Here is a 115,343-nt window from a genome sequence, read left to right as displayed (position 1 = left end):
GGCCTGGCCGCATTGCGGCTGGCGGAGGCGGGAGCACTGCGCCTCGACGACACGGTCGGCACGTATCTGCCCGAGTACCGCCGCGTGCCCGGCAAGGCGGACATCACCCTCACCCAGTTGCTCGCCCACACCTCAGGACTGCCCGGCGGCACCCCCCTGTGGCGCGCGCACTCCGACCGGGACGGACTGCTGGCCGCCCTCCGCGAGCTGCCGCTGCGCGGGGCGCCGGGCACGGTGGTCGAGTACTCCTCCGCGGGCTTCATCCTGCTCGGCCTGATCCTCGAACGGGCCACCGCCACCGGCCTGGACGAGCTGGTCGCACAGCAGGTGTGCGCGCCGCTCGGCATGCGCGAGACGGTGTTCGCGCCCGGCCCGGCCGCCCGCGAGCGCGCGGTCTCCACGGAGCTGTGCACCTGGCGCGGCCGGCTGGTGACCGGCCAGGTGCACGACGAGAACGCGGTGGTGCTCGGCGGGGTCTGCGGCCACGCCGGCCTGTTCGCGTCGCTGGCCGACGTGGACCGGCTGGGCCGGGCGCTCGCGACGGGCGGCGAGGGTCTGCTGAGCGCGCCCGGCTTCGCCCGTATGACCGCCTGCCATACGGAGGGTCTCCCGCTGCGCCGCTGCCTCGGCTGGCAGGGGCAGGACGCGGTGGGATCGCCGGTCGGTACGGCGATGGGTCCGTCCTCGTACGGCCACACGGGCTTCACGGGGACGAGCCTGTGGGTGGAGCCGGGGGTGAACGGGGCGGATGGCCGCTACTACGTCCTGCTCACCAACCGCGTCCACCCCAGCCGCGAGCCCCGCCGCTTCCCGGCGGTCCGCCGCGCCTTCCACCACCACGCGGCAGCACTCGCCCGCGCAACGGACACGCTCTGACGCACGCGCAGGTTTGTTGGATTTTGATAGGTGACAAGGGCGCCATGTTCCCTTGTGGTTCGTTGTGTTGACACATGTCGTGATGAGTGTGACGGTTGCGGAGCTTGGTCCTGGCCTGGATGTGCACTGTTCGTTCTGCAACGGAAGTGGGACGCATGAGCTCAGGAATACGGCGCCGCAGCCTTCTGTCCGCGGCCGCTCTGGGAAGCACAGCCGCTTCGCTCGGTCTCTCCGTCCCGGCGTCGGCGCAGCCGGTCCTCGGCACGAAACCGTCCGCGGCGACGTTACCCGCCGAGGACGGGTACGACCTGTGGCTGCGCTACCGGCGGGTGGAGGATCCCGGTCAACTGGAGCGGTACCGGGCCGCGTTGGGGACCCTGGTCTGGCAAGGGGGCGGCCCGCTCCAGCAGTCGGCGGTGGAGGAGTTGGGCCGCGGGCTCACCGGGCTGCTCGGTACCCGGGTGGCGCCACGCATCAGCGCCCCCTCACCCGCGGCGCTTGTGGTGGGCACCGCGAAGAGTTCCGCCCTGATCCGAGAGCTCGTGCCCGCGGCCGACCTGGCCGAGCTCGGCGACGAGGGCTACGTCGTCCGCCGCGTCACCCGGCGCGGCAAACACTTCACCGTGGTGGCGGCCCACGCCGACCGCGGTGTGCTCTACGGTGCGTTCCATCTGCTGCGGCTCGTACAGACCCGGCGGCCGCTGGAACAGGTCGACCTCATGGAGCGCCCGGCCACCCCGCTGCGCATGGCCAACCACTGGGACAACGACGACGGTTCGATCGAGCGCGGCTATGCGGGCCGGTCCTTCTTCGACTGGGAGAAGCTGCCGCAACTCGACACCCGGTACACGGACTACGCACGGGTCCTGGCCTCGCTCAGCATCAACGGCGCCGTGATCAACAATGTCAACACGCCGGCGGACTACCTCGCCGAGCCGTTCCTGACCAAGCTGGCCGCCTTGGCCGGGGTACTGCGCCGCTACGGCGTGGCACTGTACGTCACGGCGAACTTCGCCGCCCCCATCGACCTGGGCGGGCTGGACACCGCCGACCCCTTCGACCCGGGGGTGCGCGGCTGGTGGACGAAGCAGGCCGCGGAGATCTACGGCAAGATCGAGGACTTCGGCGGCTTCCTGGTGAAGGCCAACTCCGAGGGCCGCCCCGGGCCTTTGGACTACGGTCGCACCCACGCCGACGGGGCCAATCTGCTGGCGGGCGCGCTGAGACCGTACGGCGGGATCGTGATGTGGCGGGCGTTCGTGCACGACAGCGACGAGAAGTGGGACCGGCAAGCCTACCTCGACTTCACACCGCTGGACGGGAAGTTCGCGCACAACGCCGTGGTGCAGATCAAGAACGGGCCGATCGACTTCCAGGTCCGCGAGCCCGCCCACCCGCTCTTCGGCTCGCTGCCGCGTACCAACTCGATGATCGAACTCCAGGTGACACAGGAGTACACGGGGCACGCCACCCATCTGTGCTATCTGGTCCCGCAGTGGAAGGAGGTCCTGGACTTCGACACCCTCAAGGCCGGCGAGGGCAGCACCGTGGCCCGTGTCGTGACCGGCCGAGTGCACTCCTACACGCACTTCGGTTTCGCCGGCGTGATGAACTTCGGCGATGCCAGGAACTGGACCGGCTCACATCTGGCCGCCGCCAACACCCACGGCTACGGACGGCTGGCCTGGAACCCGGACCTGTCCGCACAGGACCTGGCCGCCGAGTGGACCCGGATGACCTTCGGCAACGACCCGCGCGTCGTCAAAACGGTCTCCGCCCTGCTCCTGGACTCCTGGCACACCTACGAGGACTACACCTCGCCACTGGGCACGGGATACCTCACCCATCCGCCGGACGCCTCGGTGGCCGGGCACTTCGACCCCAGCCCGACGACGACCACCCAGTTCCACACGTCGGACCGCGCGGGCATCGGCTACGACCGCACCACCGCCACCGGCGACGGCTTCACCGAGCTGTACGCGCCGGCGACACGGGACGCCTATGAGTCGCCGGCGAACTGCCCCGAGGAGCTGCTCCTCTTCCTCCACCATGTCCCCTACACCCACCGGCTGGCCAGCGGCACGACCGTGATCCAGCACATCTACGACACCCACTTCTCCGGCGCGGCGCGGGTGGCGGACATGCGCACGGAGTGGGAGGGGCTGCGCCGCCGCGTCGACCACCGGCGGTTCACCGATGTGCACCGGCAGCTCGGGGAGCAGATCACCGAGGCCGCCAAGTGGCGGGACACCCTGGTCGCCTACTGGTTCGACCTGAGCCGGATCCGCGACGAGCGCCGCGCCTGGCTCCAGGCGATCGTCGCCCCGGCCGACACCGTGCTGCTGGGCGGGGAGCGCAACGAGCTGCCGGTGCAGGTCCTCAACGCGACGGGCTCCGGGCTGCGCACGGTGACCACACTGGATGTACCCGAGGGCTGGCGGTCCGAGGAGGCGGCCGCCTACGTGGCCTCGCGGGAGGGCCAGACGGTGAAGATGCCCGTCGTGCCGCCACCGACGCCCGCGCTCGCCACCTTGCACGCGCGCCCGAGGTCGGGCGCGGTGCCGGTGCTCGACGCCTCGCTGCGCAGCCTGGCCAAGGCCGTCGTCGTGCCACCCGCCGCGCGCTGCGTACACGCGCTGGACGCCGGGCCCGACTCGGCGCCGGTGCTGAAGGACTACGCCCGGCTCTCACCGTCGAGCGGCTGGCACGAGGGCGCCGGTTTCGGCTGGGTCGGCAACACGCCCGACGCCACGGACACCGGACTGTTCGACGTCGTCCGCCGGGACTACGTACGCGACAGCGCCCCGGCCGTGCTGCGGCTGAAGCTGCCCGCCGGACGCTGCACCGCGCATCTGCTCACCGGCGACCCCAACACCCTCAACAGGTCGCTGATCGTCCGGGTGGACGGGATCGAGAGGGCCCGGAGCGAGCAGCTCGACGGCCGGGAGTTCACCTGGCTCCGGATCCCGCTGGACGGCGGATCCTCCGGACGCGAGGTGGACCTGGAGCTGTCCGCGAAGGAGGACGAGACCTGGCATCTCAGCGCCTGCGTGGTCGTGGCGGACGGGCCGGCCTAGCCCGCGGTGGTGGCCACCGCGGTAGGCCGTCGCCGCAGGATTCCTCGGCGGGCGCGTTACCCGTGCGGACGACGTGGATCGGCGAGGTCACCGGACCACGGATGCATCCGCGCGCGGCTGCATCGCAACGGCGTGGACGGTGCGTGGGGGGCGCGGGTGCGCCATGCAATGCCCCGTTCGGACTCCGCGCGCCCTGCCGGTGGCCGTGAGCCGCGGCAATGATGAGCCGACCGCACGTGATCCACGACTCCGCACACCTGCCCTGTGGCGGGTGGACATGCGGTGGAAGGAATGTACGTTGTTGCTTCTCATCTCCCCGGACAGCGTCGAAGAGGCCCTCGACTGCGCGAAGGCGGCGGAGCACCTCGACATCGTCGATGTCAAAAAGCCCGACGAGGGCTCGCTCGGTGCGAACTTCCCGTGGATCATCAGGGAGATCCGCGACGCGGTCCCGGCGGACAAGCCGGTGTCCGCCACCGTGGGAGACGTGCCGTACAAGCCCGGCACGGTGGCCCAGGCGGCGCTCGGCGCGGCTGTCTCCGGAGCCACGTACATCAAGGTCGGCCTCTATGGATGCACAACGCCCGACCAGGCCATCGATGTCATGCGCGGGGTCGTCCGGGCGGTGAAGGACTACCGGCCGGACGCGTTCGTCGTCGCCTCGGGCTACGCCGACGCCCACCGGATCGGCTGCGTCAACCCGCTCGCGCTGCCCGACATCGCCCGCCGCTCCGGCTCCGACGCGGCCATGCTCGACACCGCGATCAAGGACGGGACACGGCTGTTCGACCACGTTCCGCCCGATGTCTGCGCGGAGTTCGTCCGGCTGGCCCACGAGGCCGATCTGCTCGCCGCCCTCGCGGGCAGCGTCAAGGCAGGAGACCTCGGCGAGCTGACCCGCATCGGCACGGACATCGTGGGGGTGCGCGGGGCGGTCTGCGAGGGAGGCGACCGCAACGCCGGAAGGATTCAGCCGGAGCTGGTGGCCGCCTTCCGGGCGGAGATGGACCGGCATGCCCGGGAGTACGCGGCCACCGTCGCCGCCGCGAGCTGACCGCGGGCATGCCGACACATCAGCCCCGTCGCACCCCGGGGCCCCGCGGCGAGCGCTTCGCCGTCCTCGATCCGGCGACGGGCGAGGCCTTCGACGAGGCTCCCGACCAGCGGCCGGACGAGTTGGACGCCATCGTCGAACGGGCCCACGATGCCTGGCGCGACTGGCGGGCCGACCCCGTCGCCCGCACCAGCGCGCTGTTCGCGGCGGCCGACGCCGTGGAGGCGGCCGGGGCCGACCTCGCTCCACTGCTCACCCGTGAACAGGGCAAGCCCCTGGCCGAGTCGTACGCGGAGATCGCCCGTGCGGCGGCCCGCCTGCGCTACTTCGCCGAACTGGACCCGGTGCCAGAGCCGATCGCGGACGGCCGGCCGGTACGCACCGAGATCCGCTGGCGACCGCTCGGGCCCGTCGCCGCGATCGTCCCGTGGAATTTTCCCCTCCAGCTCGCGTCGGCGAAGTTCGCGCCCGCGCTCGCCGCGGGGAACACGATGGTGCTCAAGCCCTCCCCGTTCACGCCCCTCGCCACCCGGCTGCTGGGGTCCGTCCTCTCCGCCGCCCTCCCCCAGGACGTACTGACGATCGTCACCGGTCGCGAGCCCCTCGGCGCCCGCCTCGCGTCCCATCCGGGGATCCGCCATGTGACCTTCACCGGTTCGATCGCCACCGGACGGGCCGTCGCCGAGGGCGCGGCGGCCTCGCTCGCCCGGGTCACCCTGGAGCTGGGCGGTAACGACGCCGCCATCCTGCTGGAGGACGTGGAGGTGGAGCGGATCGCGGACCGGTTGTTCTGGGCGGCGTTCCGCAACTGCGGGCAGGTCTGCATGGCGGTCAAGCGCGTCTACGCCCCGGCCCGGCTCTACTCCCAGGTGGTCGAGGCCCTCGCGGAGCGCGCGAAGACCGTCGTGGTCGGGCCCGGCCTCGACCCGGGCTCACAGCTGGGGCCGGTCAGCAACGCCCCCCAGCTGGCCCGGGTCGAGCGCTGCACGGCCCGGGCCCTGGCGGACGGCGCCAGAGCCGCGGCCGGTGGTCACCGGCTGGAGGGGCCGGGCTACTTCTTCGCGCCGACGATCCTGGCCGATGTCCCCTCCGGCAGCCCGGTGGTGACGGAGGAACAGTTCGGCCCGGTCCTGCCGGTGCTGCCGTACGAGCGCCTGGACGAAGCCGTCGAGGCGGCCAACGACACCGGCTTCGGACTGGGCGGCTCGGTATGGGGAACCGACCTCGACCGGGCCGAGGCGGTGGCCGACCGGCTGGAGTGCGGGACGGCGTGGATCAATAACCACGCCGAACTGTCCCTCGCCCAGCCCTTCGCCGGCACCAAGGACAGCGGTGTCGGCGTCGCGGGCGGGCCGTGGGGGCTCTACGGAAACCTCAGGCCGTTCGTCGTGCACCGTCCGGAGGAGGCGTGACCAAGAGGTTCGACGCTGCGGTACTGCGCTCGTACGAGAGCCGATTCGCCGTCGAGGAGGTGACCGTGGGCGCGGGGCCGGCCGACGGCGAGATCCTGGTCAGGATCGCGGGCTGCGGGATGTGCCGGACCGATCTCGCGGTCCGGCGTTCGGCGGGCCGCTCACCGCTGCCGGCGGTGCTCGGCCACGAGGGAGCCGGGGTCGTGGTGGAGACGGGCGGCCCGGACACCGGCCTCGGCGTCGGCGACCATGTCGTGCTGAGCTTCGACTCCTGCGGACACTGCCGGAGCTGTCTGGGCGCGGCCCCCGCCTACTGTGACTCCTTCGCCTCGCTCAACCTCTTCGGAGGGCGCAAGGAGAACGCGGCACGGTTCACCGACGCGGCCGGGATCGCTTTGGCTCCCCGGTGGTTCGGCCAGTCCTCGTTCGCCGAGTACGCGATGGTCCCGGCCCGCAATGCCGTCCGGGTCGATTCCTCGCTGCCCATCGAACTGCTCGGACCGCTCGGCTGCGGCTTCCTCACCGGCGCCGGAGCGGTCTTCACCTCCTTCGGTGCCGGTCCCGGCGATGCCATCGCGGTCTTCGGCGCGGGAGCGGTGGGCCTGGCCGCGGTGATGGCGGCCACCGCCGCCGGGGCGGTGACCGTGGCCGTCGACCGGCACCCCGAACGGCTGGCGCTCGCCGAGCGGCTCGGCGCGAGCCCGTTGCACGCCGCATCGGCCGGCCTGCCCGAGCGCATTCGGCAACTGACCGACGGTGGCGCGCAGTACGCGCTGGACACCACGGGCTCCGCCCAGCTGATCAACGACGCGCTCCGGGCGCTGCGCCCGACCGGCCACCTCGGCCTGGTGGCACGGCTCCACACCGCGCTGCCACTGGAACCGGGCACGCTGGACCGGGGCAGGAGGATCTCCCATATCTGCGAGGGGGACGCGGTGCCGGGACTGCTGATTCCGCGGCTGACCGGGCTGTGGCAGGCCGGGCGCTTCCCCTTCGACCAGCTGATCCGTACCTACCCGCTCGCCGACATCAACGAGGCCGAACGCGACTGCGACGCGGGCCGCGTGGTCAAACCCGTCCTGATTCCCGCGGGGACGGGCCGATGAACGTGGCGTTCAACGCCATCACCCATCCGATCGATCGCCACATCTTTCGTACTTCGTATTCCTCGCTGTTCGTAGTCTCTGCTCGCCCCAAGGGAGGACACATGGTCGGCACAGCGCATCGGAGCGCCGGTGTGGAAGGCGTGGAAGGGGGTGTGGGCCTGACCGCTCTCATGGTCGCCGCGGCACGGGCGATCGAGACCCACCGCCACGACAGCCTGGCACGGGACGCCTTCGCGGAGCACTTCGTGCTCGCCGCACCGGCCTCCGCGGGATGGCCGATCCGCATGCAACAGGTTCCGGACGGAGACGCGGATCCGCTGTGGGGGCGATTCGCGCGCTACTTCGGTCTGCGGACGAGGGTCCTCGACGACTTTCTCCTCCGGTCGGTGCGGGCGGAGGCGGGGGGCGCCCGCCAAGTGGTCCTGCTCGGGGCGGGGTTGGATACGCGGGCGTTCCGGCTCGATTGGCCTTCCGGCTGTGTGATCTTCGAGATCGACAGGGAAGGCGTACTGGCCTTCAAACACCAGGTGCTCGACGGACTGTCGGCCACCCCGAAGGCGGCGCGCGTACCGATCCCGATCGATCTGCGCGCCGACTGGGTCGGAGCGCTGACCGACGCCGGCTTCGACAGGGCCGAGCCGAGCGTCTGGCTGGCCGAGGGGTTGCTGTTCTACCTGCCAGGCGCCTCCGAGAAGTACCTCATCGACACGGTGGACCTGCTGAGCACGGGTGGCAGCGCCCTGGCGTTCGAGGTCAAGCTCGAGAAGGACTTGCTGGCATACCGCGACAGCCCGCTCTACACCTCGACAAGAGACCAGATCGGCATCGACCTGCTCAACCTGTTCGATGGCGAGCCGCGGCCCGACTCCGCGGGTGATCTGGCGGACAAGGGCTGGTCCACCTCGGTCCACACCCCCTTCGACTTCACCCGCCGGCACGGGCGCGGCCCGCTGCCCGAGCAGAATGACGCGCTGGAGGGCAACCGGTGGGTGTTCGCGAACAAGCCCCGGCCGTAACGCCGCCGTCAGACGGCCCGCCACGCCCGCGGTCACTCGACCAGGCGCAGCCAGGCCGCCGCGAGCGCGGCGTGACCGGCCGGCGTCGGGTGGACGCCGTCCGCGGCCCAGTACTCCGGCCCGGTCGTCGCGGCGAGCTCGGCGAACATGCCGTCGGCGTCGAGCAGCTGCGCGCCGTAGGTGAGGGCGAGCTTGCGCACGACCTGGATCTTCGGGTCCAGGTCGGTGCGCCATTCCTTTCGCTCGTCGTCTCCGATGAACGCGTAACCGGCGCCGGCCTCGACGATGCCGTGGATCGGCAGGAGGAACGGCACGATGAGGATCAGCTCCGTGCCCGCCTCGGCGAGGGGCGCGAGCAGGCGGTCGTAACCCGCTTCGAACTCCTCCGCGGTGATCAGGTACCCCTCCGGGTCCAGCGTGTGCCAGCCCATGTCGTTGACCCCGACGAGGATCGACACCACGTCCGGGCGCGCGTCGAGGACGTCTGTCTGCCAGCGGGCTTCGAGGTCCATCACCTTGTTGCCGCCGATCCCGGTGTTCAGCCAGGTCACGGGCCGGTCCGGGTGCCGTAGTCCCCACTCCCCCGCGATGCGCAGCGGGTAACCGAACCCGAGACCGTCTTCGCTCTGCAGCCGTTGGCAGTCGGTGATCGAATCGCCGGTGAACATCACGGTGCTTCCCGGTCGAATAGTGATCGTCATATGCGCTCCTTGGACTCGGGTGAGAGGAGGAAACCGAATGAGAACGGTCATATCCTGGCGAAATGATCATCCGGCAGGATCTCTCGAAAGATGTCGGACCTCACCGACATCGGACCGACAGTCCCCGATATGCCGCCGACACCACGGCTCCGCCGCCCGATCCTGAGCCGGGTGAACTCCCGGGTGAACTCGAAGCAGCGCTTGACACCTACACCACCAGGGCGTGGCACTGGGCGCCCGTCAGCCGAAGCGACGGCGCGCTTCCTCGATGTGACCGAGGTGGGTGTGCGTCCAGCCGCACATTCCATCGACCGTCGCGCGCAGGGCCCGGCCCGGCTCGGTGAGGGTGTACTCGACCCGGGGCGGCACGGTGGGATACACCTTCCGCTCGACCAGGCCGTTGCGCTCCAGCATGCGCAGGTTCTGGGCGAGCATCTTATGGCTGACGCCCTCGACGTCATTGCGCAACTCACCGAAGCGCAGGGTGCGCTCACCGAGCGCCTCGATGATCAGGAACGCCCATGTGTGGGCCACGTCCGAGAAGATCTCCCGCGCCAGAGAGTCCGCGCGCCTCAGTCCGCGTCCTCGGGCAGGTCCTTGAGTAGCTGCCCCGGCGATCTCATCCCTGAGCCCGTCCATCACGGCCGCACATCGCGCACCGCTGCGCGGCCGTGTCCACCGGACGCGGAGCCGGCCGGTGGCATCCGATCCGCGCCACGGCCCCGCCGAATGGCCGTCAGGCGTTGGCGACCTTCCGGAGTTTGCGTACGAGCTTGACGACGGCCCAGACGATGAGGCCTCCCAGGAGGAGCAGGAACAGGATCGCCTGCCACAGGGGCATCTTCTTCTTTCCGGTGGACGAGCCGCCGCCGTTGCTGCGGGAGGAGTAGCCGCCGCCCTTCGACTTCTTGTTGCCACCGACCTTACTGACGCCACCGCCGCCGCCGCTGCCACCGCCTCGTTTCGACGACAGCCCCACGGACGAGACGGAGTCACGCGTCGGCACCGCGTGGGCCGCGGCGGGTGCCACCCCGAGCAGGGCGCCGATCAGGAGGAGTGTGGTTGCCAAACGCATGAGAGATCCCCGTGATGGTGAGTCGGAAAGATATTCGCGCCAGGGCGCAGCGTCGCACCCTAGGGCATGGATCTGCGCTGTCGGAACTCGGGCACGGTCCGACAGTGCGGCGACAGCCCGGTGCCTCCCGAACCGCTGTCACGTCACGTCAGTCGAGGCTGACGAGCGTCTTTCCAGTCGTTCGGCCGGCGATCATCTCCGTCAGCGCGTGCGGAGCCGATTCCAAGCCCGTGAACACGGTCTGGCGATAATCCAGCTCGCCGGCGCGAAGCCACCCAGCCATCTGGCGCTGCATCTGCCCCATGAGATGCAGATTGCTGCTCCCACGGAACCCACGAAGGGTCAGATCCTTGGAGACCGCGAGGAACAGGTTCCGCGGCCCGGCCGAGCCGGACTCGTACTCCGAGATCGAGCCACACAGCGCTACCCGCCCGCCTCTCCTCAGGTGTGACAGGGCAGTCTCGAGGTGGGTCCCCCCGACGGAGTCGAAATAGACATCGATTCCGTCGGGCGCGATGCCGCCCAGACTTGCCCCGAGGTTCCCCACCCGGTAGTTGAAGGCTTCGGCGCCCAGGCTGTCGCGCAGCCAGTCGACCTTCTCGTCGGTGCCCGCGCTGGCCACTACCCGGTTACCCGTGAGCCGTGCGATCTGCACGGCCAAGCTGCCCACCGCCCCCGCGGCAGCCGAGACCCAGACCGTTTCCCCACCTCGTAGAGCGTCAACGACGTGCAGACCGGCATAGGCCGTCAGACCCATTCCGCCCAGCGGGCCGAGATACCACTGCGGCTCACATTCGTCGAGGTCCAGGCGTGTCAGGGTGCCGAGTCCGCTGAGCTGCTCGGCACCCGCGTCCACGGCGGCGTACTCACGCCAGCCCTGGGCGTGCCACACGACGTCACCCGGGGCGAAGCCCTCAGCCCGGGACTCCACCACCTCCCCCACGGTCATGATGCCGTCCATGGCGCGTCCGAGTGGAAAGGCGGCGAAATAGCCGGAGGGGGCGTCGGGACGTAGCCGCAGCCGAAGGCCCGGGTCCACCGATGTCCACGTGTTGCGTACGAGCACCTGCCCCGGCCCGGGCCGGGGCACGGGGACCTCGACCAACTCGAAGTCGTCCGGGCTGACGCTGCCGGCCGGGTATGCCCTGACCCGGATCTCCCGTCCAGTCCGCATCATGCCGGTACCACCGCGACGGGCATCATGCGGCGTAGTACGGGTTGTGCGGTGCCGCTGAAGTGACAGGAGCCTTCGTTCATCAACACCACTCCGGGATTCACGGTCTTCTCGCTGCCATCGCTCGACAATGAACCAATATCAGTTTGGTTTGATCACGCGCAACGGTACAGCGTGCACTCGACCGGGATTCCGCAGGACGAGGACGAGGGCGACTCCGGGGGCGGAAACGGCATCACGAACGGGCCCTCAGTCCGTCCAGTGTGAGGTCGAGCAGGCGTTCAGCCCGTTCCCGGTGTTCGGGCATGGCCGAGGTGACGGCGATGCCTTCGAGGGCGGCACCCATGTCGGTGGGGGTGATGTCGGTGCGGATCGTCCCGGCGGCTGCGCACGCGTCCATCAGTGTGGTGATGGCGGCCTGGATCATGTCCCGACTGTGGCCGTAGGGGTTGCTTCCCGTGGCGGCGATGGCGCGCAAGGCGTCGGCCATGCCGAACTTCGCGGTGACGTAGTCCAGGAAGAGGCGTGTCCAAGCGCGCAGGGCTTCGTAGGGCGGCTTCTCCTCGAGCAGATCGGGGACGGCGTCGCACAGCTGCGCCACCTCGTTGCGGTAGACCGCCTCGATCAGCGCCTCACGGGTGGCGAAGTTCCGGTACAGCGTCGCGCTGCCCACACCCGCCTCCTTGGCGATGCGCTCCAGGTGCGCGTCCAGCCCCTCCTCGGCGAACACGCGCACCGCGGCCGCGAGAATCTTGTCTCTGTTACGCCGCGCGTCAGCTCGCAACGGGCGTTGTGCACTGTCGGCCATCAGCGGTCGCCCTCCCCTCTCCGGTCCCCTTCGCTTGCTAAACGGAGGGGCGCCCATTTAGCCTCTCGTCAGGTAAGTGGGGGCGCCCCCAGTTCCACTGTAGGCCATGGGCCATGGTCCAACCCGCACATATCCCCCTCGGAAGGATGTTGATCATGTCAGGTGTCGAAGGCAAGGTCGTAGCGATCACCGGTGCCAGCAGCGGCATCGGAGCGGCGACGGCGACCTACCTCGCCGAGAGGGGCGCCCGGCTCGTGCTCGGGGCCCGGCGCGAAGACCGGTTGCAGGCGGTAGTGGACCAGATCACCGCGCAGGGCGGCTCGGCCGTCGGGACGGTCACCGACGTGACGCGCCGCGAGGACCTCCAGCGCCTGACGGACACGGCGGTCGACCGGTTCGGCCGGCTCGATGTCCTGGTCTCCAACGCCGGCACGATGGCGGTGTCACCATTCGACGAGCTGCGCCAGGACGACTGGGACGCAATGGTCGCGACGCACATCACCGGCCTGCTGAACGGCATCGGGGCGGCGCTTCCCCTCTTCCGGCGGCAGCGCTCCGGCCAGTTCGTCAACATCGCCTCCACCGCGGCCTACGTCGTGAAATCCCCGCAGGCCGTCTACGCGGCCACCAAGACGGCGGTGAAGGTGCTGACCGAGGGACTGCGCCAGGAGTCGGGCCCCGACCTGCGGGTCACCCTGGTCTCGCCCGGGTTCACCAACACCGAGGGCGTGGGCAAGGGGGCGAGTCCCGAGGCAGCGGCGGCGGCAGCCCGACAGCGCGACGAGATGGCCATCCCGCCCGCCGCCATCGCGTCCGCGATCGGCTACGCGATCGAGCAGCCCGCCGGCGTCGACATCAGCGAGGTCGTCGTCCGGCCCACCGCGCAGGCGTGACGACCTGTTTGCGGGCGGTTGGCGCAGGCGCAGCCTCACGCAGCAAGCGTCTGTGCCGCTGCCACCGCGGGCAACGGTGCCACCGGGATACGCACCGGCGCGACCGGGTCATTGGCGGGCCGGACGCGGTAAGTGGTCTTGCCCGGGTCCACGAGGGGATCACCGAGGGTGATCCGCCCTTGGGAGTACAGCCGGTCGCATACGGGGGTGGGCAGAGCGACGTAGCAGCCTCCCCTGTCGGCGATGTGGTCGTACGGCTGCCAGTAGCCGTACCGGCGCCGTCCACGTGCATGCACGGTGAGAAACACCGGAGTACGGGAGTCGGATATGACGCGGAGAACGCCGGCGTCGGCAGCAGCCTCGAACGGGTCGTCGGAACGGGAGCGGGACTGGTAGAGGACGGGGGACACCATGGCTGCCTTCCGAGGGCCGGGACTCACGATCAGCTACTCCAATTAAAGCAGCTATTCGATCTTGATTACAGAACTTCCGCTGGAGCGACGGGACTTGAGATGAGAGGGGGAAGGGGGCCGAGAGGGAACGTGAGCACCCCCGCGATGCTCGCTCCCGCCCTGCCCCCGGATCGCCGCCGCCTCACCGGCCAAACGGTGTCAGCTTCCCGTGGACCGGACGGTGCCCATGACCTTCTCGATCTCGGCGGCCGTCAGCGCGTTCGGAACCCCTTGGTCCGCGTAGATCACCCAGCCGTGCATAGTGCCGTCGGGGAGCTTCTGCGCGATGCTGCGCACGATCGCCTTCGCCGGGACGCATGAGCTCGACCGGTTGGTGACGGTGACCTGGGCGGTCGCGGTGTAGCCGTCGATACCCCCCTGCTTCCACGGCTTGGCCTCGCTGACCTTGATCTTGGGCTTGTGGTCCGCACCCCCGTACGCGGCGAAGCCCCAGTTGCCCGCCCAGTTACGAGCGTTCTCCTGGAGGGTGCCGTCCTTGCCGCCGCCTGTGGTGCCGACGGTGGCGAGCTGCCCCTTGCCCGCCTCGCCGATAGCCTTCGGATTGGGGCTCGAAGCGCAGCCGCCCTCACGGTAGTTGGCGGCCGAGGTCATGACGACGATCGGCTGGCCGTTCTCGTCCGTGTAGGAGAGGGCCGTGTTCTCATCGAAGACCCTCCACTTCTTGGCCTTGGCCGGCACGTCATAGCGGAAGTGGTGCTTCTGCGCGGTCTGCGTCTGCCATCCCGCGACCGCCGGCTGATCGCCCGCAGGGCTCGACGGGGCAGAGGACTGGGACGACCCCGCCGAGGGTGCCTTCGACTCCGCGGCGCTGGTGTCCTTGTCCGTGGCCTCGCCGGTGTCCTCGTTGCACCCGCTCAAAGCGACGGCCATGCCGATGCCGATGGCCGCGATCAGGGTCTTCTTCGTTCGCCGGGACGATATACGGGTGGACTGCGGGGGCTGAGCGATGGGCTCGATGATCTTTGAATGAGACATGATCGGCACTCTAAGCCAGTCGCGTTGCCGCCCGTTCCCCCCGTGGGTGTCCCACTGCGAGATGGATACCGGCTCGTGACACATCACATGAAGCTGATACACGCGGCGCGGCGCGGCTCGCGAAATACCGCTCAGGTCATCGCCCGGCAGGCGCACTCGCTCGAGTACCGGTCACCGGGGGCTTGTCGGGCAGACTGCCGGGGAACCTGCCAGGCGGTCCATCAGGCGGGCGGCGAGCAGCAGGACCTGCGCTCGGTCTCATTGAGGTCGGCCAGGGCGATGTCGAGCCATGCGTCGCGCTGTGCCAGGTCGTGGGCGAGGGCCTCGCGGCCCGCCTGCGTAATCTCCAGCACCTGCCGCCGGCCATCGTGGGTGTCACGCGTACGGCTGATCAGGCCGTCGCGTTGCAGCCGGCGGTGATGGCGCTGGTCGCGATCGCCTGGGGGACGCTGCTGATGTGGGTGGCGCACCGCATCGGTCTCGTCCAAAGGCCACCGGCGGCACCGCGTCGAATCCGGCCGCGCCGGCCACCCCTCGGTTCGAGAGGCGCATGAGCTGACCGGACGCAGTATTGATAACTCGAGTAGCAACGTGGAGGTTGGATGAATGTGGACAGGTCCATTTACCGGGACGCGACCGAGCTGGCCGAGCAGATCAGGACACGGCAGGTGTCGGCGGTCGAGGTGGTGCGGGCGCATCTGGACCGGATCGAGGAGGTCGACACACGGCTCAACGCGATGGTGACGGTGCTCGGCGAGCAGGCGCTCGCCGCGGCACACGCCGCCGATGAGTCGGTCGCCGCCGGTGCCCCGCTCGGACCCTTCCACGGTGTGCCGTTCACGGTCAAGGACGCGCTGGACGTCGAGGGCGTCGTGACCACACGTGGCTCCGTGCTGTTCCGCGACTATGTCGCGGCGGCGGACGCGACCGCCGTGGCGCGGCTTCGGGCAGCCGGTGCCATTCCGCTGGCCAAGACCAACCTGCCCGAGTTCTCCTACTGGACGGAAACCGACAACCTGCTCGTCGGCCGGTGCCGCAACCCCTGGGATGTCGAACGAACACCCGGTGGTTCCAGTGGCGGCGAGTCGGCCGCGATCGCCGCCGGGATGTCACCGCTCGGGCTGGGCAGCGATGTCGCCATCTCGGTGCGTGGCCCGGCGCATGACACGGGGATCGTCGCCCTGAAGGCAACCCGGGGAAGAATTCCGATCACCGGACACTGGCCGGAGGTTCCCCGGCGCTACTGGCACGTCGGCCCGATGGCCCGCAGCGTGCGGGACATCGCGACCGCGCTGCGCGTTCTGTCCGGACCCGACGGCGCGGATGGTGAGGTGCGGCACTCGCCGCCCTACACCCAGGCCCCGAAGGAGGTGGCCGGGCTGCGCGTCGGCTGGATGACCGAGCCCGGATTCGGTCCGGTGGACCGTGAGGTGGCGGCCACGGTCTCGGCCGCGGCCGATGCGCTGCGCGAAGCCGGCTGCACGGTCGAACCCGCTCCTCTGGAAACCCTGGAGGCGGTGGACGGGACCGAGCTGAGCGCCATCCTGTTCGCCGCGGAGACGGGGCCGTTCTTTCGGCGAGTGGCCGCCGGCCGCGAGTCCGAACTGCACACCGTCATGCAACGCACCATCGCTGCTCCGGAGGTGGCGTTCGACGACTACATCGCCGCGCAACAGCGAGTTGAGGCGCTCAGTTCGCTGTTCGCCGGCTACTTCGAGCGCTATGACGCGCTGCTGTGCCCCGTGTGCCCCGTACCGGCCCCGCCTCATGCGCAGCGGACGCTCCGTGTCGGGGACCTGACGGTACCGGCGAGCGGCATCATGCGCGCCACCGTGCCGTTCAACCTCACCGGCCTGCCCGCGCTGTCGCTGCCGTTCGGGGCCGCCGGCGATCAGCTGCCGATCGGTGTCCAGCTCGTCTCCCGCTGGTTCGACGAGACGACCGTCCTGCGGCTGGGCGCGGCACTCGAGTCGGTCAGTCCCGTCCGCCACCGCTCCCCCGACCTCGCCCGCCGCTGATCCCTCGCCCGCACGCGGCGTCGGCCCCGTCAGGCCGCCCCGTCGCGTCTGCACGATCGTCGCCGCCGGCCATCCCGGCCCGGTGGACAGCGTTTTCGTGGCGGGCAGGGCGGGTCACCAGCCGCTGATGCGCTGCCAGACCGCTTGGACGGCGGGTGCGTCCGTCGCCGTCCGACCGCTGTCGATGACGTGGTAGCCGCGGTGTTGTGCGGCTGTGGCGCAGGCGTGGTTGGGCAGGACGCGCAGACGGGTGCCGACGGGCAGGTCGGGCAGGGTGGCGCCGTCGCGGGCGGTGATGGTGCCGTGTTCCTGGCTCGCGGCGCTCATGACCAGGCCGGGGATCAGATGCCCCGCCAGGTCGGTGACCAGGCCGTACCCCTGGTCCTGCGGCTGAGCCGCCGTGCCGCGGTCGCGGGACATCGCCATCCAGCCGCCGTCGGTGACGATCCAGCCGTACTCGGGACGATGTCCGATGACGGTGACGACGACCGACAGCGCGAGGTCGTCGACCTGGCACACTCCGAGACCGGCCATGACCAGGTCGAAGAAGACGTAGTTGCCGGCGCGCAGTTCGGTGACGCCGGTGAGGTCTTCGGCGGCGTGTGCGGTGGGCGTCGAACCGACGCTGACGGTGGTCACGGACAGGCCGGCGGCGCGCAGATTCTCGGCGGCGGCGACGGCGGTGTCGCGTTCGTTCTTCGCCGCCAGCCGCTGCTCCTCCGCGGAGTAGGCGAAGTAGGACTCGCCAGCGTGGGTCAGCACACCGTCCAGACATCCGGCGTCGTGCAGGGTGCGACCGATGTCGACGAGGGCGGGGGCGTCGGTCTTGAGGCCGCCGCGGTGGCCGTCGCAGTCGATCTCGATCTGCGTGGGAATGCTGATGCCCTCCCGACGGGAGGCTTCCGCGACGAAGGCGGCCTGCTCGGTGCTGTCCAGCAGGACGCGGAGGGTGACGCCGCGGCGCAACAGGGCGATCACGCGGGGGAGTTTGTGGCGGGCGATGCCGACGGCGTAGGTGATGTCGGTGTAGCCGCCGTCGGCGAACGCCTCGGCTTCGGCGAGCGTGGAGACGGTGACGGGGTACGGCGCGCCACCGTGCATGAGGGCGGCCACGTCAAGGCTCTTGGCCGTCTTGACATGCGGCCGCAAGGCGACGCCGAGGTGGTCGGCCCTGGCCGCGAGGCGGTCGATGTTGCGCAGCGCCTTGTGTGCGTCGACGACCGCGAAGGGGGTGTCGGGGTCGGCGAGCGTCCCGGTAGTGGTGGAAGGGGTGGAGGTCATGGGGTGAGGTCCGTTTTCTCGAGAGTTGTTCGCGGTCGCCCGGATCGCTTGCCCGCCGTCGCCCTGGGGCATGGCTCGCGTCCCGCGCTCACATCATCAACGAAAATTCCACTTATAGACAATAGCGCTAGCTTGCGTCGTGCCCGGGCACGGTTCCCCCGTCCGCACAGGGCGAGAACGCGGCCGGACAGGGCGAGAACGAGGCCGGACGAAACGGCCGTCTTGCCCGGTGCATGCCAATAGTGCGAAACTCCGGAAACCGATGCCTGTCCGCGAGCCGTTCGGCGAACCGGGCACGACCCACGCTCAGCCGGCTGATCTCGACAGCAAGCGACAGCAAGGGAGTGGCGTGTTAGGCGCACTGAGGTTCAGGCATGTGTCCATGGCGGCGACTGCGGCCGTCCTCGCGCTCCTTCTCCCCGCATGCGGCGGCGACGGCCAACCGACCGGAAGCGGCCCCGCCGCCTCCGCGTCGCTCGACCCCGAGGCGGATCTCAGCAAGCAGCGGCTCACCGTCTCGACCTGGGACGGCTATATGCCGAAGAACCTGCCCGCCCGGTTCAAGTCGGCCGTCGGCACGCCCATGACCGTCGCCAAGCACAGCACCAACGAGGAGATCGTCGCCAAACTGACCGCCTCCGCCGACAGCGGCATCGACGTGGCGTTCGTATCGGGCCAGTACGCGCAGGCGCTCGCGGCGCAGGGGCTGCTCGAACCCATCCACCACGATCTGGTCCCGCACCTGGGGAACCTGGACCCGCTCGCCGCCCGGCTCGCCCATGACAAGGGCAACGTCATTTCCGTCCCGTACACCTGGGGCACCACCGGGCTCTGCTACCGCAAGGACCTCCTCGGCTACACCCCCGACAGCTGGAACGACCTGCTGAAGCCGCGCGCCGCGGTCAAGGGCAAGGCCACCATGCTGAAGACCGAACGCTGGCTCTTCCTCCCCGCGCAGAAGGCGCTCGGCTACTCGGTGAACACCACCGACAAGCAACAGCTCGCCGGGATCAAGAAGTTGCTCCTCAGCGCGAAGGACGGACTCCTCGCCTACGACGACACCACGTTCGGCGACCGGCTCAGGTCCGGGGAGGCCGTGCTGGCGGAGGCCTGGGACGGCTGGTGCCCGACCGACGACAAGAGGATCGGCTTCGTCGTCCCCAAGGAGGGCAGCGACCTCTGGACCGACACGATGGTCATCCTCAAATCGTCGAAGAACAAAGAGGCGGCGCACGCCTTCATCGACTACGTCCTCGACGCGAAGGTGCACTCCTGGGTCGCCTCGAACATCTTCTACAAGGTCCCCAACACCGCCGCCATGGCCGAACTCGATCCGGCCCTGCTGAAGAGCTATCCCGCACTCGCCATGCCCTCCGGGCAACTGCTCAAGGGTGAGTCCGTCGTCGACCTCGGGGACGCCGCGACGGCGTACGCCCGGATCGTCACGGAAGTCACCGCGGGCTGATGGCCCGCCGAAGGAAGGCGGCCGGAGGACCACATGTGCGAGCCCGTCTCGTCCTGCTCGGCCCGGGCCTGTGCTACCTGGCCGTCCTGCTCCTGCTGCCGCTGGCCCTGCTGATCGGCTATACGGTCTTCCGGCGGGGCCGCTTCGGCGGAATCGCGTACGAGGACGGACACACCGGGGAGAACTTCGCGCGGCTCGCCGACCCCCTCTACACCGGCGTCCTCACCGACTCGCTGCGCATCGCCGCCGTCACCACGCTGCTCGCGCTCCTCCTCGGCTACCCGACCGCGTACGCGATCAGCCGGCTGCCCGGCAGATGGCGCACGGTCGCCCTGATCCTGGTCGTGCTGCCGTTCTGGACCAACTTCCTGATCCGCACCTACGCCTGGATCGTGCTGCTGTCCAGCCGAGGTGTGGTCAACTCGGCCCTCACCGGCATCGGGCTGATCGACCGGCCGCTGAAACTCCTCTACACCGAACCCACCGTCGTCCTCGGACTGCTCTACGCCTATCTCCCGCTGATGGTGCTGCCGCTGTACTCGGCGATCGAGCGGGTCGACCCCCGGCTGCTCGAAGCCTCGGCCGATCTGGGCGCCCGCCCGGCCCGCACGTTCTGGAGCGTGACCCTGCCACACACCCTGCCCGGCGTGCTGACCGGCTGCGTCTTCGTCTTCGTGCCCAGCCTCGGCAACTTCGTCGTCCCCGAACTGCTGGGCGGCGGGCACACGGTCATGGTCGGCAACCTGATCAGGGACCAGTTCCTTAACGCACGGGACTGGCCGTTCGGCTCGGTGCTCGCCCTCGCCCTCATGGCGTTCCTGGTCCTGCTGCTCATGGCGCAGGCCCGGGCCGGGCGCCGGCTGGGCGGCCGCTGATGCGCCGGGCGACGCTCCTCCCGCTGTGGTTGACGTACACCTTCCTCTACACGCCCGTCGTGGTGCTGGTGGTGATGTCCTTCAACCGCTCGGACAGCCCCTACGAGTGGTCCGGGTTCAGCACCGCCTGGTACGGCACGCTGGCCGGTGACGACGAGGTCCTGCGGGGCCTGGCCAACACGCTGATCGTGGCCGCGGGCGCGACCGCCCTGTCCACCGTCCTCGGCACACTCCTCGCCGTGGGGCTCGCCCGCCACGCGAGCCGGTCGCGGCTGCTGCCCGCCCTGTCGGTGCTGCCCGCCGTCCTGCCGGACATCGTGCTCGCGATCGGCCTGCTCGCCTTCTACTCACTCGTCTCGGCCACCCTCGGCCTGCAGTCGGTGCTGCTCGCCCACACCGTCTTCGGCCTCGCCTTCGTCACGGCCGTCGTGCGCACCCGGATCGCCCATGTCGGCCCCTCCCTGGAGGAGGCCTCACGCGACCTCGGCGCGGGCGAGGTCACCACGTTCCTCCGCATCACCCTGCCGACCCTCGCCCCCGGCATCGTGGCGGGTGCGCTGCTGACATTCACGCTCTCGCTCGACGAGTTCGTCATCGCCTTCTTCACCGCGGGACCGAAGGATCCCACCCTGCCGATCGTCATCTACTCGATGATCAGGTTCGGCGTGACCCCGGAGATCAACGCGCTCGCCACCCTGCTGCTCGCGGTCAGCTTCACCGTGGTGATCGCCGCCCAGCGCGTCAGCCGGCTGACGGAGGCGCTGTGATCCGTATCCATGCCGTCACCCGGCGGTTCGGCGAGGTCACCGCCCTGGACGGGGTGAGCCTGGAGATCGGGGAGGGCGAGTTCTTCGCCCTGCTCGGCCCGAGCGGCTGCGGGAAGACGACCCTGCTGCGCGTCCTCGCCGGATTCGAGGCCCCGGACAGCGGCACGGTCACCCTGGACGGCCGGGACCTGCTGGGCGTGCCCGCGCACCGGCGGCCGGTCAACCTCATGTTCCAGTCGTACGCGCTGTTCCCGCACATGAACGTGGAGAAGAACATCGCGTACGGGCTGGCGCGGGAAGGGCTTCCCCGCGCAGAGATCGGCGAACGGGTCGCGGCCGTCCTTGCCACCGTCGGGCTGACAGCGCAGGCCCGCAGACGGCCCCACCAGCTGTCCGGCGGGCAGCGGCAGCGGGTCGCCCTCGCCCGTGCCATCGTCAAACGCCCCCGTGTGCTGCTGCTCGACGAGCCGCTGTCGGCGCTCGACAAACAGGTCCGCGCCGAGATGCAGCTGGAGCTCAAACGCCTCCAGCACCAGGTGGGCGTCACCTTCCTCGTCGTCACCCACGACCAGGAGGAGGCCATGTCGCTCGCCGACCGGATCGCCGTCCTGGACCGGGGGCGCGTCCAGCAGGTCGACACCCCCGTCGAGCTCTACCGGCACCCCCGGAGCCGGTTCGTCGCGGGCTTCGTCGGCGCCAACAACGTCTTCTCCGGACGGCTGCTGCCCTCCGGCGGACTCGAGGTACCCGGCGTCGGTGTTCTGCCCGCTCCGGCCGGGAAGGCGGCGGGGCTGGTCGGTGTACGCCCGGAGAGCATCCGGCTCGCCGCCGGGGAGGCGGACGCTTCCTTGCACGGCACGGTGATGGACATCAGTTACTTCGGCGGCTCCTCGAGGATCGCGGTCACGGTCCCCGGTCTGGACCGGCCGGTCCTGCTGACCGTCGCGGGCCCGGCCACGGTCACCTCCGGGGCCCGCGTCGCGCTGTCGTGGGACCCGGAGAGCGCGGTACTGATCGAGACGACGGGAGACGCCCCTTGAGCGGAGACCTGACCATCCTCTTCGCGCCGGAGAGCGCGTACGGTCCGACCAACAACTGCGTCGGCATAGGCGACGTACTGCGCCGGCGGGGCCACCGCGTGGTGTTCGCGGCGGAGGCGTCCTGGAAGGGCAGGCTCGCCCCGCTCGGCTTCGAGGAGGACCTGGTCGACCTGGCCCCACCGCCCGAAAAGCCCCAGGAGGCGGGCCAGTTCTGGAAGGACTTCGTACGGGACACCGCCCCCGAGTTCCAGAAGCCCACGATCGAACAGCTGGGCACGTGGGTCAGGCCGGTCTGGGAGGAACTGATCAACGGCGCCCGGTACTGCGAACCTCAGCTCAAGAGCCTCGTCGACCGCGTCCGCCCGGACGTGATCGTCGAGGACAACGTGGTCTGCTTCCCCGCGCTGACCACGGCGGACGTGCCCTTCGTGCGGATCGTCTCCTGCAACCCGCTGGAGATGAAGGGCGAACACGTTCCCCCGCCCTTCTCCGGGTACCCGGCCGGTGACCGCGCGGGCTGGGCCGAGTTCCATGCCGAGTACGACCGCACGCACCGCGAGCTCTGGACCGAGTTCAACGCCTGGGTCGTGGACCAGGGCGCGAGGCCCCTGCCCGACCTGGAGTTCATCCACGAGGGCGAGCTGAACCTGTACGTCTACCCGGAGATCGCCGACTACGCCGAAGCCCGCCCGCTGGGCCCTGCCTGGCACCGGCTGGACTCCTCGGTCCGCGAGACCGACGAGGAGTTCACCCTGCCGCCGGAGTGGGCCGAACGGCCTGAGGGCAGCGCGCTGATCTATTTCAGCCTGGGCTCCCTCGGCTCCGCCGACGTCGGCCTCATGCGCCGGATCATCGCCTCCCTGGCGCGCACCCCGCACCGCTACCTCGTCTCCAAGGGGCCGCTGCACGACGAGATCGAGCTGCCTCCCACCATGTGGGGCGCGGAGTTCCTCCCGCAGACGCGGATCCTCCCGCTCGTCGATCTCGTCATCACCCACGGTGGCAACAACACGACCACCGAGAGCCTCCACTTCGGCAAGCCCATGATCGTGCTCCCGCTGTTCTGGGACCAGTACGACAACGCACAGCGGATCGCGGAACTCGGCTACGGCGTCCGCCTCGACCCGTACCGCTGCACCGACGCCCAACTGCACGGCGCCCTTGCGGAGTTGCTCGGCGACGCCCGCCTGCGGCACAGGCTGACGGAAGCCTCCAGGACCATCCGGGCCCGCGACGGGCTGCGCACCGCCGCCGACCTCATCGAGCGGCGCGGCCACGAAAGGCAGGGAACATGAAGCTGTCCTTACGGCTCGGCCTCGGCGTCGCCGTCCTCGCGGCGCTCTCCGCCTGCGCGGACGGGCCCTCGTCGTCCTTTGATGGCGACTCGGGCGCCCGGGCCACACTCCAACTCGCCGTTCCCTCGGCCGTGATCGCTCCCAAGGAAGAGGTCGCCACCTATGCGGTGAGCGACGCCGAGGGCTATCTGGCCGAGGAGAAGCTGAAAGTCGACGTGATCAACACCGACGGGTCGGTGGCAGCGGTCCAGGCCGTTGCCTCGGGCAGCGCCGACATCGCGCCGGCCGACGCGGGCGCCATCCTCGCCGCACGGGAGAAGGGCGTCCCGGTGAAGGTCATCGGGGGCCTGGTACGGAACTGGCCGTGGCGTATGGCCGTCCGGCCCGGCAGTGAGATCAGGAGCCCGGCTGACCTCAAGGGCAAGAAGATCGGGGTCATCAGCCTCGCCTCCGGCTCGGCCATCTACGCCCGCGCGTACGCGAGCGACGCCGGACTGGACGCGGCCGAGGACGTGGACCTGCTGCCGGTCGGCGTGGGGGCGCAGGCCCTGGCCGCTCTGGAGAACGGCAGGGTCGACGTGCTCGCCCTGTACACCCAGGCGTACACCACCATCGAGAACACCGGCACCGAGCTGCGCTATCTCGACAACTCCGATGCGTTCGACGGCATCCGCTCCCTGACCTACACGGTGACCGAGAAGACCCTGAAGGAGAAGAAAGACGTGCTGACGCGCTACTTGCGCGCCTCCTACAAGGCACTGCTCTTCTCCGCCGTCAACCCCGAGGCCGCGATGCGCGACGGCTACCAGGCATTCCCCCAGCTGCTGACCGGCAAGAAGGCCGAGGACCGTATCGCCGACGACACCAGGACCCTCGAGGCGTGGATCGAGACCGCGGTCCCCGCCACCGGTGAGCCCGCGAACTTCAAGGACTGGGGTGCGATCGGCGACGTGGAGTGGGACAAGACGGTCGCCTACACCAGGACGGCCGGCCAGATCACCGAGGACGTCCCCCTCCCGGAGCTGTGGGACGGCAGCCTGCTGGGGGGCGCGAACGACTTCGACCCGGCGGCCGTGATCGCGAAGGCGAAGGCCGCCGGGTGACGGGGGAAGGCGGGGAGAAAAGGAGAGCGGGGAGCCATGGACGAAGACCGCTGGATCGAAGTCACCGGACTGCACAAGACCTACCGGCCGCGCAGGTCCGAGCCGACCCACGCGCTCTCGGACGTCACCTTCACGGTCCGACGCGGCGAGTTCCTGTCGGTCGTCGGCCCGTCGGGGTGCGGTAAGACCACCCTGCTCAAGATCCTCGCCGGGATCGTCTCCAGCAGCCAGGGGACGGTCCGCGTCGCCGGCCGCGATGTGACGGGGCCGCTGCCCGAGGTGGGCATGGTCTTCCAGACGCCGATCCTCCTGCCCTGGCGCACCGTGTTGCAGAACGTGATGGTGCCCGTGGAGGTGCGGAAGCTCGACGCCTCGGTGTACCGGGAGCGGGCCGAGCGGCTGCTCGCGATGGTCGGCCTCGACGGCTTCGAGGACAGGCACCCGCATGAGCTGAGCGGCGGGATGCAGCAGCGCGCCGGAATCTGCCGGGCCCTGGTGCACGACCCGGCCGTGCTGCTGATGGACGAGCCCTTCGGCGCACTCGACGCCCTGACCCGCGAGTCGTTGAACGTCGAGTTGCTGAGGATCTGGCGGGCGAGCGGCCAGACCGTCGTGTTCGTCACCCACTCCATCCCCGAGGCGGTCCTCCTCTCCGACCGGGTCGTGGTTCTCAGCCGCCGCCCCGGCCGCATAGCCGAGATCGTCGACATCGGGCTCGAACGCCCGCGCACACTCGGCGCGATGGCCTCGGACCGCGCCGGAGTCTTCATCGAGCGGGTCCGCAGGCATATCAACGCCACCTGGGTGACCGACTCATGAAACGACTGGGCAAGCGGCGGCTCCGCGTGGACCTGCGAGAGCGCCCCGAACTGCTGCTGGTTCCCGCCGTCTTCGTCGTCACCATGCTGGCCTGGGAGTTCGCGGTCCCCGCCTTCGGTATCGACGACTACGTGCTGCCGCGCCCCTCGCAGATCGTCGACGCCCTCCGCACGCAGCTGGCGGACCCCTTGTTCTGGGGCATCTGAAGGTGACGGTCCTGGAGTCGCTGTACGGCTTTCTGCTCGGAGTGGCGGCGGCGCTGGTGCTGGGCACCGCGATCTCCCAGGTGCGGCTGATCGAGCGTACCTTCATGCCGTATGTCGTCGCCTTCCAGACGGTGCCCAAGGTGGCGCTCGCGCCGCTGTTCGTCGTCTGGTTCGGCTTCGGTATGACGAGCAAGGTCGTCATGGCGACGGTGATCTCGTTCTTCCCCGTGCTGGTCAACGTCATCGAGGGGCTGCGCTCGGCCGACGCCGACCGGATCCAGATGCTCACGGTGTTCGGCGCCGGCAGGTTCCAGGTGTTCCGGATGGTGCGGCTGCCGAGCGCGCTCCCCTTCCTCTTCGCCGGCCTGGACATCGGGATCGTCTTCTCGATCCTCGGCGCCGTCGTCGGCGAGTTCATCGGCGCGAAGGAGGGCCTGGGATACCTCCTGCTGCAGACCAACTACAACTTTGACATCGCCGGGATGTTCGCGGTGCTGGTGGTGCTCTCCGTACTGGGGCTGATCGCCCACTTCATCATCCGGTTCGCCCGGAAGCGGATCGTCTTCTGGGCCGAGGAGAACCGGGTGATCGGCGCATGACGAGCTGAGGACGACAGCGGCAGGAGGCCCGCATGACCGCATACGACCTGGTGGTGAAGAACGCCCGTGTCGTCACCCACGACCACGATGATGCGCGCCCCGCGGACATCGCCGTCAGCGGAGGCCGGATCGCCGCCGTAGCCTCCGGCATCGCCACGGAAGGCGCCCGTCGGGTGGTCGACGCCGGCGGCAGGCTGGCGTTCCCCGGTGTCGTCGACGCCCACCAGCACTGGGGGATCTACCACCCGCTGCCCGAGGACGCGGCCACCGAGAGCCGCGCGTGTGCGCAGGGAGGCGTCACCAGCGCCCTGACCTACACCCGGACCGGTCGCTACTACCTCAACAAGACCGGAGCGTACGCCGACTTCTTCCCCGAGGTGCTGACCGCCGCTTCCGGCCGCGCCCATGTCGACTACGGCTTCCACCTCGCGCCGATCTCGCGCGCTCACCTCGACGAGATTCCCGACCTGATCGAGCGGTTCGGCGTCACCTCGTTCAAGGTCTTCATGTTCTACGGCAGCCACGGTCTGCACGGCAGGTCGGCCGACCAGAACGCGTTCCTGATGCTCCCCGAGGACGAGCGGTACGACTACGCGCACTTCGAGTTCGTCATGCGCGAGGTGCAGGCGGCCCGTGAGCGGTTCCCCGACCTCGCCGATGAGATCTCCCTCTCCCTGCACTGCGAGACCGCCGAGATCATGACCGCGTACACCAGGCTGGTCGAGGAGGCGGGAGACCTGACCGGGCTCGCCGCCTACAGCGCCTCCCGGCCGCAGCACTCCGAGGGCCTCGCGGTCGCCGTCGCCTCCTACCTGGCGCACGAGACCGGGCTGCCCACGATCAACCTGCTGCACCTGTCGTCCCGCAAGGCGGTCGACGCGGCCGTGCGGATGAGCCGGGCGTTCCCGCACATCGACTTCCGCCGTGAGGTGACCGTCGGGCATCTGCTCGCCGACATCACCACCGCACACGGCCTCGGCGGCAAGGTCAACCCGCCGCTGCGGCCCCGCGACGACGTCGAGGCGCTCTGGGAGTACATGCTCGACGGCACCGTCGACTGGGTCGTCAGCGACCACGCGTGCTGCCGCGAGGAGGTGAAGTTCGGCGTGCCCGAGGACGACGTCTTCCTCGCCAAGGCCGGCTTCGGCGGCGCCGAGTACCTCCTCCCCGGCCTGCTCACCGAGGGAACGAAACGCGGCCTGCCGCTGGGCCGGATCGCCGCGCTGACCTCCTGGAACCCGGCCCGGCGCTATGGGCTGCGCGCCAAGGGCAGCCTCGCCCCCGGCTTCGACGCCGACATCGCCCTGGTCGACCCGGGCCGCACCTGGACCGTGCGCGCCGCGGAGTCGGAGTCGACGCAGCAGTACACCCCGTTCGAAGGCTTCGAGCTGACCGCCCAGGTCACCGACACCTTCGTGAGGGGCCACCACATCCTGCAGGCGGGCAAGGTCGTCGGCCCACCCGTCGGCGTCTACCTGCGCCGTCCGACCGGCACCGCCTGAGCTGGGAAACGGCAGCATTCCCGACAGCGTCAAGCTCAGGACGGGCGCGTGGTGGTAGTCCGCGGCGGCGAACGCCTTGCCCAGCTTGACGAGAGACTCCGGGGCGTCCAGACGTTCCATGACTGCCTCGATGAAGACGAGCCGGTCGCGGTTGCTCCTGGCCGTGTCGAGCGCGGCCGCGAGGGTGTCCTCGGTGTCCGCCTTGGCGGTGATGGCCAGGTTCTGGGGGTCGAATGCTTCGACCAGCCGGTCATATCGCCAGGTGGCGATGTCGTTGTAGCTCGCGTCGGCACCGAGGATGCAACGCTCGACCGTGTAGCCGTCGTTGTCGACCAGGATGATGACGGGGGTGAGCTGCTGCCGCAGCACCGTGGAGAGCTCCTGCGCCTGAGCTCCACCAGCTGGTCGGCGAGGTGGGCACCGACTCGGCGTGCGCGCCGGCGACACCGTTGAGGGCACTCAGCTCGCCCACGCCGAAGGTGGTGACCAGCGCGGCGATCCCGTTCAGCCGGCCGTAGCCGTCCGCGGCACAGGCGGCATTGAGCTCATTGCAATTCCCCACCCACTCCAGGCCGTCCACCGCCTCGACCTGGTCCAGGAACTCCATCTGACAGTCGCCGGGCACCCCGAAGACATGCCTGACCCCGACCTCCCGCAGACGGCGCAGCAGGTAGTCACCGACCGTGCACACGCCCTTGACGCGACCCTTCTCGATGCCCTCGATTCCTGCCACGCCGGTCTGCCCGTGACGATGCGGACACCGGTGGCTCCCCCGACCCACCGGACCCCGGGACGTGCCCCGCCGAACGGGTTACGGACGGCCGGGCGCGGCCCGGCTCATGCCCGAACAGCAGTGCGCTTTCCCTACGGTGGACAGCAGGACCGGGAAGAGGAACGTCCCGAGGGCGGCGCCCAGTTTTCCGCATCCGGCGGCGAAGCCGTGGGCCGCGGTGCGCATCTCGGGCCGTGGCTGGATGAACGCCTTCAGCCCCTCGGGCGGCACCTCCAGCCGCGTCCGGTCGGCGTCGGTCACCTGGACCGACGCCGACCAGTGCCGCGGGCGACGGGCGCAGCGACGCCCGGGGACGCACGCGGACGCCCCAATGCCTGTACGGGGAGGGGATTCCGCGTGTGGGCATGCCTGGGCCGGCCGGCCGTACGACGTGGTACGGCCGGCCGGCCCAGGGTGGCGTTCGCCGGTGGCGGGCTCAGGCGGTGGCGAGGCCGGCCTTGAGGGCGGTGGTGAGGCGCACGATGCGCTCGGCCTGGACGCGGGCGGCCTCACGGGTGGTCTGGTCGACGGGGTTGCTGCCCTGGCCGTCGACGTGGGAGGTGCCGTACGGGTTGCCGTCGGCGAACTTGGCGGGGTCGGTGTAGCCGGGGGCGACGATGATGCCGCCGAAGTGATGGAAGGAGTTGTACAGGGCGAGCAGGGTGGACTCCTGGCCGCCATGGGTGGTGGCGGAGGAGGTGAAGCCGCTGTAGACCTTGTCAGCGAGCTTGCCCTCGCCCCACAGGCCGCCGAGCGTGTCGATGAACTGCTTCAGCTGCGAGGCGACGTTGCCGAAGCGGGTGGGGGAACCGAAGACCACGGCGTCGGCCCATTCGATGTCGTCCGGGGTGGCGTCGGGGATGTCGGCGGTGGCGGCGGCATTGGCGGCCCAGGCGGGGTTGGAGTCGATCGCGGCCTGCGGGGCCAGTTCGGCCGCCTTGAGCAGGCGGACCTCGGCACCGGCCTTCTCCGCTTGCTGGGCTATCTGCTTGCTGATCTCGGCGATCGTGCCGGTGGAGGAGTAGTAGACGACGGCTACCTTGATCGGGGCGCTCACGGTTGTGGTCTCCGTTCCGTTGGAGTCGTTCGTGCGATTGCGGCTGAAGATGCCCATGGCGGATTTCATCCTTGTTGGTCCGTGCCCGCCGATCAGGGCACTAGTTGAACCGTAAACCATATGGAGGGCGATCAGCACCCCGGCGGCGACGGGAATGATTCGGCTCGCGATGTTGTATAACGTTCAACTACATCGCCGGGTCGGCACCCCGGCCACACGGACAGAAAGGACACCACCATGGCCTCCCTGCTCGACATCCGGCGCGCCGATGAGCGTTTCCACACCCGCGCCGGCTGGCTCGACTCCCACCACTCCTTCTCCTTCTCGCGCCACTGGGACCCCAAGAACACCCATTTCGGACTTCTGCTGGTCTCCAACGACGACGTCGTCGCCCCCGGCACCGGCTTCGAGACCCACCCCCACCGGGACATGGAGATCATCACCTGGGTGCTCGACGGCGGCCTCGTCCACCAGGACTCCGAGGGTCACAACGGGGTGATCTACCCCGGCCTCGCCCAGCGGATGAGCGCCGGCACCGGCATCCTCCACAGCGAGAAGAACGACTCCTGGACCCTTACCGGCCAGCCCGAGCACGACGACCCCGTCCACTTCATCCAGATGTGGACCATCCCCGACGAGTCCGGTATCCGGCCCGGCTACGAGCAGCTCGACATCAACGACGAGCTCGCTCTCGGCGGCTGGGCCACGCTCGCCTCCGGTATGCCCGGGCACAGCAACCAGCGGGCGATCGGCATCCGGCAGAAGCACGCCGCCCTGCACGTCGCCCGCATCCGCCCCGCCGAGACCCTGGAGATCGTCACCGCTCCCTTCGTCCACCTCTTCGTCGCGCGCGGCAGCGCCGAGCTGGAGGGCGCGGGGGCACTGGCCACCGGCGACGCGGTCCGTGTCACCGGCGCGGAGGGCCAGCGCGTCACCGGCGGCCCCGACGGCGCCGAGGTGCTCATGTGGGAGATGAACGCCGCCATCTCCACGGCCTGAGCCCAGCTCCACCAGGAGGATGGCCGGTCCCGCCCGTCGTCCCTGGTTGTCACGCCAGGACAACGGGCGGACTGCACCCATCGAGCCGGTGGTGGACCATCTCCGCGTCCCTCGCCCCGGAGCGGGCGGGCTCCGCAGAGCCATCGACACCGTTACCGCAGCGGCCCTCGTCATCTGGCCCCGCGCATGACCGGCCGGGCGAGCCTAGTGACTCTGCTCAGTGATCATCCTGAGCATGGCCTGGGCCGTGTTGTTCTCGGAGTCGATCCCTTGGACCTCGGCGCCGTCGAACATGACGGGCTCGGCGCCGCGGGCGAACAAAGCCTGTTCGTAGGTGGTCAGTGCGGCCTCGATGTCTTCGGGATGCGCCGCGAGGTCCTTGCCGAGTTCGGCGCCGTCGAGCATGGCCAGGTTGGCACCTTCACCGTTCGGGGCTGCGAGATGGGCTGCGTCGCCGAGCAGGGTCACTCCCCTAGGAAGGCGGCACCTGCTCTCCTGCCGTGGACGGTCCTGATCCGTGTGACGGTGGCCGCCCGGTGCGATGGGAAGAAGGCTCGCCGACCGGGACGTCGTCCGTCCGCGGTGCGGCTTGGGGGTGGCGGGGCGGGACGACACGCGGCCGCCCACTCTTGCCGAGGGTGTTGCGGGTGCGGCAGTGGAAGGCGAGGAGGGCGATGAGTGCGGCGGCGGTGAACCATCCGGCCTGGATGGCGAGGTACTTCGGAAGCGGAGTGGTGGAGAACCCGGCGCCGGTGGCCGCCTGCATCGCACCGTAGGAGGGCAGGTAGCGCACCACGCTGCCGTCGGAGCTGGAGCTGTAGAGGGGATTTTGCAGGGCGAGGTCGATCACGCTGGTCATCACGATGGCGAACATGCCCTCCACCTCGCGGCGCAGCAGTGAGCCGAAGGCGACGCCCAGGGCGCCATAGGTGATGCCGGCGCAAAAGAGGGCGGCGGCGAGCAGGATGGGCTGCTCGGGCGCCCAGAAAGTGCGGGTGAGGATGGTCGCGTAGGCGGCCACGGCGGCGGAGGCCAGCGTCAAGGAGGTGAGTTTGGCGAGGACGAGATGGGTGCGGGGGTAGCCGGCCAGGGCCAGTCGGCGGTCGAAGTGGCCGCCCGCGAAAGAGGCCGCGAACATCATGAAGCCGACGATCAGGGTGACGGCGTTGAGAGCGCCGGTGATCTCGGTGAGCTGGTTGCCGTGCGGGATGAGCAGCTTGCCGGTCGCCCGCAGTCGGAAGCGGGTGTCGGTGCTGGGCACGGACCAGAACGCCAGCGCGGTCCACACGGGGATGAACAGGGCGATGAGGACCATGGCGAAGCGGTTGCGCAGATGCTCGATCAGTGCGTAGCGGGTCGCCGTCATGAAAAGCGTGCGGTTGCGGCGTACGGCTCGGGGAGGTGTCATGCGGTGGGCTCCGCGGTCCGCCCGTGGAGACGGCCGCCGTCCAGGCGCCACAAGGCGTCGAGGCGTTCGGCGTCGTAGGCCAGGTGGGAGACCACGAGGACCGATCGGCCGTCCTCGCGCAGCCGGGTGGCCAGGTCCCAGAACCGCTGGTAGGTCTCCCAGTCGAAGCCCTGGTAGGGCTCGTCCAGCAGCAGGGTCCGCGGATGGTGCATGAGGGCCAGGGTGAGGTTCAGCTTCTGCCGGGTTCCGCCGCTGAGGACTCCGGCCCGTTCGTCGGCGTACTCGCTGAACTGGAGTGTCTCCATGACCTCTTCGGCGCGCACCAGGTCACTCAGGCCGTAGGCGACCTTGAAGTACTTCAGGTGCTGGCGGACGGTGAGCGCGTCGTTGAGGACGGCGGCCTGCGGGCAGTACCCGAAACCGCCGTAGTGGCGGACCGTGCCGCGATCGGGGGCCAGTTCGCCTGACAGAATCCTCAGCAGGGTCGTCTTGCCCGCGCCGTTCTCCCCGACGATTCCGGCCAGTACACCGGGGCGCAGTCGCAGGTCGACACCGCCCAGCACCGCACGACGGCCGTAGGCGTGGTACACGCCGGTCACCTCCATCGAGGGCCTCCTCCCCTTGGCGTTCCGCTATAACGAGCGGGCGGCGTCGAGGGCACGGTGACGAGCCGGAATCCGCGCCGCGCTGTCATCCGATGAGGTGGGGCCGGTACGACAGCACCCGGTGAGCGGGGTGCGGACGTCTAGGTTTCCGGCATGACCATCTCCGCGTCCCGTCCCCCGGCACAGGGCCCCTCGCAGGCCGCACCGCAGCACACCGCCGGCTCGGCGCCCTTCGGCCTGCCGCACCCTTCGGCCGGTGCCGAAGGGTGGTATCTCAACGGGCATCTGCGGGACGAGAGCGGCGACGAGTACACGTGGATGATCAGTGTCCTGAAACACCACGATCTGCGGGACCGCGCGGCCGGTCCCGGGTACGGCGTGGTGTCCACCTGCTCGGGCCCGGCGGGGGTCTCCCACGGCGCCTGGCTCACGCCCACCATGCACCGCGCGGTCCGCGAGGCGCTCCGCGGCGACACCGCGCAGGATCACCGGGTCCGCGAGGCGCTGGCGGAGGCCCTCGCCGAGGGCCCGCTGCTGCCCGACCGGCTGCTGGCCGAGCCGGTGGTGGAGTCGGCCGACACGCTGGACATGTCGTTCGGGGACGTGGCCGCGCTGCGCCGTGAGGAGGACGGCGGGTTCCGCCTGGCCTTCCAGGACAGGGAGCGCTTCGAGCTTCTCCTCACCCCCGTCAAGGGGGCGGTCCCGCAGTTCGACGCCCAGGGGCGCTATCCGGGGCGGCTTCCGACCGACGCGGACGCGATGACGTCGTACTTCGTGCCCCGGTTGCACGTCCACGGAACCCTGCGTCGTGCGGACGGCACCCCACAGCGGGTGGAGGGGCACGCCTGGTTCGAGCAGGATTGGGGCAGCACCTACTACGACGTCGAGCGGATCCCGGGAACGCCGGACCACACCTGGGAGTGGGCCGGTATCCAGCTCGGCAACGGCTGGGAGATCGGCTGCATTCACGCGCGCAACACCGATCCCGCCACCGGTGCCACCACGCCGGCGTTCACCCGGGCCACGGTGGTCGCCCCGGACGGCGGTGTCGGCTACCACGACGTGGACTGGCTGCCCGTGCGCCGCTGGACCTCACTGGCCACCCTCAACACCTACCCCACCGCGGTGCGTGTGCGCGTCCCCGACCTCGGGCTGGATGTCGAGGTGATCGCTCCGGCGACGGAGGGCGAGGTCCGTACCCTGATCGTCGGCCGCGCCTTCTGGGAGAGCCCCGCCACCGTGCGCGGCGTCATGGGTACCACGCCCGTGGCCGGCACGGCATTCCTGCAGACCCTCCCGACCAACACCATCGGCGATATCGAGCACTACATGCGCCGCACCCACGACATCGCCCGTGCGGAAGCCGCCGTGCTCTATTCCACCGATGCCACCGACGAGACCGCGCTGGGGCTGCTCACCGGCACCAGCGGCGGAACGGACCTGGACACCGCCGCCCGGATCCGCCTCCATCAGGCGGTCGCCGCTCCCGTTCTGCACCTGCTGGACAACCCCGGACGCTCCTGGCGCCCCTACGTGGCCGCGGCCGTCCTCTGCCTTCTCGGCGCCGACCCCGAGCGCTACCGGCCGCTGACCGCGGTCACCGAGCTGCTGCATGTCTCGGCGCTGGTCATCGATGACATCCAGGACAACTCGCCCACCCGGCGCGGCCGTCCGAGCGTCCACGAGATCTTCGGCACCGCTCCGGCGATCACCGCCGGCACCCTCGGCTACTACACCTTCGACGCCCTCATCCAGCGTGTCCCGCAGGCCGACGCCGCCACCATGCTGCGCATCTACCGGCTCTATCTGCGGGACCTGCGCGCCGCCCACGCCGGTCAGGCCCTCGACCTCGCCGGGCACCACACCGCGTTCGACCAAGCCGTGGCCACCGGTGACGCCCGCCCCCTCCTCGACCAGATCCGCACCGCCCACCGGCTCAAGACGGGCATGCTCGTCCGCAGCACCGCAGAGGTCTCCGCGGTCCTCGGCGGCGCCGACGAGACCCAACTCGGCGCTATCTGCGAGTACTTCGAGGCCGTCGGAATCGCGTACCAGATCACCGACGACGTCTTCGACCTGTACGGGCAGTGCACCCCCGACGAACACCAGCAGGGCATCACCACCCGCTCCCCGCCGAAGACCTCCGCAACGGCGAGGTCACCTACCCCGTGGCCCACGCCACCGGCCTCCTCGGGACCACCGACCGCCGGCGCCTGCGCGACGCCCTCCGGCAGCGCTCCGACACCGGTGCGCTCCAGGCGTCCGACCTGCTGATGCGCAGCGGAGCCGTCGATGCGTGCATGGCCGAGGCCCGCGAACTCGTCGACACGACCTGGGACACCCTCGCCCCCCTGCTCCCGCCGACCCCGCACAAGGCCATGGTGCGCGCACTGGGCTGGTACGCCGCCCAACGCGAAACCGACCACATCCCCCGGACCACCGCCGTTTAATGAGCGCGGAGCAGGCCGCGAACAGGCGGTGCGCTACTCCTCGAGGAGTGCCCGAAGCATGGGTTTGCTCTCCTCGGTCACATACGAGGCGTAGTACTCATAGAGGTTGCAGCGCGCGAGCCGGTCGGCCCGGATGAGGTCCGCGTGGCGCACCGCCTCGAAAACCTCGGCGTGGTGGGCCACGGACCGGCGCATCAGCGCGACACTGTCGGGTGCCCGCTGCAGCCTGTCCTCGATGAGCGCGAGGACCGCGCCGCGCACCACCTCACCGCAGACCTGGATCAGACTGTTCCCGCCGACGCGCGCCACCACGTCGTGGAAGGTGACATCCGCGGCGCTGAAGGCCGCGTATCCCTCGTCGATCGCCTCCCGCATCCGCTCCAGAGCGGCCTCGATGGCCGCCACCTGCTCGTCGGTGCGCAGCCGGGCCGCGAGCCGGTTGGCGGAGCCCTCGAGGATCATGCGGAACTGGATCAGTTCGCTGAGCGAAATACCGTCCCTTCCGGCGAGCCGTTCAAGGGGCTTGCGCAGGTTCTTCGTGGAGTACGGCAGCACTTCGGCGCCACGTGGATCGCCCGGTCGTGAGCGGATCAGGCCCGCGCTCTCCAGCACCCGCAGCGCCTCGCGCACGGTGGAGCGGCTCACCGAGAACTGGCTCATCAGGTCCCGTTCGCTCGGCAGCCGGTCGCCGGGGCGCAGGGCGCCGCGCGCGAGCGTCTCTTCCACCTGCTCGACGACCGCCTCATAGGCACGGGTCGGACGCACCGGTCGGAAGTACGGCTCTTCTGACACGATCCACCTTTCTGGCGGGTTCGTTCCGCTACGGGTAGCCGAACGTATCGCTCCACGTGCCGTCCCCGCCGCTCGATGACTCCCTTGACAGCGGTATTCGGACCGAAACACACTCGTTCAACTAGCCAGAATATGATGCTGGCCAGACCAGTAACCTCAGGAGACCTCAAGACGGGCGAGCAACAGCGGCCGCGGTTGGAGGAGCGATGTCAGGAGCCTGTTGCGCCCCCACGTCAGGGGGCGACCGGGAGATCCCCGAGCCGTCCGCCGTGCGGCTTCAGGCCTCGGCTCGGGACCGGGCGCAGGGACTGCGCGCCATGCTGCGCATCCCCGCCGGGACGTATCTGATGGGAGGCGATGACGCCGACGCGTTTCCCGAGGACGGCGAAGGCCCGGTCCGGGCGGTGCGGCTGTCGCCGTTCCTCATCGACGCGACCGCTGTCACCAACAGGCAGTTCGCGACGTTCGTGCGCAGCAGCGGCTACCGGACCGATGCCGAGCGCTACGGCTGGTCCTTCGTGTTCTACGCACTCGTCCACCCCGACGCCCGGCACCTGGTGCGCGACGGCACGGTGGCGCAGGCACCCTGGTGGCTCGCGGTGGACGGGGCGTGCTGGCGGGCGCCCTACGGGCCGGGGTCGTCCTGGACCGATCTGTCCAACCACCCTGTCGTCCATGTCTCCTGGCGTGACGCGTCCGCCTACGCGACATGGGCGGGCAAGCGCCTGCCCACGGAGGCGGAGTGGGAGATGGCGGCGCGTGGCGGTCTGGAGCGCGCCCGCTACCCGTGGGGGATGAGCTGCTGCCCCGGGGGCAGCACCGCTGCAATATCTGGCAGGGGAAGTTCCCCCAGGTCAACACAGGCGAGGACGGGCATCTGGGAACCGCGCCGGTCAAGTCCTACCGGCCCAACAACCTCGGCGTGTACAACACCTCGGGCAATGTGTGGGAATGGTGCTCCGACTGGTGGAGCACCACCTGGCACGCGGCCGACCGCCCGGAGACCCGCCGGGACCCGGCCGGACCTCCCACCGGTGAGGCGAAGGTGATCCGCGGCGGGTCCTATCTGTGCCACGCCTCGTACTGCAACCGCTACCGCGTCGCCGCGCGCACCTCCAACACACCCGACAGCAGCACCGGGCACATGGGGTTCCGCTGCGCGGCGGACCTGCCCCCGCCACGCTGACGGACCGCCGTCACAGCGCACCCATGTCCATGCAAAGGAGCGTCCTGGATGACCAACGCCTCTCCGCATCCGCCGTCCGCGAACGGCACTTTCCACGGCAAGATCGGCACGACCTACGAGGAGTCGACTCCGTGGTGGCCCGAGCAGCCGGCGCCGCCCGAGGACACGCCCAATGTCGTGGTCATCGTGCTCGACGACGTCGGCTTCTCCGACCTCGGCTGTTTCGGCTCGGACATCGAGACCCCCGCCATGGACGCCCTGGCCACCGGCGGTCTGCGCTACACCAACTTCCACACCACCACGCTGTGTTCGCCGACCCGGGCCTCCCTGCTGACCGGCCGGAACCACCACTCGGTGGGCATGCGGATGCTGTCCAACTTCGACACCGGCTTCCCCAGCGGCCGCGGACGGGTCACCAAGGCCGCCGCGATGCTGCCCGAGGTGCTGCGCGACAACGGCTTCAACACCATGGCCGTGGGCAAGTGGCACCTGGCGCCCATGGAGCAGACCACCGCGTCCGGGCCGTACACCCAGTGGCCGCTCTCCCGTGGGTTCGAGCGCTACTACGGATTCCTGGAAGCCGAGACGGACAGCTTCTATCCGGAACTGTTCTACGACAACCACGCCGTGGCTCCGCCGAAGACCCCGGAGGAGGGCTATCACCTCAGTGAGGACCTGGTGGACCGGGCGATCGAATTCGTCACGGACCAGACGTCGGTCACTCCCGAGAAGCCCTTCTTCATGTACATGGCCTTCGGTGCGGCGCACGCCCCGCATCAGGCGCCACAGGAATACCTGGAGAAGTACCGGGGCCGGTTCGACCACGGCTGGGACGTCGAGCGCGAGACCCGGCACGCCCGCCAGATCGAACGGGGCATCCTGCCGCCCGGAACCGAACTGGCCCCGCGCAACCCCGGAGTCGAGCCCTTCGACGAGCTGTCGGACGACGAGCAGAAGCTGTCCGTGCGCCTCCAGGAGGCCTACGCGGCGATGCTCGACCACACCGACCACCACATCGGCCGGTTCATGGAGTTCCTGGAGCGGATAGGGCAGCTGGAGAACACCATCACCATCCTGCTCTCGGACAACGGGGCCAGCCAGGAGGGCGGGCAGAAGGGGTCCCTCAACCCCACCGCGTTCCAGAACGGCCTCTCCGAGGACTTCGACGAGATGCTCGCGCGGATCGACGAGATCGGCACCACGCGCGCGCACGCCAACTATCCCTGGGGCTGGGCGCAGGCGGGCAACACGCCGTTCAAGCGCTACAAGCAGAACACCCACGAGGGTGGCGTCCGCTGCCCGCTCATCGTGAACTGGCCCCGCGGGCTGTCGCGCACCGACGAGAACCGGCAGCAGTTCCACCATGTCAGCGACATCATGCCGACCCTCTTCGAACTGCTCGATCTGCAGGCGCCCGAGGTCTACCAGGGCATCCCGCAGATGCCGCTCCACGGCACCAGCATGGCCTACACGTTCGACGAGCCGAGTGCGCCGACGCGCAAGGAGGCCCAGTACTTCGAGATGTTCGGGCACCGCGCGATCTGGCACGACGGCTGGAAGGCCGTCTCCTTCCATCAGCGGGGGTCGTCGTTCGACGACGACCAGTGGGAGCTCTACCACCACGACACCGACTTCTCGGAGTGCAACGACCTGGCGGAGACGCAGCCGGAGCAACTGCGGAAGATGGTCGCCCGCTTCTGGGTGGAGGCTGGAAAATACGATGTGCTGCCGCTGGACGACAACGGCTTCGCCCTCCGCGCGAAGATCCCGCGCCCCGGGTCGCCGCGCAGGCGCACCACCTTCACGTACTACCCGGGCATGGCGCATCTGCCCGGTGCCGCGGTGCCACCGGTGATGAACCGCGCCCACCGCATCACCGCGTTCGTCGACCGGGCCGCCGCGTCGGATGAGGGCGTTCTGGTGTCCCTGGGCAACATCAGCAGCGGCTACGTCCTGTACGTCAAGGACAACCGGCTCGTCTACGAGTACAACTTCCTCGGCACCCGTTACACGGTGACGTCGCGGGACGAACTCCCGCTCGGCCCGGCCGAGTTGACCTTCGACTTCATCAAGACCGGTGATGTGCGGGGCGTCGGTCGTCTGTACGTGTCCGGAATGCCGGCCGGTGAGACGGACATGCCGCAGGTCCTGCCGCACTTCTTCGGATGGCAGGGCCTCGACGTCGGCCGGGACACCCTGTCGCCCTCCTCGCCCGGCTACGACGGTGAGTTCGCGTTCACCGGCAAGCTCGAGAGGGTCGTCTTCGACGTCGCGCCGGACGAAGAGGGCACGGAGCCCTTCGAGCGCGTCGACTGACGCGCTCACGCGCGAGGGCCCGCCACCGGAAGAACGGTGGCGGGCCCTCGTATCTTTGCCGGGTCAGCTGGGCGGCGTATACCGTCCGTCGATCGCCGTCCAGCCTCCGTCCACGAAGAGCTGGCTGCCCGTCACGAAGGACGACGCCTCCGACGCCAAATAAACCACGGCGCCCGCCAGTTCGTCGGGCCGGGACCAGCGGCCCAGGGCACTCTTGGACGCGTAGGCCTCCGACCACTCCGGCACGGACCGGATCTGCGCGGTCAGCGGTGTGTCGACGACGCCCGGAGCGACGGCGTTGACCCGCACGCCCTTCGGGCCCAGCTCGGCCGCCGCGGTGCGCAGCAGCTGGACGAGGCCGGCCTTTGTGGCCGCGTACACGCCCTGGCCCGGCTCGACGGCCACCGCGCGGATCGAGCTGAAGCCGATGATGCTCCCGCGGCCGCGTTCGGCCATGCCGCGGCCGAAGGCCCGCACCAGGTCGAAGGAGGCGCGCAGATTGAGCCCCACGACCCGGTCGAACTCGTCCGCCGTGTAGTCGAGCAGATGCTTGCGCACGTTCGTCGCGGCGGTGAAGACGAGGACGTCGACGGCGCCGAGCTCCTCGGCGGCACGCACGACCGCCTCGCCGTCGAGCACGTCGAGGGCGTACGCCGACATCTCCTGGCCCATCGACGCCGTCTCCTCGGCGGCCTTCAGGTCACGGTCGGCGCACACCACAGTGGCGCCGTGCGCGGCGAGCGCCAGGGCGCTCTCGCGGCCGATGCCGCTGCCGGCGCCCACCACGACGGCCTTGCGGCCGTCGAGCCGGAACAGACGGGAGTAGCTGTTCACCGCATCGGTGCGGTCGTTGTCCTGCATGGTCCTCACGGCTTCTTCGTCGTCGGGCGGATCACTGCCATACGGGTCACGGTGAGCTCTTCGATGGCGAACCTCGGACCCTCCCGTCCGGCCCCGGAGTCCTTCACACCGCCGTACGGCATGACATCGGAACGGAACCCGGGAACCTCGTTGACGACCACTCCGCCCACTTCCAGGCGGTCCAGAGCGGCGAACGCGGTGTCCAGGGCACTGGTGTAGACGCTCGCGTGCAGTCCGTAGCGCGAGTCGTTGACCAGGTCGAAGGCGGTCTCCAGATCGGGGACGGACCGTACGGCGACCACGGGGCCGAACACCTCCTCGTCCCAGACGGCGAGGGCGCGGTCCACATCGAGCAGCAGGGCGGGCTCGATCACACCATCGGTGACCGAGCCTCCGGCCACCAGCGACGCCCCCGCCTCCACCGCCTCCGCCAGCCACGCGCGCACCCGCTCGGTCGACCGCTTGTCGATGAGTGCCGAGACGCGGGTCCGCGGATCGCGGGGGTCGCCCACGGCCACCTGGGCCACTCGCTCCGTCAGTCGGGTCACGAACTCCTTCCGCACGGAGTCCACCACGATGACCCGCTGCACGCTGATGCACGCCTGGCCCGACGCGTAGTACCCGCCGCGCACCACCGCATCGGCGGCGGCGTCGAGGTCGGCGTCGGCGGCCACCACCAAGGCGGCGTTGGAGCCGAGTTCGAGCAGCACCTTGGTGGGTGCCGCGTCCCGGGCGATCTGGTGGCCCACGGCGGCGGAACCGGTGAAGGACACCGCTCCGATCCGGCGGTCTGTGGTCAGCGCGATGCCCACCTCGGGGCCCCCGGTCACCAGTTGCACCGCGGCCCGGGGCGCGCCGCCGGCGCGCAGGGCCTCACGGAGGAGGTGCACCAGCCACAGGGTGGCCAGCGGGGTCTGCGGGGCGGGCTTGACGATGATCGGGCAGCCGGCGGCCAGCGATGGGGCGATCTTGTGCGTGGCGAGCAGCAGCGGATAGTTGAAGCCCGCGATGCCCACCACCACGCCAATCGGCTTGCGGGTCCAGAAGCCGAGCAGCCCCTCCCCCGACGGCAGCAGGTCAAGCGGCACCGTCTCCCCGTGCAGCCGGGCCACTTCCTCGGCCGCCGTGAGCAGGGTCAGCAGGGTGCGGTCCACCTCCACCCGGCAGTCGACCAGCGGCTTGCCGGTCTCCAGGACGAGGAGCCGCTCGAAGTCCGCGCGCCGGGAGGCGACCGCCTCGTGCGTCGCGAGCAGCGCCGCCCTGCGTACGTGCGAGGGGAGCCGGCCGACGCGCTCGCGGACCGCGAGAGCCGCGTCGACCGCGTGGCGGGCGAGGGCGGTGTCCCCGATCGGCGCCCCTGCGACGAACTTCCCGTCGTAGGGGAAACGGACGTCCTCGGTGGCGGGTGCCTCCACCCAGGTGTCGCCGATGGGAAGACCCTCGGGAAACTCCTTCGCCACGGGGCTTTCGCCGGCGGGTTCGGCATGGGTCGTCACGGTTGGTACTCCCGGTTGAGGTCGGCCGCCGACACCCCGGACAGTGCCTTGCCCAGAGTCGGAACGGCGGAGATCAGCCTGCGTGTGTAGGAATGTTGCGGATCCTCGTACACCTGCTCGGTGGCCCCGGTCTCCACGATCTGCCCGTTGTGCATGACCGCGACCCGGTCGCACACATGGCGGACCACGGACAGGTCGTGGGAGACGAAGACCAGCGTGAGGTTCAACTCGTCGACGAGGTCGGCGATGAGGTTGAGCACCTGGGCCCGTACGGACACGTCCAGGGCGCTCACCGGCTCATCGGCCACGATGATCTTCGGGCGGGGGGCCAGAGCGCGTGCGATCGAGATGCGCTGCCGCTGGCCGCCGGAGAACTGGTGCGGATACCGGTCCGCCGCGTCGGCGCGCAGGCCGACGGCCTCGAGCAATTCGGCCACCCGCTCGCGCCGGTTCCCGTGCCCCTGCGCGACGAGCGGCTCGGCCACGATGTCGCCGACCCGCATGCGCGGGTCCAGTGAACTCATCGGGTCCTGGAACACGAGCTGGAGCCGCTCGCGGACGAACCGGAGCTGTCTCTCCCGGAGCCCGGTGATGTCCCGGCCGTCGATCGCGACGCTGCCACTGGTGGGGCGGTCGAGCCCGGCCAGGATCCGCAGCAGGGTCGACTTGCCGCACCCCGACTCGCCCACGATGCCGAACCGTTGCCCCGCGGGGACGGCGAAGCTGATGCCGCGCAGGGCGTGCACCGGCGGGCTGGGGTGGCGCAGCGAGGTACGGGGCCGCCGGTAGTCGCGGGTGACGTCGCGGACGCTGATGGCATCCGCCGGGCCGGTCCGCAACCCGGGGGTTTGGGGGTCGCTGGTCGGCTGCTCAGCCATGGCCGGCCTCCTGGTTGGTGGGGGTGCCGGTGCCGGGTGCGCCGCTCTCGGACACCGGGTGGAAGCAGGCGTAGCCGGAGTCCGGCCCGGTCGCGACCCATTCCGGCCGGGTGGCGCACACCTCGGTCGCCTGGGCGCATCTGTTCCTGAAGACGCATCCGGCGGGGAACTGTCCCGCGGGCGGAACCGACCCGCCGATGGTGACCAGCCGGCCGCGGTCGTCGACCACGGTCAGGTCGGAGGCGCCGATCAGGCCTTGGGTGTAGCGGTGCCGGGGACGGGTGAACACCTCCCGGACCGGGCCGGACTCGACCACCCGCCCGCCGTACATGACCATGACCCGCTCGCAGGCGGTGGCCACCACGGCCAGGTCGTGGGTGATGAAGAGCAGGGCCGACCTGCGGTCCTTTACGCCCCGCACGATCAGGTCGAGCACCCGCGCCTGCACCGTGACATCGAGTGCGGTGGTGGGTTCGTCGCAGACCAGCAGCGCGGGGTCGTTCGCGAGGGCGATGGCCAGCACCACGCGCTGCCGCTGGCCGCCGGAGAACTGGTGCGGGTAGGCGTCGGCGGCGACCGCGGGATCGGGAAGTCCCACCTGGTCGAGGAGTTCCACGGCGGCGGCGCGAGCGGACGCCCGGTCGGGCCTGGTCCGGTGGATCAGCAGTACCTCGGCGATCTGCCGCCCGATCTTCATCGTGGGGTTCAGAGCGGTCATGGGCTCCTGGAAGACCATGGCGATCTCCTTGCCCCGCACCCGGGACATCCGCGCCTCGTCGGCCCCCACCAGGTCGTGGCCGACTCCGGCGAGCCGCACCGAACCCGTGGCCCGGAGCTCCTCCGGAAGCAGGCCCATCACGCTCAGCGCGGTCAGCGACTTGCCCGACCCCGACTCGCCGATCAGGCCGACCCGTTCGCCCGCCCGGATGGTGAAGTCGACGTCTTCGACGAGCTTGCGGCCGCCCACCGCGACGTCCAGATTCCGCACGGTCAGTACGTCATCGAGAGAGCCGGGAGAGCCGGGAGAGTCCGGTGAGCCCGCTGCGGAGGCCGGTGCCGTGTCAGGTGCCGGGGTCATCGGCGGTCCTCCATCTTGGGGTCGAAGCGGTCGCGCAGGCCGTCACCGAGCAGATTGAATCCGAGCACCGCCACCGCGATGGCGATGCCCGGGAACACGGCGAGCCGGGGGGCGATCGACAGCATCTCCTGGCTCTCCTGCAGCATCCGGCCCCAGGACGGTGTGGGGGGCGGGGTTCCGAAGCCCAGGAAGGACAGCGCGGCTTCGGCGAGTACGGCGATGGCGAAGCCCACCGACGCCTGCACGATGACCAGACCGCTGACGTTGGGCAGGACATGCCGCACGGCGATCGCGAACGGTCCGCGGCCCGCCGCGCGCGCGGCGATGACGTATTCGGTCCGCATGACCTGCAGCGTGCCGCCGCGGATCAGCCGGGCGAAATGGGGGATGGACGCGATGCCGATGGCGACCATCGCGACCAGCGTGCCGGCGCCGTACACGGCGGAGAACATGATGGTCAGCAGGAGCGCCGGGAAGGCGAGAATCAGGTCGTTGCCGCGCATGAGCAGCTCGCCGAACCAGCCGGGCGCCATTCCGGCGACGATGCCGAGGGGCACTCCGACCAGGGCGGCGACTCCCACCGCCACGAAGCCGACGAAGAGCGTGGTGCGCGAGCCCATCATGATCTGGCTGAACACGTCGCGGCCGAATTTGTCCGTGCCGAACCAGTACTCCGACGACGGCGTCTCCAGCCGCGCCGCGGGGTTCACCAGGGTCGGGTCGTGCGGGGTCCACACGAAGGACAGCAGCGCCATGCCGAGTACGGCCACGACGATGAGAGCGCCCACCAGGAGGCTGCCCGGCACCGGGCGGCGCCGCCGGCGGCCCTCGGGCGCCGCGGACACGACCGCGGCTTCGGTGTTCGGAGCACTCATGACGCACCCACCCTCAGCCGCGGGTCGATCAGCAGATAGATGATGTCCACAAGGAAGTTCACGAGCAGCACCGCCGTTGCGATGATCATGACCACGTCCTGCACCAGGATGAGGTCGCGGTTGGAGACGCTGTCCAGCAGCAGGCTCCCGAGCCCGGGGATGACGAAGACCCGTTCGATGACGACGGCGCCCACCAGCAGCGTGGCGAGTTGCAGCGCCAGGACGGTGACCACCGGCACCGCCGCGTTCCGCAGGCCGTGCCGCAGCAGGGCCTGCGTCGGACGGAGTCCCTTAGCGCGAGCGGTGCGCAGATAGTCCTCCCTGAGGACATCGAGCACGGCGCTGCGGACATAACGGGTCAGCACTGCCCCCTGCACCACGCCGAGGGACAGCGCGGGCAGGACCAGTTGTCTGAGGAACAGGACCGGATCCTCGACCGGGGGTGTCCAGCCGTTCGCCGGCAGCCACCCGAGTCCCACCGCGAACACGGTGATCAGGAGGATGCCCGCGAGAAAGGCCGGGACGGCCACGCCGATCTGGGACAGGGCCGAGAGGATGAGCCCGGACGGCCTGCGGTGCCGCACGGCCATGACCATGCCCATGGGGATCGCCACGATGCAGGCGATCACCATCCCGGTGCCGACGAGCCACAGGGTGACCTGGAGGCGGTCGGAGATCTGCGGGCCGATCGGCGCGTGTGAGATGTAGGAGTTGCCCGGGTCGAAGGTCACCAGTCCGTGGATCCAGCTCAGGTACTGCTCCACGAGCGGCCGGTTGAGCCCGAACTGCTCGCGCAGTTGCGCCACCGCGGTGTCCGAGGCACTGGTGCCGAGTGCGACGCGGGCTGGATCCCCCGGCAGGACCGCCATGAAAGCGAACACCAGCACGGAGCTCACGGCAAGGCTGGCCAGGAGGATCGCGATCCGCTGTGCCAGACGGACGATCATGGGTTGAGGCCGCCTTTCATGACCGGCCCAGGCCGGTGAGGTCCAGTGACTCGGAGACGGTGTTCACCGGCAGGCCGGTGATGTCCTTGTTCGCCACCATCAGGTTCGGGAGCAGGAACAGCCAGTCGGCCGCGGCGTCCTTGGACAGCAGCCGGGCAGCCGCCCGCATGGAGGTGATCTGCTCCTGCTGGGTGCCCTGGTCCGCCTTCTTCAGCAGCGCGCGGAATGCAGGGCTGTCGTAGCGGGTGTAGGAGGTCTTGCTCCCGAACACCGCCTGCATGTCGCGGGGTTCCACATGGCTGATGATGGACATGTCGTAGTCGGCGTTCTTGAACACGGTGGTCAGCCAGGCGGCGGGGAACTCCAGTTGGTCCAGCTTGACCTTGAACCCGGCCTGTTCGAGCTGGCTCTTGACCACGGTGCCGCACGCGGTGGCATAGGGAAGTGTCGGAAGCCGCAGCCGCAGCGTACGGCCGGCCTGGCCGGACGCCTCGAGGAGCTTCTTGGCCTTGTCGCGGTTGTACGGATACGCGTTCGTGAGGTTCTGGTACCACGGATCGGTCGGCGGGACCATGCTGCCGATCAGCTTGCCGCGGCCCGCCCAGCAGGTGTCCATCAGGGCTTTGTGGTCGATGGCGTAGCGGACTGCCCGGCGGACCTTCGGGTCCTTCAGCGGGCCCGAGCCATTGTTGAGGGAGAGGACCACCTCGCCGTTGGTCGTGCCCTCGATGACCTTGTACTTCGGGTTGTTCGCGAACCGGTACAGGGAATCCGGGGACTGCATCGTGCCGATCACATTGATGGTGCCCGTGAGCAGCGCGTTGTTCATGGCCGTCGGGTCCTTGAAGTACTTGAGGGTGACCGACGCGAAGTGCGGCTTGCGCCCCCGGTAGTCATGGCGGCGGGCCAGCGTGATCGAGTCGCCGCGGTTCCACTTCTTCACCACATACGGGCCGGTGCCCACCGGCTCGGTGGCCAGCTTGTCCACGCCGGTCCGGCTGAACATCGCGCCGACGCGGGTGGTCATCCGGTACAGCCAGTCGTTGCTCGGCCGCTTCAGGGTGACCTTCAGTTCGGTGGGCGACACCGCCCGGGCCGTATCGACGACGTCCATCTGGGCCTTCTGCGCGATCGTCCAGTCGGACTTGACCCGTCCGATGGAGAACGCCGCGTCCTTGGCCGTGAAGGGTGCGCCATTGCTGAACCTGGCGTTCTTCACCAGGTGGAACGTGTACGTCTCGCGGTCCTCGGACAGGCTCCAGGACGTCGCCAGTTGCGGCCGTATCTTTCCGGACTGGTCCAGCTTCACCAGGTTCTCGTAGACGTTGTAGAGCAGTGCCTGCGAAATGGCGGCACCTTCGGTCTTGGTGAAGTCGAAGTTGGCCGGTTCGGCGGTGAGACCGATGGTCAGGGCGTTCTTCCCGGTGCCGCCGGATGCCGTGGACCCGGCCGAGCAGCCTGCCAGCAGCAGGCATGCGAGCGTGGCCGCGAGGGTCCCGGCCCCCCGCACCGGCCGCCTGGTATGTCTCATATGTTCTACCCCTGGCTTTCCATGGTGTGCAGGACGGCGGATGCCACCTCCGCCGTGGTGGCGCTGCCGCCGAGGTCGGCCGTGTGGTGCCGGGCGTCGCGCAAGGTGGCCGCCACCGCGTCGCGGACGCGGCGAGCCGCGCCGACGTGTCCGAGGTCGTCGAGCAGCATCGCGCCGGAGAGCATGCAGGCCACCGGATTCGCCACGCCCTTACCGGCGATGTCGGGTGCGGAGCCGTGCACGGGTTCGTAGATGCCCGGCACGTCGGCGCCCGGAAGGACGTTGGCGCTGGGCGCCATGCCCATACCGCCGGCCAGCACCGCGGCGAGATCGGACAGGATGTCGCCGAACAGGTTGCTCGCGAGCAGCACATCAAGGGAGCGCGGAGCCTGGATCATACGGGCGGCCATGGCGTCCACCAGCACCGTTTCCAGCCGCACCGCCGGATACAGCTCGCCGACCTCGCGCACCACCCGGTCCCACAGCGGATAGCCGTATCGCATCGCGTTGGACTTGGTCACCAAAGACAGATGTCCCGACCTTCGCCCGGCCAGGGCGAAGGCCTGGTGCGCCGCCCGCTCGATGGCGCGACGGGAGTGCACGGCGACCTCGATGCCGAGATCGTGTCCGCTGCCGGCGTGCGCCGCCCCGCCGGCGCCGACGTACTCGCCCTCGGTGTTCTCGCGTACGATCACCAGGTCCACGCCATCGGTGTCGCGCACCTTGGTGGGAACGCCGGGGAACGCGCGCACCGGGCGGAGGTTCACGGCGAGGTCGAGCTGCTGCCGCAGGCCGATGATCAGGCCCCAGACCAGTTCGTGCTCCGGCACATCGGGACGTCCGACGGCGCCGAACAGCACGGCGTCCGCCCTCTTGACGAGGTCGGCCGCATCGGCCGGCATCGCCGCGCCCTGCCGGAGGTATCGCTCGCCTCCCCAGTCGTACGAGGTCACATCGAGCCGGTGGCCTTCGGCCTCCAGCGCGCTCCGGAGCGCGGGCACGGTCGCCGCGACGACTTCAGGGCCGATCCCGTCACCCGGTATGACGGCGAGCCGCACGACCTCGGAGTCCCGCGCCATGGACGACACCTTTCGTTGTGACTGGCCTGACCAGTAAGCTCATTTGCCAGGTACCGTGACGACTGAAACTGCTCTTGTCAAGGGTTCGAATTTCCCGGGTATCGCCAGGGAGGCACCTCCCAGCGGTAGCCGGGGGAGAAGGAGACTGCGGGTGCTCACGGAACAAGGCCTGGCCACCATGCCGGCCGTCGAGATGGTGGCCCGATTCGCTGACCGCACGTTGTCGCCGGTCCAGGTCCACGACGCCGTCCAGTCGGTCATCGAGGCGCGCGAGAGTGTGCTGAACGCGTTCTGGGTGCGGGATCCGGACGAGTCCCGCAAGGCGGCGCAGGCCAGTGAGGCCCGATGGGCGGCGGGGGAACCGCTCGGGCCCATCGACGGTGTGCCCGTGACGCTGAAGGAGAACGTCGCCCGCAGGGGCGTCCCCATGCCCTCGGGCAACGCGGGGACCGATCCGGTCGTCCCCGAGGCGGACGCGCCCATCACCGCGCGGGTCCTCGAATCCGGCGGGGTGATCCTCGGGTCGACCGTGATGCCGGACTGGGGCATGCTCTCCTCGGGGGTCTCCAGCCGACACGGCATCTCGCGCAGCCCCTGGAACGCCGCCTGGACCACGGGCGGTTCCAGTTCCGGTGCGGGGGCCGCGGCCGCCGGGGGGTACGGTCCGCTCCACGTGGGCACCGACATCGGGGGATCGATCCGGCTGCCGGGCACCTGGCTGGGGCTCGCCACGCTCAAGCCCAGCTACGGGAGGATCCCGCTGGACGCCCCGTACCTGGGGCGCGCCGCCGGGCCCATGACGCGCACCGTGGCGGACGCGGCCCTGTTCATGGGTGTCCTGAGCCGGCCGGACCCCCGGGACTGGACAAGCCTGCCGCCTCAGGACATCGACTGGTCGGCGCCGGCCGGCGAGGTACGCGGACTGCGGGTGGGCGTACACCTGGACGCCGGCTGCGGGGAGCCGTGCGACGCCGAGATCCTCGCCGCGGTGAACCGCGCCGCCGCGGTCTTCGAGGCGGCGGGAGCCGTCGTGGAGCCCGTCGAGCCGTTCATGCGCCAGGACCTCCTGGACGACCTGGATCTGTTCTGGCGGGTGCGGTCCTGGAACGACTTCCGCGCGCTGACGCCCGAGGCCGGGCTGCGCGTCCACCCCCACATCATCAGGTGGTGCCAGGGCGGCGCGGACGTACCGGGCACGCGGGTGCTCGAGTGCTACCAGCAGATCATGCGCCTCCAGGCGCGGACCGTGGCGGCGACGGACCCGTACGATCTGGTGCTCTCGCCGGTGGCTCCGGTGGCGGCGTTTCCCGCCGAGCAGCCGATGCCGTTCACGGAGGACGCGAAGACCATGGCCCACATCGGCTTCACCGCGCCGTACAACATGTCGGGGCAGCCCGCGGCGACCGTCAACTGCGGCTTTACCGCGGACCGTCGGCCCATCGGGGTGCAGATCGCGGGCCGCCGCTTCGACGATCTCGGCGTCTTGAGGGCGGCGGCGTGGTACGAACGGAACCGGCCCGCCGACGCGGTCCCGGACTGGCCGGACAGCGCCCCCGGTGCGCCCTCCGGGGAGAAGACGACATGTACCACGCTCGAAGGGAAGCAGCCGTGAGTGACGGTGCACAGTTTCGGCAGGTCTCACCGGTACGGCTCTACCAGCGCATCGTCGAGCAGATCGAGCAGGCGATCGCGCGAGGTGATCTGAAGCCCGGTCAGCGGCTGCCCAGCGAACGGGAGTTGGTGACGCAGTTCGGGGCGAGCCGGCCAACCGTGCGGGAGGCCCTGCGCGTGCTGGAGAGCAACGGCCTCGTCCGCTCGCGCCCGGGTGATCCGAACGGCCCGGAGATCCTGCCGTTCTCGCCGGCCGGCCTGACCAAGGAGATGACCCGGCTCGTCCAGTTCGACAACGTGTCCATGGCCGAGTTGATCTCGTTCCGCATGATCCTCGACGGGTCGGCGAGCCTGCTGGCGGCTCGGCTGCGGTCCGAGGAGGAGCTGTCCGCCATGGAACGGACGCTCGCCGTCATGTCGGACGCGATCGAGGCAGGCTACGAGGAGTTCAGCAAGGCGGACGTGGCATTCCATGAGGCGGTGGCCGTGGCCAGCCGCAACTCCCTCATCGAGGTCTGCAATCAGGTGGTCCGGGGCGCTGTCCTCTCGCTGATCTCGGACAAGGTCGCCCATGCGCGCAACAGCACGGCGCTCATGCGGAAGTCGCTCCACCACCACCAGGAAGTGCTCGAGGCGATCCGGGTACGGGACGGCCAGGCGGCAGCACGCATCTCGCGGCGCACACTCTACGACTACTACGCCGGCTACGTCCCCGAGGACGAACAGGGGCCACTGCTCGCGCTCGTGGACGACGAGGAGACGTCGACCACTCTGCCGTAGACGATCGAGAGGGGATCGGTGTGCTCGCTGGTGGCGAGCACCCGTGACCCGTGTGCGGTGTGCGAGCGGAGGCGATCGGCTCGTCGGCCACCTCGATCTCAGGGCACGGACGTCCCGCGTTGCCAGGAGGCGATGACGATCAGCGTCTTCGTCTGCAGCACGCCGACACCCTTACGACGCAGACGATTGACCACTTTCTGCAGGTCATCGACATTGTCGACGTGCAATCGGACAAGTGCGTCCACGTCGCCGGTGAGCGTCAACACCTCATCGACCTCCGGCAGGGTCGACGCGAACTCCACGATGTCATGGATGTCCGTGTCGCCCGTGAAACGCAGCTCAGTGACCGCTTGAAGGCCCTGACCGAGCTTGGCCTGATCCGTCGTGATCGTGTAGCCGGTGATGACTCCCGACTCCTCGAGGCGTGTGATGCGCCGGCGGACCGGCGCCGGCGAGAGCTGCACAAGGCGTGCGATATCGCGAACGGTGCGCCGCCCGTCGGCTCGCAACAACTCCAAGATCTGCAGATCGACCGAGTCGAGATGTACGGGTGCTGACATACCGCAACTGTAAGCAGCACTTCCCTCAACGGTCACTCCCGACCCGGTTGGACTGCTCATCTGCGCCTGCTTCGCATCGCTGAGCGCACTTTTGTTGTGGCGGCACCGGGCTCTTGGAACTGTGTCCCTCATGTCAGCCGCGATACAAGCAGCGACACACGCTGCCCCCTCTGAAGCCATGAAGCCGGACACCCGCCATGGTGGTGCCGTGCTGCGACTCGATGTCGTGGCCATGCCCTTGGCGCTCGCCCGCATCGCCTCGATCTTGGCGCATCGCCAGTTCAACGTGCTCACCATGGACGTCGCCGCGCCCGTCGACGGGCTGCGGAGGATCACCATCGAGGTGGACACGGCAGACGAACTGGGGCTGGAGCGCCTAGTCAAGTTCCTGAACCGGGCACCCGACGTCGTCAAGGTCGTCCGTTTCTCCGACGACACGTCGCACCATCGGCGCGGGGCATTCGTGGCGGTCGCCTTCCCCGAGGGCCGACTCGCCGAAGTCGTCGCCATCGCTCGGGCGTTTTCCGCGGAGGTCGTGGAAGCCGGCCGGACTCGCTGCACCGTCTTCGCCGCGGCGGAGCCCGCCCAGGTCGATGCCCTCGTCGAAGCGCTCTCCGGCTTCACCATCCGGGAGCTCATGATGGCGGCGCCGCTGCGGATGCCGCGCCTCCTCCGGAAGGGCCACACCGCCGTGGACCGTGCGCACACCTGGGGGCGGTCATGAGCACGAGCTCCCTTGCGGTGTCCGCGGCGGCCCATGCCGACGACGTCCTGCAGTTGGTCGATCCTGCCGGAACGCTGAATGAGCAGGCGGCCGCGGGCATGCTCGAGGTGACCGATGAACTGGTCCGTACGCTGTACCGCGACATGGTGCTCGGGCGCCGCTTCGACCAGGAGGCGTACTCACTGCAACGCCAGGGTGAGCTCGGGCTGTGGCTGATGTCCCTCGGGCAGGAAGCGGCACAAGCCGGGTCGATCCGCGCCCTTCGAGCGGACGACCGGGTCTTCCCGTCCTACCGCGAGCACGTGGCGGCCCTGTGCCGTGGCATCTCTCCGGAGGAATTGCTGTCGCAGTGGCGTGGTGCCAGCCATGGCTCATGGGACCCCGAGCGGTATCACTTCCACATCTACAGCCTTGTGCTGGCGACGCAGACCCTGCACGCGGTCGGCTATGCGATGGGCGTCCGGTACGACGCCGTCGACAGCGTCGTGTTCAGCTACTTCGGTGACGGCGCGTCCAGCCAGGGGGACGCCAACGAGGCGCTCAACTGGGCGGCGGTGGCGTCGGCACCCATCGTGTTCTTCTGCCAGAACAACGGATGGGCGATCTCGACACCCGCGAGCAAGCAGTACGCCCGCCCTCTGACGGCACGTGCGAAGGGTTTCGGACTCGACGCGGTGTCCGTGGACGGCAACGACGTCCTGGCCGTCCACGCCGCCACACAGCGCATGGTCGAGCGCGTCCGGGCCGGTGGAGCACCTGGGTTCATCGAGGCGCACACCTATCGCATGTCCGGACACAGCACGTCGGACGATCCGGGGCGCTACCGCGACAGCGCCGAGCTCGCCCGGTGGGAGGCCCACGACCCCGTGGAGCGCGTACGCCTTCTGCTCACGGCGCGTGGCTGGGCCGACGAGGACTACTTCGCCACGGTCGCGTCCGACGCCGAGGAGCTCGCGGCGCGGACGCGCCGGGAGTGCCGGGCCCTTCCGGAGCCGTCCCTGAGCGACACCTTCCGAAACACCTTGTGCGAGGAGACCGAGGCCCTGCGGCGCGAGCGCGAAGGTTTCGAGACGTATCTGGAGTCCTTCCTGTGACCATCACCGCCGCGGCCACCTCAGCCACCTCAGCCAAGCCGAACGCCCAGGACGAGGCCGCCCCGACCACGCTCGGACGCGCACTGAACGAGGGACTGCGGCAGGCCATGCGCGACGACGAGCGGGTGGTTCTGCTCGGCGAGGACATCGCCTCCCTGGGCGGGGTGTTCCGGGTGACCGATGGCCTGGCCGCCGAATTCGGCGACCGCGTGGTGGACACCCCACTGGCCGAATCGGGGATCGTCGGAACGGCGATCGGCCTGGCCCTGCGGGGGTACCGGCCGGTGTGCGAGATCCAGTTCGACGGTTTCGTCTACCCCGCCTTCGATCAGATCGTCAGCCAGCTGGCGAAGATGCGGGCACGCTCCCGCGGGCTGCTGCGGCTTCCCGTCACCATCCGGATCCCGGTGGGGGGCGGGATCGGCGCGGTCGAGCACCACAGCGAGTCGAATGAGGCGTACTTCTGCCACACGGCCGGACTGCGCGTCGTGGCGTGCGGCCACCCCCAGGACGCGTACGACATGCTCCGCGCCGCGATCGCGTGCGACGACCCCGTCATCTTCTACGAGCCGAAGCGCCGGTACTGGGACCGGGCCGAGGTCGGCCTCGGTCACCCCGTGGACGGCGACACCTTGCAGCGCGCCCGGGTCCTGCGCGAAGGCGCCGACGTCACCGTGGTCGCCTACGGACCCACGGTCGCGGTCGCGCTGGGCGCGGCCGAGGTCGCCGCCGCCGAAGGCCGTTCACTGGAAATCCTGGACCTCCGCTCGCTGTCGCCGCTCGACACCACCGAGCTGTGCCGCTCGGCGTCGAAGACGGGGCGCGTCGTCGTCGTACACGAGGCGCCCGTCAACGTCGGCCTGGGCGCCGAAATCGCCGCCACGGTCATGACGCACTGCTTCTACGACCTCGAGGCCCCCGTGGAACGGGTCGGCGGCTACAACGTCCCCTATCCGCCGGCGCGCGCCGAGGACGACTACCTGCCCGATCTCGATCGCGTTCTCGACGCCGTCGACCGGGTGTGTGCCCCGTGAACCGTCCGGCGGAGCTCTCCTGGAGGACACGATGCCGGTAACCAAGCACTTCCATCTCCCCGACGTCGGCGAGGGTCTCACCGAGGCCGAGATCCTCGAGTGGCGCGTGGGACCCGGCGACCCGGTCGGCGTCAACGACACCCTCGTGGAGATCGAGACGGCGAAGGCGGTGGTGGAGCTGCCCAGCCCGTATGCCGGGGCCGTTACCGAAATCCTCTGTGCCGCCGGCGAGGCGGTGGCGGTCGGCGCGCCGATCATCACGTTCGAGGTCGAGGACGACAGCCCCCCGCAGGCGGGGCCCGAACTCGACGCCACACCCCAAGAGTCCGTCGATCCGCCCGACCAGGACGAGCAGCCGACCGCCCCCGCCCGCGAGCCCGTCCTGGTCGGCTATGGGCCGGCGCACGCGCGGACAGCACGGCGCCCGCGAAAGAGGAAGACCGAGCAACCGGCCGTCGCGTCTTCCGCCCGGACGTCCCTCGCCACCCCGCCGGTGCGCAAGCTCGCCCGCGACCTCGGAGTCGACCTGCGCCTCGTGGCCGCCACAGGCCCGTCGGGACGCATCACGCGCGAGGATGTCCACCGCCTCGCCGAGCAGCGGGCAACCGCGTCGAACGCCCCCGGCCTCCCCCGTGACGACGTGGTGCGCACGCCGATTCGCGGAGTGCGCAAGCACACCGCGGAGGCCATGGTCACGAGCGCCTTCACCGCCCCGCACGTCACGGAATGGGTCACCGTCGACGTGCGACGGTCCCTCAAACTCCTGAAGCGGGCACGCGCCGACAAGGCGTTCGGGAAGGTGCGCCTGACACCGCTGTGTCTCGTCATCAAGGCGGCACTGACCGCCATCGCGCGGCATCCCGAGATCAATGCGAAGTGGGACGCCGCGGCCGGTGAGATCGTGCAGTACCCCGACGTCAATCTCGGTGTCGCCGCGGCGACACCGAGAGGGCTCATCGTCCCCAACATCGCGGCGGCCCAGCGGCTCTCCCTGCGTGAGATCGCCTTGGCGCTCACCGACCTCATCGATCGGGCCCGCGCCGGCAAGACGCCACCCGAGCGGATGAGAAACGGGACATTCACGATCACCAACATCGGTGTGTTCGGCATCGACGGCGGAACCCCGATTCTCAACCCTGGTGAAGCGGCGATCCTCTGCTTCGGCCAGGTGCGGCGAACGCCGTGGGAACACAAGGGACGCGTACGGCTGCGCGACACCGCGACCCTCGCCTTGTCGTTCGACCACCGGCTCGTCGACGGCGAGCTCGGTTCACTCGTCCTGCGCGACATCGCCCGGTTCCTCGAGCGGCCCGAGCTGATGGTTCTCCACCAGTGACCTTTCAGTTGTCGGGGACGGCTCCGAGGCGTCCGCTTCCGCCCTCGCGCAGATACGCCTCCAGCTCCGCGGCCCCGGTCAGCATCGCCCGCCCGCGGGCGGACAGCCGACCGTGCCAGTCGCACAGGGTGGCCTGCAGCGGCTCCAGCCCGCCGGCCGCCCGCACCTGGGCGATCAGCGGGGCGATCTGCTCCAGGAGGTAGCCGCCGCGCCGGAGTTGGTGGGCCAGCCGGGCGTCCCGTACGGCGGCCTCGTCGTAGACGCGGTACCCGGTCAGCGGGTCGCGGCGCGGGCGCACCAGACCGGCGCGCTCCCATGTGCGCAACGTCGCGGGCCCGATGCCGAGCTTTTCCGCCAGCGGCCCGATGAATGTGTCGCCGGGCCCGGACACCGCCGCCGACCCGGATCCCACATCGGGCTCGGGCGCCGTGGTGCGCTCCAGGTCGCGGAGCGCGGTCTCCACGGCCTGGAGGGTCCGGCGGTCGTCGAGGAGTTGGGCGTGGCTCTCGTCGATGAGGCGGAACGCCTTCTCGGTCGAGCCCTGGTTCACGGCCCGCATGATCGACGTCGCCGTCTGGTGGCCGTGTCCTGGCACCAGGGCGAGGAACGCACGCAGGGCCGCCGCGTGCAGCGAGGTGTAGGTGCGGTAGCCGTGCTGTGTGCGACCCGCGGCCGGAAGGATGCCGGTCGCCTCGTAGTTCCTGATCGCCTGTGTGGACAGACCGTGTGCGCGCGCCAGATCAACCGGCCTGAGCCGCTTACCGATTTGAAGGTTTCGTCCCATGATTCTGCCGATATCGCGAAGAAGTTTCAACGGAAGGTTCAAACGATACCGTTGAAGGCATGGCTACCGACATCAAGGACACCGCCCATGCCGTCGAGGCCGCCGCCGTCATGGGACTGCTCCCGGCCCGGCCGCGGCTGCTCGCCCTGGGCGAGCCCACCCACGGCGAGGACACTCTGCTCGACCTGCGCAACGAGCTCTTCCGGCAGCTCGTCGAGCAGGAGGGCTACCGGACGATCGCGATCGAGAGCGACTGCATGATGGGCCTGGTCGTGGACGACTACGTCACCTCGGGCACCGGCACGCTCGACGAGGTCATGGAGCACGGATTCAGCCACGGCTGGGGCACCTCCGCGGCCAACCGCGAGCTCGTGCGCTGGATGCGCGCCTACAACGACGGCAGGCCCGCGTCCGAGCGGCTCCGCTTCGCCGGTTTCGACGGACCGCTGGAGATCACCGCCGCCGCGAGCCCCCGGCAGGCCCTCACCGCACTCCACGGCTACCTCGCGGCCCGGGTGGACGCGGAGTTGCTTTCCTGCACCGGGGAAACGCTCGACCGCCTGCTCGGCGCCGACGACCGGTGGACCAACCCCGCCGCGATGATGGACCCGACCGAGTCCGTGGGGCAGTCGGCCGAGGCCCGGGAGTTGCGGCTGCTCGCCGACGATCTGGTGGCCCTGCTCGACACACGGACACCGCACCTGCTCGCGGCGAGCTCGCGGGACGGCTGGGACCGGGCGCGCCTGTACGGGCGCACCGCCACCGGCCTGCTGCGCTACCACCGCTGGATGGCCGACACCTCACCGGCCCGCATGACCTGGCTGGTGAGCCTGCGGGACCAGATGATGGCCCACAACCTCCTCGCCCTCGCGGAACGGGGCCCGGCCTTGGTCCACGCCCACAACGGCCATCTCCAGCGGGCGAAGAGCACGATGCGGATGGGCGGGATGCCGCTGGAGTGGTGGAGCGCCGGTGCGCTGGTGAGTGCCCGACTCGGCGCGGAGTACGCCTTCGTGGCCACGGCCCTGGGCACGATCCGGCACCGGGGAGTGGACACTCCGCCGCCGGACACCGTCGAAGGGCTTCTGTACGCGCTCCCGGAGGACCGCTGCGTCATCGACGCCCCGCGGCTGGCCACCGCCGTCGGCGACCCGCTGCCCGCGCACCGCGTATCCCCCTGGTTCGGCTACTCCCCGCTCGACCCGGCCCATCTGGCCGGCATTGACGGCATCGTGTTCGTCAAGGACGTCGCGCAGAGCTGACCCGCTCTACTTCTTCGGACCGAATGCGGCCCATGGGCCGAGGGCGAACCCACCGCCCTTGCGTCGGACTTCCAGGGCACCCGCACCGCCGAAGTGTGCCGGGACGAGCAGCTCTCGTTCATCGGCTGCCCGCCCGAGAATCCGGCGGCGACTGGACACCGCTTGTTCCGGGGCCAGGCAGGCGTCGCTGTTGCAGCAGGGCTGGAGAATCTGCACCGGGCTGTGCAGCAGATCTCCGACGAAGACCGCCCGGTCGCTCCCGGAGGCGAGTCGCAGCACGGACGAACCGGGAGTGTGGCCGGGCGCGGACTCCAGGGTGAGGTGTTCGTCGATGCGGTGGAAGCCGTCCCAGAGCACGGCCTGTCCGGCCCGGTGGAGGGGCGCGATGCTGTCTTCGTAGATCAGGCGGTCGACCTCCTGCAGACCGTTCCCCTGCGCGTTGCCGGGGCCGTAGTGGGAGTCGTCGGCGGCCGGGATGAGGTAGTGGGCGTTGGGGAACGTCGGTACCCACTCCCCGTCCGCCTGGGCGGTGTTCCAGCCGACGTGATCGACGTGGAGGTGGGTGTTGACGACGACGTCGACATCCCGCGGGCGCACACCGGCCCTCGCCAGGAGACCGAGAAAATCACCCTGACACTGATGGAAAAACGGCGCCATGCCCGGCCGCTCGCGCCCGTTGCCCGCTCCGGTGTCCACCAGGACGGTCCGCCCACCGCTGCGCAGCACCCACGTCTGCAGGGCAACCACCGTCCGGTCGCTGTCCGGCTCCCAGTGGTCCGGTGCCAGCCAGTCCTCATTGTCCTTCCACACCTCGGCGGTGGCTCCCGGGAACATGCCAAAGGTGGGCAAGAACGGTCTGTGCCACTCAATGATCCGGATGACCTCGACATCCCCCAGCACCATGCTCTGCACCCGCTCGTTCTCGTTCATCATGCGCTCGACCCTAAAAAGGCCGAACGATCCTCTCAATGCGCATGCGGCTCAGCGAAATACGCATCCGTCTCACGCCTCATACGGGAGATATCCTCGGCGCATGGATGTGGTGAGCGACGCGATCTCTGCCGTGCACCTCGGCCACCCCTGGTCCCACCGGGTGCGGACGAGTGGGAGTTGGTGCGCGCGGCTGGACCCGTACGACGGTGCGGGCTTCTACGTCGTCCTGAAGGGCAACTGCTGGCTGCTGACCGACGGCGGCACCCTGGTACCGCTCGGCGTGGGTGACGCAGTGCTGCTGCCCCATGGCACAGGCCATGTGATCGCCGACTCCCCCGTCGATACGGCGGTCGCGAAGGCGAAGGCGGTGCCGTTCGAGCAATGGCTCGTGGCGGAAGAGCCGCGAGCCCGGCCGGATCACGACACGACGGAGCTGCTCTGTGGCACGTACTGGCTCGACTGCAGCCGCATGCACCCGCTCATGGCAGAACTGCCCGAGGTCGTCCACCTTCCCAACCGAGTAGGCGGCCACCTCGAACTCCGTGCCGCGATCGACCTGCTCGCCGGTGAGCTGGACGAGAGCAGGCCCGGCTCCTGCGTCGCGCTGCCGAACCTGCTCGACCTCCTCCTCGTCTATATGATCCGCTCCTGGATGGCCGAGACCACCTGCGGAGCCTGGCCCGGCGCACTGGGCGACCCGGTGACGGCCGCCGCCCTGCGGGCGATGCACTCCAACCCGGCCGCGCCGTGGAGCAATGACCGCCTGGCGGCAGAGGCGGGCGTCTCCCGGCCCACCCTGGCGCGCCGGTTCACCACCCTGGTCGGCCGCCCTCCGATGACGTACCTCACCTGGTGGCGCGTGATCCTCGCCGCCACCCTGCTCCGAGACACTCCGGATACCCTGGCCACCATCGCCGGCCGGGTCGGCTACGGCAGCCCGTACGCACTCTCGCACGCCTTCGAGAGGGAGTTCGGCATTACGCCGGGGCGGTATCGAGCGCAGGCCACGGAAAGGCCGTCTCGTGAGCCCAACCGGGTGTCGCAGACAGGGAGTTGAGTTGGACAGCGCACAGGACGCGCAGGACACGGCCAAGCGGCTACGGGCGATCGGGGACGAGCTGTCGGACCGTTTCTACGAGCGGGCCGACGTGGTGCGGACGCTGGTGGTGACGCTGCTGGCCGGGCAGCACTCGCTGGTGCTCGGCCCGCCCGGAACGGCGAAGTCCGAGATGGCCCGGGAGCTCACGGGCCGGATCGAGGGGGCGTCCTACTGGGAGATCCTGCTGTCGAAGTTCACCGCACCGACGAGGATGTTCGGTCCCATCGACGTCGCCGCGCTGGCCCGGGGTGAGTACCGCCAGGTCTACGACGGCCGCGCCACGACCGCGCATGTCGCGTTCATCGACGAGATTTTCAAGTGCTCCACGGCGGCGCTGAACGAGACGCTGGGGTATCTCAATGAGCGGATCTACCACCCCGAGAGCGGCGGCGAGCCGATCCGCTGCCCCCTGATCGGGGCCATCACGGCGAGCAATGAACTGCCCAGCGGCGAGGATTCGGCCGCGATCTACGACCGGCTGCTGGTCCGGATCGAGGTCGGATATCTGGAGGACCCCTCGAACTTCGCCGCGCTGGTCCGCTCCGCCGTCAGCCGCCCGGCGGCACCGGCCCGGACCACGGTCGAGCTGGCCGCGTTGCGGCACGCCGTGACCGAAGCCGTCCCGGCCGTGGACGTCCCCGACACGATCGTGGACGCGGTGTGTACGCTGCGGGCCGCCTTGCGCCGCAAGGAACTCGTGGCTTCCGACCGCCGCTGGCGGCAGGCGGTGGGTCTGCTCCAGGCGTCCGCGTACCTCGACGGCCGTCCGGCGGTCGCCGAGACCGACCTGTCGGTGCTGACGCACGTGTTGTGGGACTCCCCCGCCCAGCGTCCGACCGTCGAGCGCGAGGTGTTGCAACTGGTCAACCCCGACGCCAAGGAGGCGCTCGACCTGGCCGACGCCATCGAGGAGTTGGAGGCACAGCTCGACGCCATGGCCGGGCAGTCCCGCGAGGCGCTGAGCGAGTGGGTCATCAAGAAGGCTCACAACAAGCTCGCCATGGCGGGGAAGCGGCTGGAGAAGCTGCGCCAGGACGCGGCGAGCGCAGGCCGCTCCACCGCCGCCATCGACCGGGTCACCGGCCGCCAGCGCGCCGTCCGCGCCCGCGTCCTCACCGAGGCCCTCGGCGTGGACGCGAGCACGGTGCAGGCCCAGCTTTGAACGCCGGGGGATCAGAAGCATGGACGAGACACCGGACCGGACACCGGCCCGGCTCGACGACCTGGCAGGCCGGGCCGGGACATGGCTGGGCCGGTCCGCCGCCGCTCCCGAACGGCACACCGTGGCCGTGGTCGCGGACCGGTTCGACCGGATCACCTGGCGCGACACCTACGAGCAGTCGGCCGGACTACGCGATGTGGCTGAGGAGCTGAACGGGCGTTACCACTACACCACCGACCTTCTGACCGACGTGTTCCTGGCCGCCTACAAGGTCGGCCCGCGGCTGCGCGAGCGCGCGGAGATGGATCCGTCCCGACTGGTCAACCACCAGGTCATCACCTCGCTGATGGAGTCGGTGGAGTTCGCCGAACTCCACCGGGAGACGGCCGGCGACCCCTACGCCGCCGCCATGGCCGTGCTCGCCCAGGCCGCCGCGCTGCGCGGGATGCTGGAGCGCTCCCGGACGGCCCAGGAGCGGGCCGTGCGAGCGAAGCGGGCCCAGCGGGACGCCGAGGACGCGGCGGACGCCGTGGGCGAGGCGCTCCAGCAGGCCGCCGACGAGGCGGACGGGTCCGACGGGGTCGGCACCGTGCCGGCCCCGGCCGCCGACGCCGCACAACAGACGATCGAGGCCGCCGAGACCGCCGACGCCGCTGCGCGGCAGGCCGCCCAGGACGCCTCGCGGGCCCTGGCGGCGGCCCCCGGCATCCGTGCCGCCGCACGGAACGCGGCGGCGAAGGCCGCCCGGGCCGTGCGGGAGGAGGCCGCGCTGATGCGGGCATGGGGCATTGGCCCCGGCGAGCTGGAGCGGATGCCGTTCGACCAGCGCGCCCGGCTCGCCGAGCGGCTGCGCAGCGGCCGTCTCGCACAGTGGGCCGAGCTGATCGGCCGCTTCCGGCAGATGGCCGGCGGTGAGCGCGCCCGCAAGGTGGAGAACGCCACCGGGGAGCTGGTCGGCGTCACGCTCGGCAATGACCTCTCCCGCGTCATCCCCTCCGAGCTGGCCAACCTCGGCCTGCCCGAACTGCGTGCGGTGTTCGCCGCGCGCTACGCCGCCGGGGAGCTGATGCTCTACGACAGCCAGGGCGAGCAGGCCACCGGCCGGGGCGCCATCATCGCGTGCGTGGACACCTCGCACTCCATGTACGAGGCGGGGCCCGGCGGAGTCACCCGGGAGGCGTGGGCCAAGGCGTGCGCCCTGGCACTGCTGGACCAGGCCCGCCATGCCAAGCGTGACTTCGTCGGCATCCTGTTCTCCGCCGCCGACAAAATCCAGGTGTTCCGCTTTCCGTCCGGCCGGCCCGCCGGCATCGCCCGGCTCCTCGACTTCGCGGAGACCTTCCTCGGTGGCGGCACCAGCTACCAGACGCCGCTGACAGCGGCCCGCGAGCTGCTGGCGCAGGAGTTCAACGACACCGCCCGCACGCGCGGCGACATCGTGATGATCACCGACGACGAATGCGGCGTCACCGAGGAATGGATGCGCGGCTGGAACGACGCCAAGCGCCAGTTGGGCTTCCGGGTCTTCGGCGTGGCCGTCGGCGCCCCGCGCGCCGCCGAGACCGGCTCGGTCCTGGAGGCCCTGTGCGACAACCTCCGCTCCATCGAGGACCTCGCCGACGTCCACGCGGCCGCCGACCTCTTCCGCGTGATCTGACCCGGCCTTGGAATTCACTGTTGGCCCAGGCGCTCGCTGAAGAAGCCGGCGAGCTTCTCGGTGGCGGGGTCCACGTACTGCTTCTTGTCGTAGAGGTCGACATGGCTTGCGCCGTTGATCCAGTGGATCTCCTTGGGTCCAATGGCCCGCTGGAACGCTTCGACGCTCATCCAGAGAACGCCCCACTCCCCCACCGGGCAACCTCATTTTTTCGGGGTGAGGTAAGTGCCGTCCTTGGGCACTCCGGCATGTTCGGTGCCGTCGTCGTCGCGGTAGCGCCATGCGAAGGGCAGGCCGTGTGCGGTCTCGGAGTCGGGTCCGCTCATGAGCTGGAAGTGCAGATGTGGCTCGGAGGAGTTGCCGGAGTTGCCGCACTCGGCCACCTGCTGGCCGACCGTGACCCGGTCGCCCACGGCCACGCGGAGAGATCCGCGTCTGAGGTGCCCGAAGCCCGCGTACACGCCTTGGTCCAGCTCGAGCACGAGGTTGTTGCCCCATAGGTGGCGGGGCCACCCCAGACTGCGTAGGAAGCCCTCCAGGTAGAGGTAGGCGATGCCGGGCAGCGAGGTGCAGGAGAGGTGATCGCGCTGGCGGTCGGTGGTTGCCACGACCACGCCGTCGCCGGGGGCCAGGACGGGGCTGCCGAAGGCGGGGTAATGGTGCGGGCGGCGGCCCAGCGGCCAGAGCGGGCGGAACGGTGGCGTCGCTTCTGCCGTGGGGTGGTGTGTCAGGTCGATGGCGTAGGTCTGCGCATGGCTGTGCGTGTGGCTGGGCACCTTCGTACCCGGGCCGTTGAGAGCCTGCCAGCGTCCGGTGACGGGCACCTCGACCGGGACCGGTGTCTGTCCCTGCGGCGGGCGCTGTTTGCGCCACAGGTGCCCGCGCATCAGCCCGCCGAGCACCAGAAGAATGACGCCGGCGAACCAGAGCGGGCCCAGACCCTGTCCGTTCACCAGGATACAGACCGCCCCGATGGCGAAGACCAGGCCGTGCCGTTTCCACAGGGACGTCAACAAGAGTGCTCCTCTTTCCTTGCCGTGGTCAGTTGCCGTGCCGGCGTGATGACGACTCTCGCACTCGGTGAGCCGCCGTCGCAGTGAGATGGCCCGGGTTGACCGATCCACTGGCCGCCGGACGCGCGCACACCTTGGATTCCAAGGAAGAAGTCCGGTTCGAATCGTGAAACAACTGCCCCGTTTGTTCACGTTCCCGGCCTGACTCATTGGCCATCGGCAGGTTGTCCGGACGAGTGGGCCGATCACAGTTCCCGGTGTGAGTGCGACCAGGTATCTGGAGATCGCGGAGCAGTTGTCCGCCGAGTGGGCCGCCGCACGGGCGGCCGTTCAGGATTTGGAGCGCCGATTCGTCGTCCGCCGGATCCAGGGGTCGGGCACGTTCGTCAACCGGCGCATCGACTACGTCATCTCGCGCAGCGTCCCGCGTGCACGAGGTGGTGCGCGAGTTCTACATCGACGACCTCCTCGCCTCCTGGACCCACGAGTGGATCCCGGTGGACGAGGCGCCGCACCTGGATCTGGCACTGCACGCGGTCGACTCCGTCGATCTCGTACTCCGCCAGACGGTGCGGGTGCGGCCCATGCGGGCCTGGTGCCGGGTCAGCATCGACGTCCCCCCGGCGGAGGTCCTGCGCGTCCTGCACATGGAGAACGGCCAGCCCGCCTGGCTGGTGGAGAGCGTCAGCCGGGACGAGGCGCTCGGCAACGTCTCGATGTGCAGCCGCACCTGGACCCGTGCCGACGCCGTCCGGGTCGTGGTCGAACTCGACGAACGGGCGGCCACCGGTGACGAGGTCGCCACACCGCAGGAAGTTGTCACACCGCCATGAACCAGGAGAACCAGGAGAAGCAGTGGCATACGTCATGAGCAGGGAGCATCGCTGTGCCCTGCTGGCCGAGGCCGAGAGGGCCGAACTGATCGAACTGGCCGATGCCTGCATCGCCGACGGCGCGCAGGTACGGGTGCTGGTGGGGCCCGAGGTCGGGTGCGTGACCGCGCAGGTCCGCGAGCCGGTCCTGGAGCAGCGATTCCTGCTCGGTGACGTGCTGGCCTGCCGGCCGAGGTGGAGCTCGCGGGCCACCGCGGCTGGGCCATGCGTCTCGGGGACGACCGCGCGGCCGCGCCGGCCGCCGCGGTGCTCGACGCGGAGGCGACCGGCCGATCGAGGACCGGGACGGCCGGCTCGACGTCCGCGAGGAGGCGCTGGAGTGGCTCGGCGAGCAGGCCGCGGCGGGCCGGATCCGGCTGCTCGGCCACGACCCCAGCTCGCCGCAGGAGATCGAGGAGCTGTGCGAACGGGGTGGCTCGGTCGCGGAGTTCCCCACCACGCCTGGCGGTCCACGCCCGCTGCGTCGCGGCGCGGCGGACCTGACGGCGGCGGCGCCCCGGGGGCAGGCCGCTCGGCCGCGTTCCGCTACGAGCTGGACGACAGACCGGCTCAGCTTGTCGACGTCGCGCAGAGGGCGCGCAGATCGTCGAAGGCGCGGGAGAGATGCGTGTCCAGGCTCTGCGAGGGGTCGTCGATCCAGGCCCCGGCCGCCTGGTGAAAGGCGGCCCAGCCGGTGTGAGCGGCCAGGCCGGCCAGCCGGTCGGCGACCCCGCGCTGCCGCAGCGCCTCCGCCACGGCTTCGGTGAGCGACGCGGCCTTGGCCAACTCGCGCTCGCGGAGGGCCGGTGTCCTGGCGATGACTTCCAGTCGCGGTTCGGAGAACGGGCGGTTCTCCTCGAGGATCCGTCCGGCTTCCCGGAAGGCGCAGAGCAGTATCTGGAGGGGCTGCAGACCGTCGGGCGCTTCGGCCACCGATTGCATCAGCGCGGCGCGCAGGTCGGCTTCGCCATGGAAGAGCACCTCGCGCTTGTCCGGGAAGTGCCGGAAGAACGTGCGCTCGTTGACGCCGGCCCGGGCGGCGATCTCAGCCGTGGTGGTCTGGTCGAACCCCCGCTCCCGGTACAGCTCCAGCGCCGCCTGCTGAAGGCGGCGGCGCGCTTCTAGTCCGCTCCGTGGCACTCCCCGAGCCTATCGCGTCATGTCAGTGACCGACGCCACATTGCGTCAGTGACTGGCGCTACGCGTAGAGTCAGTCACTGGCGCTACGTAGCGCCAGTCACTGACGTTAAGTGGGAGAGTGTTCATGCATGTCTTCGTTACCGGTGGTTCCGGCCTGACCGGCCCCGCCATCGTCACCGAGCTGGTCGCGGCCGGCCACACCGTCACCGGGCTGGCGCGCTCGGACGCCGCCGCCGCTCGGCTGGAGTCGCTGGGCGCCACACCGCACCGCGGCTCCCTGGACGACCTCGACAGCCTGCGCAGCGGCGCCGAAGCCGCCGACGGCGTCCTGCACATGGCCTTCGGCGGCGACTTCGCCGACCCCGACGACATGATGCGGCGCGACCGGACCGCGATCGAGACGCTCGGCCGGGCGCTGGCGCACTCGGGCAAGCCGTTCGTCAGCACGTCCGGCACGCTGGTCATGCCCCTCGGCCGGGAGACGACCGAGAAGGACGAACCCGACCCGGACGGGATCGCCGGATTCCGGATCCCGGGCGAGCGAGCGTGCCTGGGCTTCGCCGCCCAGGGAGTACGCACGAGCGTGGTCCGGCTCGCCCCCACCGTCCACGGCCCCGGGGACTACGGCTTCATCGGCATGCTCGTCGCCACCGCGCGAAAGACCGGCAAGTCGGCCTACGTCGGCGACGGCGGCAACCGGTGGCCCGCGGTGCATCGGCTCGACGCGGCGAGCCTGTTCCGCCTGGCCTTGGAGAAGGCCCCCGCGGGCAGCGTGCTGCACGGAGTGGCCGAAAGCGGCGTCACCTTCAAGAGCATCGCAAAGACGATCGCCCGAGCCCTCGATCTGCCCGCGGTCCCGCTGACCCCGGACGAAGCCGCCGCGCACTTCGTCAGCCCGTTCATGGCCACCGTCTATGGCATCGACGCGCCCGTCTCCAGCTCGTACACCCAGGAACTGCTCGGGTGGTCACCCACCCGCCCGACACTGCTCGACGACCTGGAGCACGGCGACTACCTCGTCACGCCAACCTCCTGACCGCCTCGCGCCGGGGGGCGGACAGGAGGTCAGCGGAACCAGACCAGCACGGGGACGCGGATCTCGCGGAGCTCGGGGAGCACGACGTATTCGAAAACGATCGGCTCCCCGCCGATCTGCAGGCTGTACCGGGTGCCGAGGTCGTCCATCGGGTCGCCGGGCGGCCGCCGGTCGCGGTCGATCGCGCCACCGACTTCGAGGGCCAGCGCGCTCAGGAAGTTCACCACCTTCTTGGAAAGGTCCGGTGGCATGTCGAGCAGCGTCCGTGCGGGGATCTCCTCGGTCCACACCGCCCAGCCGCGACGCGGCTGGGCGGTCATCGGCCGATTCCCTCGAGTTGGTCGGCGAGGTCCTCCACGGAGACCAGGCGGATGCCGGCGGCGGCGTTGGAACGGCTCTCCGCCGCACCGGGGGCGCTGTCGAGCATGGCCGCCTTCCACCACTTGCGCATGATGCCGGGGACGGTCTCCTCTTCGGCGGCCAGGACCTCGGCGTAGAAGTGGGCCCGGTTCGCTCCGGTCAGCGCATCGCCGATGCCGTTGATCGTGTTCGGGATCGCCGGGATCCTGCGGTCGGTGGGGTGTTCGGGCTGTGCGCTCATCTCCGACTTCCCTTCCCCGCATCGGGTGTCACGTTCTGCGGCCCCAGTCGAGACGCCTTCGCTCGGGCTCGGGTCATTCTCTCGCAGGACGCGTGCCCCATGGGGCGCAGTGGGAGATCAGGGTAGTCGGTCGGGGCGTTCGGGAACGCGGCACCGCTCCCGTACGCCGCGCCGCGCGCTGTCAGCGAGCGCTGCCCATGTTCCGGTCGGCCTCGGCGCCCCGCAGCATGAGGGTGGTCTCCTCGATGCGGCGGAAGCGCCCGTCCGGGGCGAACTCCGCGAAGAGGTAGACCTCCGTGCGCACGATGGAGCCGTCGGTCTTCGCGACGTCGATGACGTGACGGTCCGCGTAGCGGTCGCCCTTCACGACTTCGTCGAGGACCTGGACCGACCCGCCGGCGACGATCGTGCGCAGGTGGGCGATGTGGGCCAGGAACTCACCGCGGTCGTCCCAGCGGCCGTCGGTGCGCTGGCGGTAGTCGGGGGCGAAGTGCCGGCCGGCAGCCTCGACCAGGTCAAGGCCGGGCGTGAAGAGCAGGTCGGTGAGGGCCGCGGCGATGCTGGTGCGAGAGGTGGCGGTGGCCATGACGGTGCCTTTCGGTGGCTGGAAGCATCGAAAACTGCGTGCGCCGAGCACGCATCTGCACCGTACCGCATATTGCGTGCGCAGCGCACGCTAATCTGGGGGTCATGCCGAACGATGTGGGACACGAGATCGCCGACGCGCTGGGCACGCTGCTCAGGCGCAGCACCCGTGAGCAGATCCACCGACGCCTGACCGAGGGCCTGGGCGAGGCCGTGGACGAGGTCACCTACCCCGTCCTCAGCGGGCTGGCCCGCACGGGCCCGCGCAGCGCCGCGGGCCTCGCCGACGAGATCGGCCTGGACCGCTCCGGCGTCACCCGCCGCGCGACCCGCCTGGAGGAAGCCGGGCTGCTACGCCGCGAACCCGACCCCGGCGACCGGCGCGCCACTCTGCTCGCCCTGACCGAAACCGGGCGACAGGCCATCGAGACCACCCGCCAGCGCCTCGCCGCGCATATCGAGGACTCTCTCGCCTCCTGGCCGCCCGGCGAGGCGCGGACCTTCGCCGGCCAGCTCCACCGCTTCGTCCAGCACGGGCCCTTCACCGAAGAGCGATGAAACGGATGAAGCTCCCGCTGCCGGAGGTTCAGGCCAACCCGGCTCCAGCTCCACGGATGAGATGGACGGTGAGCTGTGTTTCGGTGTCACTGGTGTTGACGGCGTGGATGAAGCCAGGGCTGTGCGGTAGCTCCCCGTACCTCCGCCGCTTCGCGAGACACAACGGAGCAGGTCAGGGCGGCCGGGGCCGCCGCACGGGGGCGGGCGGGCGAGTTCCGGTTGTAGATATATGCGATTGTGTCGCGCGGAACGCGTGCTTCCGCGCTGCGGCCGTGCCACACTGAGGTTGGCCCTCACCGCATCCCCCGTCGGTGAGGGCCACTTTCGTTTCCCGGCCCCCGGGAGACGGTGATGAAGCTGCAATTCCGCTCTGCCCGCAGTGCCGTGAACCCTTTGAGACGCAGGCACAAGTAGGGGCTGCCCCACCTCGCTCCGGGGGCTTGCCGGAGTGATGGAGGCCGACGCCGCATGATCCGCTGTATGCACAATCATCGTGCGAGAGAAGGCGGATAGGTGAAGACTCGAATCGGATATTCCGCGTGGGTGGCGGGTGTGGTGCAGTTCTTCGCGGTCCATTGGTTCGTCGAGTCGGCCTGGGCGCGACCGTACAGTTGGGCACGGAACAACATCAGCGACTTAGGAAACGCTCACTGCGCTCTTCAGTCCGATCCCGAGCCACGCTATATCTGCTCACCTGAACACGCCGCGATGAACGCCTCGTTCATCGCACTGGGAACGCTGCTCGTCGTCGGCACCGCCCTGACGGGCGCTCTATGGCGCCGGGGCTCCACCTCGACCGTGACCCGACTTCTGTTGGCCGGTGCAGGCGTCGGTTTTGTGCTGGCCGGGCTGGCGCCCGCGGACGTCCATGAGAACCAGCACGTTCTGGGCGCCCTGCTCATCATGGGAACGGGCAACATCGGTCTCCTTCTGACGGGAACCAGGCTGGCGGCAGATGTTCCGGTTCCCCTGCGCCGGCTGACCACCTTGCTGGGAATCACCGCGCTCACGGCCTTCGGGCTCTTTCTCTCCGGCCACTATCTCGGGCTCGGCATGGGAGGCATGGAGCGAGTCGCGGCCTTTCCTCTCCTGGCGTGGGCGCTGGTGGTCGGCAGCCGTGGCCTACTCCCCCAGAAGACCCGTACGCCGGGCACCGCGCCGGAAATGCCTGTCGCGCGGACGCCCCAAGGACAATGAGACATCAGGTGCGGCCCGTTCCAACCGCCATTCGGGCAGGATGCGTTGATATGCGTCGGCCAGTAAGATCGGCTCATCGGGCCGGGCGAATTCGAGGAGGCGCTCGCCAGTGGTACTCCAGGTGCGCGGCGTCGTCCTGCCGGAGCGGGAAGAGCGGTCCTTCTGGATCGACGGGGACCGGCTACGGACCGACCCCGTCCCCGGCGCGGATCTCGTCGTCGATGGCGGATGGCTGCTGCCCGGTCTGGTCGACGTGCATACGCACCCGGGCACCGAGGACATCGACGTGCCGTTCAGCGACGACACGCTTCGCCGGCACCTGACCGATCACCGCGACTCCGGCGTACTGCTGGTCCGGACGCCCGGATCCGCCGCGCGCATACCGAGCTGGGTGGACGAGGAGCCGGAGATGCCGCGGGTCCGCTCAGCCGGACGGTGGCTGGCCACTCCGGGCCGCTTCTTCCCCGGCTTGGGGCGTGATGTGAGTGAAGCGGATCTGGTGCGGGCGGCCGTCGAGGAGGCCAAGGCGTCCTCGGGCTGGTGCAAGGTCATCGTCGACTGGAAGTACGACGAACCGGCGCTGCCCCAGGAAGTCCTCACCTGCGTGGTGCAAGCCGTACATGCGGTCGGCGGCCGTGTGGCCGCCCACTGCCAAACCGCCGACGGCAGCCGCCGTGCCGTTCGAGCAGGCGCGGACAGCCTGGAGCACGGCATGCACCTGGACCCTGGCCTGATCGATCAGATGGCTGCCCAGGGCACCGCGTTCGTTCCGACGCTCAGCGTCTTCGGCGCCGGAGCCGACCGGAGGCGCGCCGAGGAGCCGAGCGGCCGTCGCGACTGGTGGTTGGCCGGCTGGGAGGGCATGCTGCCGAACGTCAGGGCCGCATGCGAAGCCGGCGTCACGGTTCTGGCAGGCACGGACAGCTTCCCCTGCGGCAGGATCACGTCAGAGGTCGAATGGCTGATACGCGCCGGGCTGTCGGTGCAAGCGGCTCTCGGGGCGGCATCGTGGGCAGCCCGAGCCTGGCTGGGGCTGCCCGGACTGGTCGAGGGAGGCCCCGCCGACCTCGTTGCCTATGACACCGATCCGACTCTCGACAGCTCGGTTCTGGCCCATCCCAGCCGCATCGTTCTGCGCGGCCGAGTCATCGCCTGAGGGGCTGAGCTGTCGGAGGTGTGTGCGGTGGGCACGGCCGGAGCGGCGCCTACCGAAGCGCCGGAACCGTTCGTGACACCCGTAGCTCCGTGAGATACCGCTTGGTGACCCGGCCTCCGTACCGCCTGTCGATCAGCCCGGCGATGCACTCCAGCAGCCCCTCCCGGGCCTGCGGCGGCAGCGCCCGGTGGCCGGAGTAGGTCCGCAGCACTGCCAGGTACTCCGCCGTGGTGTACGTCAGGTCCCACTCGTAGCGCCGGAAGTCCACGGGTCCGAAGCGGCCGCTGCGTGCGACCTCATCCGCGTGGTCCGAGGTGTCGACGTCCGCTGCGGCCGGAAGCCGCAGCCCCGGCGGGGTGGCCGGATCGAAGCGCTCGTAACAGTCCTGGACGTCGACGAAGAATTCCTCGCTACCGCCCGCCACATGCTGCGTGGCGACGACGGCGAGGGCACCACCGGGGCGCAGCGCGTCGGCGGCTTTTGCCATCCGCACCGCCGGATCGATCCAGTGGAAGGCCGTCGCCGAGACGACCGTGTCGAACGGCTCCTCCGGCAGTGGCCAGGTCTCGAAGTCCGCCGTCACGATCTCCACCGCTTCGAACCCGGCCAGGTTACGCCGGGCGACGGCGGCCATGTCCGCGCCCAGCTCAACGGCCGTGATCCGGTAACCGCGCTCGGCGAGCGGCAGGGTCGCCTGGCCGGTGCCCGCCCCCACCTCGAGGACATGACAGCCGGGGCCGGTGCCGGCCACCTCGGTGAGGTCGTCGAACAGCTCGGGCGGATACCCGGGCCTGGCCCGGTCGTACAGCTCCGCGTCCTCGTCGAAGATCCGGCTCAGATCGGCACGGCGCGTTTCGTCAGGCGTGTCGTCGCGCATGGCAGCACACTAGGGCCTGACCGGCGCGCATCAGGCACGGATTGCCTCCACAAGAGCGGCTGCTAGCGTCCTGCCGTGTGAACGACAGTGTGTATGTGGGCAACGCGGGCAAGGACGCGGCGCTGGACCGGGGGTGGCTCCTCGGGCACTTCAAGGACGTTGGCGATCCGCGCCACAGCGAGGCCGTAGAGATCAAATGGGGCGTCCACCCACGTGGCGACGAGCGATTGCAGTGGGTGAAGGGCGAGGAACGCACAGCGCTCCTGGTCCTCATCAGCGGCCGTTTCCGCGTTGAACTCCCCGGCCGCAGCGTTCTGCTGGAAGAGCAGGGTGATTACGTCGTGTGGGGCCGCGGAGTCGACCACTCATGGTTCGCGGAGGAAGAGTCGGTGGTGCTGACTGTTCGATGGCCATCCGTGCCCGGCTATGCCGTGGCGGAGGAGAGCGGGGCGCGACCGCGGAGCTGAGCGCGAAAGAGCGTTGCGGCGGTTGATACCGCTCAACCGCGTGGCGTCAGTCGGGTTTGGGGTGCCGCCGTGGGGACGAGGTCGCGGCGGCGGTACCACTCGGTGGACACCAGTTTCGCCCGGTCGGTTGGCGGGAGTGCCGCAAGCCGGCCCGGCAGCGCTCCCCGCTCCACTTCGGTGCGGTGGGCGAGTACCGCACCGATCTTCTGTTCGAGCCAGGGACTGACGTCAACCGTCACGGTGACCCACTCATCGGGGACGCTGTACATCGTCCTGCCTCCGCGGACCAGGTGTGCGCCCAGTGCCTGTGCGGCCGAGTGCGGGTGCGTGGCCAAGTAGAGGGCACTCGGCTGCCAGGGCGCGCCGGTGTCCGGGTAGAGCCGGTCCAGCCCGGCGGCCTCGACTGCGAGCGTGGTCACCCGGTGGGTGTGGAGGTGGTCCGGATGTCCGGTCAGCCCGCCATAGGCGTCATGGGTGACGACGATGTCCGGGCGGAACGCACGGATGTGCATGACCAGCCGACGCACCGACTCATCGAGCGGCGCGTCGCAGAACCGGACGCTGCCCGGGGCCGACTGTGGTGCCCGGGCGTCGGCGTAGCCGAGCATCCGTGGCTCACCGGCGCCGAGGACGCGGAGCGCATCGGCGAGCTCCGCCGCGCGTTGGGTGTCCTCTGCCCAGGTCGCCGTGACGACGGCGGTTCGCGCTCCCGCGGCCGCGTGCTGGGCGAGCACGCCACCCGCCGACAGGGACTCGTCGTCCGGGTGCGCGAAAACCGCGAGGAGACTCGGAAAGGGCATCGTCGGGTCACCTTCCAGTGGGAGAGCTGGGATCGGTGGACTCGGCAGCTGCAAGCGCCGTTTGCGTCCCGGCGGGGTGGGCCTGCGCCTTGGCGATGGCCTGAGCGATGACCTCCTGCGGAGACAGACCCGTGTGCTCGACCAGCGAGCCGAGCAGTGCGGCTCCGAGCAGCGCGGAGCTCTGCCCCAGATGGGTGGCGAGCTCGGTGAACTCGTCCCAGCCCGCGATCAGCTGCTCGACGTCCCCCGTCTCCGTCGCCCGCGCGAAGGTCGCTTCGGCCGCCTCCAGCACCTCGCGGTAGACCTCAGCCAGCGGCTCCGCGCTGGGCGCTCCGCCTCCTCCTGCCGTTCCCCGGTACACGTTGAGCATGGCCGTGCCGACTCGGTGATGGAATTCGAGTCGGCGAGCGTTCATGTCTCTGAGCGCCTCGCGCTCGTACAACCGCGCCGTGCCGTCGCCGCTTGCGGTGGCGAAGAGGGTGCCGTCAGGAGAGAACGCCACCGACCGCACCCAGTCGGCGTGGCCGGTGAGGGGCTCGCCGACCGGCGTACGGGCATGCGGGTCCCACAACCGCACTGTGTGGTCATCGCCTCCGGTGGCGAGAAGCGCGCCGTCAGGAGAGAACGCCAGCGCGTAGAGCCAGCTGACGTGTGCGGTCAGGGGTTCGCCGATCGGGGTGCGGGCATGCGGGTCCCACAGCCGCACCGTGCGATCGCCACTCGCGGTGGCGAGGAGGGCACCATCGGGAGAGAACGCCACTGACCGGACCCAGCCGGTGTGGCCGGTGAGGGGATCGCCGACCGGCGTACGGGCATGTGGGTCCCACAACCGCACCGTTTGATCGCCGCCTCCGGTGGCGAGAAGCGTCCCGTCGGGAGAGAACGCCATCGCGTGGACCGCTCCGGTGTGGCCCATGAGGGGTTCGCCGACCGGGGTACGGGTGCGCGGGTTCCACAACCGCACGGTGCGGTCACCGCTTGCGGTGGCGAGGAGGGTTCCGTCGGGAGAGAACGTCACCGACCGGACCGTGCTGGTGTGACTGGAGAGGGGGTCGCCGATCGGGGTGCGGGTGTGCCGGTCCCACAGCCGCACCGTCCGATCATCGGCTCCAGTGGCGAGAAGCGCGCCATCAGGAGAGAACGCCACCGCGTAGACCGCTCCGGTGTGGCCCATGAGGGGCTCGCCAACAGGGCCGCGGGTGCGCGGGTCCCACAACCGCACCGTCCGATCGCCCCCTCCGGTGGCAAGAAGCGCGCCGTCGGGAGAGAACGCCACGGACCGGATGGTGCTGCTGTGACCGGTGAGGACAGCAGATGCCGGGGAGAACGATGCGATTCCGGACAGCGCAGGCGGCTCATCAGGAGACTGACCGGGCGGGAGACTGTCTGCCGCCTCCTTCGGCGGTGGCTGGGGTGGAGTCGCTCCGGCCGGTGCAGGTGTGGGAGCTGCAGCCGCGAGCGGTTCAGCCTCCGCCGGTGCGCCTGCGGCCGGTGTTCTACGGCGGGTCGGCTTCGCGGCGGCGATGGCCGTCCAGCGGATACGCCACGCGTCCAGCTCATGGGACCGGTTTCCGGGCGGCTCGCATTCCGCTCCCCACTCGTCCCATGACATCAGGGTGCGCACCAGCCACATCAGCTTGTCCCGGCCGACGTACCGGCCGCTGAACGCCGCGCTTTGCGTGGAGATGGGTAAGGACGCCTCCAGCCCGAACAAGCGCCCCGCGCGTGCCTCGATCGAGCGCAGGGACGGATTGCCTCGCCGCAGCCGCAGCTGTGTGAGTTCCGCTGCCTGTTGGCGCAGCAGGTCGTCATACGTGCCAGTGCTGACCGCCGCCTGGTGCTGCTGCGTCCTGTCCACCGTTCCCCACGTTCCCCCACGTCGTGCCGTGGGGAGCCAGGGTAGAGCCCTGGCCACGGAACGGTACCGAACTTGCCGGAACACCGCCGAACGGCCCACGACACGCGCGAGCGTTCGGCCGAACACGGGTGCCCGTTCGGTGGTGGCGGCTCCCTGATCAGGGTTCTGCGGAGTTGTTCGATCCGTGCAGGTGAAGGCACCGCACACTCTCAGAGTTGGAGCATGACCAGCACTCAGCCGCCGCAACCGGTCCATTCATCACCGAGCGATTCCGCCCCAGCGGAGCCGTTCCTGTCCGTTCACACCACCGTCGTCCTGCTCACCGCGCTCGTCATCGGCCTCGTCATCGGTGGCCTCACCGCCCTTACCGGCGTATCCGTGCCCGCCGCCGTGATCGCCGGACTGACCAGTGCGGGCGCCGGCGTTCCCGTTTTGCGCACACTGATCCAGTGATCCCGCCCCGGCCGATCCCTCTCCCGCCGATGCCGCGCGGCGTGGTGCCGGGTCCGGCTCAGTGTGCGTCGGCCACCAGCTCCTGGTGGACGAAATCCACCAGGAGTTCGCGCATGGTGCCGATGGTCATGCCGGGCACTCCGGTCAGCACCTGGATCGCCGCGCCGTCGGTGAGTGCGGTCAGCCGCAGCGCGACGACATGCGGGTCCGCGTCCGCACGGAAGACACCCTGCCGCTGGCCTCGCTGCACGATCCGGCGGACGGTCTCCTGCCAGCGTGCGTAGTACTCGTTGTGGGCCGGGCGGAACTCGGGGCGGATGGTGGCCTCGGCCCAGTACTGCAACCAGATGGCCCACTCGTCCCGGACCTGGCCGACCCGTGGCAGCTGCATGTCGATCAGCTTCAGCAGCCGCTCGTGTGCGTTGTGAACGGCGCGCAGTTGGGTGGACTGGCGGGCGAACGCCCGGTCGACGCAGTACTTGAGGGCCTCTGCCAGTACGTCGTTCTTCCCCGGGAAGTAGTAGTGCACCGTGCCGGTGCTGGTGCCGCAGACCTTGGCGATGTCGGAGATGCGCACGGCGTGGAAGCCGCGCTCGGCGATCAGCTGCCACGTGGCGTCCAGGATCCTCGCCCTGCGGTCCTCATCGGTCCTGGGCTCCGTCTTCGTGCCGGTGCTCACATCGTGTCCCCATTCCTCGGTCCTGGCTCCCCGTACGCGCCGGCGCTCAGCGTCCGGTCATGGCGCCCAGTGCTCGGTCATTCTGACTCAGGCGTCAGCTCCTCATCAAGTCCGGAGACCACGGTGAACTCCCTTTCTTCCCTGGGAATTTTCTCGCCGTACCCCCTTGACGTCGGTCTCGGTCGGAAGGCTAACTGACGCATCAGTCAAACCTTTGGCTCACAGATCGAGGAGGCTCTGTGCGGACTGATCAACCCGCGCCGCCGGGCAGCGGACTACGGCCGGATGTCCACACCGGCAAGGTCGCTCTGGTGACCGGCGGAGGCACCGGCATCGGCCGGGCCACCGCAGTGGACCTGGCCGCCGGCGGAGCGCGCGTCGTGATCTGCGGACGCCGCCCGGAGTCCCTGGCGGAAGTCGCCGATGAGATCGAGGCTCTCGGCGGCTCCTGCGTCACGGTGCCCGCGGACATCCGCGAGGAGGGCAGCGTCACCACGGTCGTCGGCCACGCACTCGAGGCGTTCGGCCGCATCGATGTCCTGGTCAACAACGCGGGCGGGCAGTTCTCTGCGCCCGCCGAGGAGATCAGCCCGGGCGGCTGGCGGGCCGTGCACCGGCTCGCCGTCGACGCCACCTGGGCCATGACCCGCGAGGTCGCCCGCCGGGCGATGATTCCGCAGCGCTCCGGCGCCGTGTTCTTCATCGCCTTCTCTCCGCGCCGCGGCATTCCCGGTTTCGCCCATGCCGCCTCCGCGCGGGCCGCGGTGGAGAACCTGGCGGCCGGGCTCAGCCTGGAGTGGAGCCGGTACGGCATCCGCACCGTGTGCGTGGCCCCCGGCACCATCGCCACCGGGGGCCTGGACGACCACTACACCCCAGAGGACCGGGAACGCTGGGAGAGGTCGGTGCCGCTGGGCAGGCTCGGCCGGCCCGAGGACGTCTCCGGCCTCATCTCCTTCCTCGCCTCCCCCCAGGGCTCCTACATCACCGGCACCACCGTTGTGGTCGACGGCGGGGCGGACGCCTGGGGCGCCGGGCACCCCGTGCCCGACCTCGCCACGCCGGAACCCGACCTCGCCACGCCGGACTCGTCCCCTAAGGACCACCCATGACCCTCTCCGCCACTGAGCGGCGCGTTCCGGAACGCGACCTCGGTCCGCTGTTCTCACCGAACGCGGTCGCCATCGTCGGAGCCAGCAACGACCAGACCAAATGGGGCAACTGGATCAGTGTGCAGGCGCTGCGCATGCGGCAGCGGCGCCCGGTGTACCTGATCAACCGCCGTGGAGAACCGGTGCTCGGCGAGCGCGCCTACCGCTCCATGGCCGAACTCCCCCAACGCGCCGACCTCGCGGTGATCGCCGTCCCGGCGGCCGGGTTCGAGTCGGCGGTCGAGGACGCGCTCGCCGCCGGGGCACGCGCCATCGTCGGCATCACCGCGGGCTTCGCCGAACTCGGCACCGAGGGCGAGGCGCGGCAGACGGCGCTGGCCCGGCGGGTGCGCGAGGCGGGTGCCGTCCTGCTGGGGCCCAACTGCCTGGGCGTCCTGGACAGCGGCAGCGAACTGTATCTCTCCTCCAATCCACTGCCGCCCGGCACGGTCGGGCTGATCTCGCAGAGTGGCAACATGGCCCTGGAGCTCAGCCGGATCCTGGCCGAGCGGGGACTCGGCTTCTCCCGCTTCGCCTCCCTCGGCAACCAGGCCGACCTCACCGTCGCCGACCTCATCCGGGCCTACACCGTGCACCCGGAGACCAAGCTGATCGCGGTGTACAGCGAGGACTTCGGCGACGGCCGCGACTTCGTGGCAGCGGCTGCCGAGGCCACCACGATGGGCAAGCCCGTGGTGCTGCTCACCGTCGGCGCCAGCGAGGCGTCCGTACGCGGGGCCAAGTCGCATACCGGAGCGCTGGTCAGCGACAGCTCGGTGATCGACGCGGCCTGCCGGGCCGCCGGGATCGACCGGGTGGCCAGCCCCCGTCAGATGGCCAGCCTGCTGGAGGCGCTGCATCTGTTCGGCGCTGCCCCCGCCCGCCGGGTGGCGGTGCTCGCCGACGGCGGCGGCCATGCCTCGGTCGCCTGTGACCTGGCCGAGCGATACGGGTTGTCCGTGCCGGAGTTCGATCCCGAGCTGTCGCGGCGGCTACGAGACCATCTGACGCCGTCGGCGGGGGTGGGCAACCCGGTGGACCTCGCGGGCATGGGTGAGCGGGATGTCACCTCCTTCGCCCGGGTGCTGGGCGATCTGCTCGACGCGCCGGACACCGACTCCGTGCTGATCACCGGCTACTTCGGCGGCTACGGCGAGTACAGCGCCGCCCTCGCCGCCGCCGAAATCGAGACCGCCGCCGAGATGGGCGAGCTGGTACGCGACCGCTGCAAACCGGTGGCCATTCACACCATGTATCCCTACAGCGACGCCGCCGAGGAACTGCAGCGACGCGGTGTGCCCGTCTTCCGCGCCATCGAGGAAGCGGCACGCAGCCTCGGGATGCTGGCCCGGCGCACCCCCGCCGACCCCGCGCTGCGCCCCCTGCCCGACCCGGCACAGCCCGTGGCGGATGACGGCTATTGGAGCGCACGCGAGCTGATCCGCGCCGCGGGTGTGCACTTCCCGGCGGCGCGCCTGGTCACGACGGTGGACGAGGCCGTGGAGGCGGCCCGCGAGATCGGTGGCGGGGTCGTGGTCAAGGCGCTCGGCCTGCTGCACAAGTCCGACTCCGGTGGGGTCGCGCTCGGGCTGGAAGGCGATCCGGCGGTCCGCACCGCCGTCGTCGACATGGCCGAGCGGCTGTCTCCGCCGGGGTACTGCGTCGAGGCCATGGCGGATCTGCGCGACGGTGTCGAATTGATCGTCGGCGTCCGGCGGGACCCCCGGTTCGGGCCGGTCACCATGCTCGGCCTCGGCGGGGTCACCACCGAGGTGCTGCGCGACGTGGCCTTCGCGCTCGCCCCGCTCACCCCCGGGCAGGCCAGTGAGCTCCTGGGCCGGCTGCGCTCCGCGGCCCTGCTGCACGGCGTGCGTGGCCGCCCCGCCGTCGATCTCGACGCACTCGCCCACACCATCGCCGTCATCACCGAAGTGGCGGCGGCCCATCCGGAGATCTCCGAGCTGGAAGTCAACCCGCTGCTCGCCACTGCGCGCGGATGCCAGGGCCTGGACGCCCGCATCGTCCTGGGCTGACACCTACACGGCTGACATTCACACGACAGACACCCACCGGCTGACACCCACCGGCTGACACCCACACGTAAGAGCGCTCGCCGGCGCCACATCACCTCGCGCACGGCACATCAACAGGAGGAAACACACGTGGAATTCGCCCTCAGCCCCCGTCTGGCCGAACTGAAGCAGCGTGCCGCCGGCCTGACCGGCAAGATCATGCAGTTCGAGGACGAGTGCGAGGCCAACAACGGTCTGCCGCCCGAAGCCCACGCCGTCATCCGCGACGAGGTGCTCGCCCATGGTCTGCAGGCCATCAACATGCCCGCCGAATGGGGCGGCGCAGGCCTCACCATCCTGGAACAGGTCGTCGTCCAGGACGAGTTGGGCCAACTCACCAACGCCCTGTGGGACGCGGTATGGCGGCCCGCCAACTGCCTCAGCGCCTGCACGCCCGAGCAGCGCGAGCGCTACCTCGTCCCGGACATCGAGGGCCGCCGCCGCGACGCGGTGGCCATCACCGAGGAACACGCCGGCTCCGACCCCTCCCGGATCCGCACCACGGCCACCCGGGACGGCGACGGCTATGTCCTGAGCGGCGAGAAGTGGTTTGTGACCGTCGGCGACGCGGCGGACTTCCTCATCGTCCTCGCCTATGTGCGGCCGGACAACGAGCCGACGATGTTCCTCGTCGACAAGGACACCCCCGGCGTCTCCGTCAAGCGCACCCCCCGCTACACCCACACCTTCGTCTACGAACACCCCGAGTTCCTCTTCCAGGACGTCCGGGTCGGCCAGGCCGCCGTGCTCGGCAGGATCGGCGAGGGGTACGACCTGACCCGCGACTGGTTCACCGAGGAGCGGCTGATGATCGCCGCGCGCACCATCGGCGCCGCCGAGCGCGCGCTACGGCTGGCCGTGGACTGGGCCAAGGAGCGTGAGCAAGGCGGGGACGTACTGATGAACCGCCAGCTCATCCAGGGGATGATCGCCGACTCGGTGACCGAGATCGCCACCAACCGCGCCTTCACCCACCAGGTGGCCTGGGAGTTCGACCAGGGTGGCGACCGCAAGACCCTGCACGCCAAGGCCGCCACCGCCAAGCTCGCCGCCTCCGAGGCGTCCAACCGGATCGTCGACCGCTGTGTGCAGATCTTCGGCGGCCGCGGCTATATGCGGGACATGCCGGTCGAGCGGCTGTGGCGCGAGCTGCGGGTGGACCGGATCTGGGAGGGCACCTCCGAGATCCAGCGGCTGGTCATCGCCAACGAGGTCGGCAAGCGCGGCCTGGACGACCTGCTGTCCTTCACCGCCGGGAGCTGACCGGCGCCATCCGGAGGCAGGGGCCGTACGGCCACCCCGGGTCGTACGGCCACGCCCACTGCCGTACGGCCACACCGAACGGCCCCTGCCGCCGGGCACCCCACCGCCGCGCCGCCCGAACACCCCGCGTGGCAACGACCCGCAACGTCCTTCAAGCACCGAGGCAGGAGAAGCACCAGCGCCTTGACGCTCTCCCGCCTAAAGGCGGGAGATTCCACGGGTCGCCCCGTGGAGTTCCTGCTTCGTCGCCGACTGCCCGCCCGGAGTTCTCCGTTGAGGTCTTACACCGGCTCCACAGGCCGATACTGCCCGTCCGGCAGCCAGAAGGTTCTTCGCCGCGTTCACGTCACGGTCATGGGTGACGCCGCAACCACACGTCCAAATGCGGACGTGCAGCGGCATCGCCTCGGCGAGGGCGCCGCAGGCGGAGCACAACCTGGAGGAGGGGAAGAAGCGGTCGACCGCGATCACTTCCCGTCCGTACCAGGCGGCTTTGTACTCCAGCATGCTCCGGAAGTCCGACCATGCCGCATCGCTGATGGCGCGGGCCAGGCTCCGGTTCCTGACCATGTTCCGCACGGTCAGGTCCTCGATCACGAGCGTTTGGTTTTCACGCACGAGACGAGTGGTCAGCTTGTGCAGCCCGTCACGCCGACGGTCGGCGATCCGGGCGTGGATCCTGGCGACCTCGCGCCGGGCCTTCGCCCGGTTCGCGGACCCCTTGGCCTTCTTAGCAAGGCGCCGCTGGGCCAGGGCAAGCCGGGCACGGTCACGGCGCTCGTGCCTGGGGTTGGCGATCTTCTCTCCGGTGGAGAGGGTCAGCAAGTGGTCCAGGCCGACGTCGATACCGACCGCCGCACTCGTCGCGGCCAGGTGCCTGACACCGGGGTCCTCGCACAGCATCGAGACGAACCAGCGGCCTGCCGCGTCCTGGGACACCGTCACCGTGGACGGCTTCGCTCCCGAGGGCAGAGGGCGGGACCACACGATGTCCAGTGGCTCCGCCATCTTCGCCAGTGTCAGCTTCCCGTCACGGAAGCGGAAGCCGCTGGTGGTGTACTCGGCGGACTTCCGGGACTTCTTCCGCGACTTGAAGCGCGGGTACTTCGCCCGCTTGGCGAAGAAGTGGGTGAACGCCGCCTGGAGGTGCCGCAGTGTCTGCTGGAGCGGGACCGAGGAGACCTCGTTGAGATAGGCCAGTTCCTCGGTCCTCTTCCACGCCGTCAGCATTGCCGACGTGGCGTTGTAGTTGACCCGCTCCTGCCGGGCCCACGCCTCGGTCCGGGCCGCGAGCGCCATGTTGTAGACCTTCCGGACACACCCGAACGTGCGCGACAGCTCGGCCGCCTGCGCATCCGTCGGATAGAAGCGGTACTTGAACGCCCGCTTCACACATCCCGTGGCCACGCTCACAAGCTAGCGGAGCCACAAGTAATGCCCAAATCCGCCGGTCAGGGCACGGTCCTTCGCCCTGATGGCGAAGCCCCGCTCCTCACCCTGCTCCGCAGGAGTCCGTTTCCTCTCCGCAGCGAACGGCGGAGTATCCACGGAGGAACCTGATGACCATCACCGACACAACGCCCACCGCCTCCCCCGGCGCCGGCACCGTGGAGATCGAGCGCACCGGCGAACACCACGACATCGCCGTCCTCACGCTGCGGCGCGAGCGGAAGCTCAACGCGCTCTCCACCCATCTGGAGTCCGTCCTGCTCGACGCCCTGCGCAGCCAGGAGGTGCGCACCAGCCGGGCCGTCATCGTCACCGGAGTGCCGCGCGCCTTCTCCGCCGGGGCGGACACCGGCGAACTGCGCGAGATGACCCCCGAGCGGATCGCCGAGTATTACCACTCGTCCGGCGCCGTGTACGAGACGTTCGCCGCCCTCTCCCAGCCCACGGTGGCGGCCCTGTCGGGCTACTGCATCGGCGGTGGACTGGAACTGGCGCTGGCCGCGGACATCCGGGTGGCCGACCCGGACACCGTCTTCGGCCTGCCCGAGGTGGGCATCGGCATTCTGCCCAGCTCCGGCGGGGTGACCCGGCTGGTGCGGGAGGTCGGACCGGCCCGCACCCGCGATCTGGTGCTGCGCGGCCGCCGCTTCGAGGCGCCGGAGGCGTACGCCTGGGGGCTGATCGGCGAGATCGCCGAAGGGGGCGGCGCACGGCAGAAGGCGGTGGAGATCGCCACCGAGCTGGCCGCGCAGCCGCGGCTCGCCGTTTCGGTCGCCAAACAGGTGATCACGGCGGCCACCGATGCTCCACGCGAGGCGGCGTTGCTGCTGGAGCAGCTCGCGTACGCCGCGCTCAACCGAACCGGCTGAACCGCTCCGCCGCGACCACGACCGTCAGGGGGGATCCGCAACCACACGCCCATCCACGCTCGCGCCCAGGAGAAACCGTATGGCAGTCAGCACCACCAAGGAGACCGGGGCACCGGACACGTCGGGCGCCGCCCGGCACCGGCCGGTCATCGAGAGCCGGTCGATCGACTATGTGCCCCTCGCCGAACGCCACGGCAAGGTCTGGCATCTGTTCCCCGTCTGGTTCGCCGGGGACGCGCATTTGGCCACCATCGCCACCGGTGCGATCGGGGTGGCACTCGGCGGCAATCTGATCTGGACGGCCATCGCCATCGTGCTCGGCAACGCTCTGGGCACCTTCTTCATGGCCTTCCACTCCACCCAGGGCCCGCAGCTCGGGCTGCCTCAAATGGTGCAGTCCCGGCCGCAGTTCGGATTCGTCGGCGCGCTGCTGGTGTGGGTCGTGGCACTGGTGACGTACATCGGCTACACGGCCTTCAACCAGGTGCTGGTCGGTTCGACGATGGATCACCTGGCGGACGCTCCCCCGTCGGTCAGCTATATCGCCTATGCCGTGATCGGCATCGTGCTCGCCGTCGTGGGATATGACTTCATCCACAAGGCGTCCCGGTGGCTGACGTATCTGACGGGCGCGGGCCTGGCCGTGTTCTCCGTGGGCATCGTGGTGGTCGCCCCCTTCAGCGCGGACCAGCTCGATCTGAGCGCCTTCACTCTCGCTCCCTTTCTGATCCAGCTGTTCCACGCCGCCGTCTACCAGCTCTCGTGGTCCATCTACGTCTCCGACTACTCCCGCTATCTTCCGCCGACGGTGGGGGTGCGCTCCTCGTTCTGGTGGACGTACCTGGGTGCGGGCTTCGGTGGCGCGTGGATGATGCTGGTGGGGGCGGTGGCCGCGGGGCTGTTCCCGAAGCTGGGCCTGGTGGATGCCGTGGTCAAAGCCGGTGACCAGCTGTTTTCCGGTTTCGGTGTCGTGCTGTTGCTGTTGTCGGTGATCCCGCTGTTCACCATCGGCACCCTCAACTTCTACGGCGGCAGCCTCACACTGCTCTCCAGCATCGATTCGGTGAAGCGGGTCCCGCTGACCCTGGGAACCCGCATCGCCACACTGGTGGTCATCGGCGTGGTCTCCACCGGGCTCGCCTTCAGTGCCGACGACGACTTCCTGACCACCTTCGGGGACTTCCTGATCGTCCTCGGCTACCTCTTCACCCCGTGGACCGCGGTCAACCTGATCGACTTCTATGTGGTGCGGCGTGGCCGCTACTCGATCCGCGAGATCTTCAACCCCCGTGGCGTCTACGGCCGGTGGAACTGGCGTGGGCTGACCGCCTATGGCGTCGGCTTCGTCTCGATGCTGCCGTTCGCCGTGATCGGCGACGCGGAGGGGCCGCTCGCACACTGGGTCAGGGGCGCCGACGTCACCATGCTGGTCGGACTCGCCGTGTCGTCCCTGCTCTATCTGGTGCTGTGCCGCTCGCTCGACATCGACACCGAGCGCGCCGTCATCGCGTCCGCCGACGCCGGTCTCGACCCGGATCACGCCGGACACCAGGTGGACGCCGGGCACCACGCATGATTCGCCGGTGAGAAGAAAAGACATGGGCGATCCATGCCATTCACCACAAAGATTGCTTGTGATCTACATCACAGGCAACACCTGCGCACCTCTGTGAAATGATGCCACCCGTATTGGCATCGGATGACGGTATGGCGCATCGCTTCTTCAATGTTTTGGCCAGCCGTAACCGGGGGAGACAAGAATGCCGACGATGATTGTCATCGGACATAGGGACGGTCTGGACCAGGCACTGCAGCGCCGAGGCCTGGATCCCTTCTATATCGTGCAGGCGCCGGCGAGCACACCGAAGGGCCGCCGCTTCAGGTGTGTCGCCGATATGGAGAACGCCCAGGAGATATTGCGCGCAGTGCTCTCCGCACACCTCGATGATGTAGCAGGAGTGCTGACCGTCCATGAAATGGGCGTCTTCGGAGCAGCCTACGTGCGGCAGGAGTTGGGCCTTCCCGGAAACACCGATTCGAAGGCAACGCTCTATTTCCGGGACAAGTACCTGCAGAAGAGCAAGCTGCCGCTGCAGGTCAAGCGAGCGCGCTGCCGATATGTGCCCGTCGGTACGTCCTTCACGGATCTTGCCAGCGACCTGGGCGATGTCTTCGTGATCAAGCCGGCGACCGGCGCCGGCGCCCTTCGCACCGGCATCGTCCGGTCCCCGGACGAGTACGCGCGGGCCGTGAAGCCGTTCTCCGGGCAGTCGGATGTGGAGATCGTCGCCGAGTCCTTCATAGACGCCTCGGAAGTCTATATAGACGGCATCTGGAAGAGCGGCGACCTTCAATGGTCGTCCATGAGCCGCAACCACATATCACCGCTGAGCGCCGTGCAGGGCGGCGTTCTGGCCGCCCATATATTGGACAGAAAACGGTATTCATCGCTGTTCCAGCAGGCGGAGGCGCTCGCCAGGCAGGCGCTCACCGCCCTCGACGCACCGGATTGCGTGTTTCATCTGGAAGCGTTCACGGAGGACTCGGGGCTCACGTTCGGTGAGTGCGCCATCCGTCTCCCGGGGGCGCTCTCCCCTCAGGTCAACAAGCTGACATTCGGCGTCGATCTCTTCGACGTCGAAATCAGTCTCGCGCTCGGGGAAGAGGTGACCCAGCCGCTGGACAGCGGTGACCCGGATCGCTTCTACGGCTACATCCTTCTCCGTCGCCCGAAGAGCGGCAAGCTGACGCAGAGCGATTTCGAACGCCACTTCTCTTTCGATGAGATCCAGTATTCCTCGTCACCTGATGCCCCGGTCGGGCCGTATGGCCGCGTGGGACAGGCGATCGTATCCGACCAGGATGAGCTGAAGCTGCAGCGGACGATCGAGGAAATCGTGCGATTCAACGAGGCCGGCAGCGGATATCCCGAGTCCCCGGGCGAGCAGTCTCCGACGGTGTCGGCGAAGCGGGAAACGCCGGACGCGTCGTGAGCGGCGAGGGCGCTTCCGGGAAGGAGAGAGAAGACCATGGCAGACGAGCAGGCCAAGGCGGCGGACAGCACCGCCGTCGAAATGCACGACCGCGTCCCGCTCCCGGGCCGCATCGACCAAGTGTCGCCCGGTCCCGGGCACCCGCGTCGGCGCAGACGCGAGCCCATCGTGCGAGTGCCTGTCCCCTCGGGCCGGGCTCCTCCACGGATCGGACCAGCCGCTCTGCCCACTCGGTGTCGCCCGTCAGAGCCGCTGCCTTCACAATGCCGATGGTGGGCCAGGCCCGGCGTGCTGGTTCGGCGCTTCCGTCGACCGCCTTCTCCGCGTACAGGGCCAGGGCGCGGGCGCGCTCCTGGTCGCCGACCAAAGCCAGGGCACAGGCCAGGCTGGTGAGCTCGTGGGCGCCTGCGAAGAGGTCGACCGTGGCCCGAACAGCACTTTCGGCCGTCTGCGCCAAGCGACGGGCGAGAACGTTGTCTCCTGCCTCGACGGCGGCTCCGGCTGCCGTCGCGAAGCCCTCCGCCCGACGGCGGGCGTCGGTGACCTCCCGCAGCAACATCTCAGCCCGGGCCGGTTCGCCGAGCAGGGCGAGAGTCTCTGCGATGTCGGCGGTCGCGCCCTCCCTCTCCTCGCCTTCGGGCAGTTCCGCAACCGCACGCGAGATACCGGGCACCAACTCCCGTACCCAGCCGGGGTCGCCCTTCCGCATCACTGTCAGGGCCATGCCCGAGAGTGCGCGGGCACGCTCCTTGACAGAGATGACTCTGTCTAGCAGTCGGCATGCCCCGGCACGGTCGTCAGTTAGGGCCAGAGCCGTGGCGAGCGAGGCGAGGGTACTATCCCGCTGCTCTGTGTCGGTGAGGGCTTCCACCTCGCGTTCAACCTCATGCGTGAGCCGCTGTAGATCATCCGGGTCGAACGCTTCGGTGGCCACTGCGGCCGTCATTCCCAGCGCGGTGGACCGCCCCGGCGGATCCGCTTCCTCGCGGGCGGCTGCCGCGGCGTCGTGCGCCAGGCGACGGGCCCTGTCTTGATCCCCCAGTGTCACGAGGGTGGCGGCTGAACCAGCCAAGGACAATGCCCGCTTCACGGGCTGCGAAAGGGTGCGGCCCATCTCCTCCAGTTCGCGGGCCAGGTACCGGGCCTGTGCGGGTTCCTCCAACTCGGCAGCGCCAACAGCAAGTGTGGTGAGTAGCACCGTCTGCTGGTGGGAGTGTACGAGGCTGCGGGCGATCTCCTCTGCGGCGTACATCAGGTCCCGGGCCCGTTCCCGGTCGCCGTTCTTGGACGCGACCTCGGCCATCACGCCTAGGGCGTGTTGTGAAAGTGCTGGTCACAGCCACTCATTGATGGCGGCGACCAGCACGGTCGCTTCGTAGCGAACGGCACGGCTTGATGCCCTGCGGCAGCAACGGCTCCCACAACACATGATCATCAACGAACAAAATTTACTTTCGCAGCAGACCCTAGTAGGACTCCGTTAGGTTCGCCTCGATCTTGGTGTTGTGTGTGTCCTGCTGGGCAGGGGTTGGTGGCAGGTGGTGCAGATGCCGGTCCAGCACCTCAGGATGTCCTGGAGGGTGTCGAGGATCTGGTAGAGGGTGAGTCCTGTTCGGGTGCTTTTGGGGCCAGGCGCTGTTCGGTGAGGAAGGCGTGGGCGGCGGTCACGAGGGTGACATGGTGGTGCCAGCCCGGCCAGGAACGGCCTTCGAAGTGGTCCAGACCCAGGCCGTGCTTGAGTTCGCGGTAATCGTGCTCGATGCGCCAGCGGACCTTGGCCAGACGGACCAGGTCGGTGATCGGGGTGTCGGCCGGCAGGTTGGACAGCCAGTAGTCGGTCGGCGCCTCGGCGTCGGCGGGCCATTCGATCAGCAGCCAGCAGTCCGGCAGGATCCCGTCCCACCAGCCCTGTTCGGCCGAGGCGGCTGCCCGGATGGGGCGCTCGACGGCCTTGCCGGCGGGGCGGACGCGCACGGCGGCGAAGCGGGAGCGTAACTCCCCGCGCGAGCCCTGCCGCCAGGTGAGAGCGGTGAATGCCTCCTGCCCGAGGCCGGTGGCCAGAGTCGCCACCGAGGGTGCGGGATCCCGGTAGCGGGGCTGGGGCCAGCATCCGATGGCTCCGTTGCGGTCCGGGGCCACGGGCTCGGCATCGAAGGGGTGAGCGGTCACATTCGCTCCGATGGCGAGTACGTAGGACAGCTCCCGGTCGGCCAGGGCGGCCCGCAGGTGTGCGTTGGTGCCGTAGGCGGCATCAGCGACCACGGCCGGCGGCGTCATGCCCCAGCCGGCGAGCGTGTCGAGCATGTCCACCGCCAGGCGCCACTTCTCGCGGTGCATGACGTCGGACGGGATGCGGGTCGTGGCCCGGCGGGCGGTGTCCGAGGCCCACTCCTTGGGCAGGAACAGGCGCCACTGCAACGGGCAGGAAGCGGTGTCGGACGCGGCGTGGACGCTGACCGCCACCTGGCAGTTGGCCCGTTTCCCCAGTGCCCCGCAGTACTGCGGGGCAACAGCGACCGACATTCTTCCGTCCTTGGGCACCGACACATCATCGATCACCCAGGCCGTCGGGGCGATGAGCGGCAGCATGCGTTCGCAGATCCGACGCTGCACCGGTACCGGGTCCCAGGTGGACTGATTCACGAACTGCTGAAGGTTCTGCTCGTTGCCGTCCGGCAGCCGAGCGGCCATGGCCTGGATCGACTTGCGGCGGCCGTCCAGCATCAGTCCCCGCAGGTAACAGTCACCCTTGGCCCGCTGGTCCTTGCGCGGCACCGAGGCGAACACATCAGTCATATATAACGCCAACGCCGCCCGTACACGGTTCACTTCATGTGCATCCACACATCCAACATGCCCAGGAACAGCCCGAACCGGAAGACCTAACGGAGTCCTACTAGTAGGCGGTCCGCCGGAGCGACTCCCGCCGACTAGCGCAAGTTGATCTACTTGAAGTTAGTTCAGTCCCTGTTTCCGCCACCCACGGATGGCGGGCCATGATCGGCGAGGCTGCTCAGCCCTGGATATCTTTCCGGCCGAGTTCGACCTGCATCAGGCTCTGGTCAACGGGACTTGCCGTGCAGCGAAGTCCTCGGTCACCTCGTTGAGGTGCTCTTCGAAGCAGCGATGCAGGTCGTCCGGGGCAAACTCTGGAGGATGTGTCGGTGGCGATGAGCTGGGCGACGCGTTGCCGCTCGGACGGATCGATCGTGCCGTCCGCCGCCACCAGAGCGCACATCGCCATGCTCACGTCCCGGAACGCCCCGCTCTGCAATTCATTCTTCTTCGCCGCGAGCTGATCCCGCATCGTCTGGACCGAGTCCTCAAGGCGGTCCAACAGCATCATGCGCGTATCCTTGTCAGCGCTACCCACCAGGAGAAGCAGAAACAGAATCTACAGCTTTGTAAAGAGCTCCCGCGAAAACGGGCCGCGCCGTCATGCCCTTGAATGTAGGTCGCTTCGGCCTCCGGTTCAGCGGTTCTCAAACGGCAGTTCCGGGACCGTTCAGGGTCAATGCTCCGCAATGCTACCAGTTCGATCCATGCCGACCTGCAGACTTGAATGCAGATACTCTTTATCAACTGTCTTTTTTATAGTGAGGAGGCTGCCGATCCCGATGGCACATACTGCCATCACGCAGAAGGACGGGGACTGTACATTCCCGGTTGCGGCGACCAGATAAGCCGCTATGTACGGGCCCGTGCCGCCGGCCAGCACGGTCCCGATGTTGTATCCGAGCGCCATGCCGCTAAACCGTACTCGGCGCTCAAACAGGCGTGGGAACAGAACCGCCACGGGTGCCTGAATGATCGCTCCCCACATCATGACCACAACCTGCCCGACGCCGGCAAGGGCCAAGTTATTTCGTCCCATCATCAACATAGCCGGGTAGACGATGACCAGCATTCCGAGGAAACCGACGAGCAGCACGCGGCGTGGACCATAACGTCCGGCCAACCATCCTGCCGGCACCATGAGCACCACTCCGGCAAGACCCGCCAACGCTGATAGCCACTGAACCAGCTCTGCGCTGTAATTCAGCTCGTTCGACAGGTAGATATTGAGGTAGGTCAGCGCCAGGAACATGCATCCAGACTGCGCGATCATCACGCCGACAACCTGCGCTACTGCCTTGCGATGGGTGGCGATGGCTTCCCGCACTGGAGCATTGGGGAGACTGGAGCGCCGGGCGGCTTCAGTGAACTCGGGAGTGTCCTCCAGTCGTAGCCGGGCCCACAGGCACAAGAGGGTAAGTGGAACGGCGACCAGAAATGGAATCCGCCAACCCCAGTCCGCCATCTGTTCCTTGGACGTAAGAGCGACCACACCGCCAGTGATGATCGCGGCGAGTACGAACCCGAGATTCGAGCCGACATAGTTCAAAGATCCCAACACGGCTCGACGCCGGGAGGGCACAGACTCGTAGACATAGGTGATGGAGCCGGCTGCCTCGCCCCCGGTCGAGAAGCCCTGTACGAGACGGGTGACAACAAGCAAGGCGGGAGCGGCGACACCGATCTGGTGGTAGGTCGGCAGCATCCCGGTAACGCTGGCGGCAACACCCATGCACAACACTGATGAGACGAGCGCTGTGCGACGGCTCACGCGATCACCGAGCCAGCCGAAGAAGACGCCACCCACGAGTTTTGGCACGAAGGCAGTGCCGAACACTGCAAGCGCCAATAGCGTAGACGTGGTTGGGTCATCGGAGGGGAAAAACTGTGGCGCGATGACCACCACGACGTAGCCGTAGACGCTGAAGTCGTAGTACTCGATCAGATTGCCGATGGCTCCGGCCAAGGCCGAACGCCGCACCGCCTGCGGTCTGAACTGCGGCTGATGGGCCTCCACGGCTTCTGCTTCAACAGGACGCATGGCCTGACTCCTTTGTCCGGCATAGGTAAATCTCGAGGGTCGACGCGTAGGAAAACCAGGGAACTAAACTCGATTAGTCGACGGAGCTCGGGTACTCGAATCCAACGCCGGGATCAATTCGGGTAGCCCTGGTATGCCAATTCAACGCGTCGTGGAATCGCTTGTCGGTTCGTTCCTTCCCAGTCCCACGATCGACAGGTTGCGTGCCTGGATGGGGAGTTCCGTCAAAATTTGGCTTGCCAGGAATCGCGCGGCTACAGAGCTCTTCCGCTACCTGTTGCGCTAGCGGCATGTTGGCCGGCCAGGTACCCGAAGGTCAGCGCAGGGCCCAGGGTTCCGCCTGCGCCTCCGTAGAACATGCCGGACACGCCGGCCATGACGTTCCCGGCTGCGTAGTGCCCGCTGATGAGTTTGCCGCGGACGTCGAGGACACGTGCGTATGCGTCGGTGCGTGGGCCTCCCTTGGTGCCAAGGGTCCCGCTGTGCACCTCAACTGCGTAGAAGGTGCCGACCCGACGGCCCCGAGGGTAGATTCCTTTTCGCCTCGGTAACGGCGGTCACCTGCCCAGCGGTCGTAGTTGCTCTCCCCGCGGCCGTGGTCGGCGTCGTACTTCGCTGAGACGTGGCCGTTCCAGCGCTCGACAGTGCGCTGGAGTCGTTCGGTGGGCACCCCCAACGAATCAGCAATTCCTTCGAGTGTGTCCGCACGGTTGATCCAGTGGGAAAGCCGACCCCCAGGAGGTGTCTCGAGGAATCCGAACTTGTCGACGTACGACTGGTCGAAAACCAGCCAGCACGGCAGGTTAAGGTACTCGTAGTTCGTCGCATCGATATGATGGAACGCGGCTCCGAGGGCGTTGTAGTTGGTGGCCTCGTTGACGAACCGATCCCCCCGAGAGTTTACGAAGATGCCGTGGGGAAGGGTCCGTTCCCTATTGATGGGAGTCGACTTCGGATGTCCGAAGGCCCGATCATCCGGAACTCGGACGCAAGGTACCCACCAGGCCTCGCGCATGTTGCCCAGCGCCGCGCCAACACCCATGGCCATTCTCAGGCCGTCGCGTGTGCACGTCGGCATGCTTGCCGGACTCGTCATCGGTCCGCGCAGGAAGCTCCGGACCAGCTCACGGCTCCATTCGAAGCCGCCCGAGGCGAGGACGACCGCCTGATCCGCACGCCACTGAACGGCCTCGCCCTGTTGGATGGCCGACACCCCGATGACTCGCCGGGCATCGACTCCGATACGAGCTCTTGCACGGCCATGTCCGTGAAGATCTCGACGCCAAGCTTGAGAGATGCCTCCAGGAGCCCTCCGATCAAGGCTTGTCCGCACCCACGGAGGTCGTGCTTCTCGCGTTCGCACAGCACCTGAGGTGCGAGCCTGCCTGTCCCTCCGCCAAGGGGCACGTCCTCAAACGTGAGATGCTCCGGGTGATAGTCGGGGTACCCGGCAACAGTCCCGAACGTGAGATCGGTCTGCTCTTCGATCCATCGGATCGCCGAAGGAGCGTTGTCGACGAACGCCTCGACGACCGAATCATCCAGCAATCCGAAGGACAACGACCGCATGTAGGCAAGGGCGTCCTCACGACTGTCCTCAACCCCGGCGTCGGCCATGTGGTGGTTGTTCGGTATCCAACAGATGCCTCCGGACAGCGCGCTCGTGCCGCGGATCAGTTCACCCTTTTCCAGGACGACCACGCTGCTGCCGGAACTGGCTGCCGCCAGCGCGGACGCCAGGCCGGCCGAGGGAGTGACCGCGGGTGCCCGGGCGCTCATGAGGGCCACCCGAGAACCTCCGGCCCACGACCGCCGACCGACTCCAGGTACCCGGCCGTGTCCGTGCGGCGTTCGCCCCACATGACTTCAAGGACGAGCCGGGAGATCTTCCATGTCCCCTCGTGTTTGGTGAGCTCGTTGTGATACCTCCCGACCAGCAGACATACTCCATCATCACCGGAGAATTTCTGGTACGACGTGTGGTAGACGAGCGCTGTCGCGCTGTCCCCCCTCACATCCGCGTGGTACACGTTCAACAGATGGTGTTGCCACACGCACCTGGCGGTTGCCTCCCTGATCCAGGTGGTTAGTTTCCGCTCACCCTGGATGGGATCGGCATTGCCGAACCTTGCCCAGATGTCGGGGTGAAGGACTTCGCTGAGGCGGTCCACGTTCGCCGAGTCGATGCTCGAGGAATAACGGTAATGCGTGTCTTCGATGAGGATCCGATCCTCGATGCTCGTCATCCGTCAGTCTCCGATCTTCGTCCAGACGCTCTTGATCTGCGTCAGCTCGTCCAGTGATGCCGCTCCGAGATTCCGGCCGTGGCCGGACAGCTTCACGCCGCCGTACGGAACCGACGGGTAGACCATCTGGTAGCTGTTGATCCAGACCGTGCCAACCTTCAGACAGGAGGACACTCGGTGTGCCGTGTCGAGGTCCTTCGTCCACACACCGGCGGCCAAGCCGTACTGCGTGTCGTTGGCGATCCGCACTGCCTCTTCCTCGTTGTCGAAGGGCAGGATCGACATCACCGGACCGAAGATCTCCTCCTGGGCGATCCGCATGTGGTTGCGGACGTCGGTGAACACCGTGGGCTCGTGGAAGTAACCAGGAATGTCAAGGGCCGCACCGCCCATGGCCAGGAGGGCCCCCTCCTGCTGGCCGATGGAAACGTAACTCCGGACGCGCTCCAACTGCTCGGAGGAGACGAGCGGACCGATCTGGCTCTCCGGGTCGAGTCCCGACCCGATCTTCATGTCCTTCGATCCCTCGATCACGGCCGCCGTGAATTCCTCCTGGATGGAACGATGGACCAGCACCCTCGACCCGGCCGTGCACACCTGGCCCGCCGCGCCCCAGACCGACATCTGCGCCGCGGCGGCCGCAGCACCGAGGTCGGCATCCGGCAGGACAATGAAGGCGCTTTTCCCACCCAGTTCAAGACAGACTCGTTTCACGCGCTCGGCGGCAGACGTCTGGATCGCCGTGCCGGTCGCCACCGAACCCGTGAATGAGATCGCGTTTACCCCCGGGTGGGCAACGAGTCCCGCGCCGATTTCGCTGCCCGTGCCCTGCACGACGTTGAATACGCCCGGCGGGATTCCTGCTTCGATCGCGATCTCGCCCATGAGCACAGCCGTCATCGGGGTCTGCTCGGCAGGCTTGAGAATGACGGAGTTACCGGCCGCGAGCGCTGCCGCAACAGACGCGAAGACGCTGATCGGACCGTTCCACGGGGTGATCAATCCGATGACGCCGATCGGTTCCCTCTCCAGCCGGACAGAGAAGCCTGGAGGCGCGGGCGGGATCGATCCCTGCAGTTTGGTGGGCCAGCCGGCGTAGTAGTCGATGCCGTTGGCGGCGAACTGGATGGTGAAGTCCACGTACCAGCGCAACAGCCCGGCGTCCAGGACGTCGAGCTCAGCGATGGTCTCCGCCTTGTCCATGAGAAGAGCGCTCATCCGGCGCAGCCGCCGCTCCTTCTCCAATGGGTCCAGCAACCGCCAGATTCCCGCGTCGAAGGACCTTCTCGCCGACTCCACCGCGCGGTCGACATCGGCGGCACCGCCACAGGCGGCCGTGGCTATCGCCGTGCCTCGAGCCGGGTCGATGACCTCCATGGTCCTCCCGTCCCGCGAGGAAACGACCTGGCCGTCGAGGACATGCCCGAACACTTCCCGGGCGACTACCTTTTTCGTAGCTTCCGAAATTGGGTAATCGATCATTGATTCCCGCCCGAGTGTGGCCATAGGTTTTTCTCCTTTACGCGAATACACGTCATTCTCCTCAGTCTCCCCGGACTGCGGCTTCACTGAAAGCCTCGACATGTTCTCCTGGCGTCTTGGTGTTGATGACGATCTGTTCCAGGTCTCCCGTAAATGTGAAAGGAACTTCATAGCGACGAGAAACTGGCAGGCCCTCGTCGTAGCCGATGCAGAGGTTGGCGCCGTAGTAGTGCCAGAGCGGCGGGATACCGACTGCCAGTTCCACCTCGCCGAGCGCTGCCCCGTCGGCCTCGGCGCTGAGCGTCCCACCTGGTCGCTGCGCGTGCGGCCGGTAGGTGAGCTCGAGTCGGATCGCTCCTCGCCGGGGAAGCGGCCAGGAAACATGGTGCTCGCGGCTGACTCGACTGAGCACGAAATGGGCATGGCCACCCTCGAAGAACAGCGCCCAGCCGTTGTTCCAGTCTCCTTGTGCGCAAAGGATGCCGCTCTCGGCGCCTGAGTACTTCAGGTGCGCCGTCAGTGTGAACCCGGGGGAGAGAACGGGGCCGCCGTACTCGTGGACCGGGCCGGTGGCCGGCTGGTAGGAAAACGTCGTTCGTGCAGGTCCGGCGGCGCGTGAGGCCTCGGCGATCAGGTCCGTGAAGGACCCCTCGATCATCGGGAGGACCTGGTCCCGCTCGGCCTGCTCCCACCAGATGTCCCGGAGTTCCTCGAGAATTTCGGGATGGTCGGCGGCTACGTCTACGGCCTCGGAGAAGTCGGTCGAAAGATCGAAGAGGTGCCACGTGTCGCCGTCATAGCTCTTGCTGCCCTCCAGTAGTTCGGACTCCACACCGGCACCTGTGATGACGTGGTTCGTGGTGGCCTTCCAGTCATCCCGGTAGATCGAGCGCGTGCCGAGCATCTCGAAGTACTGAGTGCGTGACTCGGTCAACCGCTCACCGCGCATGCTCGCGACCATCGACCGGCCATCGACGGTGAGTTCGCTGGTGTCGATACCGGCCGCCTCACAGATCGTGGGCATGAGATCGACGATGTGTCCGAACTCCGAGCGGATCTCGCCGCCGTGTTGCCTGAGTTCACGCGGCCAGCTCACGATGAACGGCACCCGCGTGCCGCCGAGCCAGGTGTAGCGCTTCCACAGATGGAAGGGCGTGTTCCCGGCCCACGCCCATCCCCAGGCGTAGTGGTTGTACCAGTCCGGGCCGCCGATCGTGTCGGCGTGGCCGACCATCTCATCGAGGGTCTGGTCCCCACCGAGCGCGAAACCGGTCTCGTTCAACGTCCCGTGCGGCCCGCCCTCAGCGCTGGCCCCGTTGTCGGACAGGACCATTATGATCGTGTTGTCGCGGACACCGAGGTCGTCCAGGGCGCTGACGAGGCGGCCGATCTGCTGATCGGTGTGCGTGACGAGTCCGCCGAAGACCTCGTGCATGCGCGCGTACAGACGGCGCTCGTCGGCTCCGAGTTCGTCCCATGGCGCCACCCAGGAAGGCCTGGGCGTGAGTCGGGTGCCCGGCGGAACGACACCTGAGCGAACCTGATCGCGGAAGACGCGCTCCCGCAGCGCCTCCCAGCCGTCGTCGAACCTCCCGCGGTAGGCATCGCTCCATTCCGGCGCGACGTGATGTGGCGCATGTGGGGCGGACGGCGCGAAGTACATGAAGAACGGCCGCTGCGGATCCGCCTGCTGCTGGTCCCTGATCATGCGGATGGCCTGGTCAGCCAGGTCCTCCGTCAGGTGGTACTCACCAGGGAGACGTTCTGGCGTCCCGATGTGGTGGTTGTCCACCGTCAGGGTGGGAGCCCACATATTCGCCTCGGATCCGAGGAATCCGTAGTAGCGGTCGAAGCCGAGGCCCAGCGGCCAACGCTGGAACGGGCCTGCCGCACTCCGCTCGTCCCTGGGCGTCAGGTGCCACTTACCCACCGCGAAAGTACTGTAGCCGTGGTCCCGCAGTGTCGATGGCAACGTCGGAATGCCCTCAGGGAGTCGCCCGGAGTAGCCGGGCCGGTCCGTGGGCGTTTCCGGAAACAGACCCATCCCGACCGCATGGTGGTTGCGGCCGGTCAGCAGCGATGCCCGGGATGGTGAGCACAGAGCCGTCACGTGGAACCTGTTGAACCGCAGCCCTTCCCGCGCCAGGGCATCAGTGGCGGGCGTCTCGAACGCGGCACCGAAGCAGCCCAGCTGCGCGAAGCCGCAATCGTCCAGGAGAACGACCACGATGTTCGGCCGCGATGGGGTGGATCGCATAAGGACTCCTTCTCACGTGACGCGGGGGTCACGAAGAGCGACGGTGAGCTGCACCACTGAAGTGAATTCAAGTTAGGAGCGCGACGCGTGCGCTGTCAACGGGTCTAAGGAAAGTGCCTTACCGACGATAAGGCAGGTACCTTAGCTACGCTCATGGTGTCCTGGCAGGAGGTACCTTGACTCAGCAGCAGAAGACGATCGACGCCGGCGCGGAGACGCGCGCCCGCCTGACCGAGCACGCCGAGCGCCTGATCGCCGAGCAGGGCTACGCCGCGTTCTCCCTGCGCGTGCTCGGCGCAGCCACAGGCCAGCGGAACAAGTCCGTCGCGCAGTACCACTTCGGGTCCCGGGAAGGCCTCATCGAAGCGATCATCGTCGCACGTTCGGAGGGGATCGACCGTCGGCGCGCCGAGCTCCTGAAACTGGCCCAGAAGCCCGACGAACTTGACGTGGCGGAACTCGTCCGCCTCGCCGTCCAGCCCCTTGCCGAGAGCATCTCGCCAAGCCCGACGGGGAGCTACTACCTGCAGTTCCTTGCCAAGATCATCGATGAACCGTCCCTGCAAGAGGTGTGGCGTCGCCGGTCGATACCGCCTCGCTCCTACAAGAAGGTGCTGCGGCTGCTCAGGCAACAGCTCCGCCACCTCCCGCGACGCGTGCGCGAACGGAGGCTGATGTGGCTCCAGACGACCACGCTCCATCTCTTGGCCGATCACGAACGGCAGCGCCGCGCGGGCACCGCTCGTGTCAGTGAAACCGAGGAAGTCGTCAGTGACCTGGTTCACATGTTGACCTCGCTGCTGGAGTCCCCGACTGAGCGAGCCGTCCAGTCAGACCGCACGTGAGCGCCTCATCCGAAAATCAACGTGCCGGGCAGGCTGCGGACCGCCCACCCAGCCAGACACCGGTCAGCGCTCCGGGTGCGCCCTGCGTCCGCCGAGCGGCCGGTCCCCTGCATCGCCACTCGCACCCACCCGCCTTTGTCCTGGACGCCTCGGCGGCCAAGGGGACGCCTCGGCAACCAAGGATCATACGCAGAATCGCAAGGCCCGCAGCCCCGTCGGCGAAGAGGGGTCGCGACGGCCGCAGCGAGTGCCAGGACACCTGTGGCCCGGACGATCCGGGGCGGCAGACTGCCGCGGTCGAGGCAGAACATGTGGCGGGTCAGGGTGTTGCGGAAGGCCAGCAGTGCCGAGACCGCTCGTGACGACGCGGACCTGCATCAAACAGGTCGCAGTGACGTAGATGGCGTGCGGGCCGTGCCACGCGGCTCGCGGGTCTCTTCGCAGTACATGGTCCGCACCCCGCCCGGGCCATTGGATGATCTGCGCGTCAGCCCGTGCATATCGGGGGCCGGACGAGGCGCAACCGCGGACGAGTCGAAGAGCGCACGTCTTGCACGGCCCAACCCCGCGCCACCGCTGTTCGCTCCGGCGGCATGGCTCTGGAGCGAATGGGCCGTGCGGCGGGTTATACGGGTCCGACATCAGCCGCGCCACGTGTCCCGCTGCCGTCCTCGTCGGCGAGCATGGCGGCGGCGGTCGGCCCGTCGATGACCAGCGCATCGAGGTAACCGCCGCGGAGCGCACCGCGGACGGCCGCGGTCTTGTTGAGGCCGGCGGCCACGCCGATGACCAGCGGCACTCCCGCAGCCGCTCCAACGGCACGCCGACGGTCCTCTGGCACAACTCGCTGTTCAGGTGGCGGCCCTCCAGATCGAAGTGGTGCCCAAGGAGATGGCCGACCGCCCCCGCCGCGAGGAGGTTCCGGTTGGTCTCCGGTGTCGTCCAGCCGTCGAGAATGTGCCCCGATCCCGACTCGTCGCACAGGCCGATCCCCACGAGCGCGATATTGGCGTGCGAGCCGAGTGCCAGCGTCATCGAGATCGAGTTCTCGCGGCGCATCGCCGTCGCGAGCCTCGGTGTCCTCACGACCAGAGGAACCGGCATCACCCGATAGGTTCCGCCGAGGACATCGGCGAGCCGTCGGCACAGGTCCGGGCTGTCGATGAGTTGGTTGTCGAGCCCCAAGGTGCCGATCATCTGCACGACCGTACTGTCGCGGCGCCGTACCGGCTTCATGGCGTGGACCACGGCGGAGAGCGTCGTGCCGTTCGACATACGCACCACGGAATCGGAGACCACCCGGTCGGCAAGAACCTGCGCGGCGCAGCGCGCGACTGCTTCCAGCGCCGTCTCCTCCGCCGACGGCTCGGCCACCGCCGCGAACTTCAGCCCGTATCTGCCGCTCAGCGCGCTCTCCAGCTCCATCATCCGCCCCCGCGGGTGCTCGATCCGGATCTTGACGACGCCGCGTTCGCGAGCTTCGGCTAGTGTCTTGCGCCTGAACTCGCGGCTCTAAGTCTGTAGTCTATTTTCATGGCGTCTCGGGGTCCTCGTGCTGTCGAAGTCGTGCTGTCTGCCGAGGAGCGTGCGGAGTTGGCACGTTGGGCGGGTGGTGCAGTGTCGGCCCGTGTGTCGGAGCGGGCCCGGATCATTCTGGCCTGTACTGAGGGTGCCTCGAATACCGTTGTAGCGGCCGACTTCGGGGTGTCCACGGAGACGGTGCGCAAGTGGCGCTCGCGGTTCGTGGCGCGGCGGATGGCGGGCCTGGTGGACGAGCCGCGGCCGGGCCGGCGCAAGCCGGAGCTGGTGCTCTCCGAGGCCGAACGTGCGGAGCTGACGCGCTGGGCGCGGCGGGCGAAGACCGCGCAGTTCCTCGCGCTGCGGGCGAAGATCGTGCTGCGATGCGCGGAAGGCGGGTCGAACAAGGAGGTCGCCGCCGAACTCGGTGTATCACAGGGAACGGTGAACCGCTGGCGGTCGAGGTTCATCCGCTTGCGGCTGGACGGGCTGAGTGATGAGCCGCGTCCGGGCAGGCCGCCCTCGATCCTGCTGGACCAGGTCGAGGATGTGCTCACGGCGACGTTGGAGTCCACCCCGGGCAAGGACACGCACTGGTCGCGGGCCTCGATGGCGAAGCACTCCGGGCTGTCGAAGTCCACCATCGGGCGGATCTGGAAGAGGTTCGACCTCAAGCCTCACCTCCAGGACGCGTTCAAGCTCTCCACCGACCCGCAGTTCATCGCGAAGGTCGTCGATGTCGTCGGCCTGTACCACGATCCGCCCGAGAAAGCGGTGGTGCTGTGCGTGGACGAGAAGAGCCAGATCCAGGCGCTGGACCGGTCCCAGCCGGTGCTGCCGATGATGCCGGGCATGCCCGAGCGACGCACCCACGATTACTACCGGCACGGCATCACCAGCCTGTTCGCGGCCTTCAATATCGCCGACGGCAGCGTCATATCGGAACTGCACCGCCGCCATCGGGCCATCGAGTTCAAGAAATTCCTGGCCACGATCGACAAGGCCGTGCCCGCCGGCCTCGACGTCCATCTGGTCTGTGACAATTACGCCACCCACAACACCGCCGAGATCAAGACGTGGCTCGGCAAACATCCCCGCTTCCACGTCCACTTCACCCCCACCGGATCCTCGTGGATGAACCAGGTCGAGCGGTGGTTCGGCCTGCTGACGGACAAGCTCATCCGCCGCGGCGTGCACACCTCCGTGAAGGCACTGGAGCAAGACATCAGGGCCTGGATCGAGGGATGGAACGAGAACCCCAGGCCCTTCACATGGACCAAGACCGCCGACGAGATCCTCAACTCCCTCGCCGACTACCTCACCAAGGTCACTCCGCCAGCCACCGAGAACCAGCAAGATACTTAAGCCGGTGACTTCTGGCGCAAGACACTAGTAGGACTCCGTTAGGTCTGTCTTGATCTTGGCGTGGCACTGCTGGGCAGGGGTTGGTGGCAGGTGGTGCAGGTGCCGGTCCAGCAGTCCAGCAGTTCAGCAGGTTCTGGAGGGCGTCGAGGATCTGGTAGAGGGTGAGTCCGGTGTGTCGGCTTTTGGGGCCAGCCGCTGTTCGGTGAGGAAGGCGTGGGCGGCGGTGACCAGGGTGGCGTGGTGGTGCCAGCCGTTCCAGGAGCGGCCTTCGAAGCGGTCCAGGCCCAGGCCGTGCTTGAGTTCCCGGTAGACACCTCACGGCCTTAACTCGTCAAGCAGCCGTGGCGAGTCGTGGAGGGAACGCCGTGTTCTCGTCGAAAAGCGTGCGGTGCTGAAGGCAGTGGTAGAGCTGACCGATCATGCGGTTGAAGAGGTTCCTCTGGGCGGCTGCGTGCCAGTCCCCGTGCTCGTCGCGGCGCCTGCGGTAGTGGGCCTTGGCGCCGGGCGATCCGTTCAACGCCGAGAACGCCCAGAGGTACCCTGCGTGATTCAGACGGTCGTTCTTCACCCACCCGCCTGGTGATGGACGACTTCTTGCCGGAGGCTCTGGTAATGGGCGAGGAGCCGGCATAGGCCTTCAAGCCGCGGGCGTCGACGAACCGAGTGCGGTCGTCTCCGATCTCGGCCAGCACCCGTGCGCCAAGCTGGACACCGAGTCCCGGGAAGCTGAGGATCACTCTGGCGTCCGGGTGTTCGGGGAAAGCCTCTTCCACCGCGGCGGCGAGGTCATCGGCGGCCGTTGAGGTGGCCTTGAGCTGGAGGAGGAGGGCAAACATCTGCTTGCCGAGGGCATCCTCGACCAGTGGTGGCTGGTGGGCCCATTCATCGCGGAAGATCTCGCGCAGCCGCTCGGCCTCGGCCTCGATACCCCGCTTCCGGCCCGCTCGCTTGAGCGCAGCCTGGAGCTGGGGCCGGGTCAACCGCGAGGCTCGGGTCGGCGTGGGCGCCAGGCGGAGGAGTTCGTGCGCCTCGGGGCGGCACAAGCCGTTTTCCCACTTGCTGAAGGCCTCCAAGGCTGCGGGGTAGTACTGCGCAGCAAAGAGCGCAGCTGGTTGGCGACCTGCTGCCGGTTCCAGACCGCGTCTTGCTGGGCGCGGGCAAGGACGGCAATAGCGCGTGCCAGGTCGGAGTCGTGTGGCAAGGGCCGGTGGGCATGCATGTCGGTGCGCAGAATGTTCGCGAGCATGAGGGCGTCGCCGGGATCGGACTTCTTGCGGGAGACGCTGTGTCGATCGCGATAGCGGGCCGCAGCAAGAGGGTTGACCGCGAACACCTGTCGCTTGCCGGTACGCAGCACGGCCACGGGCAGGCCCCGGCTGGTCTCGATCGCCACTGGGATCGGGCTCTCTTCGCTGTCGCCGTGGTCGGCCAGCAGCTCTAGCAGGACTTTGTACCCGGACGCATCATCCGTGATGTGCCGTTTGGCCAGCAGCCGTCCTGTGTCATCAACCAAGGCAACGTCGTGCGTCTTCTCCGCCCAGTCGATACCGCAGTAGATCAAGTTGTTCCCTCCCCATGGCACTGATGTTTGCGCCGGTCACGAGCGCTTGCGGGCCACACGTCGGACTAATCCCAGGCCTCGACCATGCAGGGGTCGGGCCGACACCTCACCAGTCGTTCGCGGCACCAGCGCACCGCACGGGCCTCTGTCTATGCAGGAACTCACGGCTCGCGTGCTGCAAGAGGTCACCGTGCAGCGGGCTCGCACCACCAATGCCAACCAATATCGAGACAGGGGTCAAGGACGCTGGAAGGTGCCGATCTACCGCTAGACCTGGCAAGTCCATCGTGCTCAAGGCATCCCTCCGGCGCCGAGCGCCCATCCGTGCACCGGTCCAGGTGTTGAACGCCATCTGTACACAAGTGTCACGAGCGGGGCTCGAACGGTCCTCGGCCCGGACGTGAGCCTGGGACCGCCGTCTCAACGGATTAGTCGTGCTCGATGCGCCAGCGGACCTTGGCCAGACGGACGAGGTCGGCGATCGGAGTGTCGGCCGGCAGGTTGGACAGCCAGTAGTCGGTGGGAGCCTCGGCCTCTTCGGGCCATTCGACCAGCAGCCAGCAGTCGGGCAGGATGCCGTCCCACCAGCCCTGTTCGGCCGAAGCGACGGCCCGGATGGGACGTTCGACGGCGTTGCCGGCCGGGCGGACGCGCACGGCGGCGAAGCGGGAACGTAACTCGCCGCGTGAGCCCTGCCGCCAGGTGAGGGAGGTGAACGCCTCCTGCCCGAGGCCGGTGGCAAGGGCTGCCACTGAGGGTGCGGGGTGGCGGTAGCGGGGCTGGGGCCAGCAGCCGACGGGGCCCTTGCGGTCCGGGGCTGTCGGTTGGGCGTCGAATGGGTGGGCGGTCACGTCCGCGCGGACGGCCAGCATGTAGTCGATTCCCCGCTCTGCCAGGCTGGCCCGCAGGTGGGCGTTGGTGCCGTAGGCGGCGTCGGCCACCACGACCGGCGGCCTCATGCCCCAGCCGGCCAGCGTGTCGAGCATGTCCAGAGCCAGCCGCCACTTCTCGCGGTGCCCGGCCTCGGGCGGGATGCGGGTGACGGTCCTGCGGTCAGTGTCCGCCGCCCACTCCTTGGGCAGGAACAGCCGCCACTGCAGTGGGCAGGAGGCCGTGTCACTGGCGGCGTGGACGCTGACCGCGACCTGGCAGTTGGCGCGTTTGCCCAGAGCTCCGCAGTACTGCGGAGCCACGGCGACCGACATGCTTCCGTCCTTGGGCAGCGACACGTCGTCGATCACCCAGGCCGTCGGGTTGACCAGTGGCAGCATGCGTTCGCAGATCCGCCGCTGCACCGGCACCGGGTCCCAGGTGGACTGGTTCACGAACTGCTGCAGGTTCTGTTCGTTGCCGTCCGGCAGCCGCGAGGCCATGGCCTGGATCGACTTGCGGCGGCCGTCCAACATCAGTCCCCGCAGGTAGCAGTCACCTTTGGCCCGCTGGTCCTTGCGCGGCACCGACGCGAACACGTCAGCCACGTATAACGCCAACTTCGCCCGAACACGGTTCACTCATATGCGTCCATCCACCCAACATGCCCAGGAACAGGCCGAACCGGAAGACCTAACGGAGTCCTACTATGCAATCAGACCAGCCAGATCAGTGGCCGTCCCCCGCACTTTCGCAACAAGCCCTGGAGGCGCCTTCATGGCGAGCTGCTCGTGCTGGGAGTGAAGGTGGCCGCGTCGAACGTCTGGAAGATCCTTAAGGATGCCGGCGTTGATCCGGCGCCCGACCGGAGCTCCAGCACGTGGGCCGACTTCCCGCGCTCCCAGGCCGACGCGCTCCTGGCCTGTGACTTCCTTGAGACGGTCACCCTGTCCGGCGCGCGGATGTACGTACTCGCGGTGATCGAACACAGCAGCCGTCGCATCCGGATCCTGGGCGCCACCGCACACCCGACCACATCCTGGGTAACCCAAGCTGCGAAGAACCTGGTTATGGACCTTGAGGACGCCAGCTGCCGGGCACGATTCATCATCAGAGACAGAGACGGGAAGTTCCCCGCCCTGTTCGACGCTGCCCTAAAGGACACGGGGATCGAGGTCGTCTTCACCGGCATCCAGATGCCGAGAATGAACTCGATCATGGAAAGGTGGGTGCAGACCTGCAGACACGAGCTCCTGGACCGAACCTTGATCTGGAACCAACGCCACCTGCTCCACGCCCTGCGAGAGTTCGAGGAGTTCTACACCTCCCATCGACTGCACCAGGGCATCGCGAACGCCCGACCGCTATACCCACTGCCCACACCAATCAACGATCCAGACAAGCTAAGCCACCTCGACAAACGACGCCACGACGCCTTGGCGGCATCCTCCACGAATACAGACATGCCGCGTGACCTGCACGGATGAGGTATTCGGCAAGCGCAGGACAGGACGGGCCCGGCGCGCGGCGTCGCTAACCAAGGAGCAAGACGATGTCACCACGCAGACCGAAGGCCACCTCGCAGGCAGCGGGAATTATCGAGCACCCCACGGGGCCACGCAGCGAGCGCATCCACGAGGCGGTGCTCACCGCGACACAGGAACTGCTGTTGGAAGGGGGGTTGGCGGCCGCGACCGTGGACGCGATCGCTGCTCGCTCCGGGGTCAGTAAGGCCACCATCTACAAGCACTGGCCGTCGCGGACCGCCGTTGCCGGAAAGGCGTTCGGGCGCATGATGGCCGATGAGCTGACTCTGCCGGATACCGGATCTGCCATCGGTGACCTCACTGAACAGGTAGTGCGGGTGAGTGCCTTTTACGCCAGCGAACGCGGTCAGATCTTCGCCCAACTGCTCGCAGCCTGCGTGGATGACTCGGCCGGTGCCGCCTATTTCCGGGAGTACTTTCTGGACGGCCGCCGCAAAGCAATCGCTGACCTGTGGCGGCGTGCCCTTGACCGCGGCGAGGTTGCCCCTGCCATTGCAGTGGACGACGTCATCGACATCCTGTTCGGCCCGCTGATCTTTCGTCGTCTCAGCGGTCACCGAGCTCTGACCGAAGAACATGCCCGGACACTCGTCGAGACCGCCCTCAATGGCCTGCTCGCCTCATCCAAATCGCCACCCCCATGCATTCGCCACTGAACCGCTCAGACTCTCAACAGGGTGCGCCGCAGTCGCTGAGGCGCACCCCGCTGGACACGCGGTCGTCGGTATGCTGCACCACCTTGCGCCCGCCCCGGCGTACGCGCGCCTTCTGAGTGTCATCCGACTACGGCAAGGTCGTCACCATGGTCGACAAAGGCACCCGGGACATGGCACACATGCCTGGTCAGCGCCAGCTACGAGGTGGGGGCGCGAAGTCACTCGCGCCCAGTTCGAGGTCAACGCCTTCGGCCTCATCGCCGTCCCCCAGGCGGCCCTACCCGCCATGCGCCTGCAGCGAGCGAGCACCGCCCTCATCACCTCGATGGACGGCCTACGGGCATCGCCGGACTGCGCTGCACGGTGCGGTGGTGCGGGTGGGACGCATGAGGTCTGTTGCCTCAGCTGCTCGGCTCACAGCACTGACTCCAGGGTGATCGGTAGGTCCTGGACACGGCGGCCTGTCGCGTGGTGGACAGCATTGGCGATCGCGGGCGCGACGCCGACGATGGTCACTTCGCCCAGCCCCTTCACTCCGATAGGGTCCGCCGTCTTGTCCTCGCCATTGAGGTACAACGCGTCTACCTCGGGCACGTCCGCGTTAACGGGGACCAAGTAGTCGGCCATGCTGGCATTCACGAGTCGGCCGTCCCTGTGGTCGGTGACCGTGTGTTCCAGCAGCGCCATGCCGATGCCCCCGACCATGCCTCCGATAGCTTGGCTGTGGGCAAGCTTCGGGCTGATGATGCGTCCTGCGTCAAATGCGGAAAAGAGCCGTCGCGCCCGGACGAGACCAAGGCTTTCGTCAACGGCGACTTCCGCGAATACCGCGCCATAAGCGTAGCTGGAGTAGCGGTCGACTTCTTCTCCGGGCGTATAGGTGCCGGTTGCCTCCAGGTGGGTTCTCCCCTGCCGACGCAGCAGTCGCTCATACGTCTCGCCTCGGTGGGGGGCACCCGGTAGGAACAGGCGACCGCCTCGCACGCGGACCTGTTTCGGGTCGGCACCGTGCAGTGACGACTGAGGGTCGGCGACAGCCAGGGCTATAGCGGCTTCCCGTAGTTTGTCGCAGGCGTCCTGTACCGCGGATCCCACGCTGGCCATGGTCTGCGAACCGCCGTGAGAGGGAGCGAGGGGAAGGCGTGAATCGCCCAACCGGAATCGGACTTTGCTCATCGCGACACCGAGTCCGTCCGATGCCACCTGGGACATGGATGTATAGGTTCCCGGGCCCATGTCGCTGGTTGCGCTCGACACCGTGGCCGAGCCGTCGGCGTCGATCCGGGCCAGAGCCCGCGCGGCACCCCGCAGTGTATGGTAGCACGCTGTGGCGACTCCTGTGCCGATCAGCCAATGTCCGTCGCGGGTGGAGCGCACGCGTGGATTCCGCTGTTCCCAGCCGAACTTCTGAGCCCCGACGCGGAAGCACTCCCTCAGTCGGCGGGTGGAGAACGGCCGCCCCGTGGACTCGTCGCGCGCGGGCTCATTGCGCAGCCGCAGCTCGATGGGGTCCATACGCAACTCGTACGCCAACTCGTCAAGCGCGGACTCGATGGCGAAGGCAGCTGGTGTGCGACCCGGCCCCCGAGCGAAGGTGGGCGTGTGGACATCCAACGGGATCAGCCGGTACGAGGCGCGGACGCTGGGCACCGAGTACAGCACGCGGGCCAGTTCGAGGACAGCGTCCTGATGTTGCTCATAGCGGGATGTCTCGGCGCGTGCCTCATGGGCGAGACCCGTAAGGCGCCCGTTGCGGTCACTGGCGAGGACTATTCTCTGGTCAACGGCAGCTCGGTACCCCGTACCCGAAAACATTTGCTTGCGGGTCAGTACCAGTTTGACCGGACGCCCTACCTGCCGGGCGGCCATGGCCGCGAGCGTCACGTGCGGCCAGGCACGAAGAGCGCTACCGAACGCGCCGCCGACGTAGGGAGATATGACGCGCACGGATGACTTCGGCAGACCGAACACTGCCGCTATCTGTGGCGCTGTCGACTGCACCCATTGGGCCTTGTCCCACAGGGTGAGTGTGTCGCCGTCCCAGCGGGCCACAGTGGCATGCGGCTCCATCGGATTGTGGCTCTCCCGGACCATGCGGTATTTCCGGTCGATCACCGTGTGAGCGGTGCGCAGGGCCGCATCCACGTCGCCCCGGCTGTAGTTCCCCTGCTCACCGGCCGGTACGAGGGCGCGCTGCCTGGAAGTCGCCAACTCGGTCGACGGCTGTTCCGCTGCGTAGGTGACCTCGACCAGCCCAGCGGCGTGCCGCGCCGTCTCCAGCGTCTCGGCGATCACCACGGCGATCGGCTGACCGAAGAATCGCACCCTGTTGTCCTGCAGGACATGCAACCGTTCCCCGACAGGAGGGTCGATGGAGGTGCGGAAGTCGCGGTACGGGAGCTTGGGGGCGTTGAGATGGCTGAGGACCTCCAGCACACCCTGTTGCGCGCGAGCGGCCCGTGTATCGATGCCGGTCACCCTGCCGAGGCCAATGGTGCTGCTGACCATGACGGCATGAACCAGGCGCGGTGGTTCGAACTCGGCAGCGTAGGTGGCGGCACCCGTGACCTTGGCGTGGCCATCGACCCTCGATACGGGCGCGCCGACTGCTGACGGTGTCATTTCCTGCCTCCTATGGTGCCGAGTTGGCGGGCTACGGTTCGCTGGAGTAGTTCGGCCTTGAACGCGTTATGCCGAAGCAACCTGGCGCCGTCGGCCGCCTTGGCCGCTGCGTCGGCCCAGAGTTGTCGCGAAGGGCGGGCGCCCAGCAGTCGGTGCTCGACCGCGGGCAGCCGCCATGGAACGGTCGCCACTCCCCCGACAGCGACACGGGCGGAGCGGATGACGTCTTTTTCGATGTGCAGTGCTACGGCGGCGGAGGCCAGAGCGAACTCGTACGACTGGCGGTCCCGTACCTTCAGGTAGCCCGATGTCCTGGTGTGCGCGGCGGCAGGAACGTCCACTGCGGTGATGAGTTCTCCAGGGCGGATGTCGTGCTCTCGTTCTGGTGTGGTTCCGGGGCGGAGCAGGAAGTCCGCCACGGGTACGGAGCGCGCGCCGGCGCGGCTGCGTAGGTGGATGACCGCGTCGAGCGCCAGAAGCGCGACGGCGAGGTCAGAGGGATGAGTGGCCACACAGGCTTCCGATGTGCCCAGGATGGCGTGGGTGCGGTTGTGACCGCGCAGCGCGGCGCAGCCCGTGCCCGGTTCCCGTTTGTTGCAGGAAGCCGATACGTCCCGGAAGTAGGCGCAACGGGTCCGCTGCATCAGGTTGCCCCCGATGGACGCCGCATTGCGAAGCTGTGCGGATGCACTCAGCTCAAGGGCCTGTGCGATCGCTGGGTAGCGGGTGCGGACGGCAGGGTGCGCCGCGACATCGCTCATGCGAGCCAGCGCACCGATACGCAGACCGCTCGACGTCGCGGAGACCTCGTGCAGAGGCAGGTCGTTGATGTCCACGATGCTGCTGGGGCGCTCGACCGTCTCGCGCATGAGGTCAACCAGCGTGGTGCCGCCCGCCAAGTATCGGCCGCCCCGCGCTCCTGCGGCGAGGGCAGCGTCGATCGTTCGCGCCCTGGTGAAGGAGAAAGGATGCATGAACGACGACCTACCTTCCGTCCGCCGCGTCCCGCACGGCGGAAACGATGTTGACGTAACAACCGCACCGGCAGATGTTCCCGCTCATCCATTCGCGAATTTCCTCGCGTGACCCGGCGTGACCTTCGCTGATGCAGCCGACGCCGGACATGATCTGTCCGGGTGTGCAGTACCCGCACTGGAACGCGTCGCGTTCCACGAACGCCTTCTGGAGCGGGTGCAGTCGGTCCCCGTCGGCCAGGCCCTCGATGGTTGTGACGGCGCTGCTGTCGCACCGCACGGCGAGCGTCAGGCACGCGTTGACCCGCTTGTCGTTGACCAAAACCGTGCAGGCGCCACAGGCACCCTGATCGCAGCCCTTCTTGGTACCGGTCAGCCCCAGTCTCTCGCGGAGCAGGTCCAGCAGGGAGGTGCGATTGTCGACGGTCAGCGCATGACGTTCGCCGTTGATCGTCAGGGACACATCACTCGATGGTGCGGCGGGAGCGGACTCGTCGCCGAAGGACGAGACGGCCAGCATCGCGCCGCCGACCGCCGCACCGCCGGCAGCGGCGGTCGCTGACACAAAAGTGCGGCGCTTCCACACCGTCGTCTTCTGACCCTCCGCCGGGCTGCCACGGCTGTCACCCTGCTCATTGACCTGCTCGTCTGCCGAGCTCTCAGCGGACAAGACGCTTCTCCTTCACATGTGTGAACTGAACTGTACGTTCAGTTTAGTACGATCCACAAGCGAGTGTCGGGACCGCGTCACGGTCCTCGTGGGTCCGGCTGCCCCGCCGCCTCAGAGGATCGTCTTCGGTGCTGCACGAACTCGCTGTTTGGCGGGTTTGGCTCCGATGAAAGGGGAAATTCCGCTCGGCAGGAGAGCGGTATTGTTTTCGGTACGACCATTCCCTCGGCCAGGCAGCCGGATTTCCCGGCGGCATACCGTGAGCGTCCGCGAAATCAGGGAGCTGACCACCATCCTCGCGGCTCGGGCCCGGCCGGTGGGTTGCGGCGCAGGCCGAACGGCCGGCCGCCGAGTCGAATGGGAATTTTGGGCAGTCTGGTGCGCACTCCCGACGGAAGGGTCGTGTCCGCGAGACTGCCGTTTGCCATAAGGTGCGGGTCCTCGAAGAGATCCTCCGGACGTGCGATACGCGCGTAGGGAAGTCGTGCGTCATGGCACCGCTTCTCCAGCTCATCGACGGGGAGGGCGCGAAGCATCGCGGCGACTTCCGGGATGAGCCGCGGCCGCGCGTCGACCCGGAGCTCATTGGTGGCGAGCTCCGGGTCGACGGCCAGGTCATCTCGTTCGAAGACCCGGCAGAACCCGGCCCAGTGGGCGTCACTGGTGATGCCGACGAACAGGTGCTCGTCATCCGCCGTCTCGAACAACTCGTAGACTGCCCACGCGCTGACCCGCGCGGGCATGGGCGGGACGGGCCCGTCGCCGAGTGCCGCGTAGGCCATGTGCTGACCCATCAAGAAGGCCGCAGTCTCGAACAGCGAGGCTTGGACGAGGGTGCCCTCGCCCGTCATATCCCGCTCGCGCAGAGCCGCCAGAATGCCGACCGCCCCGAAGACTCCGCCGAGGATGTCCGTGACGGACGTACCCGCCCGCAGCGGCCGACCAGGGGGGCCGGTCATGTAGGCCAGGCCACTCATCATCTGCACGACCTCGTCGAGGGCGGCGCGGGTTTCGTAGGGGCCCGGCAGGAAGCCCTTGAGCGAGCAGTAGACGAGCCGTGGGTTGAGGGCGCGGGCCTCCTCCGGCCCAAGCCCTGCCCTGCGGAGCGCTCCTGGTCCCATGTTCTCGATCAGCACGTCCGCGTCGAGTATCGCCCGGCGGATCTCGGCGAGACCGTCGGCGGTCTTGTAGTCGACCTCGACACTGCGCTTGTTGCGGTTGAAGAAGCCGAAGTAACCGGTGCCGAAACCCTTGAGACGACGGGTGCGCTCACCGCCCGGGGGCTCGATCTTGACGACGTCGGCACCGAGGTCGGCGAGCAGCATCCCGCACGACGGGCCGAGGATGGTGTGGCCGAGCTCCAGCACGCGGACGCCGTCCAGAGGCAGTGTCCGTTCGGTCGGAGACTCGTCCGTCGGGAGGTTCATGACGTGCTGCCTTCCTCGGGGAGCGAACGAGGCCCGGGGCCGGTGTAGCGAAAGCCGACGGCGGGGGGCGTCGGGCCCTTGATACGTCCACCCTGCCGGGTCTGTTCGAAGGCGTGCGCGCAGATTCCCACGCTGCGGGAGAGGATGAAGACACCGCGGCCCAGCTGCCAGGGGAAGCCGAGTTCGAGTAGGACAGCGGCGGCGATGCCGTCGATGTTCATCGGGACGCTGCGGCCGGAACTGCTGAGGGACCGCTCGATTTCCCGGGCCGCGGCCAGGTACTTGCCGGACACCCGGTCGGCGGCGTGCGCCTCATCGACCAGTTCCGCCAGCCTCACTGCCCGAGGGTCCACGTGATGGAAGCGATGCCCGAATCCCGGAATGAAGCGCCCATGCTCCGTGCGCCAGGCATCGAGTTCACGCCGCACCGCGAAGGCGACTTCCTCGCCCTTGTCCTGCCCGTCGATGACGCGAGCCAAGAGCCGCATGCACTGCTCTCCCGCGCCGCCGTGCACGTCGCCGAGGGCGTTGACACCGCTGGCCATCGCGTTGTTGATACCGACGCCGCAGGTAGCCGCCATGCGGGCGGTGGCGATCGACGGGGCCTGGGGTCCGTGGTCGACGGCGGCGACGAGCACTGCGCCGAAGAGGTCGGCATGCCGCGATTCCGGCAGTTCGCCACGGAGCATCAGCCAGATCATCGCGGGAAATGAGACGTGGCCGATGAGTTGTTCGACCGGATAGCCGCGGAGCCGGATCACGCCGGGCTCGATGTCGACGATGTCGGTCTGCCACCAGTCGACCACGGCGTTCAGGTCGGCCGGGCGCATGGCGCGGGTCCTCGGTATCGGAGTGGTCATGCGACTGCCTCCTGAGTGTGCGGCGTGTGCCGCTGGATGAGCTTGTTCAATACGGCCCGCAGCACCCCGCCTTGAGCGAGGTATGCCGACTCCTGTGCGGTGTCCACGCGCACCAGGGCGGCGACCGTGTGCCGCCCGTGCCGCGGGTGGTCGAAGTGAACCTCGACGTAAGTCTGTGGGAGGACGGGTCCGGTCGGTAGGTCGACGGTGATGCGGGTGTCGGCGTCGAGTGGGCCCGGATCTTCGGTGAGTTCGACCGGAACCACGCCCATGAGCACCAGGTTGGCCCGGTGGATCCGCTCGAAGCTGCGAGCCAGTACGGCCCGTACGCCGAGCATGCGAGTGCCCTTGGCGGCCCAGTCGCGAGCGGAGCCGGCGCCGTAGCCGACTCCCGCCACGACGACGGCCGGCACCCCGACCCTGCGGAGCAGGTCGGCGGCCTCGTGGACGGGCAGCGGTTCGCCGACCCCCGTAAGCCGGGTGAGACCGCCGGTCAATGGGGCGACGAGGTCGTTGCGCAGCCGTACGTTGGAGAACGTGCCGCGCACCATGACGTCGGCATTGCCCCGGCGGGCGCCGTAGGAGTTGAAGTCCGCGCGCGCGATGCCACGTTCTGTGAGCAGTCGGGCGGCGGGGCCGTCGGGTTCGATGGAGCCGACTGGGGAGATGTGGTCGGTGGTGACGTTGTCCCCGAGAACGAGCAGGGGGACCGCGGCGGTGATCGGGCCGTCGGTGGGTGCAGCGGGTTCCACGAACGGCGAGGGTGAGATGTAGGTGCTGTTCCGGTCCCACGGGAAGTGGGTTCCGGCCGGGGAAGAGAGGACGTCCCAGCGTCGGCCGCCCGCGTGGATATCGACGTCGGCGTACGCGTCCCGTCCTGCGGACCGGGCGATGATCGCTTCGGTTTCGGCGGGGTCGGGCCAGAGGTCCGCGAGGTACACCGGTGTGCCGTCGGCACCGGTGCCCAGTGGGTCCCGGTCCAGGTCGGCGCGCATGGTACCGGCCAGCGCATAGGCGATCACAAGGGGAGGTGACGCCAGGTAGTTCGATCGTACGACCGGGTGGATGCGGCCTTCGAAGTTCCGGTTGCCGGACAGTACGGCCGCGACGTCCAGGTCGCGGTCACGTATCTCGGCCTCGACTGCCTGGTCGAGGGCGCCGGAGTTGCCGACGCAGGTCGCGCAGCCGTAGCCCACGACCGCGAAGCCCAGTGTCTCGAGCGCCTCTGTCAGCCCCGCGTCGGCGAGGTAACGGGTGACAGATCGCGAACCTGGTGCGAGGGACGTCTTGACCCGCGGGTCGACGGTCAGGCCATTGGACACGGCATTGCGCGCCAGCAGTCCCGCCGTGACCATCGCCTGCGGGTTGGAGGTGGTGGTGCAGCTGGTAATCGCCGCGATCACGATGTCGCCGTGGTCAAGCGTCGCCGGGATGTCGCGGTGGGCACCGTGTGGGTCGCCGGTCCGTGGCGCGGGCGTGCTCGCGGCGACTTGCGGCAGCTCCAGTCGTTGCTGGGGCCGCTTGGGACCGGCGACGCTCCGCCCGACCGTGCCCAGGTCGATCTCGACGATCTCGGCGTAGTCACGGACGGAGGCCGGGTCGTCCCACAGTCCGACGGCGCGGGCGTAGTCCTCGACGAGCCGGGTCCGTGCCGGGTCGCGTCCGGTGACGCCGAGGTGTTCGATCACCTTGTGGTCGACAGGGAACATTCCGCATGTCGCGCCGTACTCCGGCGCCATGTTCGCGAGTGTCGCCCGGTCCGCGACCGTCAGGTTCGCCAGCGCCGGGCCGAAGAACTCCACGAACCGTCCCACGACGCCGACCTCGCGCAGCCGCTGAGTGAGGGTAAGGACCAGGTCCATGGCCAGCACTCCGGCAGGTAGGGTGCCGGTCAGCCGTACTCCGACGACGTCGGGTACGAGCATCGAGACGGGCTCACCCAGCATCGCGGCCTCGGCCTCGATCCCGCCAACTCCCCAGGCGAGCACGCCGAGGCCGTTGATCATCGGTGTGTGGCTGTCCGTGCCGATCTGGGTCTCGGGGTGCACCAGTCCGCTCGGGCCTTCGCACACAACGTTCGCGAGATGTTCCAAGTTGATCTGGTGGATGATCCCGTTGCCCGGCGGGACGACACGTACCCCGTCAAACTCCGCCTGGGCCCATTTCAGGAACTCGTAACGTTCCTTGTTCCGGCGATACTCGTTGTCCAGGTTGCGATCGAGAGCGTCGGGCGTGCGGGCGACATCGACCACGAGTGAGTGGTCCACGACGAGGTCGACGGGACGTACCGGGCGGACCGCGGCTCCATCGCCGCCCGCCTGGGCGACGTGGTCCCGCAGCGTGGCGAGGTCGGTCAGGGCGACCAGTCCCGAGTAGTCCTGCATCACCACACGGCTGGGGTGGTAGGCGATCTCCACCGGCTCGCCGGTGTGGCAGCTGCGCCGCGCGACCTGCTCGATGTGCGCAGCGGTGACCAGCTCGCCGTCCTCGTGCCGGAGCAGGTTTTCCAGCAGGATCAGCAGGCTGACGGGGAGGCGGGTGGCTTCCGGAAAGCGTGTAGCCAGGGCAGGCAGGTCCAGATAGGCGCGGAGCCTGCCGCCGAGGTGGGCCGCACGGCGGATGCCGAAGGAGTCGAGTGGCGTGGTCACTTCAAGAACACCGTGCCTTCCATGATCACGCGAGCGGTGCGGCCGATGACGGCGGACCGCAGCAGTGGCGCACCGGAGGGGTCGTTCTCCTGCTCCACGGTGACGTCAAGGGTGCCGCCGGGGTGACCGATCCGGACGGAGTACGGTGCGCCGTCGGCCGGGTGCCCCCGATAGGACTCGTGGGCGATGGTGCCGGGGATGCCGGAGGCGACGGCGGTGCCGATCGAGCCGGTCGCCGGGTGCGCCTTGGAGAACGCCCGGCGCGCCATGGAACGGGACACGAGGTCGTGTGCGGCCGCGTGGACCCGGACTCCGTTGAGGGCGTCGTAATCGGTGGGCGGTGCGATGACGAATGCCAACGGGTTGACCCGGGAGCGCAGCTCCTCCTCCACACCGGGGCCGGACAGGAACCCGATCTCCCGTGACACCCGTTCCCGTACCGCCTCAAGACGATCGATCAGTGCGGTGTCCGCCTGGAGTACGTCCACTCCGGAGCGCGGGTCCACCCCTACGTCGGCGGCGCGAACGAACACGCACAGGTTCGCGGCGTCGACGACGCTCATGTCGAGGCGTCCGATGCCCGGCACGTCAATCGTGTCCACCGCGTTGCCCGTGGGCAGCACCCCGTGTTTCATGATGCCGCCGCCGAAATCGCCGAAGTCCAGGTCGATCCGCGCGCCGGTGCCCGGTACGCCGCCGATGGCGAAGTCACCCTGCCATGCGGGCTGGCCGTCCTCGGTCACCGGAACGGTCGTGAGCAGGCGCCGGCCGGTGTTGACCTGGTGGATGGCCACGGTCACGGTCCCGCCAGTCGGCTTGACGTAACCGCGATGTACGGCGTAGGCAGCCGCACCGGCGGATATGTTGCCGCAGTTGCTCGTCCAGTCCACGGTCGCGAGCGCCGTGCCCACCTGCCCGAACAGGTAGTCGATGTCGCAGTCGGGCCGGGTCGGCGGCCCCACGACGGCGAGCTTGCTGGTGAGCTTGTCCGCTCCGCCCAGACCGTCGATCTGACGGACGTCAGGGCTTCCGAAGACCTCCAGGACGACATCGTCACGCTCCCGGCCGGGAGCGGGCAACAGATGGCGTTCAATGATGATCCCCTTGCTGGTGCCGCCACGGACGATGGCGCACTCGATGCCGGTCATGCATGCCTTCCTTGGGCGGAGTCCGGGGTGGTGCCCAGAAAATCGATCAGGACGGGGTAATAGGCGTCGCCGCGTCCGCCCTCGGTGGCGCGGGCGAGCGCAGCGCCGGTCGCCGCCAGCAGTGCGTCGTCGGTGCCGGTTGCCGCGGCGAGTTCGTGAGCGAGCGCGAGGTCCTTGCGCGCGTAGTCCGCGGGAAGGCACCTGTTGGGAAGTGCTCATCGACGAGATGCAGGCCTTGGACGCGCACCGCCCGGCTGTCTGCCGAGCCGTGGCCGAGCGCCGTGAGCAGGGTCCGAGGATCGACACCCAGCTTCCGGCAGACACGCACCGCGAGAGCGAGAGCGTGCACCGTCTCGAACAGGACCATGTTGTTCATGGTCTTCACGATCTGGCCGCTGCCGACTGGCCCGCAGTGCAGGATGTCGGTGCCCATGGTGGCGAGCAGCGGCTCGATGCGGGTGAACACTTCCGGCGCGGCCCCGACCATGAAGCTCAGCGAGCCGGCCCGTGCCGCCTGCCGCATCCGTGCCATGGGAGCGTCCGCGAACTCGATGCCGCATTCGGCGAGTTCGTCGGCCAGACTCTGTGTGAGGGCGACTGAAGTCGTGCCGCAGTCGATGACGAGTCGGACTTCCGATGCGGGCTCGCTCAGGGCCCGGCACGTCTCCCATGTCGCCTCACCGTCGGCCAGGCACAGGAACACGAC

General features: G+C 68.9%; 98 protein-coding genes and 12 pseudogenes (2 of these 110 cut by a window edge). 50 read left to right on the top strand and 60 right to left on the bottom strand.

Features of this window, described 5'->3' with window-relative positions:
• The 6 genes from BLV72_RS46245 to BLV72_RS46220 all read left to right on the top strand — a co-directional run.
• A protein-coding gene (locus BLV72_RS46245) for a serine hydrolase domain-containing protein (protein ID WP_093470086.1) crosses the window boundary here: on the top strand, positions 1-876 show its 3' portion. Its footprint begins 264 nt before the window's first position; only the last 876 of its 1,140 coding nucleotides appear in the window; the start codon falls outside the window, past its left edge; the stop codon is at positions 874-876.
• 155 nt (positions 877-1,031) lie between these two features.
• The gene (locus BLV72_RS46240; protein WP_093470084.1) at positions 1,032-3,953 is read left to right on the top strand and encodes an alpha-glucuronidase family glycosyl hydrolase; all 2,922 of its coding nucleotides are present in this window, start codon (positions 1,032-1,034) and stop codon (positions 3,951-3,953) included.
• 277 nt (positions 3,954-4,230) lie between these two features.
• A complete protein-coding gene (locus tag BLV72_RS46235) occupies positions 4,231-5,007 on the top strand; it encodes a (5-formylfuran-3-yl)methyl phosphate synthase (RefSeq protein ID WP_093470082.1) in 777 nt (258 codons plus the stop codon).
• Positions 5,008-5,015: 8 nt separating this feature from the next.
• On the top strand, positions 5,016-6,419 hold the full coding sequence (locus tag BLV72_RS46230; RefSeq protein ID WP_093470080.1) for an aldehyde dehydrogenase family protein: 1,404 nt from the start codon (positions 5,016-5,018) through the stop codon (positions 6,417-6,419).
• Positions 6,416-7,525 (top strand): NAD(P)-dependent alcohol dehydrogenase, encoded by a 1,110-nt coding sequence (locus BLV72_RS46225; RefSeq protein ID WP_093470079.1) that lies wholly within the window; start codon positions 6,416-6,418, stop codon positions 7,523-7,525. Before BLV72_RS46230 ends, BLV72_RS46225 begins: the two co-directional genes overlap by 4 nt.
• Positions 7,526-7,626: 101 nt before the next feature.
• Positions 7,627-8,541, top strand: a complete 915-nt coding sequence (locus BLV72_RS46220; RefSeq protein WP_093470077.1) for a class I SAM-dependent methyltransferase — start codon at positions 7,627-7,629, stop codon at positions 8,539-8,541.
• Positions 8,542-8,573: 32 nt separating this feature from the next.
• On the opposite strand, the gene BLV72_RS46215 is transcribed toward BLV72_RS46220, so the two are convergent.
• The 5 genes and pseudogenes from BLV72_RS46215 to BLV72_RS46195 form a co-directional block, all read right to left on the bottom strand.
• Positions 8,574-9,242 carry an SGNH/GDSL hydrolase family protein gene (locus tag BLV72_RS46215; RefSeq protein WP_093470075.1) on the bottom strand — a complete coding sequence of 223 codons (669 nt, stop codon included), beginning with the start codon at positions 9,240-9,242 and terminating at the stop codon, positions 8,574-8,576.
• A 240-nt stretch (positions 9,243-9,482) separates the two neighbouring features.
• Positions 9,483-9,865, bottom strand: a pseudogene (locus BLV72_RS46210) (winged helix-turn-helix transcriptional regulator).
• Between the two features lie 113 nt (positions 9,866-9,978).
• Positions 9,979-10,317, bottom strand: coding sequence for a hypothetical protein (locus BLV72_RS46205; RefSeq protein ID WP_093470073.1), 339 nt, complete (start codon positions 10,315-10,317; stop codon positions 9,979-9,981).
• A 148-nt stretch (positions 10,318-10,465) separates the two neighbouring features.
• On the bottom strand, positions 10,466-11,491 hold the full coding sequence (locus BLV72_RS46200; RefSeq protein ID WP_208906120.1) for an NADP-dependent oxidoreductase: 1,026 nt from the start codon (positions 11,489-11,491) through the stop codon (positions 10,466-10,468).
• 235 nt (positions 11,492-11,726) lie between these two features.
• On the bottom strand, positions 11,727-12,299 hold the full coding sequence (locus BLV72_RS46195; RefSeq protein ID WP_093470069.1) for a TetR/AcrR family transcriptional regulator: 573 nt from the start codon (positions 12,297-12,299) through the stop codon (positions 11,727-11,729).
• Positions 12,300-12,454: 155 nt separating this feature from the next.
• Between BLV72_RS46195 and BLV72_RS46190 the strand changes: the two genes are divergently transcribed.
• The gene (locus tag BLV72_RS46190) at positions 12,455-13,192 is read left to right on the top strand and encodes an SDR family oxidoreductase (protein WP_093470067.1); all 738 of its coding nucleotides are present in this window, start codon (positions 12,455-12,457) and stop codon (positions 13,190-13,192) included.
• 35 nt (positions 13,193-13,227) lie between these two features.
• On the opposite strand, the gene BLV72_RS46185 is transcribed toward BLV72_RS46190, so the two are convergent.
• The 3 genes from BLV72_RS46185 to BLV72_RS47595 form a co-directional block, all read right to left on the bottom strand.
• Entirely contained in the window at positions 13,228-13,605 is a 378-nt protein-coding gene (locus BLV72_RS46185; RefSeq protein ID WP_167746549.1) for a hypothetical protein, read from the bottom strand.
• A gap of 198 nt (positions 13,606-13,803) precedes the next feature.
• Positions 13,804-14,640 (bottom strand): DUF8017 domain-containing protein, encoded by an 837-nt coding sequence (locus BLV72_RS46180; RefSeq protein ID WP_244321353.1) that lies wholly within the window; start codon positions 14,638-14,640, stop codon positions 13,804-13,806.
• Between the two features lie 221 nt (positions 14,641-14,861).
• Positions 14,862-15,128: a MarR family winged helix-turn-helix transcriptional regulator gene (locus BLV72_RS47595; RefSeq protein WP_143059878.1), complete on the bottom strand. Its 267-nt coding sequence runs from the start codon at positions 15,126-15,128 to the stop codon at positions 14,862-14,864.
• 114 nt (positions 15,129-15,242) lie between these two features.
• Here BLV72_RS47595 and BLV72_RS46175 point away from each other — a divergent pair, with 114 nt between their 5' ends.
• Complete coding sequence (locus BLV72_RS46175) at positions 15,243-16,658, top strand: amidase (protein WP_093470065.1); 1,416 nt, start codon at positions 15,243-15,245, stop codon at positions 16,656-16,658.
• 114 nt (positions 16,659-16,772) lie between these two features.
• Here BLV72_RS46175 and BLV72_RS46170 read toward each other — a convergent pair whose 3' ends face one another.
• The gene (locus BLV72_RS46170; protein WP_093470064.1) at positions 16,773-17,939 is read right to left on the bottom strand and encodes a DSD1 family PLP-dependent enzyme; all 1,167 of its coding nucleotides are present in this window, start codon (positions 17,937-17,939) and stop codon (positions 16,773-16,775) included.
• A gap of 382 nt (positions 17,940-18,321) precedes the next feature.
• Here BLV72_RS46170 and BLV72_RS46165 point away from each other — a divergent pair, with 382 nt between their 5' ends.
• The 10 genes from BLV72_RS46165 to BLV72_RS46125 are packed head-to-tail and all read left to right on the top strand — an operon-like array spanning position 18,322 to position 27,610.
• On the top strand, positions 18,322-19,404 hold the full coding sequence (locus tag BLV72_RS46165) for a polyamine ABC transporter substrate-binding protein (protein ID WP_093470062.1): 1,083 nt from the start codon (positions 18,322-18,324) through the stop codon (positions 19,402-19,404).
• Between the two features lie 35 nt (positions 19,405-19,439).
• Positions 19,440-20,279, top strand: a complete 840-nt coding sequence (locus BLV72_RS46160) for an ABC transporter permease (RefSeq protein ID WP_244321352.1) — start codon at positions 19,440-19,442, stop codon at positions 20,277-20,279.
• On the top strand, positions 20,279-21,046 hold the full coding sequence (locus BLV72_RS46155; protein ID WP_093470059.1) for an ABC transporter permease: 768 nt from the start codon (positions 20,279-20,281) through the stop codon (positions 21,044-21,046). The genes BLV72_RS46160 and BLV72_RS46155 overlap by 1 nt, the downstream gene beginning before the upstream one ends.
• Positions 21,043-22,086 carry an ABC transporter ATP-binding protein gene (locus tag BLV72_RS46150; RefSeq protein WP_093470058.1) on the top strand — a complete coding sequence of 348 codons (1,044 nt, stop codon included), beginning with the start codon at positions 21,043-21,045 and terminating at the stop codon, positions 22,084-22,086. The genes BLV72_RS46155 and BLV72_RS46150 overlap by 4 nt, the downstream gene beginning before the upstream one ends.
• Complete coding sequence (locus tag BLV72_RS46145; RefSeq protein WP_093470057.1) at positions 22,083-23,381, top strand: glycosyltransferase; 1,299 nt, start codon at positions 22,083-22,085, stop codon at positions 23,379-23,381. The genes BLV72_RS46150 and BLV72_RS46145 overlap by 4 nt, the downstream gene beginning before the upstream one ends.
• Complete coding sequence (locus BLV72_RS46140; protein ID WP_093470056.1) at positions 23,378-24,484, top strand: ABC transporter substrate-binding protein; 1,107 nt, start codon at positions 23,378-23,380, stop codon at positions 24,482-24,484. Before BLV72_RS46145 ends, BLV72_RS46140 begins: the two co-directional genes overlap by 4 nt.
• A 36-nt stretch (positions 24,485-24,520) precedes the next feature.
• Positions 24,521-25,303 carry an ABC transporter ATP-binding protein gene (locus BLV72_RS46135; protein ID WP_093470055.1) on the top strand — a complete coding sequence of 261 codons (783 nt, stop codon included), beginning with the start codon at positions 24,521-24,523 and terminating at the stop codon, positions 25,301-25,303.
• Positions 25,300-25,509, top strand: a complete 210-nt coding sequence (locus BLV72_RS50900; protein WP_244321351.1) for a hypothetical protein — start codon at positions 25,300-25,302, stop codon at positions 25,507-25,509. Before BLV72_RS46135 ends, BLV72_RS50900 begins: the two co-directional genes overlap by 4 nt.
• Positions 25,510-25,511: 2 nt before the next feature.
• Positions 25,512-26,108, top strand: coding sequence for an ABC transporter permease (locus tag BLV72_RS46130; RefSeq protein WP_244321350.1), 597 nt, complete (start codon positions 25,512-25,514; stop codon positions 26,106-26,108).
• A gap of 32 nt (positions 26,109-26,140) precedes the next feature.
• The gene (locus BLV72_RS46125) at positions 26,141-27,610 is read left to right on the top strand and encodes a dihydroorotase (RefSeq protein WP_093470054.1); all 1,470 of its coding nucleotides are present in this window, start codon (positions 26,141-26,143) and stop codon (positions 27,608-27,610) included.
• Positions 27,611-27,860: 250 nt separating this feature from the next.
• Here the strand turns inward: BLV72_RS46125 and BLV72_RS51340 are convergent, their stop codons facing one another.
• The 3 genes from BLV72_RS51340 to wrbA form a co-directional block, all read right to left on the bottom strand.
• On the bottom strand, positions 27,861-28,343 hold the full coding sequence (locus BLV72_RS51340; RefSeq protein ID WP_280143051.1) for a thiamine pyrophosphate-binding protein: 483 nt from the start codon (positions 28,341-28,343) through the stop codon (positions 27,861-27,863).
• Between the two features lie 78 nt (positions 28,344-28,421).
• Complete coding sequence (locus tag BLV72_RS46115; protein ID WP_093470053.1) at positions 28,422-28,643, bottom strand: hypothetical protein; 222 nt, start codon at positions 28,641-28,643, stop codon at positions 28,422-28,424.
• Between the two features lie 175 nt (positions 28,644-28,818).
• Positions 28,819-29,439: an NAD(P)H:quinone oxidoreductase gene (wrbA, locus tag BLV72_RS46110; RefSeq protein ID WP_093470931.1), complete on the bottom strand. Its 621-nt coding sequence runs from the start codon at positions 29,437-29,439 to the stop codon at positions 28,819-28,821.
• Positions 29,440-29,676: 237 nt separating this feature from the next.
• Here wrbA and BLV72_RS46105 point away from each other — a divergent pair, with 237 nt between their 5' ends.
• Complete coding sequence (locus BLV72_RS46105) at positions 29,677-30,438, top strand: pirin family protein (protein ID WP_093470052.1); 762 nt, start codon at positions 29,677-29,679, stop codon at positions 30,436-30,438.
• A gap of 204 nt (positions 30,439-30,642) precedes the next feature.
• Here the strand turns inward: BLV72_RS46105 and BLV72_RS46100 are convergent.
• The 3 genes and pseudogenes from BLV72_RS46100 to BLV72_RS46090 all read right to left on the bottom strand — a co-directional run.
• Positions 30,643-30,921 (bottom strand): annotated as a pseudogene (locus BLV72_RS46100) (FAD-dependent monooxygenase); the annotation flags it as partial.
• Positions 30,911-31,846: an ABC transporter permease gene (locus BLV72_RS46095; RefSeq protein WP_093470051.1), complete on the bottom strand. Its 936-nt coding sequence runs from the start codon at positions 31,844-31,846 to the stop codon at positions 30,911-30,913. The gene BLV72_RS46095 and the pseudogene BLV72_RS46100, both read right to left, overlap by 11 nt.
• Positions 31,843-32,451 (bottom strand): ABC transporter ATP-binding protein, encoded by a 609-nt coding sequence (locus BLV72_RS46090; RefSeq protein WP_093470050.1) that lies wholly within the window; start codon positions 32,449-32,451, stop codon positions 31,843-31,845. The genes BLV72_RS46095 and BLV72_RS46090 overlap by 4 nt, the downstream gene beginning before the upstream one ends.
• A gap of 153 nt (positions 32,452-32,604) precedes the next feature.
• Here BLV72_RS46090 and BLV72_RS46085 point away from each other — a divergent pair, with 153 nt between their 5' ends.
• Positions 32,605-34,725, top strand: a complete 2,121-nt coding sequence (locus BLV72_RS46085; protein ID WP_244321349.1) for a polyprenyl synthetase family protein — start codon at positions 32,605-32,607, stop codon at positions 34,723-34,725.
• Positions 34,725-34,901, top strand: coding sequence for a hypothetical protein (locus tag BLV72_RS50895; protein WP_244321348.1), 177 nt, complete (start codon positions 34,725-34,727; stop codon positions 34,899-34,901). Before BLV72_RS46085 ends, BLV72_RS50895 begins: the two co-directional genes overlap by 1 nt.
• Positions 34,902-34,934: 33 nt before the next feature.
• Here the strand turns inward: BLV72_RS50895 and BLV72_RS46080 are convergent, their stop codons facing one another.
• The gene (locus tag BLV72_RS46080; RefSeq protein WP_093470049.1) at positions 34,935-35,693 is read right to left on the bottom strand and encodes a FadR/GntR family transcriptional regulator; all 759 of its coding nucleotides are present in this window, start codon (positions 35,691-35,693) and stop codon (positions 34,935-34,937) included.
• A gap of 206 nt (positions 35,694-35,899) precedes the next feature.
• Between BLV72_RS46080 and BLV72_RS46075 the strand changes: the two are divergent.
• A pseudogene (locus BLV72_RS46075) lies at positions 35,900-36,795 on the top strand (formylglycine-generating enzyme family protein); the annotation flags it as partial.
• Positions 36,796-36,927: 132 nt separating this feature from the next.
• Complete coding sequence (locus BLV72_RS46070) at positions 36,928-39,195, top strand: arylsulfatase (RefSeq protein ID WP_093470048.1); 2,268 nt, start codon at positions 36,928-36,930, stop codon at positions 39,193-39,195.
• A gap of 63 nt (positions 39,196-39,258) precedes the next feature.
• Here the strand turns inward: BLV72_RS46070 and BLV72_RS46065 are convergent, their stop codons facing one another.
• From BLV72_RS46065 to BLV72_RS46030, 8 genes are read right to left on the bottom strand one after another with little or no spacing between them, the layout of a single operon-like run.
• Entirely contained in the window at positions 39,259-40,056 is a 798-nt protein-coding gene (locus tag BLV72_RS46065) for an SDR family NAD(P)-dependent oxidoreductase (RefSeq protein WP_093470930.1), read from the bottom strand.
• Between the two features lie 5 nt (positions 40,057-40,061).
• Complete coding sequence (locus tag BLV72_RS46060; protein ID WP_208905976.1) at positions 40,062-41,552, bottom strand: aldehyde dehydrogenase family protein; 1,491 nt, start codon at positions 41,550-41,552, stop codon at positions 40,062-40,064.
• A complete protein-coding gene (locus tag BLV72_RS46055; RefSeq protein ID WP_093470047.1) occupies positions 41,549-42,430 on the bottom strand; it encodes an ATP-binding cassette domain-containing protein in 882 nt (293 codons plus the stop codon). The genes BLV72_RS46060 and BLV72_RS46055 overlap by 4 nt, the downstream gene beginning before the upstream one ends.
• The gene (locus BLV72_RS46050) at positions 42,423-43,508 is read right to left on the bottom strand and encodes an ABC transporter ATP-binding protein (protein WP_093470046.1); all 1,086 of its coding nucleotides are present in this window, start codon (positions 43,506-43,508) and stop codon (positions 42,423-42,425) included. Before BLV72_RS46050 ends, BLV72_RS46055 begins: the two co-directional genes overlap by 8 nt.
• A complete protein-coding gene (locus BLV72_RS46045; RefSeq protein ID WP_174893936.1) occupies positions 43,505-44,383 on the bottom strand; it encodes an ABC transporter permease in 879 nt (292 codons plus the stop codon). Before BLV72_RS46045 ends, BLV72_RS46050 begins: the two co-directional genes overlap by 4 nt.
• A complete protein-coding gene (locus tag BLV72_RS46040) occupies positions 44,380-45,330 on the bottom strand; it encodes an ABC transporter permease (protein WP_093470045.1) in 951 nt (316 codons plus the stop codon). The genes BLV72_RS46045 and BLV72_RS46040 overlap by 4 nt, the downstream gene beginning before the upstream one ends.
• A 16-nt stretch (positions 45,331-45,346) precedes the next feature.
• Positions 45,347-46,861 (bottom strand): ABC transporter substrate-binding protein, encoded by a 1,515-nt coding sequence (locus BLV72_RS46035; RefSeq protein ID WP_093470044.1) that lies wholly within the window; start codon positions 46,859-46,861, stop codon positions 45,347-45,349.
• Positions 46,862-46,866: 5 nt separating this feature from the next.
• On the bottom strand, positions 46,867-47,940 hold the full coding sequence (locus BLV72_RS46030; RefSeq protein WP_093470043.1) for an isocitrate/isopropylmalate dehydrogenase family protein: 1,074 nt from the start codon (positions 47,938-47,940) through the stop codon (positions 46,867-46,869).
• A 151-nt stretch (positions 47,941-48,091) separates the two neighbouring features.
• On the opposite strand from BLV72_RS46030, the gene BLV72_RS46025 reads away from it, so the two are divergent.
• On the top strand, positions 48,092-49,552 hold the full coding sequence (locus BLV72_RS46025) for an amidase (protein WP_208905975.1): 1,461 nt from the start codon (positions 48,092-48,094) through the stop codon (positions 49,550-49,552).
• Positions 49,549-50,331: a FadR/GntR family transcriptional regulator gene (locus tag BLV72_RS46020; RefSeq protein WP_244321347.1), complete on the top strand. Its 783-nt coding sequence runs from the start codon at positions 49,549-49,551 to the stop codon at positions 50,329-50,331. The genes BLV72_RS46025 and BLV72_RS46020 overlap by 4 nt, the downstream gene beginning before the upstream one ends.
• Before the next feature lie 98 nt (positions 50,332-50,429).
• Here BLV72_RS46020 and BLV72_RS46015 read toward each other — a convergent pair whose 3' ends face one another.
• On the bottom strand, positions 50,430-50,891 hold the full coding sequence (locus BLV72_RS46015) for an Lrp/AsnC family transcriptional regulator (RefSeq protein ID WP_093470041.1): 462 nt from the start codon (positions 50,889-50,891) through the stop codon (positions 50,430-50,432).
• A gap of 178 nt (positions 50,892-51,069) precedes the next feature.
• Between BLV72_RS46015 and ilvN the strand changes: the two genes are divergently transcribed.
• From ilvN to BLV72_RS45995, 4 genes are read left to right on the top strand one after another with little or no spacing between them, the layout of a single operon-like run.
• Complete coding sequence (ilvN, locus tag BLV72_RS46010) at positions 51,070-51,615, top strand: acetolactate synthase small subunit (protein WP_167746548.1); 546 nt, start codon at positions 51,070-51,072, stop codon at positions 51,613-51,615.
• A complete protein-coding gene (locus BLV72_RS46005; protein ID WP_093470038.1) occupies positions 51,612-52,709 on the top strand; it encodes a thiamine pyrophosphate-dependent enzyme in 1,098 nt (365 codons plus the stop codon). The genes ilvN and BLV72_RS46005 overlap by 4 nt, the downstream gene beginning before the upstream one ends.
• Positions 52,706-53,743 (top strand): alpha-ketoacid dehydrogenase subunit beta, encoded by a 1,038-nt coding sequence (locus BLV72_RS46000; protein ID WP_093470036.1) that lies wholly within the window; start codon positions 52,706-52,708, stop codon positions 53,741-53,743. Before BLV72_RS46005 ends, BLV72_RS46000 begins: the two co-directional genes overlap by 4 nt.
• A gap of 31 nt (positions 53,744-53,774) precedes the next feature.
• Complete coding sequence (locus tag BLV72_RS45995; protein WP_093470034.1) at positions 53,775-55,079, top strand: dihydrolipoamide acetyltransferase family protein; 1,305 nt, start codon at positions 53,775-53,777, stop codon at positions 55,077-55,079.
• A gap of 4 nt (positions 55,080-55,083) precedes the next feature.
• Here BLV72_RS45995 and BLV72_RS45990 read toward each other — a convergent pair whose 3' ends face one another.
• Complete coding sequence (locus tag BLV72_RS45990; RefSeq protein WP_093470032.1) at positions 55,084-55,863, bottom strand: TioE family transcriptional regulator; 780 nt, start codon at positions 55,861-55,863, stop codon at positions 55,084-55,086.
• A 59-nt stretch (positions 55,864-55,922) separates the two neighbouring features.
• Between BLV72_RS45990 and BLV72_RS45985 the strand changes: the two genes are divergently transcribed.
• Entirely contained in the window at positions 55,923-57,125 is a 1,203-nt protein-coding gene (locus BLV72_RS45985) for an erythromycin esterase family protein (RefSeq protein ID WP_093470030.1), read from the top strand.
• Positions 57,126-57,131: 6 nt separating this feature from the next.
• Here BLV72_RS45985 and BLV72_RS45980 read toward each other — a convergent pair whose 3' ends face one another.
• Complete coding sequence (locus BLV72_RS45980) at positions 57,132-58,058, bottom strand: MBL fold metallo-hydrolase (protein WP_093470028.1); 927 nt, start codon at positions 58,056-58,058, stop codon at positions 57,132-57,134.
• 100 nt (positions 58,059-58,158) lie between these two features.
• Here BLV72_RS45980 and BLV72_RS45975 point away from each other — a divergent pair, with 100 nt between their 5' ends.
• Genes BLV72_RS45975 through BLV72_RS45965 form a run of 3 tightly spaced genes read left to right on the top strand, consistent with a single transcriptional unit; the run spans position 58,159 to position 61,976 of the window.
• The gene (locus tag BLV72_RS45975; protein ID WP_093470026.1) at positions 58,159-59,115 is read left to right on the top strand and encodes an AraC family transcriptional regulator; all 957 of its coding nucleotides are present in this window, start codon (positions 58,159-58,161) and stop codon (positions 59,113-59,115) included.
• Between the two features lies 1 nt (position 59,116).
• Positions 59,117-60,319: an AAA family ATPase gene (locus tag BLV72_RS45970; RefSeq protein ID WP_093470024.1), complete on the top strand. Its 1,203-nt coding sequence runs from the start codon at positions 59,117-59,119 to the stop codon at positions 60,317-60,319.
• Between the two features lie 19 nt (positions 60,320-60,338).
• Positions 60,339-61,976 carry a VWA domain-containing protein gene (locus tag BLV72_RS45965; RefSeq protein ID WP_093470022.1) on the top strand — a complete coding sequence of 546 codons (1,638 nt, stop codon included), beginning with the start codon at positions 60,339-60,341 and terminating at the stop codon, positions 61,974-61,976.
• Between the two features lie 14 nt (positions 61,977-61,990).
• Here the strand turns inward: BLV72_RS45965 and BLV72_RS45960 are convergent.
• Together BLV72_RS45960 and BLV72_RS45955 are read right to left on the bottom strand one after the other, a co-directional pair.
• Positions 61,991-62,149 (bottom strand): annotated as a pseudogene (locus BLV72_RS45960) (alpha/beta hydrolase); the annotation flags it as partial.
• Between the two features lie 30 nt (positions 62,150-62,179).
• Positions 62,180-62,992: a M23 family metallopeptidase gene (locus BLV72_RS45955; protein WP_093470020.1), complete on the bottom strand. Its 813-nt coding sequence runs from the start codon at positions 62,990-62,992 to the stop codon at positions 62,180-62,182.
• A gap of 260 nt (positions 62,993-63,252) precedes the next feature.
• Here BLV72_RS45955 and BLV72_RS49145 point away from each other — a divergent pair, with 260 nt between their 5' ends.
• Positions 63,253-63,822, top strand: a complete 570-nt coding sequence (locus BLV72_RS49145; protein WP_280143050.1) for a UTRA domain-containing protein — start codon at positions 63,253-63,255, stop codon at positions 63,820-63,822.
• A 609-nt stretch (positions 63,823-64,431) separates the two neighbouring features.
• Here BLV72_RS49145 and BLV72_RS45940 read toward each other — a convergent pair.
• A complete protein-coding gene (locus BLV72_RS45940; protein ID WP_093470018.1) occupies positions 64,432-65,001 on the bottom strand; it encodes a TetR family transcriptional regulator in 570 nt (189 codons plus the stop codon).
• A gap of 124 nt (positions 65,002-65,125) precedes the next feature.
• Between BLV72_RS45940 and BLV72_RS45935 the strand changes: the two genes are divergently transcribed.
• Positions 65,126-66,037, top strand: a complete 912-nt coding sequence (locus BLV72_RS45935; RefSeq protein WP_093470016.1) for an SDR family oxidoreductase — start codon at positions 65,126-65,128, stop codon at positions 66,035-66,037.
• A 29-nt stretch (positions 66,038-66,066) separates the two neighbouring features.
• Here BLV72_RS45935 and BLV72_RS45930 read toward each other — a convergent pair whose 3' ends face one another.
• From BLV72_RS45930 to BLV72_RS45920, 3 genes are all read right to left on the bottom strand, one after another.
• Positions 66,067-66,357: a hypothetical protein gene (locus tag BLV72_RS45930; protein ID WP_093470014.1), complete on the bottom strand. Its 291-nt coding sequence runs from the start codon at positions 66,355-66,357 to the stop codon at positions 66,067-66,069.
• Positions 66,354-66,638: a hypothetical protein gene (locus tag BLV72_RS45925; protein WP_093470012.1), complete on the bottom strand. Its 285-nt coding sequence runs from the start codon at positions 66,636-66,638 to the stop codon at positions 66,354-66,356. Before BLV72_RS45925 ends, BLV72_RS45930 begins: the two co-directional genes overlap by 4 nt.
• 181 nt (positions 66,639-66,819) lie before the next feature.
• Positions 66,820-67,224 carry a hypothetical protein gene (locus BLV72_RS45920; protein ID WP_093470010.1) on the bottom strand — a complete coding sequence of 135 codons (405 nt, stop codon included), beginning with the start codon at positions 67,222-67,224 and terminating at the stop codon, positions 66,820-66,822.
• A 104-nt stretch (positions 67,225-67,328) separates the two neighbouring features.
• Between BLV72_RS45920 and BLV72_RS45915 the strand changes: the two genes are divergently transcribed.
• Complete coding sequence (locus BLV72_RS45915) at positions 67,329-67,781, top strand: MarR family winged helix-turn-helix transcriptional regulator (protein WP_093470008.1); 453 nt, start codon at positions 67,329-67,331, stop codon at positions 67,779-67,781.
• Positions 67,782-67,809: 28 nt separating this feature from the next.
• Here the strand turns inward: BLV72_RS45915 and BLV72_RS52430 are convergent.
• Positions 67,810-67,925, bottom strand: a pseudogene (locus BLV72_RS52430) (allene oxide cyclase barrel-like domain-containing protein); the annotation flags it as partial.
• Positions 67,926-68,294: 369 nt separating this feature from the next.
• Between BLV72_RS52430 and BLV72_RS45910 the strand changes: the two are divergent.
• Complete coding sequence (locus tag BLV72_RS45910) at positions 68,295-68,978, top strand: DUF998 domain-containing protein (protein WP_093470006.1); 684 nt, start codon at positions 68,295-68,297, stop codon at positions 68,976-68,978.
• A gap of 109 nt (positions 68,979-69,087) precedes the next feature.
• Positions 69,088-70,134 carry an amidohydrolase family protein gene (locus tag BLV72_RS45905; protein ID WP_093470005.1) on the top strand — a complete coding sequence of 349 codons (1,047 nt, stop codon included), beginning with the start codon at positions 69,088-69,090 and terminating at the stop codon, positions 70,132-70,134.
• Positions 70,135-70,183: 49 nt separating this feature from the next.
• Here BLV72_RS45905 and BLV72_RS45900 read toward each other — a convergent pair whose 3' ends face one another.
• Positions 70,184-71,011 (bottom strand): class I SAM-dependent methyltransferase, encoded by an 828-nt coding sequence (locus BLV72_RS45900; RefSeq protein WP_093470003.1) that lies wholly within the window; start codon positions 71,009-71,011, stop codon positions 70,184-70,186.
• Between the two features lie 77 nt (positions 71,012-71,088).
• On the opposite strand from BLV72_RS45900, the gene BLV72_RS45895 reads away from it, so the two are divergent.
• Positions 71,089-71,478, top strand: a complete 390-nt coding sequence (locus BLV72_RS45895) for a cupin domain-containing protein (RefSeq protein WP_093470001.1) — start codon at positions 71,089-71,091, stop codon at positions 71,476-71,478.
• 32 nt (positions 71,479-71,510) lie between these two features.
• Here BLV72_RS45895 and BLV72_RS45890 read toward each other — a convergent pair whose 3' ends face one another.
• On the bottom strand, positions 71,511-72,278 hold the full coding sequence (locus BLV72_RS45890; protein WP_093469999.1) for a PIG-L family deacetylase: 768 nt from the start codon (positions 72,276-72,278) through the stop codon (positions 71,511-71,513).
• Positions 72,279-72,285: 7 nt separating this feature from the next.
• Positions 72,286-74,136: a WD40 repeat domain-containing protein gene (locus BLV72_RS45885; protein ID WP_208905973.1), complete on the bottom strand. Its 1,851-nt coding sequence runs from the start codon at positions 74,134-74,136 to the stop codon at positions 72,286-72,288.
• 222 nt (positions 74,137-74,358) lie between these two features.
• Here BLV72_RS45885 and BLV72_RS45880 point away from each other — a divergent pair, with 222 nt between their 5' ends.
• Entirely contained in the window at positions 74,359-74,589 is a 231-nt protein-coding gene (locus BLV72_RS45880; RefSeq protein ID WP_093469997.1) for a hypothetical protein, read from the top strand.
• 58 nt (positions 74,590-74,647) lie between these two features.
• Here BLV72_RS45880 and BLV72_RS45875 read toward each other — a convergent pair whose 3' ends face one another.
• Positions 74,648-75,268 (bottom strand): TetR/AcrR family transcriptional regulator, encoded by a 621-nt coding sequence (locus BLV72_RS45875; protein ID WP_093469995.1) that lies wholly within the window; start codon positions 75,266-75,268, stop codon positions 74,648-74,650.
• Between the two features lie 239 nt (positions 75,269-75,507).
• On the opposite strand from BLV72_RS45875, the gene BLV72_RS45870 reads away from it, so the two are divergent.
• The 3 genes from BLV72_RS45870 to BLV72_RS45860 all read left to right on the top strand — a co-directional run bounded on the left by BLV72_RS45870 (position 75,508) and on the right by BLV72_RS45860 (position 79,754).
• Positions 75,508-76,380 carry an SDR family NAD(P)-dependent oxidoreductase gene (locus BLV72_RS45870; protein ID WP_093469992.1) on the top strand — a complete coding sequence of 291 codons (873 nt, stop codon included), beginning with the start codon at positions 75,508-75,510 and terminating at the stop codon, positions 76,378-76,380.
• Positions 76,377-78,452, top strand: a complete 2,076-nt coding sequence (locus BLV72_RS45865; protein WP_093469990.1) for an acetate--CoA ligase family protein — start codon at positions 76,377-76,379, stop codon at positions 78,450-78,452. The genes BLV72_RS45870 and BLV72_RS45865 overlap by 4 nt, the downstream gene beginning before the upstream one ends.
• Before the next feature lie 129 nt (positions 78,453-78,581).
• The gene (locus BLV72_RS45860; protein ID WP_093469987.1) at positions 78,582-79,754 is read left to right on the top strand and encodes an acyl-CoA dehydrogenase family protein; all 1,173 of its coding nucleotides are present in this window, start codon (positions 78,582-78,584) and stop codon (positions 79,752-79,754) included.
• A 198-nt stretch (positions 79,755-79,952) separates the two neighbouring features.
• Here BLV72_RS45860 and BLV72_RS45855 read toward each other — a convergent pair whose 3' ends face one another.
• Entirely contained in the window at positions 79,953-81,161 is a 1,209-nt protein-coding gene (locus BLV72_RS45855; RefSeq protein ID WP_093470925.1) for an RNA-guided endonuclease InsQ/TnpB family protein, read from the bottom strand.
• Positions 81,162-81,313: 152 nt separating this feature from the next.
• Here BLV72_RS45855 and BLV72_RS45850 point away from each other — a divergent pair, with 152 nt between their 5' ends.
• The 3 genes from BLV72_RS45850 to BLV72_RS45840 all read left to right on the top strand — a co-directional run bounded on the left by BLV72_RS45850 (position 81,314) and on the right by BLV72_RS45840 (position 85,065).
• Positions 81,314-82,072 carry an enoyl-CoA hydratase/isomerase family protein gene (locus BLV72_RS45850; protein ID WP_093469984.1) on the top strand — a complete coding sequence of 253 codons (759 nt, stop codon included), beginning with the start codon at positions 81,314-81,316 and terminating at the stop codon, positions 82,070-82,072.
• A gap of 79 nt (positions 82,073-82,151) precedes the next feature.
• A complete protein-coding gene (locus tag BLV72_RS45845; RefSeq protein ID WP_208905971.1) occupies positions 82,152-83,648 on the top strand; it encodes a purine-cytosine permease family protein in 1,497 nt (498 codons plus the stop codon).
• Between the two features lie 184 nt (positions 83,649-83,832).
• The gene (locus tag BLV72_RS45840; RefSeq protein WP_244321346.1) at positions 83,833-85,065 is read left to right on the top strand and encodes an ATP-grasp domain-containing protein; all 1,233 of its coding nucleotides are present in this window, start codon (positions 83,833-83,835) and stop codon (positions 85,063-85,065) included.
• Here the strand turns inward: BLV72_RS45840 and BLV72_RS45835 are convergent.
• The 9 genes and pseudogenes from BLV72_RS45835 to BLV72_RS45800 form a co-directional block, all read right to left on the bottom strand.
• Positions 84,977-86,368, bottom strand: a complete 1,392-nt coding sequence (locus BLV72_RS45835; protein WP_093469982.1) for a hypothetical protein — start codon at positions 86,366-86,368, stop codon at positions 84,977-84,979. The two genes, BLV72_RS45840 and BLV72_RS45835, sit on opposite strands and share 89 nt — an antisense overlap.
• 260 nt (positions 86,369-86,628) lie before the next feature.
• Positions 86,629-87,909, bottom strand: coding sequence for an IS701 family transposase (locus tag BLV72_RS45830; RefSeq protein ID WP_093469979.1), 1,281 nt, complete (start codon positions 87,907-87,909; stop codon positions 86,629-86,631).
• 225 nt (positions 87,910-88,134) lie between these two features.
• A pseudogene (locus BLV72_RS45825) lies at positions 88,135-88,411 on the bottom strand (TerB family tellurite resistance protein); the annotation flags it as partial.
• A gap of 165 nt (positions 88,412-88,576) precedes the next feature.
• The gene (locus BLV72_RS45820; RefSeq protein ID WP_093469974.1) at positions 88,577-89,941 is read right to left on the bottom strand and encodes an MFS transporter; all 1,365 of its coding nucleotides are present in this window, start codon (positions 89,939-89,941) and stop codon (positions 88,577-88,579) included.
• A gap of 254 nt (positions 89,942-90,195) precedes the next feature.
• Positions 90,196-90,474 carry an FAD-binding protein gene (locus BLV72_RS52425; protein WP_425288572.1) on the bottom strand — a complete coding sequence of 93 codons (279 nt, stop codon included), beginning with the start codon at positions 90,472-90,474 and terminating at the stop codon, positions 90,196-90,198.
• A gap of 95 nt (positions 90,475-90,569) precedes the next feature.
• Positions 90,570-91,720, bottom strand: a pseudogene (locus BLV72_RS52420) (FAD-dependent oxidoreductase); the annotation flags it as partial.
• Complete coding sequence (locus BLV72_RS45810; protein ID WP_093469973.1) at positions 91,717-92,187, bottom strand: nuclear transport factor 2 family protein; 471 nt, start codon at positions 92,185-92,187, stop codon at positions 91,717-91,719. The pseudogene BLV72_RS52420 and the gene BLV72_RS45810, both read right to left, overlap by 4 nt.
• A 3-nt stretch (positions 92,188-92,190) precedes the next feature.
• On the bottom strand, positions 92,191-93,693 hold the full coding sequence (locus BLV72_RS45805) for an aldehyde dehydrogenase family protein (protein WP_208905965.1): 1,503 nt from the start codon (positions 93,691-93,693) through the stop codon (positions 92,191-92,193).
• 37 nt (positions 93,694-93,730) lie between these two features.
• The gene (locus BLV72_RS45800) at positions 93,731-95,926 is read right to left on the bottom strand and encodes an arylsulfatase (protein ID WP_093469970.1); all 2,196 of its coding nucleotides are present in this window, start codon (positions 95,924-95,926) and stop codon (positions 93,731-93,733) included.
• Positions 95,927-96,102: 176 nt separating this feature from the next.
• Here BLV72_RS45800 and BLV72_RS45795 point away from each other — a divergent pair, with 176 nt between their 5' ends.
• Positions 96,103-96,771, top strand: a complete 669-nt coding sequence (locus BLV72_RS45795) for a TetR/AcrR family transcriptional regulator (protein WP_167746547.1) — start codon at positions 96,103-96,105, stop codon at positions 96,769-96,771.
• Between the two features lie 625 nt (positions 96,772-97,396).
• Here BLV72_RS45795 and BLV72_RS52415 read toward each other — a convergent pair.
• Positions 97,397-98,196, bottom strand: a pseudogene (locus BLV72_RS52415) (sugar-binding transcriptional regulator).
• A gap of 108 nt (positions 98,197-98,304) precedes the next feature.
• On the opposite strand from BLV72_RS52415, the gene BLV72_RS45780 reads away from it, so the two are divergent.
• Positions 98,305-99,654 carry an IS630 family transposase gene (locus BLV72_RS45780; RefSeq protein ID WP_093469963.1) on the top strand — a complete coding sequence of 450 codons (1,350 nt, stop codon included), beginning with the start codon at positions 98,305-98,307 and terminating at the stop codon, positions 99,652-99,654.
• 123 nt (positions 99,655-99,777) lie between these two features.
• On the opposite strand, the pseudogene BLV72_RS45775 reads toward BLV72_RS45780, so the two are convergent.
• The 3 pseudogenes from BLV72_RS45775 to BLV72_RS45765 all read right to left on the bottom strand — a co-directional run.
• Positions 99,778-99,963 (bottom strand): annotated as a pseudogene (locus tag BLV72_RS45775) (IS701 family transposase); the annotation flags it as partial.
• Positions 99,964-99,985: 22 nt separating this feature from the next.
• A pseudogene (locus BLV72_RS45770) lies at positions 99,986-101,215 on the bottom strand (IS110 family RNA-guided transposase).
• Between the two features lie 431 nt (positions 101,216-101,646).
• Positions 101,647-102,726 (bottom strand): annotated as a pseudogene (locus tag BLV72_RS45765) (IS701 family transposase); the annotation flags it as partial.
• A 123-nt stretch (positions 102,727-102,849) separates the two neighbouring features.
• Here BLV72_RS45765 and BLV72_RS45760 point away from each other — a divergent pair.
• A pseudogene (locus BLV72_RS45760) lies at positions 102,850-103,559 on the top strand (integrase core domain-containing protein); the annotation flags it as partial.
• Between the two features lie 78 nt (positions 103,560-103,637).
• The gene (locus tag BLV72_RS45755; protein ID WP_093469961.1) at positions 103,638-104,288 is read left to right on the top strand and encodes a TetR-like C-terminal domain-containing protein; all 651 of its coding nucleotides are present in this window, start codon (positions 103,638-103,640) and stop codon (positions 104,286-104,288) included.
• Between the two features lie 414 nt (positions 104,289-104,702).
• Here the strand turns inward: BLV72_RS45755 and BLV72_RS45750 are convergent, their stop codons facing one another.
• The 8 genes from BLV72_RS45750 to BLV72_RS45715 form a co-directional block, all read right to left on the bottom strand.
• On the bottom strand, positions 104,703-106,910 hold the full coding sequence (locus BLV72_RS45750; RefSeq protein ID WP_093469959.1) for a xanthine dehydrogenase family protein molybdopterin-binding subunit: 2,208 nt from the start codon (positions 106,908-106,910) through the stop codon (positions 104,703-104,705).
• Positions 106,907-107,884 carry an FAD binding domain-containing protein gene (locus BLV72_RS45745; protein ID WP_093469956.1) on the bottom strand — a complete coding sequence of 326 codons (978 nt, stop codon included), beginning with the start codon at positions 107,882-107,884 and terminating at the stop codon, positions 106,907-106,909. The genes BLV72_RS45750 and BLV72_RS45745 overlap by 4 nt, the downstream gene beginning before the upstream one ends.
• Before the next feature lie 10 nt (positions 107,885-107,894).
• Positions 107,895-108,404, bottom strand: coding sequence for a (2Fe-2S)-binding protein (locus BLV72_RS45740; RefSeq protein WP_093470922.1), 510 nt, complete (start codon positions 108,402-108,404; stop codon positions 107,895-107,897).
• 425 nt (positions 108,405-108,829) lie between these two features.
• The gene (locus BLV72_RS45735) at positions 108,830-109,981 is read right to left on the bottom strand and encodes a CaiB/BaiF CoA transferase family protein (protein ID WP_093469954.1); all 1,152 of its coding nucleotides are present in this window, start codon (positions 109,979-109,981) and stop codon (positions 108,830-108,832) included.
• A complete protein-coding gene (locus tag BLV72_RS45730; protein ID WP_093469951.1) occupies positions 109,978-110,811 on the bottom strand; it encodes a citryl-CoA lyase in 834 nt (277 codons plus the stop codon). Before BLV72_RS45730 ends, BLV72_RS45735 begins: the two co-directional genes overlap by 4 nt.
• Positions 110,812-110,837: 26 nt before the next feature.
• Positions 110,838-113,489, bottom strand: coding sequence for an aconitate hydratase AcnA (gene acnA / locus BLV72_RS45725; RefSeq protein ID WP_093469948.1), 2,652 nt, complete (start codon positions 113,487-113,489; stop codon positions 110,838-110,840).
• On the bottom strand, positions 113,486-114,637 hold the full coding sequence (locus BLV72_RS45720) for a PrpF domain-containing protein (RefSeq protein WP_093469946.1): 1,152 nt from the start codon (positions 114,635-114,637) through the stop codon (positions 113,486-113,488). Before BLV72_RS45720 ends, acnA begins: the two co-directional genes overlap by 4 nt.
• A 46-nt stretch (positions 114,638-114,683) precedes the next feature.
• Positions 114,684-115,343: the 3' portion of an NAD(P)-dependent oxidoreductase gene (locus tag BLV72_RS45715; RefSeq protein WP_093469943.1), read on the bottom strand. 195 nt of this gene lie beyond the right edge of the window; the window shows 660 of its 855 coding nt (coding positions 196-855); its start codon lies beyond the right edge, outside the window — the gene reads right to left on this strand; the stop codon is at positions 114,684-114,686.

It is taken from the genome of Streptomyces melanosporofaciens, assembly GCF_900105695.1.
GTDB classification, from domain to species: Bacteria; Actinomycetota; Actinomycetes; order Streptomycetales; family Streptomycetaceae; genus Streptomyces; species Streptomyces antimycoticus.
Note: the sequence above shows the minus strand (reverse complement) of the source record. Positions and strands in the feature narration are given on the sequence as shown.

Coding starts and splice junctions, on each gene's coding strand:
- BLV72_RS45755 (WP_093469961.1), top strand. CDS start 103,638: ATGTCACCACGCAGACCGAAGGCCACCTCGCAGGCAGCGGGAATTATC.
- BLV72_RS46065 (WP_093470930.1), bottom strand. CDS start 40,056: ATGCAGGACAACGACCGCACCGATGCGGTGAACAGCTACTCCCGTCTG.
- BLV72_RS46005 (WP_093470038.1), top strand. CDS start 51,612: ATGAGCACGAGCTCCCTTGCGGTGTCCGCGGCGGCCCATGCCGACGAC.
- BLV72_RS46035 (WP_093470044.1), bottom strand. CDS start 46,861: ATGAGACATACCAGGCGGCCGGTGCGGGGGGCCGGGACCCTCGCGGCC.
- BLV72_RS46220 (WP_093470077.1), top strand. CDS start 7,627: ATGGTCGGCACAGCGCATCGGAGCGCCGGTGTGGAAGGCGTGGAAGGG.
- BLV72_RS46040 (WP_093470045.1), bottom strand. CDS start 45,330: ATGATCGTCCGTCTGGCACAGCGGATCGCGATCCTCCTGGCCAGCCTT.
- BLV72_RS45805 (WP_208905965.1), bottom strand. CDS start 93,693: ATGGCCACACTCGGGCGGGAATCAATGATCGATTACCCAATTTCGGAA.
- BLV72_RS45735 (WP_093469954.1), bottom strand. CDS start 109,981: ATGAACCTCCCGACGGACGAGTCTCCGACCGAACGGACACTGCCTCTG.
- BLV72_RS45810 (WP_093469973.1), bottom strand. CDS start 92,187: ATGACGAGCATCGAGGATCGGATCCTCATCGAAGACACGCATTACCGT.
- BLV72_RS45730 (WP_093469951.1), bottom strand. CDS start 110,811: ATGCGCCCGGCCGACCTGAACGCCGTGGTCGACTGGTGGCAGACCGAC.
- BLV72_RS45975 (WP_093470026.1), top strand. CDS start 58,159: ATGGATGTGGTGAGCGACGCGATCTCTGCCGTGCACCTCGGCCACCCC.
- BLV72_RS45780 (WP_093469963.1), top strand. CDS start 98,305: ATGGCGTCTCGGGGTCCTCGTGCTGTCGAAGTCGTGCTGTCTGCCGAG.
- BLV72_RS50895 (WP_244321348.1), top strand. CDS start 34,725: ATGCGCAGCGGAGCCGTCGATGCGTGCATGGCCGAGGCCCGCGAACTC.
- BLV72_RS45935 (WP_093470016.1), top strand. CDS start 65,126: ATGCATGTCTTCGTTACCGGTGGTTCCGGCCTGACCGGCCCCGCCATC.
- BLV72_RS46185 (WP_167746549.1), bottom strand. CDS start 13,605: ATGGTGTCCCCCGTCCTCTACCAGTCCCGCTCCCGTTCCGACGACCCG.
- BLV72_RS46030 (WP_093470043.1), bottom strand. CDS start 47,940: ATGGCGCGGGACTCCGAGGTCGTGCGGCTCGCCGTCATACCGGGTGAC.
- BLV72_RS45920 (WP_093470010.1), bottom strand. CDS start 67,224: ATGGCCACCGCCACCTCTCGCACCAGCATCGCCGCGGCCCTCACCGAC.
- BLV72_RS46085 (WP_244321349.1), top strand. CDS start 32,605: ATGACCATCTCCGCGTCCCGTCCCCCGGCACAGGGCCCCTCGCAGGCC.
- BLV72_RS46180 (WP_244321353.1), bottom strand. CDS start 14,640: ATGTCTCATTCAAAGATCATCGAGCCCATCGCTCAGCCCCCGCAGTCC.
- BLV72_RS45995 (WP_093470034.1), top strand. CDS start 53,775: ATGCCGGTAACCAAGCACTTCCATCTCCCCGACGTCGGCGAGGGTCTC.
- BLV72_RS45925 (WP_093470012.1), bottom strand. CDS start 66,638: ATGAGCGCACAGCCCGAACACCCCACCGACCGCAGGATCCCGGCGATC.
- BLV72_RS46215 (WP_093470075.1), bottom strand. CDS start 9,242: ATGACGATCACTATTCGACCGGGAAGCACCGTGATGTTCACCGGCGAT.
- BLV72_RS45850 (WP_093469984.1), top strand. CDS start 81,314: ATGACCATCACCGACACAACGCCCACCGCCTCCCCCGGCGCCGGCACC.
- BLV72_RS46190 (WP_093470067.1), top strand. CDS start 12,455: ATGTCAGGTGTCGAAGGCAAGGTCGTAGCGATCACCGGTGCCAGCAGC.
- BLV72_RS45845 (WP_208905971.1), top strand. CDS start 82,152: ATGGCAGTCAGCACCACCAAGGAGACCGGGGCACCGGACACGTCGGGC.
- BLV72_RS46090 (WP_093470050.1), bottom strand. CDS start 32,451: ATGGAGGTGACCGGCGTGTACCACGCCTACGGCCGTCGTGCGGTGCTG.
- BLV72_RS46200 (WP_208906120.1), bottom strand. CDS start 11,491: ATGCGGACTGGACGGGAGATCCGGGTCAGGGCATACCCGGCCGGCAGC.
- BLV72_RS45820 (WP_093469974.1), bottom strand. CDS start 89,941: ATGCGTCCTGTTGAAGCAGAAGCCGTGGAGGCCCATCAGCCGCAGTTC.
- BLV72_RS46205 (WP_093470073.1), bottom strand. CDS start 10,317: ATGCGTTTGGCAACCACACTCCTCCTGATCGGCGCCCTGCTCGGGGTG.
- BLV72_RS45915 (WP_093470008.1), top strand. CDS start 67,329: ATGCCGAACGATGTGGGACACGAGATCGCCGACGCGCTGGGCACGCTG.
- BLV72_RS45985 (WP_093470030.1), top strand. CDS start 55,923: ATGGCTACCGACATCAAGGACACCGCCCATGCCGTCGAGGCCGCCGCC.
- BLV72_RS46165 (WP_093470062.1), top strand. CDS start 18,322: ATGGCGGCGACTGCGGCCGTCCTCGCGCTCCTTCTCCCCGCATGCGGC.
- BLV72_RS45965 (WP_093470022.1), top strand. CDS start 60,339: ATGGACGAGACACCGGACCGGACACCGGCCCGGCTCGACGACCTGGCA.
- BLV72_RS45865 (WP_093469990.1), top strand. CDS start 76,377: ATGACCCTCTCCGCCACTGAGCGGCGCGTTCCGGAACGCGACCTCGGT.
- BLV72_RS46230 (WP_093470080.1), top strand. CDS start 5,016: ATGCCGACACATCAGCCCCGTCGCACCCCGGGGCCCCGCGGCGAGCGC.
- BLV72_RS46095 (WP_093470051.1), bottom strand. CDS start 31,846: ATGACACCTCCCCGAGCCGTACGCCGCAACCGCACGCTTTTCATGACG.
- ilvN (WP_167746548.1), top strand. CDS start 51,070: ATGAAGCCGGACACCCGCCATGGTGGTGCCGTGCTGCGACTCGATGTC.
- BLV72_RS45890 (WP_093469999.1), bottom strand. CDS start 72,278: ATGCCCTTTCCGAGTCTCCTCGCGGTTTTCGCGCACCCGGACGACGAG.
- BLV72_RS46055 (WP_093470047.1), bottom strand. CDS start 42,430: ATGGCTGAGCAGCCGACCAGCGACCCCCAAACCCCCGGGTTGCGGACC.
- BLV72_RS46135 (WP_093470055.1), top strand. CDS start 24,521: ATGGACGAAGACCGCTGGATCGAAGTCACCGGACTGCACAAGACCTAC.
- BLV72_RS46155 (WP_093470059.1), top strand. CDS start 20,279: ATGCGCCGGGCGACGCTCCTCCCGCTGTGGTTGACGTACACCTTCCTC.
- BLV72_RS45750 (WP_093469959.1), bottom strand. CDS start 106,910: ATGACACCGTCAGCAGTCGGCGCGCCCGTATCGAGGGTCGATGGCCAC.
- BLV72_RS45880 (WP_093469997.1), top strand. CDS start 74,359: ATGACCAGCACTCAGCCGCCGCAACCGGTCCATTCATCACCGAGCGAT.
- BLV72_RS45900 (WP_093470003.1), bottom strand. CDS start 71,011: ATGCGCGACGACACGCCTGACGAAACGCGCCGTGCCGATCTGAGCCGG.
- BLV72_RS46170 (WP_093470064.1), bottom strand. CDS start 17,939: ATGACCTCCACCCCTTCCACCACTACCGGGACGCTCGCCGACCCCGAC.
- BLV72_RS45745 (WP_093469956.1), bottom strand. CDS start 107,884: ATGCATCCTTTCTCCTTCACCAGGGCGCGAACGATCGACGCTGCCCTC.
- BLV72_RS46175 (WP_093470065.1), top strand. CDS start 15,243: ATGAATGTGGACAGGTCCATTTACCGGGACGCGACCGAGCTGGCCGAG.
- BLV72_RS46050 (WP_093470046.1), bottom strand. CDS start 43,508: ATGACCCCGGCACCTGACACGGCACCGGCCTCCGCAGCGGGCTCACCG.
- BLV72_RS45990 (WP_093470032.1), bottom strand. CDS start 55,863: ATGGGACGAAACCTTCAAATCGGTAAGCGGCTCAGGCCGGTTGATCTG.
- BLV72_RS45840 (WP_244321346.1), top strand. CDS start 83,833: ATGCCGACGATGATTGTCATCGGACATAGGGACGGTCTGGACCAGGCA.
- BLV72_RS46195 (WP_093470069.1), bottom strand. CDS start 12,299: ATGGCCGACAGTGCACAACGCCCGTTGCGAGCTGACGCGCGGCGTAAC.
- BLV72_RS46240 (WP_093470084.1), top strand. CDS start 1,032: ATGAGCTCAGGAATACGGCGCCGCAGCCTTCTGTCCGCGGCCGCTCTG.
- BLV72_RS46140 (WP_093470056.1), top strand. CDS start 23,378: ATGAAGCTGTCCTTACGGCTCGGCCTCGGCGTCGCCGTCCTCGCGGCG.
- BLV72_RS45800 (WP_093469970.1), bottom strand. CDS start 95,926: ATGCGATCCACCCCATCGCGGCCGAACATCGTGGTCGTTCTCCTGGAC.
- BLV72_RS50900 (WP_244321351.1), top strand. CDS start 25,300: ATGAAACGACTGGGCAAGCGGCGGCTCCGCGTGGACCTGCGAGAGCGC.
- BLV72_RS46125 (WP_093470054.1), top strand. CDS start 26,141: ATGACCGCATACGACCTGGTGGTGAAGAACGCCCGTGTCGTCACCCAC.
- BLV72_RS45930 (WP_093470014.1), bottom strand. CDS start 66,357: ATGACCGCCCAGCCGCGTCGCGGCTGGGCGGTGTGGACCGAGGAGATC.
- BLV72_RS46235 (WP_093470082.1), top strand. CDS start 4,231: ATGCGGTGGAAGGAATGTACGTTGTTGCTTCTCATCTCCCCGGACAGC.
- BLV72_RS45835 (WP_093469982.1), bottom strand. CDS start 86,368: ATGGCCGAGGTCGCGTCCAAGAACGGCGACCGGGAACGGGCCCGGGAC.
- BLV72_RS45740 (WP_093470922.1), bottom strand. CDS start 108,404: ATGCTGGCCGTCTCGTCCTTCGGCGACGAGTCCGCTCCCGCCGCACCA.
- BLV72_RS45980 (WP_093470028.1), bottom strand. CDS start 58,058: ATGATGAACGAGAACGAGCGGGTGCAGAGCATGGTGCTGGGGGATGTC.
- BLV72_RS46015 (WP_093470041.1), bottom strand. CDS start 50,891: ATGTCAGCACCCGTACATCTCGACTCGGTCGATCTGCAGATCTTGGAG.
- BLV72_RS45720 (WP_093469946.1), bottom strand. CDS start 114,637: ATGACCGGCATCGAGTGCGCCATCGTCCGTGGCGGCACCAGCAAGGGG.
- BLV72_RS46070 (WP_093470048.1), top strand. CDS start 36,928: ATGACCAACGCCTCTCCGCATCCGCCGTCCGCGAACGGCACTTTCCAC.
- BLV72_RS46045 (WP_174893936.1), bottom strand. CDS start 44,383: ATGAGTGCTCCGAACACCGAAGCCGCGGTCGTGTCCGCGGCGCCCGAG.
- BLV72_RS46105 (WP_093470052.1), top strand. CDS start 29,677: ATGGCCTCCCTGCTCGACATCCGGCGCGCCGATGAGCGTTTCCACACC.